Source organism: Capnocytophaga ochracea DSM 7271, assembly GCF_000023285.1.
In the GTDB taxonomy this organism is placed as follows: domain Bacteria; phylum Bacteroidota; class Bacteroidia; order Flavobacteriales; family Flavobacteriaceae; genus Capnocytophaga; species Capnocytophaga ochracea.
Genome location: NC_013162.1, coordinates 1010857 through 1126199, shown reverse-complemented (window position 1 = coordinate 1126199; position 115343 = coordinate 1010857). Strand labels below are relative to the sequence as shown.

General features: G+C 40.4%; 115 protein-coding genes and 2 pseudogenes (1 of these 117 running past the window's edge). 45 read left to right on the top strand and 72 right to left on the bottom strand.

What is annotated here, in order from left to right; all coding sequences use genetic code 11:
• A protein-coding gene (locus tag COCH_RS04840) for an O-antigen ligase family protein (RefSeq protein ID WP_015782186.1) crosses the window boundary here: on the bottom strand, positions 1–861 show its 5' portion. 519 nt of this gene lie to the left of the window's left edge; the window shows 861 of its 1380 coding nt (coding positions 1–861); its start codon is at positions 859–861; its stop codon lies beyond the left edge, outside the window.
• Positions 862–1122: 261 nt separating this feature from the next.
• On the opposite strand from COCH_RS04840, the gene COCH_RS04835 reads away from it, so the two are divergent.
• Together COCH_RS04835 and hemL are read left to right on the top strand one after the other, a co-directional pair.
• Positions 1123–2049 carry a PfkB family carbohydrate kinase gene (locus tag COCH_RS04835; protein ID WP_015782185.1) on the top strand — a complete coding sequence of 309 codons (927 nt, stop codon included), beginning with the start codon at positions 1123–1125 and terminating at the stop codon, positions 2047–2049.
• A 61-nt stretch (positions 2050–2110) separates the two neighbouring features.
• Positions 2111–3397 (top strand): glutamate-1-semialdehyde 2,1-aminomutase, encoded by a 1287-nt coding sequence (gene hemL / locus COCH_RS04830; RefSeq protein WP_015782184.1) that lies wholly within the window; start codon positions 2111–2113, stop codon positions 3395–3397.
• Between the two features lie 448 nt (positions 3398–3845).
• On the opposite strand, the pseudogene COCH_RS12420 reads toward hemL, so the two are convergent.
• The 4 genes and pseudogenes from COCH_RS12420 to COCH_RS04815 form a co-directional block, all read right to left on the bottom strand.
• A pseudogene (locus COCH_RS12420) lies at positions 3846–3932 on the bottom strand (glycosyltransferase); the annotation flags it as partial.
• Positions 3933–4045: 113 nt separating this feature from the next.
• Positions 4046–6217, bottom strand: coding sequence for a glutamine synthetase III family protein (locus COCH_RS04825; protein WP_015782183.1), 2172 nt, complete (start codon positions 6215–6217; stop codon positions 4046–4048).
• A 25-nt stretch (positions 6218–6242) separates the two neighbouring features.
• Complete coding sequence (dinD, locus tag COCH_RS04820; RefSeq protein ID WP_015782182.1) at positions 6243–7106, bottom strand: DNA damage-inducible protein D; 864 nt, start codon at positions 7104–7106, stop codon at positions 6243–6245.
• A gap of 49 nt (positions 7107–7155) precedes the next feature.
• Positions 7156–7578 (bottom strand): hypothetical protein, encoded by a 423-nt coding sequence (locus COCH_RS04815; protein ID WP_041546701.1) that lies wholly within the window; start codon positions 7576–7578, stop codon positions 7156–7158.
• A 287-nt stretch (positions 7579–7865) separates the two neighbouring features.
• Here COCH_RS04815 and COCH_RS04810 point away from each other — a divergent pair, with 287 nt between their 5' ends.
• Positions 7866–9101 carry a hypothetical protein gene (locus tag COCH_RS04810; protein ID WP_015782180.1) on the top strand — a complete coding sequence of 412 codons (1236 nt, stop codon included), beginning with the start codon at positions 7866–7868 and terminating at the stop codon, positions 9099–9101.
• Positions 9102–9607: 506 nt separating this feature from the next.
• Here COCH_RS04810 and COCH_RS04805 read toward each other — a convergent pair.
• The 6 genes from COCH_RS04805 to COCH_RS04780 form a co-directional block, all read right to left on the bottom strand.
• Positions 9608–10282 (bottom strand): hypothetical protein, encoded by a 675-nt coding sequence (locus COCH_RS04805; protein WP_015782179.1) that lies wholly within the window; start codon positions 10280–10282, stop codon positions 9608–9610.
• A 19-nt stretch (positions 10283–10301) separates the two neighbouring features.
• Positions 10302–10997, bottom strand: a complete 696-nt coding sequence (locus tag COCH_RS04800) for a hypothetical protein (protein ID WP_015782178.1) — start codon at positions 10995–10997, stop codon at positions 10302–10304.
• Positions 10998–11012: 15 nt separating this feature from the next.
• On the bottom strand, positions 11013–11525 hold the full coding sequence (locus COCH_RS04795; protein WP_015782177.1) for an STM3941 family protein: 513 nt from the start codon (positions 11523–11525) through the stop codon (positions 11013–11015).
• 20 nt (positions 11526–11545) lie between these two features.
• On the bottom strand, positions 11546–12205 hold the full coding sequence (locus COCH_RS04790) for a hypothetical protein (RefSeq protein WP_174250640.1): 660 nt from the start codon (positions 12203–12205) through the stop codon (positions 11546–11548).
• 116 nt (positions 12206–12321) lie between these two features.
• Complete coding sequence (locus COCH_RS04785) at positions 12322–15762, bottom strand: leucine--tRNA ligase (RefSeq protein WP_015782175.1); 3441 nt, start codon at positions 15760–15762, stop codon at positions 12322–12324.
• A gap of 182 nt (positions 15763–15944) precedes the next feature.
• Positions 15945–16595: a hypothetical protein gene (locus COCH_RS04780; RefSeq protein ID WP_015782174.1), complete on the bottom strand. Its 651-nt coding sequence runs from the start codon at positions 16593–16595 to the stop codon at positions 15945–15947.
• A gap of 325 nt (positions 16596–16920) precedes the next feature.
• Here COCH_RS04780 and COCH_RS12410 point away from each other — a divergent pair, with 325 nt between their 5' ends.
• Positions 16921–17007, top strand: a complete 87-nt coding sequence (locus tag COCH_RS12410; RefSeq protein ID WP_143713260.1) for a glycosyltransferase — start codon at positions 16921–16923, stop codon at positions 17005–17007.
• Positions 17008–17623: 616 nt separating this feature from the next.
• Here the strand turns inward: COCH_RS12410 and brnQ are convergent.
• On the bottom strand, positions 17624–18910 hold the full coding sequence (gene brnQ / locus COCH_RS04775) for a branched-chain amino acid transport system II carrier protein (RefSeq protein ID WP_015782173.1): 1287 nt from the start codon (positions 18908–18910) through the stop codon (positions 17624–17626).
• Between the two features lie 368 nt (positions 18911–19278).
• Here brnQ and COCH_RS04770 point away from each other — a divergent pair, with 368 nt between their 5' ends.
• The 6 genes from COCH_RS04770 to ilvA all read left to right on the top strand — a co-directional run bounded on the left by COCH_RS04770 (position 19279) and on the right by ilvA (position 25635).
• Positions 19279–20100 (top strand): mechanosensitive ion channel family protein, encoded by an 822-nt coding sequence (locus COCH_RS04770; protein ID WP_002674535.1) that lies wholly within the window; start codon positions 19279–19281, stop codon positions 20098–20100.
• Positions 20101–20271: 171 nt separating this feature from the next.
• Positions 20272–21108 (top strand): leucine-rich repeat domain-containing protein, encoded by an 837-nt coding sequence (locus tag COCH_RS04765; RefSeq protein WP_015782172.1) that lies wholly within the window; start codon positions 20272–20274, stop codon positions 21106–21108.
• Between the two features lie 817 nt (positions 21109–21925).
• Positions 21926–22738 (top strand): leucine-rich repeat domain-containing protein, encoded by an 813-nt coding sequence (locus COCH_RS04755; RefSeq protein ID WP_015782171.1) that lies wholly within the window; start codon positions 21926–21928, stop codon positions 22736–22738.
• An 8-nt stretch (positions 22739–22746) separates the two neighbouring features.
• Positions 22747–23574 (top strand): leucine-rich repeat domain-containing protein, encoded by an 828-nt coding sequence (locus COCH_RS04750; protein WP_015782170.1) that lies wholly within the window; start codon positions 22747–22749, stop codon positions 23572–23574.
• Positions 23575–23684: 110 nt separating this feature from the next.
• Positions 23685–24338 (top strand): porin family protein, encoded by a 654-nt coding sequence (locus tag COCH_RS04745; protein ID WP_015782169.1) that lies wholly within the window; start codon positions 23685–23687, stop codon positions 24336–24338.
• Between the two features lie 109 nt (positions 24339–24447).
• The gene (gene ilvA, locus COCH_RS04740) at positions 24448–25635 is read left to right on the top strand and encodes a threonine ammonia-lyase (protein WP_015782168.1); all 1188 of its coding nucleotides are present in this window, start codon (positions 24448–24450) and stop codon (positions 25633–25635) included.
• A gap of 126 nt (positions 25636–25761) precedes the next feature.
• Here the strand turns inward: ilvA and COCH_RS04735 are convergent, their stop codons facing one another.
• The 3 genes from COCH_RS04735 to COCH_RS04725 form a co-directional block, all read right to left on the bottom strand.
• Positions 25762–27348, bottom strand: coding sequence for a DUF5018 domain-containing protein (locus COCH_RS04735; RefSeq protein ID WP_015782167.1), 1587 nt, complete (start codon positions 27346–27348; stop codon positions 25762–25764).
• A gap of 95 nt (positions 27349–27443) precedes the next feature.
• The gene (locus COCH_RS04730; RefSeq protein ID WP_015782166.1) at positions 27444–29702 is read right to left on the bottom strand and encodes a hypothetical protein; all 2259 of its coding nucleotides are present in this window, start codon (positions 29700–29702) and stop codon (positions 27444–27446) included.
• 58 nt (positions 29703–29760) lie between these two features.
• Positions 29761–31137, bottom strand: coding sequence for a vWA domain-containing protein (locus COCH_RS04725; protein WP_015782165.1), 1377 nt, complete (start codon positions 31135–31137; stop codon positions 29761–29763).
• 232 nt (positions 31138–31369) lie between these two features.
• Here COCH_RS04725 and COCH_RS04720 point away from each other — a divergent pair, with 232 nt between their 5' ends.
• The 20 genes from COCH_RS04720 (at position 31370) to COCH_RS04630 (ending at position 55379) form a co-directional block, all read left to right on the top strand.
• On the top strand, positions 31370–32185 hold the full coding sequence (locus tag COCH_RS04720; protein WP_015782164.1) for a leucine-rich repeat domain-containing protein: 816 nt from the start codon (positions 31370–31372) through the stop codon (positions 32183–32185).
• Positions 32186–32500: 315 nt separating this feature from the next.
• A complete protein-coding gene (locus COCH_RS04715; RefSeq protein ID WP_015782163.1) occupies positions 32501–33202 on the top strand; it encodes a porin family protein in 702 nt (233 codons plus the stop codon).
• Between the two features lie 310 nt (positions 33203–33512).
• A complete protein-coding gene (locus COCH_RS12585) occupies positions 33513–33635 on the top strand; it encodes a hypothetical protein (RefSeq protein ID WP_262481560.1) in 123 nt (40 codons plus the stop codon).
• A 756-nt stretch (positions 33636–34391) separates the two neighbouring features.
• Positions 34392–34811 carry a SufE family protein gene (locus COCH_RS04710; protein ID WP_015782162.1) on the top strand — a complete coding sequence of 140 codons (420 nt, stop codon included), beginning with the start codon at positions 34392–34394 and terminating at the stop codon, positions 34809–34811.
• Positions 34812–34923: 112 nt separating this feature from the next.
• Positions 34924–35247 (top strand): iron-sulfur cluster assembly protein, encoded by a 324-nt coding sequence (locus tag COCH_RS04705; protein WP_002674499.1) that lies wholly within the window; start codon positions 34924–34926, stop codon positions 35245–35247.
• A 20-nt stretch (positions 35248–35267) separates the two neighbouring features.
• Positions 35268–36167, top strand: a complete 900-nt coding sequence (locus tag COCH_RS04700) for a DUF3078 domain-containing protein (protein WP_015782161.1) — start codon at positions 35268–35270, stop codon at positions 36165–36167.
• Between the two features lie 205 nt (positions 36168–36372).
• Positions 36373–36933, top strand: a complete 561-nt coding sequence (locus COCH_RS04695; protein WP_041546694.1) for a Crp/Fnr family transcriptional regulator — start codon at positions 36373–36375, stop codon at positions 36931–36933.
• 75 nt (positions 36934–37008) lie between these two features.
• On the top strand, positions 37009–37683 hold the full coding sequence (locus COCH_RS04690) for an L-2-amino-thiazoline-4-carboxylic acid hydrolase (RefSeq protein WP_015782159.1): 675 nt from the start codon (positions 37009–37011) through the stop codon (positions 37681–37683).
• The gene (locus COCH_RS04685; RefSeq protein ID WP_015782158.1) at positions 37680–38207 is read left to right on the top strand and encodes a Crp/Fnr family transcriptional regulator; all 528 of its coding nucleotides are present in this window, start codon (positions 37680–37682) and stop codon (positions 38205–38207) included. Before COCH_RS04690 ends, COCH_RS04685 begins: the two co-directional genes overlap by 4 nt.
• A 491-nt stretch (positions 38208–38698) precedes the next feature.
• Positions 38699–41737 carry a SusC/RagA family TonB-linked outer membrane protein gene (locus tag COCH_RS04680; RefSeq protein ID WP_015782157.1) on the top strand — a complete coding sequence of 1013 codons (3039 nt, stop codon included), beginning with the start codon at positions 38699–38701 and terminating at the stop codon, positions 41735–41737.
• A gap of 136 nt (positions 41738–41873) precedes the next feature.
• Positions 41874–43358, top strand: coding sequence for a RagB/SusD family nutrient uptake outer membrane protein (locus COCH_RS04675; protein WP_015782156.1), 1485 nt, complete (start codon positions 41874–41876; stop codon positions 43356–43358).
• A gap of 135 nt (positions 43359–43493) precedes the next feature.
• Positions 43494–44933 carry a SusF/SusE family outer membrane protein gene (locus tag COCH_RS04670; RefSeq protein WP_015782155.1) on the top strand — a complete coding sequence of 480 codons (1440 nt, stop codon included), beginning with the start codon at positions 43494–43496 and terminating at the stop codon, positions 44931–44933.
• A gap of 148 nt (positions 44934–45081) precedes the next feature.
• On the top strand, positions 45082–46821 hold the full coding sequence (locus COCH_RS04665) for an endo-dextranase (protein WP_015782154.1): 1740 nt from the start codon (positions 45082–45084) through the stop codon (positions 46819–46821).
• A 141-nt stretch (positions 46822–46962) separates the two neighbouring features.
• Positions 46963–49149, top strand: coding sequence for a glycoside hydrolase family 97 protein (locus COCH_RS04660; protein WP_015782153.1), 2187 nt, complete (start codon positions 46963–46965; stop codon positions 49147–49149).
• A 281-nt stretch (positions 49150–49430) separates the two neighbouring features.
• Positions 49431–51047: a DUF6377 domain-containing protein gene (locus COCH_RS04655; RefSeq protein WP_015782152.1), complete on the top strand. Its 1617-nt coding sequence runs from the start codon at positions 49431–49433 to the stop codon at positions 51045–51047.
• A gap of 71 nt (positions 51048–51118) precedes the next feature.
• Complete coding sequence (locus COCH_RS04650; protein WP_009418182.1) at positions 51119–51358, top strand: hypothetical protein; 240 nt, start codon at positions 51119–51121, stop codon at positions 51356–51358.
• Positions 51348–51725: a hypothetical protein gene (locus tag COCH_RS04645; RefSeq protein ID WP_009418167.1), complete on the top strand. Its 378-nt coding sequence runs from the start codon at positions 51348–51350 to the stop codon at positions 51723–51725. Before COCH_RS04650 ends, COCH_RS04645 begins: the two co-directional genes overlap by 11 nt.
• A gap of 130 nt (positions 51726–51855) precedes the next feature.
• Positions 51856–52881 carry a UDP-glucose 4-epimerase GalE gene (gene galE, locus COCH_RS04640; RefSeq protein ID WP_009418161.1) on the top strand — a complete coding sequence of 342 codons (1026 nt, stop codon included), beginning with the start codon at positions 51856–51858 and terminating at the stop codon, positions 52879–52881.
• A gap of 686 nt (positions 52882–53567) precedes the next feature.
• Positions 53568–54314 (top strand): MgtC/SapB family protein, encoded by a 747-nt coding sequence (locus COCH_RS04635; protein ID WP_002674488.1) that lies wholly within the window; start codon positions 53568–53570, stop codon positions 54312–54314.
• Positions 54315–54326: 12 nt separating this feature from the next.
• Positions 54327–55379 (top strand): NAD(P)/FAD-dependent oxidoreductase, encoded by a 1053-nt coding sequence (locus COCH_RS04630; protein ID WP_015782150.1) that lies wholly within the window; start codon positions 54327–54329, stop codon positions 55377–55379.
• Positions 55380–55439: 60 nt separating this feature from the next.
• On the opposite strand, the gene purD is transcribed toward COCH_RS04630, so the two are convergent.
• The 6 genes from purD to COCH_RS04595 all read right to left on the bottom strand — a co-directional run bounded on the left by purD (position 55440) and on the right by COCH_RS04595 (position 61693).
• Complete coding sequence (gene purD, locus COCH_RS04625) at positions 55440–56711, bottom strand: phosphoribosylamine--glycine ligase (RefSeq protein WP_015782149.1); 1272 nt, start codon at positions 56709–56711, stop codon at positions 55440–55442.
• A gap of 100 nt (positions 56712–56811) precedes the next feature.
• A complete protein-coding gene (nadE, locus tag COCH_RS04620) occupies positions 56812–57582 on the bottom strand; it encodes an NAD(+) synthase (RefSeq protein ID WP_015782148.1) in 771 nt (256 codons plus the stop codon).
• Between the two features lie 75 nt (positions 57583–57657).
• A complete protein-coding gene (gene radC, locus COCH_RS04615) occupies positions 57658–58335 on the bottom strand; it encodes a RadC family protein (RefSeq protein WP_015782147.1) in 678 nt (225 codons plus the stop codon).
• A gap of 98 nt (positions 58336–58433) precedes the next feature.
• Complete coding sequence (locus COCH_RS04610) at positions 58434–59411, bottom strand: bile acid:sodium symporter family protein (protein WP_015782146.1); 978 nt, start codon at positions 59409–59411, stop codon at positions 58434–58436.
• A 227-nt stretch (positions 59412–59638) separates the two neighbouring features.
• A complete protein-coding gene (locus COCH_RS04600; RefSeq protein WP_015782144.1) occupies positions 59639–60841 on the bottom strand; it encodes a dicarboxylate/amino acid:cation symporter in 1203 nt (400 codons plus the stop codon).
• A 114-nt stretch (positions 60842–60955) separates the two neighbouring features.
• Positions 60956–61693 carry a Fic family protein gene (locus tag COCH_RS04595; RefSeq protein ID WP_015782143.1) on the bottom strand — a complete coding sequence of 246 codons (738 nt, stop codon included), beginning with the start codon at positions 61691–61693 and terminating at the stop codon, positions 60956–60958.
• 315 nt (positions 61694–62008) lie between these two features.
• Here COCH_RS04595 and atpD point away from each other — a divergent pair, with 315 nt between their 5' ends.
• From atpD to COCH_RS04560, 7 genes are all read left to right on the top strand, one after another.
• A complete protein-coding gene (atpD, locus tag COCH_RS04590) occupies positions 62009–63523 on the top strand; it encodes a F0F1 ATP synthase subunit beta (protein WP_002674457.1) in 1515 nt (504 codons plus the stop codon).
• 179 nt (positions 63524–63702) lie between these two features.
• Entirely contained in the window at positions 63703–63939 is a 237-nt protein-coding gene (gene atpC / locus COCH_RS04585; protein WP_015782142.1) for an ATP synthase F1 subunit epsilon, read from the top strand.
• Between the two features lie 158 nt (positions 63940–64097).
• A complete protein-coding gene (dnaG, locus tag COCH_RS04580; protein WP_015782141.1) occupies positions 64098–66068 on the top strand; it encodes a DNA primase in 1971 nt (656 codons plus the stop codon).
• Positions 66069–66143: 75 nt separating this feature from the next.
• Positions 66144–68084 carry a DUF5018 domain-containing protein gene (locus tag COCH_RS12395; protein ID WP_015782140.1) on the top strand — a complete coding sequence of 647 codons (1941 nt, stop codon included), beginning with the start codon at positions 66144–66146 and terminating at the stop codon, positions 68082–68084.
• A 36-nt stretch (positions 68085–68120) separates the two neighbouring features.
• Positions 68121–68891, top strand: a complete 771-nt coding sequence (locus tag COCH_RS04570) for a threonine/serine exporter family protein (RefSeq protein WP_002674442.1) — start codon at positions 68121–68123, stop codon at positions 68889–68891.
• Positions 68878–69459 (top strand): threonine/serine exporter family protein, encoded by a 582-nt coding sequence (locus tag COCH_RS04565; protein WP_015782139.1) that lies wholly within the window; start codon positions 68878–68880, stop codon positions 69457–69459. Before COCH_RS04570 ends, COCH_RS04565 begins: the two co-directional genes overlap by 14 nt.
• Positions 69460–69483: 24 nt before the next feature.
• On the top strand, positions 69484–70209 hold the full coding sequence (locus tag COCH_RS04560) for a YggS family pyridoxal phosphate-dependent enzyme (protein ID WP_015782138.1): 726 nt from the start codon (positions 69484–69486) through the stop codon (positions 70207–70209).
• A 65-nt stretch (positions 70210–70274) separates the two neighbouring features.
• Here the strand turns inward: COCH_RS04560 and COCH_RS04555 are convergent, their stop codons facing one another.
• From COCH_RS04555 to COCH_RS04380, 34 genes are all read right to left on the bottom strand, one after another.
• A complete protein-coding gene (locus COCH_RS04555) occupies positions 70275–70505 on the bottom strand; it encodes a hypothetical protein (RefSeq protein ID WP_223375702.1) in 231 nt (76 codons plus the stop codon).
• Between the two features lie 2 nt (positions 70506–70507).
• Positions 70508–70762, bottom strand: coding sequence for a hypothetical protein (locus COCH_RS04550; RefSeq protein ID WP_015782136.1), 255 nt, complete (start codon positions 70760–70762; stop codon positions 70508–70510).
• Positions 70759–73827 (bottom strand): hypothetical protein, encoded by a 3069-nt coding sequence (locus COCH_RS04545; RefSeq protein WP_015782135.1) that lies wholly within the window; start codon positions 73825–73827, stop codon positions 70759–70761. The genes COCH_RS04550 and COCH_RS04545 overlap by 4 nt, the downstream gene beginning before the upstream one ends.
• Positions 73828–73830: 3 nt before the next feature.
• Positions 73831–75738 (bottom strand): hypothetical protein, encoded by a 1908-nt coding sequence (locus COCH_RS04540; RefSeq protein WP_015782134.1) that lies wholly within the window; start codon positions 75736–75738, stop codon positions 73831–73833.
• Complete coding sequence (locus tag COCH_RS04535) at positions 75735–76658, bottom strand: hypothetical protein (protein ID WP_015782133.1); 924 nt, start codon at positions 76656–76658, stop codon at positions 75735–75737. Before COCH_RS04535 ends, COCH_RS04540 begins: the two co-directional genes overlap by 4 nt.
• On the bottom strand, positions 76655–77137 hold the full coding sequence (locus COCH_RS04530) for a hypothetical protein (protein ID WP_015782132.1): 483 nt from the start codon (positions 77135–77137) through the stop codon (positions 76655–76657). The genes COCH_RS04535 and COCH_RS04530 overlap by 4 nt, the downstream gene beginning before the upstream one ends.
• Complete coding sequence (locus COCH_RS04525) at positions 77137–77556, bottom strand: hypothetical protein (protein WP_015782131.1); 420 nt, start codon at positions 77554–77556, stop codon at positions 77137–77139. Before COCH_RS04525 ends, COCH_RS04530 begins: the two co-directional genes overlap by 1 nt.
• Positions 77522–77719 carry a hypothetical protein gene (locus COCH_RS04520; protein ID WP_015782130.1) on the bottom strand — a complete coding sequence of 66 codons (198 nt, stop codon included), beginning with the start codon at positions 77717–77719 and terminating at the stop codon, positions 77522–77524. The genes COCH_RS04525 and COCH_RS04520 overlap by 35 nt, the downstream gene beginning before the upstream one ends.
• A gap of 3 nt (positions 77720–77722) precedes the next feature.
• The gene (locus tag COCH_RS04515) at positions 77723–78283 is read right to left on the bottom strand and encodes a hypothetical protein (protein ID WP_015782129.1); all 561 of its coding nucleotides are present in this window, start codon (positions 78281–78283) and stop codon (positions 77723–77725) included.
• A complete protein-coding gene (locus tag COCH_RS04510) occupies positions 78280–79632 on the bottom strand; it encodes a phage terminase large subunit (RefSeq protein ID WP_015782128.1) in 1353 nt (450 codons plus the stop codon). Before COCH_RS04510 ends, COCH_RS04515 begins: the two co-directional genes overlap by 4 nt.
• A 2-nt stretch (positions 79633–79634) precedes the next feature.
• Positions 79635–80081, bottom strand: a complete 447-nt coding sequence (locus tag COCH_RS04505; RefSeq protein WP_015782127.1) for a hypothetical protein — start codon at positions 80079–80081, stop codon at positions 79635–79637.
• 13 nt (positions 80082–80094) lie between these two features.
• Positions 80095–80688: a hypothetical protein gene (locus COCH_RS04500; RefSeq protein ID WP_015782126.1), complete on the bottom strand. Its 594-nt coding sequence runs from the start codon at positions 80686–80688 to the stop codon at positions 80095–80097.
• A gap of 35 nt (positions 80689–80723) precedes the next feature.
• Entirely contained in the window at positions 80724–81080 is a 357-nt protein-coding gene (locus COCH_RS04495) for a VRR-NUC domain-containing protein (protein ID WP_041546688.1), read from the bottom strand.
• A gap of 210 nt (positions 81081–81290) precedes the next feature.
• Positions 81291–81491 (bottom strand): hypothetical protein, encoded by a 201-nt coding sequence (locus tag COCH_RS04490; RefSeq protein ID WP_015782124.1) that lies wholly within the window; start codon positions 81489–81491, stop codon positions 81291–81293.
• A gap of 2 nt (positions 81492–81493) precedes the next feature.
• Positions 81494–81808 carry a hypothetical protein gene (locus COCH_RS04485; RefSeq protein WP_143713219.1) on the bottom strand — a complete coding sequence of 105 codons (315 nt, stop codon included), beginning with the start codon at positions 81806–81808 and terminating at the stop codon, positions 81494–81496.
• 138 nt (positions 81809–81946) lie between these two features.
• Complete coding sequence (locus tag COCH_RS04480) at positions 81947–82309, bottom strand: hypothetical protein (RefSeq protein WP_015782122.1); 363 nt, start codon at positions 82307–82309, stop codon at positions 81947–81949.
• Between the two features lie 39 nt (positions 82310–82348).
• Positions 82349–82843 carry a hypothetical protein gene (locus tag COCH_RS04475; protein ID WP_015782121.1) on the bottom strand — a complete coding sequence of 165 codons (495 nt, stop codon included), beginning with the start codon at positions 82841–82843 and terminating at the stop codon, positions 82349–82351.
• Between the two features lie 424 nt (positions 82844–83267).
• Positions 83268–83741: a hypothetical protein gene (locus tag COCH_RS04465; RefSeq protein WP_015782119.1), complete on the bottom strand. Its 474-nt coding sequence runs from the start codon at positions 83739–83741 to the stop codon at positions 83268–83270.
• The gene (locus COCH_RS04460; protein ID WP_015782118.1) at positions 83734–84246 is read right to left on the bottom strand and encodes a MazG-like family protein; all 513 of its coding nucleotides are present in this window, start codon (positions 84244–84246) and stop codon (positions 83734–83736) included. Before COCH_RS04460 ends, COCH_RS04465 begins: the two co-directional genes overlap by 8 nt.
• 3 nt (positions 84247–84249) lie before the next feature.
• Positions 84250–84648: a YopX family protein gene (locus COCH_RS04455; RefSeq protein ID WP_015782117.1), complete on the bottom strand. Its 399-nt coding sequence runs from the start codon at positions 84646–84648 to the stop codon at positions 84250–84252.
• Positions 84645–84962 carry a hypothetical protein gene (locus COCH_RS04445; protein ID WP_015782116.1) on the bottom strand — a complete coding sequence of 106 codons (318 nt, stop codon included), beginning with the start codon at positions 84960–84962 and terminating at the stop codon, positions 84645–84647. The genes COCH_RS04455 and COCH_RS04445 overlap by 4 nt, the downstream gene beginning before the upstream one ends.
• A complete protein-coding gene (locus COCH_RS04440) occupies positions 84959–86128 on the bottom strand; it encodes a DNA cytosine methyltransferase (protein WP_015782115.1) in 1170 nt (389 codons plus the stop codon). The genes COCH_RS04445 and COCH_RS04440 overlap by 4 nt, the downstream gene beginning before the upstream one ends.
• Positions 86125–86961: a hypothetical protein gene (locus COCH_RS04435; RefSeq protein ID WP_223375733.1), complete on the bottom strand. Its 837-nt coding sequence runs from the start codon at positions 86959–86961 to the stop codon at positions 86125–86127. The genes COCH_RS04440 and COCH_RS04435 overlap by 4 nt, the downstream gene beginning before the upstream one ends.
• The gene (locus tag COCH_RS04430; RefSeq protein WP_015782113.1) at positions 86885–87781 is read right to left on the bottom strand and encodes a DUF6291 domain-containing protein; all 897 of its coding nucleotides are present in this window, start codon (positions 87779–87781) and stop codon (positions 86885–86887) included. The genes COCH_RS04435 and COCH_RS04430 overlap by 77 nt, the downstream gene beginning before the upstream one ends.
• Before the next feature lie 72 nt (positions 87782–87853).
• Positions 87854–90115, bottom strand: a complete 2262-nt coding sequence (locus tag COCH_RS04425; RefSeq protein WP_015782112.1) for a DNA methyltransferase — start codon at positions 90113–90115, stop codon at positions 87854–87856.
• A gap of 140 nt (positions 90116–90255) precedes the next feature.
• The gene (locus tag COCH_RS04420; protein WP_015782111.1) at positions 90256–91029 is read right to left on the bottom strand and encodes a phage antirepressor Ant; all 774 of its coding nucleotides are present in this window, start codon (positions 91027–91029) and stop codon (positions 90256–90258) included.
• A gap of 21 nt (positions 91030–91050) precedes the next feature.
• A complete protein-coding gene (locus COCH_RS04415) occupies positions 91051–91434 on the bottom strand; it encodes a hypothetical protein (RefSeq protein WP_015782110.1) in 384 nt (127 codons plus the stop codon).
• A 226-nt stretch (positions 91435–91660) separates the two neighbouring features.
• The gene (locus COCH_RS04410; protein WP_015782109.1) at positions 91661–92116 is read right to left on the bottom strand and encodes a DUF3127 domain-containing protein; all 456 of its coding nucleotides are present in this window, start codon (positions 92114–92116) and stop codon (positions 91661–91663) included.
• A 209-nt stretch (positions 92117–92325) separates the two neighbouring features.
• Complete coding sequence (locus COCH_RS04405) at positions 92326–93063, bottom strand: hypothetical protein (RefSeq protein ID WP_015782108.1); 738 nt, start codon at positions 93061–93063, stop codon at positions 92326–92328.
• On the bottom strand, positions 93050–93994 hold the full coding sequence (locus tag COCH_RS04400; protein WP_015782107.1) for an ATP-binding protein: 945 nt from the start codon (positions 93992–93994) through the stop codon (positions 93050–93052). Before COCH_RS04400 ends, COCH_RS04405 begins: the two co-directional genes overlap by 14 nt.
• Positions 93995–94104: 110 nt before the next feature.
• Positions 94105–94404, bottom strand: a complete 300-nt coding sequence (locus tag COCH_RS04395) for a hypothetical protein (RefSeq protein ID WP_015782106.1) — start codon at positions 94402–94404, stop codon at positions 94105–94107.
• A 12-nt stretch (positions 94405–94416) separates the two neighbouring features.
• Positions 94417–94923, bottom strand: coding sequence for a hypothetical protein (locus tag COCH_RS04390; RefSeq protein ID WP_015782105.1), 507 nt, complete (start codon positions 94921–94923; stop codon positions 94417–94419).
• A 56-nt stretch (positions 94924–94979) separates the two neighbouring features.
• A complete protein-coding gene (locus COCH_RS04385; protein ID WP_015782104.1) occupies positions 94980–95327 on the bottom strand; it encodes a MerR family transcriptional regulator in 348 nt (115 codons plus the stop codon).
• A gap of 3 nt (positions 95328–95330) precedes the next feature.
• Positions 95331–95513, bottom strand: coding sequence for a hypothetical protein (locus tag COCH_RS04380; protein ID WP_223375701.1), 183 nt, complete (start codon positions 95511–95513; stop codon positions 95331–95333).
• Between the two features lie 214 nt (positions 95514–95727).
• Between COCH_RS04380 and COCH_RS04375 the strand changes: the two genes are divergently transcribed.
• The gene (locus COCH_RS04375) at positions 95728–96120 is read left to right on the top strand and encodes a hypothetical protein (protein ID WP_015782102.1); all 393 of its coding nucleotides are present in this window, start codon (positions 95728–95730) and stop codon (positions 96118–96120) included.
• Here COCH_RS04375 and COCH_RS04370 read toward each other — a convergent pair.
• A complete protein-coding gene (locus COCH_RS04370; protein WP_015782101.1) occupies positions 96104–96418 on the bottom strand; it encodes a hypothetical protein in 315 nt (104 codons plus the stop codon). The genes COCH_RS04375 and COCH_RS04370 overlap by 17 nt on opposite strands.
• Before the next feature lie 30 nt (positions 96419–96448).
• Between COCH_RS04370 and COCH_RS04365 the strand changes: the two genes are divergently transcribed.
• Genes COCH_RS04365 through COCH_RS04355 form a run of 3 tightly spaced genes read left to right on the top strand, consistent with a single transcriptional unit; the run spans position 96449 to position 98045 of the window.
• Positions 96449–97183, top strand: a complete 735-nt coding sequence (locus COCH_RS04365; protein WP_015782100.1) for an XRE family transcriptional regulator — start codon at positions 96449–96451, stop codon at positions 97181–97183.
• 15 nt (positions 97184–97198) lie between these two features.
• A complete protein-coding gene (locus COCH_RS11930) occupies positions 97199–97756 on the top strand; it encodes a hypothetical protein (RefSeq protein WP_015782099.1) in 558 nt (185 codons plus the stop codon).
• A 31-nt stretch (positions 97757–97787) separates the two neighbouring features.
• Entirely contained in the window at positions 97788–98045 is a 258-nt protein-coding gene (locus COCH_RS04355; RefSeq protein WP_015782098.1) for a hypothetical protein, read from the top strand.
• A 69-nt stretch (positions 98046–98114) separates the two neighbouring features.
• Here the strand turns inward: COCH_RS04355 and COCH_RS04350 are convergent, their stop codons facing one another.
• From COCH_RS04350 to COCH_RS04300, 12 genes are all read right to left on the bottom strand, one after another.
• Positions 98115–98642 (bottom strand): hypothetical protein, encoded by a 528-nt coding sequence (locus tag COCH_RS04350; protein WP_015782097.1) that lies wholly within the window; start codon positions 98640–98642, stop codon positions 98115–98117.
• 2 nt (positions 98643–98644) lie between these two features.
• Positions 98645–98800 (bottom strand): Acb2/Tad1 domain-containing protein, encoded by a 156-nt coding sequence (locus tag COCH_RS12165; protein WP_015782096.1) that lies wholly within the window; start codon positions 98798–98800, stop codon positions 98645–98647.
• A complete protein-coding gene (locus COCH_RS04345) occupies positions 98784–99296 on the bottom strand; it encodes a glycoside hydrolase family 73 protein (protein ID WP_041546679.1) in 513 nt (170 codons plus the stop codon). The genes COCH_RS12165 and COCH_RS04345 overlap by 17 nt, the downstream gene beginning before the upstream one ends.
• Entirely contained in the window at positions 99293–99907 is a 615-nt protein-coding gene (locus COCH_RS04340; protein WP_015782095.1) for a hypothetical protein, read from the bottom strand. Before COCH_RS04340 ends, COCH_RS04345 begins: the two co-directional genes overlap by 4 nt.
• Positions 99900–100175: a hypothetical protein gene (locus tag COCH_RS04335; RefSeq protein ID WP_015782094.1), complete on the bottom strand. Its 276-nt coding sequence runs from the start codon at positions 100173–100175 to the stop codon at positions 99900–99902. Before COCH_RS04335 ends, COCH_RS04340 begins: the two co-directional genes overlap by 8 nt.
• A 12-nt stretch (positions 100176–100187) precedes the next feature.
• Positions 100188–101144, bottom strand: a complete 957-nt coding sequence (locus COCH_RS04330) for a hypothetical protein (protein WP_015782093.1) — start codon at positions 101142–101144, stop codon at positions 100188–100190.
• The gene (locus tag COCH_RS04325) at positions 101141–101665 is read right to left on the bottom strand and encodes a DUF6712 family protein (RefSeq protein ID WP_015782092.1); all 525 of its coding nucleotides are present in this window, start codon (positions 101663–101665) and stop codon (positions 101141–101143) included. Before COCH_RS04325 ends, COCH_RS04330 begins: the two co-directional genes overlap by 4 nt.
• Positions 101662–102831, bottom strand: a complete 1170-nt coding sequence (locus COCH_RS04320; RefSeq protein ID WP_015782091.1) for a hypothetical protein — start codon at positions 102829–102831, stop codon at positions 101662–101664. Before COCH_RS04320 ends, COCH_RS04325 begins: the two co-directional genes overlap by 4 nt.
• Before the next feature lie 23 nt (positions 102832–102854).
• Positions 102855–103313, bottom strand: a complete 459-nt coding sequence (locus COCH_RS04315; protein ID WP_015782090.1) for a hypothetical protein — start codon at positions 103311–103313, stop codon at positions 102855–102857.
• 20 nt (positions 103314–103333) lie between these two features.
• Complete coding sequence (locus tag COCH_RS04310) at positions 103334–103903, bottom strand: hypothetical protein (protein ID WP_015782089.1); 570 nt, start codon at positions 103901–103903, stop codon at positions 103334–103336.
• Positions 103904–103976: 73 nt separating this feature from the next.
• Positions 103977–105053 carry a hypothetical protein gene (locus tag COCH_RS04305; protein WP_015782088.1) on the bottom strand — a complete coding sequence of 359 codons (1077 nt, stop codon included), beginning with the start codon at positions 105051–105053 and terminating at the stop codon, positions 103977–103979.
• Between the two features lie 25 nt (positions 105054–105078).
• Positions 105079–106134: a hypothetical protein gene (locus tag COCH_RS04300; protein ID WP_015782087.1), complete on the bottom strand. Its 1056-nt coding sequence runs from the start codon at positions 106132–106134 to the stop codon at positions 105079–105081.
• 704 nt (positions 106135–106838) lie between these two features.
• On the opposite strand from COCH_RS04300, the gene COCH_RS04290 reads away from it, so the two are divergent.
• The gene (locus COCH_RS04290) at positions 106839–107051 is read left to right on the top strand and encodes a hypothetical protein (protein ID WP_015782085.1); all 213 of its coding nucleotides are present in this window, start codon (positions 106839–106841) and stop codon (positions 107049–107051) included.
• Between the two features lie 119 nt (positions 107052–107170).
• Positions 107171–107443, top strand: a complete 273-nt coding sequence (locus tag COCH_RS04285; protein ID WP_015782084.1) for a helix-turn-helix domain-containing protein — start codon at positions 107171–107173, stop codon at positions 107441–107443.
• A gap of 13 nt (positions 107444–107456) precedes the next feature.
• On the opposite strand, the gene COCH_RS04280 is transcribed toward COCH_RS04285, so the two are convergent.
• Positions 107457–108746, bottom strand: a complete 1290-nt coding sequence (locus tag COCH_RS04280; RefSeq protein ID WP_015782083.1) for a tyrosine-type recombinase/integrase — start codon at positions 108744–108746, stop codon at positions 107457–107459.
• Between the two features lie 603 nt (positions 108747–109349).
• Between COCH_RS04280 and COCH_RS04275 the strand changes: the two genes are divergently transcribed.
• Positions 109350–110642 (top strand): MFS transporter, encoded by a 1293-nt coding sequence (locus COCH_RS04275; protein ID WP_015782082.1) that lies wholly within the window; start codon positions 109350–109352, stop codon positions 110640–110642.
• A gap of 355 nt (positions 110643–110997) precedes the next feature.
• Here COCH_RS04275 and COCH_RS12660 read toward each other — a convergent pair.
• Together COCH_RS12660 and COCH_RS12655 are read right to left on the bottom strand one after the other, a co-directional pair.
• Positions 110998–111143: pseudogene (locus tag COCH_RS12660) on the bottom strand (phosphinothricin acetyltransferase).
• A gap of 91 nt (positions 111144–111234) precedes the next feature.
• Positions 111235–111381: a phosphinothricin acetyltransferase gene (locus COCH_RS12655; RefSeq protein WP_081432967.1), complete on the bottom strand. Its 147-nt coding sequence runs from the start codon at positions 111379–111381 to the stop codon at positions 111235–111237.
• A 493-nt stretch (positions 111382–111874) separates the two neighbouring features.
• On the opposite strand from COCH_RS12655, the gene COCH_RS04270 reads away from it, so the two are divergent.
• Complete coding sequence (locus tag COCH_RS04270) at positions 111875–113092, top strand: beta-ketoacyl-[acyl-carrier-protein] synthase family protein (RefSeq protein ID WP_015782080.1); 1218 nt, start codon at positions 111875–111877, stop codon at positions 113090–113092.
• On the opposite strand, the gene COCH_RS04265 is transcribed toward COCH_RS04270, so the two are convergent.
• Positions 113082–115202: a GH92 family glycosyl hydrolase gene (locus COCH_RS04265; RefSeq protein WP_015782079.1), complete on the bottom strand. Its 2121-nt coding sequence runs from the start codon at positions 115200–115202 to the stop codon at positions 113082–113084. The two genes, COCH_RS04270 and COCH_RS04265, sit on opposite strands and share 11 nt — an antisense overlap.
• Positions 115203–115343 lie beyond the last annotated feature (141 nt).

The following is a 115343-nucleotide window of genomic DNA, read 5'->3' as shown; positions in this document are numbered from 1 at the left end:
TAAAGGGAAACCTATTATAGCTACTCTCGCTTGTAGCATAAAAACAAAACAAAACAAGAGAACTCCATACAAAATAACTTCTGGTAATGATATAAGTTCTTTATTCTTCCTCCACACCAAAACTCCTAATCCCCATATTACAAGCATTATCCAAGCTATAAAACTAGGATGCTTAAAAATAGACCATCCTAATAAGAGCTCATAATAATTCATATAACCTTTATTAAAAGCCAAAAAACTAAAAAAATAAAGATTTATAGCTTTTTGTATAAAAATATAAGCACTTATATTCAAAGTAAGTAATAGTAAAAACAACTTAAAACATAGAGTAATAAAACTCATACTCTCTTGTTCTTTTATCCGAAAACCAATGCAAGTAATAAGAACAAGTAATAAAAAATAGAGTTTATCTGTATTAACATCTTGCCAAGCAAAGGCTTTGTCTTCTGCCCATAGTATTCCTAAAAACCGCAATATTATCAGCAAAAAGAAAACAATCATCACTCTATCAGGCATTATCCATTTTCGGTAAACTAAAGAATAAAAACCACATAAAAAAAGTAAGAGTAGATCCATACGAAATGTGATTTTATGCTTATATGTCCACAAAAAAACGGTTGCGGCTCCTACACATATTATAAGTGAACGTAAACATTCTTCTTTTCTAAAAAGAATCAAGTGATTTTGTAACAACCATAAAGCAGAAAAAAAACCACAGAAATAGAAACCTCCTTTAAAAAAGCCATTACTAAACCCCTCCCTTATCCATAAATCTGGGAAAATATATGAAAGAAAAAAGGCTAAGACAATAACTAGTAAGGAAAGTAAGAATATCCAATTTTTTAGCAACTTGTTTATCATTTCTCAACAAACAAATAAGTCTTCTTGCAATTAAAAGAATTTGTAAAAATACTAACTAATAATGCAAAAGTATAACATCTTGATGAGATAACCAAAAATAGTTTCTCTTCCTCCCTCCTTCTTTTGTTTAAATAATTCCCCACTTACACTCTCTACCAACTTTTTTCGTCTTTCCCTTCTCTCTATCCACTTTTTTCACTACCTTTGCCCCCGAAATCTATTACTCACAGATCCAGTGTTTACTGGTTTTACCTATTTTAAATGAATAAACTACTCATTCTCGGAAGTATTGCTTTCGACCAAATAGAAACTCCTTTCGGAAAAAGCAACGCTATTATGGGGGGCTCAGCTAACTATATAGCCCTTGCTGCCGCTCAGTTCGAAGTCCCCTCAGCTGTCGTCTCTATCGTAGGCGACGACTATCCACAAGACTACTTAAACCTCCTCAGCCAGCGCCATATCGACGTGTCGGGCATTGAGATAGTGCACGGAGGAAAAACGCTCTTTTGGAGTGGCAAGTATCGTAACGATATGAACCAACGCGATACCCTCGACACCCAACTGAACGTGCTTACCAATTTTAAGCCCGTAGTACCCGAAGCCTTCCGCAATGCCGAAGTGCTCTTACTCGGCAACCTCCACCCTACTCTGCAAATGGACGTACTCGACCAAATGCTATCGCGCCCCAAATTAGTGGTGATGGACACAATGAACTACTGGATGAACCACACTTGGGACTTGCTAATGGAGGTAGTCGCTCGCGTAGATATGATTACAATCAACGATGAAGAAGCACGCCAACTTACCAAAGAGTATTCGCTCGTGAAAGCCGCCCAGCGCATTATGGCAATGGGGGTGAAGTTTGTGGTGATTAAAAAAGGCGAACACGGGGCGCTATTATTCCACGACGACAAAGTGTTCTTTGCGCCAGCACTCCCCTTAGCCGAAGTATTCGACCCCACAGGTGCCGGTGATGCTTTTGCTGGCGGACTCGTAGGCTATCTCACCAAAACCCGCGACTATTCGTTCAGCAATCTAAAAAACGCTATTGTTCACGGCTCGAACATTGCCTCGTTTTGCATCGAGAAATTTGGGGCTGAGCGCCTGCTTACCCTCACCCAAGACGAGCGCCACGCCCGTTTACAACAATTCCGTGACCTTACTCAATTTGACATTCAACTTAAGTAAGAGATAAAAGGTAAAACTGTTGCTTGTTGCCTCTTATCTCTTACCTCTTACCTAAAAAGATATGCTTTACAAAAGAAGTAGCGAACTATTCGCAGCTGCACAACAAGTACTCCCTGGCGGAGTCAATTCACCCGTACGCGCTTTCAATGCCGTAGGGGGACACCCTATTTTCATCAAAGAAGCCCAAGGCGCTTACCTCACCGATGAGGACAACCGCAAGTACATCGATTATATCGCCTCTTGGGGACCTCTCATTTTAGGACACGCCTACCCTCCGGTAATTGAGGCAGTAACCGAGCGCGCCAAGAAAGGTACTTCTTTCGGTATTCCTACTGAAGTCGAAGTCCAAATCGCCGAATTAGCGGTCTCAATGGTGCCTCATATCGATAAGATTCGCTTTGTGAACAGCGGAACTGAGGCTTGTATGAGCGCCGTACGCTTGGCTCGTGGCTATACCGGTCGTGAGAAGATTATCAAGTTTGCCGGTTGTTACCACGGACATTCCGATGCTTTCCTCATCGAGGCTGGTAGTGGTGGCGCAACTTTTGGTAGTCCCAATAGTCCTGGCGTGACTCAAGGCACGGCTAAAGATACGCTTTTAGCAAACTACAACGATTTAGCCTCCGTAAAAACCCTCTTTGAAGCCAATCCACAGCAAATCGCTTGCGTAATTATCGAACCCGTAGCCGGAAATATGGGCTGTGTGCCTCCTGCCGAAGGTTTCTTGGAAGGATTGAGACAACTCTGTACCGAAAACGGAGCACTTTTGATATTCGATGAAGTGATGACCGGCTTCCGTTTGGCAAAAGGCGGAGCACAAGAGGTCTTTGGTATCAAAGCCGATATCGTTACCTTCGGAAAAGTGATTGGTGGCGGACTCCCGGTAGGGGCTTTTGCTGCTAATAAAGAAATTATGAGCTATTTAGCTCCCGAAGGTCCCGTGTATCAAGCGGGGACTCTTAGCGGAAATCCTTTGGCGATGAGTGCTGGATTGGCGATGCTCACAGCTCTGAATGAACAACCTGAGGTGTTCGACAGTTTAGCGAAAAAGACATCTTACTTGCACGAAGGCTTCGACAACGTACTGAAACGCGCAGGGTTCCCTTACCAAATCAATAGCTTTGGTTCGATGTTTACCCTCTTCTTTGCCGAAGAACCCGTAACCGATTTCGCCAGCTCAGCTAAGAGCAATACAGCACGCTTCCGCAAGTATTTTCACGGAATGCTACGCGAAGGTATCTACTTACCTCCAAGTGCTTTTGAAAGTTATTTCCTCAACGACGCCCTTACTTACGAAGATTTAGATAAGACCATCGGAGCTCTCAACAGAGTAATTATGGAGTTGTAACACTCATAGTTAGCGTCATACTACACTTTGTCAAAGTTTCTAACCGCACGTACTGCTACGATACTTTTTGACAAAGTGTTTTTTTATTATAGCTTATCAAAATTGGTTTGCGAATTTTCTTCCTACACTTTACCAAAGTTTCTACTTGCTCGTCGTACCACGACCCTACATTACCTTCACTTTTTCTGTGACCACATTCCTCTTTTGAAGATAGCCAGCAATAGCTGAGTATGTGCCTCGTGAAAGCGGAGTATGTATAAAGGAAAATATTTTCACCACATTACCTTCGTCATTCGTCATTTGTCCCTCGTCATTTCTTCCCTTTTCTTTCGCCTCGAAACCCCGTTTTTACCATTTTTAACCTTGTTGTATTATGCTATTATTCAACCATTTATATACCCTTTCTATACCAATCTTCCAAGATTCGTATAAGCTTCCTATAAGCTCTCTATAAGCTAACCCCACCCCTCTTACAGCCTTTTTTCACCAAAAATCCCACCTCTCCTCTTCCGAACTTTTCCGTTTCCTTCCGAACTCCTCAATCCTCTAAATTTGCTAATTCAACAGCCTATGTGGCTCACACTGCCTGTGCGGCTCGCACCTTATTTTCTCATTTCAAATTTTCTAATTCTCTCATCTTCTAATTTGCTAATTAAAAAACAATTCGCGGTATTTTGTCAGTGTCCAAAGTTCGTCGTCTACCATAAGTTCGAGTTTGTCGCAATGGTAGCGTATTATCTCAAAGAAAGGTTTGACCTCATTGCAATAAGCATCGGCTTTAGCTTCAAAATCGGGTAAGTGATTAGCGTGCTTTCGCGCCTCTACCATTGCCTCTACCTGACTGTGGATCACCTTGATATGCTCGGAAATATGGCGTATGAGTTCCATTTGCTCGGCAGCGACTTCTTGGTAGCTATCGCCAAATATTTCTTTTAAGCCTTTCACGTTCTCAATAAGGGTGTTTTGGTAACGCACGGCTGTTGGCACCACGTGATTACGGGCAATATCGCCTAATACACGCGATTCTATCTGCACGGTTTTCACGTATTCTTCTAAGCCAATTTCATAACGCGCTAAAAGCTCTACTTTGCTGAGTACTCCTGTACTTTCAAACAAAGCCACAGCCTTCTCACTGATGTTTTCTTTCAGTGCCTCAGGTGTCGTTTTATGATTACTCAAACCACGGCGAGCAGCCTCTTCCTCCCATTCTTTGCTATAACCGTCGCCTTCAAAGCGTATTTTCTTACTTTCCTTAATGTAGCGGCGCAACACTTTAAAAATAGCATCTTCTTTCTTCTTGCCTCCTTCGATGAGCGCATCAACTGCCTTCTTAAACTCGGTGAGTTGTTGAGCTACTATGGTGCTCAGTACCATTGTAGGCTTGCCACAATTGGCTTTAGAGCCCACGGCACGGAACTCGAACTTGTTGCCCGTAAAGGCAAAAGGTGAGGTGCGATTGCGGTCGGTAGTATCGAGAAAGAGGTCGGGTATTTTGCCTACTACATTCAGTTTGAGTTCGGTTTTTTCTTCGGGAGATAGGTTATCGGACGACACTTCTAAGGCATCTAAGACTTGGGTAAGCTGTTCGCCTATAAACACCGATACTATGGCAGGCGGTGCTTCATTAGCGCCTAATCGGTAATCATTAGTTGCTGATGCCACCGAGGCTCTTAACAAAGGCTCGTATTCACATACTGCCTTGATAGTACAGATGAAGAAAGTGAGGAATTGCAGGTTCTTGATAGGCGTTTTGCTAGGCGCCAAGAGGTTTACGCCTGTATCAGTTACAAGCGACCAGTTGTTATGCTTGCCCGAACCATTGACCCCTGCAAAGGGTTTTTCGTGGAATAGGATCACAAAGTCGTGGCGTTCGGCTACTTTGCGCATCACGTCCATCAGCAGAGAGTTTTGATCGACAGCAAGGTTGGCTTCTTCAAAAATAGGCGCCAACTCAAACTGGTTAGGCGCGACCTCGTTATGACGCGTTTTGACGGGGATTCCGAGCAATAGACACTCTTGCTCCAAATCGCGCATAAAAGCCAACACACGGCTTGGAATTGCCCCTAAATAGTGGTCGTCCAACTGTTGCCCCTTAGCCGCTTGATGCCCTAAGAGGGTGCGACCGGTAATCATCAAATCGGGGCGGGTATTGGCAAGGGCTTTATCGATGAGGAAGTACTCTTGTTCACAGCCTAAGGTAGTGGTGACTTTGCTCACATTTTTGTCGAAATAGCGGGCAACCTCGGTAGCTGCTTGGTCGATAACGCTAAGAGCTTTGAGCAAAGGCGTTTTATTGTCCAACGCCTCGCCGGTATAGGCAATGAATATTGTAGGGATACAAAGCACGGTGCCATATACAAAAGGCGGTGAAGAAGGATCCCAAGCGGTGTAGCCCCGCGCCTCAAAAGTATTGCGGATACCACCATTGGGGAAACTGGAAGCGTCGGACTCTTGTTGTACGAGCTGTCCGCCCCCGAAGCGTTCGATAGCGCGGTCGCGAGTAACAGGCTCAAAGAAAGCGTCGTGCTTTTCGGCTGTGCCCCCTGTAAGAGGTTGGAACCAGTGGGTGTAGTGGGTAGCGCCTTTGGAGATTGCCCAATCGCGCATAGCGGTAGCCACTTGGTCGGCTACACGGCGGTCTATTTTAGTGCCATTGTGAATGGCGTTCATTACAGCGGCAAAGGCATCGCGGGTCATCAGTTGGCGCATAGCCTCTTCGTTGAATACATTTTGGGCAAACAGTTCGGAGCGTTTGCCATTTTCGGGTACCGCCACCGGTTTGCGGTTTTGTGCGGTAGTAAGAGCGGTGAATCTTAGCATAGGTAAGAGGTAAGTTATTATTATTTTAGTTTTTAGGCAATTTTTGAGAGTGTTCAGCTATCATTTTCTCATCACGCGCTACTTTGCGCTCTAATTTCTTAATATCTTCGGCAGGAGATAATTCTTCTGGTTTGATACCACGTTGCCCTAACATTTGTCGTACAGTTTGGTTATTTTGTACGTGCTCGTGTGTGATGGCAGATTCGCCGTGCAAATCATTACTTTCTACATTGTAATTGGTCATTTCGGTAGCGAGGTTCTTAGCTGCAATCGTAAGCGTTGGTAAGAAATCTGCCAAAGGTCTGTTGGCTTTTATTCCTAACCGTAGCTTCATATCCTCAGTAGTATGTCCGCCAAAAAGAGCGGTATCGCCTTTGGAGCGGATACGCGCAAAGCCTTTATCATCAACGCCTCGCTCATAAATATTCTGTGAGAGTTGCTTTTCGGCACTTCTGAGTTTGTCGCGTGTTTCTAAACGAGAAAGCAAGTTGAGGCGTTCTTCTATGAGCTCAGCCTTACGTGTCTGTACAGCAAAATAACTCTGAGCAAAAGCCACTTCTTCTTTTTTAGGGTCACCATTCTGAGCAATGAGATAGCAGGCATAACGGGTAAGCATAAAATCCATAATTTCACGCTTAGAGCCACTGCCTAATTCGACCATTTTCGTGACCTCACGAAAATGGTCATCTACATTGATTTGTTGTGACATACACGAAGCAACTGCTCGGTGTATCGCTACCGAAAAGTTCTCCCATCGGGCATAGCCCAATATGGTTTGCAACTCACGGGCAAACCACACTTCTATTTTCTCTTTGGCATCTTCACTTTCTATATAATGAGTAATGCCGTCAAACAGATTTTTGTACTGTAAAACACTGTTCTTATCCATAATGTTTTAGCGTTTTTAAGTTTCAAGGGGCAAACCTGTCCGATAACTACTACAACGCAATTGTAATCGTTGATTTTTCTTTCGCTTTAAGGGTAACCGTTTTCACTGTTTTCAAACTGTTCTTAGTAATTTCAGTGCCCGAAAGATTTTTCTTCCCTGCATTGCCCTCAGTATAATACACCACAAACTGATACACTTCCTGCTCATCAATCACATCTACACTCAGTACAAACGAGGCTATCCCCTCATCATCTGTCACCGACTGCTTCGCGTGAAAAGTAGGGTGCGAGTCGCTTTTGTGTTCCCACGCCCATTCATCGTAAGCATATACGTGCCAATTCTTTAAGGGCGTACCGTTGTTGTCTTTTACGTAGACGGTAACATCTACCTTTCCTTCTAATCTCTTAATATCCTCTTTACTACAAGAGAGTGCTCCAAAGACAATAAGAAGCATTAAAATCGTTCTTTTCATTGTTCTATTATTTAGTTTTAAATTTTCACTCGTGAGTTCTTAGTTCTCAAATCGTTTTTCTTCTGCCTTCCGTGCTACGGATGCCTGTGTGGCTCAAACTGCATATATGGTTCACATTTCCTCATTTGCTTATTTACAAATTTGATAATTTTTCACCTATGCGACTCATACTGTTTGTCGTGCTACGACTTCTCTTGCGACAAAAGTAATCATTTTCCTTCATATCGTCACCTTTTTTACAATTTATTTTGTATTTTTGCGCTGTCAAGACCATAAACATCACCCAAATGAAAAGATTTCTTTACATCGGTTTAAGCGCTTTATGCCTTTTCACAGGTTGCCAAAAAGACAATAACAGCGAAGATAACGGCACTCTTATCTCCAACAACACCCCCTTCCCAATGATGGCGTGGATAGGGCTCTCCCCTCAATCCTCTACTGAAGCCTATCAAGAGATGAAACAAGCGGGCTTAAATTACAATATGTACCCCTATTATTCCACCCTTTCCCAAGTGAAAGAGGCTTTGAATAAGATGCAAAACCTACAAATGAAGAGTATTGTAAGTTGCTCAGAACTCTCTACCGATACCGAAGCAACCATTAAAGCCCTAAAAGACCACCCTGCTGTGGCAGGCTGGTTTATGGCAGACGAACCCTCAATGAAAGATTTAGATAAGATAGCTGCGAAGATGAAACGCTTTCAGCAAATCGATAAAAAAGGCATCTGCTATGTGAATTTCCTCTCAATAGACACTTCCGAAAAGCAATTAGGCGCCTCCTTTAATGCTTATCTTGAAAAAGCTACCCGCACCCTCCCTCTGCAAATGCTCTCTTCTACCTTCTACCCTATCGTACTCAACAAAGGAGCAAAAGAGAGAACCGTAAACGGATTGTGGTATAAAAACTTAGAAGTCTTCTCGGCAAAAGCCAAAGAATTACGCATTCCTCTATGGACGCTCGTGCTATCATCGTCCCACCCTCTCGGTGAAGGTGGATATCCAGAACCTACCCTTGCCGACCTCCGCTTGCAACTGTACACCAACTTAGCCTATGGTTCGCAACTGATGCAGTTCTTCACCTACACCACCCCTCCTGATAACCTAACTTACAAAGCGCCTATTGCGCCCGATGGCTCTAAAAATGCTACCTATTACCGATTAGCGCAAGCCAATGCCGAAGTACAGAAACTTTCCGGCGTGTTCGTAGGAGCAAAGATGCTCAACGTATGGCATACCGGCAAAAGCATTCCCGCAGGCACAAAAAGATTGGTTTTGCCCAAAAACTTTGAAGTCCTCAAAACAGGCGATATAGGGGCAACTGTTTCGCTCTTGCAGAACGGGTCACGCTACTATTTGATGATTGTAAACCACAGTCCTCTCAAAACGTTGCCCTTAGAGATAAAAGCCACTGCCGAAGTACAAGAAGTAAGCAAAGAAGCCCGCTTGCTCCCGGTCGATTGGACAACCTCTAAAACATACACCTTAGAAGCAGGAGATATGCGCCTTTTCTCGTGGACAAAATAAAAGACTTTTCATCTTATAAACTTCCCCACCTTACCTCCACCTTTCCGTCGCCACATTCCCCTTTTTCCGTCGCTCTCTACTCGTCACTACACCCCCTCTCCTTGGGAGAAGTCTCCGAATAGGAGAGTATGTGATCGGGATGAGGATTCCTTTTCTTTCGCCTCGAAACCCTCTTTTTAACATTTTTACCCCTGTTGTATTATATTATGAGACAACTACTTATACACCCTTTCTATACCAATCGTCCAAGATTCGTATAAGCTTCCTATAAGCTCTCTATAAGCTAACCCCACCCATCTTACACCCCTTTTTCATCAAAAATCCTCCCTCCCTTCTTCCGTTCTTTTCCGTTTCCTTTCGAATCCCTCAACATCTCCTCTGACCTGTCCGACTCGTCCATTTCCCTTGGTGGCATTATTGGCATTTCTGGTATTATTGCATTTACTCCATTTTCTCATTCTCTCATTTGCTAATTTTCTAATTTCCAAGTTTTCTAATTAAAAAGTTCATATTTTTTTGTTATATTTTTTAATGATTTGCAAGAGGTAAGGCAATGCTCCAGTCGACATTGTAATCCTTGTGACTTTAGGTGATTTGATTTTTACATATAAACCATTTTGGCTATAACCCCAACCCATATCCGTGATTTTAGTAGGGTCAATTTCACGAATCGCATAGAAAATAAAGAAGTAAAGTTGCTTATTGCACAACACAAACGGCGGATTATAGCGATTGAGAATGAACAGACTATCCTTTACTTTTAACAGCAAGTCGAAATCACTATCGCTCATTTGTTCTACTAGCATACACAAAGCTTTTTCTTTGCGTTTTAGCACAAAGGTGAAAAGCCAATACAGCAAAAAGGTAATGAGTAAAGAAAGGAGGGTCTCCCCTATTATTTCATCGGCAAACAACAAGTGTAGCACCTCTACACCTTCTTGTATCATCAGCACAAGATAGACAAACAAAGGCGCTGTAAACACCACAATAATAAAACCGGTAACCCACAAGCGGAACTTACGCACTTTTTTCAAATAAGCCTCCCGCTTTTGCGACAACTGGTGTTGAGGGCGATAAAGTGCTAAGTGCTCTTCGAATTCGTTTTTGCGCACCATCGTAAAGTACATAAAAACCAAGAGAAGCACCAACGAAACAAAACAGAGTAAATAAATTATGTCCATAATTTTAAGTAAGAGTTATTTATTTGGGTTTTGTATATTGTTCAACGATTGGCAAGAAATAAGAAAATGTTGTGGGGGATAGGGTAAACATTGTTCTCTTAGGAGATTTGAGGCGTATAAAAATACTATTCTTATTATTTTCCCAATTAATTTCGGTTATTTGAGTAGGGTCAATTTTTCTAATTGCATAGAAGAGAAAAATATACAACTTCTTGTTACACAATACAAACGGAGGACTATACTTACTGATAGAAGGCAAACTATCTTTTACTTTGAGTAGTGTTTCAAAATCGGTATCACTCATTTGTTCTACCAGCATATGTTGGGCTTTTTCATTGCGTTTCAGCACATAGGTAGCAAGGTAATACGCCAGAACAATAGGTATAAGGGCAAGAAGGATAAACAATATGAGTTTCTTAATTTTATTAAAGATTACCATATATACACTGCCTATTTCCTCAAAATCCTCTTTGAACATTACAAAAATCAAAATCAATAAAAGAAAAGAAAATAGCACCAGCAAAGCAATAGAAGCATATTTGCGGTATTTGTGTGCCCCCTGCATATAGGTTTTACGCTTTTGTGAAAGCTGGTGAGTAGGACGGAAAAGCACTAATCGTTCTTCAAAGGCGTTTTTCCGTATTATCGTAAGGTACAGAAAGATACCTATAAAAATCACTAAGGGTGCCAAACAGATAATGTAAATTATGTCCATTTTTTTAGATAAGAATTAAGAATTGCCGTATTTAGCAAAATACTCATTGATAAGCCCTTCTAATTCCTCAAAAGTGATTTCGAGTTCGCTATTGTCGATTTGAATTCCTTCAAACCTATTCCTTATCTCTTTACTTTTGATTCTGCTCAAGTAGTTTTCAGGGTGTTTGAGTTTGATATGGATGTGTATTCCATAGAATTTCATTCTGCCTATAGCAGCTATTTCGTTCCAAGGAATTTCACCTACCCATTTACCTACAAGATTCACATTGCTTTTGAGGTACTCAGGAGTGAGTATTACACCTCCTTTGCTTCTCTTTAACGATAATAGACCTTTTATTCCCATAAAAAAGAGAATAATGGTTACTATCAATAAAACTAAAAAGAATGCTAAATAGTATAGGTTTAGGGTATCAGCTGATAAAATAAGAGCGATAACACCTGCTACACCAAGGATTATAAGAGCATAGATGCCTGTGAGTTTCAGCATTTTCTTTTTGCTGAACGGGATAATGATAGTATCTTTCATTTTTCTATTTAGTTCATAGGTTATTTTAAAGTTTTTATTTGAGCATTAGGATTGTATTTCTCGATAATCTCCCCAAAAATAGGATATACATTCCTATACATCACAATTGAAGTAGATTTTATTGATTTAATACGTACAATTACTCTCCCTCCCCTAGCATAAACAAAACCTACTTCTTTTATTGTTGTAGGATCAATCTCCTCAACGGTAAGAGATACAAATAAGTACAGCTTATCTTTGCAAAGCATAAAAGGAGGAAAGTATTTGAAGAGAAATAATTCTTTTTGTACACTAAGCAATAGCTCAAAATCGCTATCACTCATTTGTTCTAAGAGAGCTTGTTGGTTTTTAATATTTCTTTTTAAAATACGATATATTAAATAAATAACCAAACACTCTATTGCTATTAGAAAAATTAGAAGGAGAAAAAAGATAGGAATACCAGCGTCAAGTAATAGAAAAGCGCATACAACTATTAACGGAAAGCTAACAAACAAGCCTATAACTATGCTCGCTTTTTTGATATATCGCTCTGCCCCTCTGATATATTCCTGTCGTTCGGGGGAAAGAAGTCGGGGAGTATGATAGGCTAAATGTTTTTCGAAATTACTTTTGTACTGCACAATAAAATATACCGAAACAACTACAAGCACGAATATGAGAATAATTATAGTATTCATTGTATACATACTTTTAATTTTTGATTCACTGTGAGGTTGTGTTTTTAAACCCTCAATAATACAACTACGACAAAAAAAAGAGGCTTCACCACTGTGGGTAAAGCCTCTTTGTATTATTACATTACAATATTGATAATCCTATTAGGCACTACAATTACCTTTTTAGGGATGTTACCTTGTAGCTGTTCTGCGGTTTGAGGGTCGGAGAGGATGGCTTGCTCTATTTCGGCAGGGGTCATAGTGGTTGCAAAAGCGCGTTTGAAGCGTACTTTGCCATTGAACGATACAGGGTATTCCTTGCTGTCTTCTTGCAAATACTTATCCTCGTGTACGGGATAAGGTGCATAAGTTATGCTTTCGGTATTTCCGAGCCTTTTCCAGAGCTCTTCGGAGATATGCGGAGCGAAAGGCGCTACCAACACCGCAAGAGGCGCTAAAATGTCTCTATGGTGGCATTTTAACGTTGATAACTCATTCACGCATATCATAAACTGACTCACCGAGGTATTGAAAGAGAAATTCTCGATATCTTCATTTACCTTTTTAATCGTTTTATGCAGAGCTTTAAGCATTTCGGGCGTAGGGGCTTCATCGGTTACTTGCCAGCCGTTGTCATTGAAATACAAACGCCATAGCTTGCGCAAGAAGTTATACACCCCCGAAATACCTGCTGTGTTCCAAGGTTTGGCTTGTTCCAAAGGACCTAAGAACATTTCATACAAGCGCAAAGTATCAGCTCCGTATTGCTCACAAATATCATCAGGGTTTACCACGTTGTATTTAGATTTCGACATCTTTTCTACTTCACGCCCTGTAATATACTTACCATCTTCTTCTAAAATAAACTCAGCATTGGCAAACTCTTTACGCCACGCTTTGAATTTCTCAATATCTAATTCGTCAGAAGTATCTTTTAAGAGAGAAACATCTACGTGAATAGGTTGCACCGATTGTCCTTTTATTTGATTTTTAGATACAAAAGTATTGGTACCTTCTAAACGATATGCAAAAGCACTCATACCCAATATCATTCCCTGATTTATCAGTTTTTTGAAAGGTTCTTCAGTGGGGGCAAAACCGCGGTCTTTAAGGAATTTGTTCCAGAAACGAGAGTACAAGAGGTGTCCTGTGGCGTGTTCGCTACCCCCTACGTATAGGTCTACGTTTTGCCAATAGTCTACTACGGCTTTGGTAGGGAAGGTTCCACGTGCGTCTTTTTCCATCATATATTCCAACCAATACCAAGAAGAGCCCGCCCAACCTGGCATAGTATTCAATTCTAACGGGAATACGGTTTGATTATCAATAAGGTCATTGTTCACTACCTTGTGGTTTGCCGTATCCCACGCCCAAGTGGTTGCATTGCCTAATGGTGGGTTGCCCTCTTCGGTAGGGAGGTATTTCTCTACTTCGGGTAGGAGAATAGGGAGGTGCTCCTCGCCTATCATCTGTGGCAAGCCGTTTTTATAGTACACAGGGAAAGGCTCTCCCCAATAACGCTGACGTGAGAAGACAGCATCGCGCAGGCGGTAATTCACCTTGGCTTTGCCTGCTCCTCTGGCTTCTAAGGCTGCTAACACTTTGTCAACCGCTTCGTCAAAGTTATTGCAACCATTGAGGAAATCCGAATTTTGGTAAGTCATTCCCTCTTTGTCGGTAAAGGCGTTTTCTGAAATATCTTTATCGAAAATGTTAATCATTTCTGGCATTCCTTTAGTGCCCTTGAAGTGTTTGGCAAAGGCATAATCGCGGTCGTCACCAGCAGGCACTGCCATAACAGCCCCCGTACCATAGCTAGCCAATACATAATCGCCTATCCAGATAGGGATTTGCTTGCCGGTAAGAGGGTGCAGGGCATACGCCCCTGTGAAAGCTCCTGATACGGTTTTGGTGTCTGCCATACGGTCGCGCTCTGAACGTTTGGCAGTAGCAGCGATATAGGCTTCTACCTCAGCGCGTTGTTCCTCAGTAGTAATTTGCAATACTAAGGGGTGCTCGGGAGCAAGGGTAAGGTAAGTAACACCGAAGAGGGTATCGGGGCGAGTGGTGAAGACTGTGATAAGCCCCCGTTCCCCCGAAGGGGGACAAGCCTCAATAGTGATGGTAGAACCTGATGCAATAGCGATGGTAGAACCTTTGATAGGCTCCCGAACCCCCGAAGGGGGACAAGCCTCAGTAGTGATGCTAGAAGCTGATGCAGTAACTTTACTCAATTCCTTTTGATTAGGAAGAAAAGAAAGTTTTTCAGTGATTTGGTGAATAACTTTATCAAGGTTGTTTAATACTTCTTCATTGGTAAATCTAATTACTTCAAAACCTAATTGTTTGAGTTCTTCTGCTCTTCCTTCATCTAAACCTTGTTGAGTGTCATCAGTATGATAGCCTCCATCTACTTCAATTACTAAACGTTTAGAAAGACATACAAAATCTGCAATGAAATTGCCTATAATATGTTGTCTTCTAAACTTATCTCCTATATGTTTTGATTTTAAAGCTTCCCAAAGAACTGTTTCGGATTCAGTCATATTTTCTCTCATTTCTTTAGCTTTCTGTTCTAAGAAATGAAAATTATCTCCAGAAGTCATATAACCAAATTTTCCATCTGAAATCACTTCTGAAACCATATCTATTGTCTCATCCGCTGCATTTGCGGATTTTCCCCCTTCGGGGGATAGGGGGCTAAGCATAAAGTCGATAGAGGCTCCTACTGATTTTCCTATCCAGTTGCGTTGGCTTTCTTTGATGCTCTCACTCCAATCAATGGTGTCTAAGCCTTGCAAAAGGCGTTCAGCATAGGCGGTGATGCGCATACTCCATTGGGTCATCTTCTTGCGAATCACAGGGTGACCACCACGTTCGGATACGCCATTGACAATTTCATCGTTGGCGAGTACAGTTCCTAAGGCAGGACACCAGTTTACTTCGGTTTCTGCCAAGTAGGTAAGTCGGTATTTTAGTAAATGACGTTGTTTGCTTTCAGCTGTCATTGCGTGCCATTGGGCAGCAGTGAAGGTTGGGGTATCGTCGTCACAGGCAGCATTTACCTTGCTATTGCCTTCTGTTTCAAAGAGAGCGATAAGCGTTTCGATAGGCTCTGCTTTGTTGGTTGCGTTGTTATACCACGAATTAAACAACTGTATGAATATCCACTGGGTATGACGATAGTAATCGGGGTCGGAGGTCTTTACTTCGCGACTCCAATCAAAAGAAAAGCCCATTTTATCTAATTGTTCGCGGTAACGGGCAATATTCTGTGCCGTAGTGAGGGCAGGATGTTGCCCTGTTTGGATAGCATACTGCTCGGCTGGCAGACCGAAGCTATCATAACCCTGAGGGTGCAACACATTAAAGCCTTTGTGACGCTTGTAGCGCGCTACAATATCGCTGGCGATATACCCCAGCGGATGCCCTACGTGTAAGCCCGCTCCTGAGGGGTAAGGGAACATATCGAGCACATAGTACTTAGGTTTGGTACTGTTATTCTGGGCTTTGAAAGTTTGGTGTTTAGCCCAATATTCTTGCCAAAAGGCTTCTATTTCTTTGTGATTGTAAACCATTCTTCGTTAATTTGTCGATTAGCAACTTTGCCAATTATGGTGCAAAGGTATGAAGTAATTAGCAAATGAGCAAATTTAGGGATTGGCAAATGCTGAGAAGTAGGAAAATAGAAATCTTTGCCAAGATTATAAAACCTTGGCAAAGATGAAGAAAGTTTATGTTTTTCGATTAACTTATGTTTCTAAAAACGCGGGCGTTTTTCAGGGATAATGTGTGCTGTGTCGTACCCTGCAAAGTGTTTTAGGTAGTTTTGCAACGTAGTGCCATTGCCATCGGCAAAGGCATAGCGTCCTTTTTTCTTCAAATATTTTTTTACTGATTGCGCTCCAACTAAGTGAGCTGCTGCTAATATGCCTGACTCGGTAACTTCTATACCGTTAATTTTAGTGCCTACATATTGCTTGATTTCTTTGCGCAAATACCATTTGTTGCGCTGAAGACTAAGGGTAAAAAGTCGTTCTTGTTGTTCGGGAGAATTGAGGAATTGCTGAGCGTCTTTTACTCCGTAGAACTGCAAAGCTGATTTTCCGAATTGATATTTCCCCATATAGCCAAACCTATTCACTATAAAATAATCGCCTCGTGACTCGCGGTAGGCTAAGGCTTCTTTAAAGCCTATAAAACTTTTTCCTACTTGTGGTGGATTTAAGGAAAACAGATTGGGGTCGCTTGTTATTTCTTTTGGCATAGCGGTAACCAAACGAGGTATATCTACTACAAAGCTGGGTGGTACTACGGTAGTTCTCTCTTCATCACTTTTTACAGTAAAACCCAACATAAAAAATACGGCCATCATCACGGCACAATAATACCTCTTTTTTATATTTTTCATAAAAATTGTTTTCTTTAAGACTTACATCTGTTCTTCATAAGAAGTACACCTGCTTAAAATTATTTCGGGGGCAAAATTACAAAAAAAATGCCAAATGCAACTTTTTTAACTTATATTTTTATCAATAGTGTTATAAATGATTTTGATAACTACCCTCTAAACATCAGTAATTACAAGGGTCGTAGCACGACGAGCGGGTGCGAGCCGCACGGGCGAGGAAAATGAGAAAATGAGAAAATGGAGTAAATGCCAATAATACCAGAAATGCCAATAATGCCACCAAGGGAAATGGACGAGTCGGACAGGTCAGAGGAGAGGTTGAGTCGTGCGGAAGGAAACGGAAAAGAACGGAAGAGAGCAGAGAGAAGTTTTGGTGAAAAAAGGGTGTAAGATGGGTGGGGTTAGCTTATAGAGAGCTTATAGGAAGCTTATACGAATCTTGGACGATTGGTATAGAAAGGGTATATAAGTAGTTGATTCATAATATAATACAACAAGACTAAAAATGTTAAAAAAAGGGTTTCGAGGCGAAAGAAAGAGAATCCTCACCCCGTTCACATACTCTCCTATTCGGAGACTTCTCCCAAGGAGAGAGGGTGTAGTGACGAGTAGAGAGCGACGGAAAAAGGGGAATCTGGCGACGGAAAGGAGGAGGGATAATTAGGAAATTAGCAATTTAGAAAATTAGTAAATGGGGTGGTGTGGGGTCTTAGGTCATAGGCAGTAGGGGATAACATCCCCCTTTACACATACCCAGCTATCGCTGGCTACCTTCAAAGGAGGAATGTAGTGACGGGAAAGCGAGAAAAACCTCCCCCCTAGCCCCCTCCAAAGGGGGAATGTAGCGACGGAAAGGGGAAGAGAATTTAGAGCATTAGCAAATTTGAAAATGAGAAAATGGGGAGGTGTGAGCCAAAACTAGCGGGTGGTCTTTGCTGGGTATGTGAAAGACTGATTTCACTGATTACTATATAAGTACAACTGTATATCAGTATTATATATCGGACGGACATTATTTATAAAAAATACTATACTCTCTTCACTATTATTGCCGTTATGATAAATGATAGAAAAGCAGGAATAAACCACTCTATTCGGTAGTCAGCCAAGGGTAATAACGCTTTGAAGTTATTAATCCACGCTATATGTAGCAAATCACCTATGATGAAAAGTCCTGATAATATAGCCGTGAGCGTTACCCCCACTATATAAGGAGCATTGCTCTGCACCCGTTTGCCAAAGAAAAGCACAAATAAGGTAAGTGCGATGGTGATAGGATATGAGAAATCTAACAGATAGCCAGCGTAATGAATAATTTCATCTACACTTCTGATAGAAAGCGCAAACGATACTAAGGTACAAATCCACACTCCCCATTTATAAGGGATACGCCCTTTGCTGATGTTCTCGAAAATCTCACCCATAGCCGATACAATAGCAATAGCCGAAGTAAGGCAAGCAAAAGCTACCGCTACCGATATTACAATACCACCATTATCGCCTAATACGTTATAAGCTATATGCTTGAGAATATCTATATAGCTAATCCCTTCGGAAGAAGAAAGATTAGAGGTAGCTCCCAGATATAGCAATCCTCCGTAGATAAACACCAAACAGCCAGCGGCTATGACCCCAGAGAGTATTGTTACTTGTTTTTTATCAGCTTCACTGCGGTAGCCCTCTTGGACGATTGACGAGATAATGAGCCCCGAAAAAATAACCCCCGCAAGCACATCTAAGGTTAAGTAGCCTTTTGAAAAGCCAAACGCAAACGCCTCTCCAAAGCTATAACCGTTGTCTACCAATTCCTTAGGCGCATTGATGGTGCCCACGACTATCAGGATAGTAAGTGAAAGGATAAGAAAAGGCGTGAGTATTTTACCGATGATGTCTACTATTTTGGCTTTCGAGATAGAGAGCAAAAGCGTGATGCCAAAGTACAGCACCCCAAAAGTAATTTTGCCTATTTGAGGGAAGAAAGGCTGTACTGCCACCTCGTAGGTTGTAGACCCCGTACGCGGTACACAGATAAGAGGACCTAAGGTAACAATGATTAAAAACACAAGCGCATTTACGAATAACGGAGGGAAGCGCTTGCCTAAATCGGTGAAAGTAAGTCCTACAGAGGCTACCATTACCACCGCTAAGAACGACAGTAGTATGTCCGACACAAAAAAACCTGCAAAAGCCACGCCACTTAAAGCTCCTATTTTTAAGCCTATATAAGGGGGAATAACCAAATTGCCCGCCCCAAAAAACATCGCAAATAGAGCAAAACCTGCTGTTAGAATTGTAATGAATTTCTTTTTGTCCATAATAAATTAGGTTTATATAGGTTAGAATGCTACAAAGGTATAATTTTCTTTTTATAAAACAAATCTTTTCTTTAATTTCTTTTTAAAGTTTTTATTAGTAGCTTCGTAAATTATTCTTACTTTTGTCGCCAGAATCTTAATATTTAAATTAAAATGACAGGATTTTCAGTTATTGATTTCGAGAGCCCAATCAGAAATTGGAAGAAAGGTGTTTTTAGCTACACCTCTACAATGGCAAATGAAGGGGTACGAGAAATAAATTTTGGGAGGTTGGGAATTAGTTTGTAATTTTGCGCATCAATCGAGAGAGGACAGAGAGACGAGAGAGGCTGGTGAGATTTAGAAACTAAAAAATAAAACAAACAAAAATGAATGATTTTTCGACTGCGGATTTTGAAGGACTCATTAAAGAGTGGATTACTGGACTTATTAAATTTGCGCCTACACTATTGTGGGCAATTGCGCTTTATTTTATAGGGCGATACATTATTCGGTTTATTGCAAAACTCCTTAAAGGCTTGATGGTACGCCGTGGAGTAGACGTGGCTTTGCAGGGATTCCTCTTGCAAGTTGTACGGTGGATACTCTATATTGCTCTGTTCCTTACTATCGTGCAAGTAATAGGTTTGCCTGCGACTCAGTTTATCGCGATTATTACCAGTGGTTTTGTAGCAGTGGGGTTAGCCTTACAGGGGTCGCTATCCAACTTTGCAAGCGGGATAATGATTCTTATCTTTAAACCTTTCCGCGTAGGCGATACCATTGAAGGTAATGGCGAAAAGGGGACAGTAAAAAACATTGGACTCTTTGCTACAACTCTTAACAAAGCCAACAACGAGCAGGCGATTATCCCCAATACCCAACTTTTTAGCAATAGCATTATCAATTACAGTAGGGAAGAGAAGCGCAGGGTGTACGTATTAGTAGGCATAGGTTACAGTTCGGATATTCAAAAAGCTCGCGAAGTGCTCCTGCAAATTGCTAAAGAAGAGCCCAAAGCCTTGCCTGACCCTGAGCCTGTGGTATATGTAGAGGAATTGGCTGATAGTTCGGTGAACCTTTCACTGCGCTATTGGTGCTTGACTTCCGAGCACGCAGGGTGTATATTCCGTACTTTAGAGACTATCAAAAACCGCTTCGACGAAGCTGGTATAGAGATACCATTCCCACAAGTGCAAGTGCATCAGTAGGGGACTTAGAGGGTCTAGGAGAGACTCTAATAATCAAAAAACAGAAACCAATAAACATACAGATACCGGCTATAAAGATAGTCGGTATTTTTTTTTGTGAATATTTCGTTGTTAATTGTTCTTTATTTAGTACCTTTGTGGCGTCTTTAACATCATAAAAATGATTTTACAATGAGAAAAATCTTCTTTTTTGCCTTCGTGGCTATTGCTTTGGTGAGTTGTCGTAAGAACGATGACAACGGTAACGAGGTAAACGTATCGCCTAATGACTACACTCTCAGTGCCGATGGTCTTACCTTAATAAAATGGACTAATAGTAGTACTATTTCTATTGATATGCAAGGGGATAGCAATTTGCGGAAAGTAAACACTATTGCCGAAAATGCTTTTAAAGACCTTAAAAGTTTAAGAGCGATTACTTTTTCGGACAATTTAAAAGAAATAGGTTCTGATGCCTTTTCAGGAACGAACCTCAGTGATGGTGTAAACTTCAACTCTTATTCAGACGTTGTTTTTGGCGAGAGGGTTTTTTATCGTTCGAATATTAGAAAAGTGGTGCTCCCCAATACCAAAGCATTATCTAACCGGATTTTTGCTGAATGTAGAAACTTGAAAGAAGTTACTTTTAAAAGAACGGGTATTATAGGCGATGGGGCTTTTTCGTCTTGTGGAACTCTTGAATTAGTAGATTTAACAGATGCGGGAGTTACTCATATAGGGAAAGAGGCTTTTGCTAACTGTAAACTTTTAAAAAAGGCAGTCCTTTCGGTAACTATGAACTTAAAGACGATAGGAGATAAATCGTTTGCGAACTGTACTTCGTTAGAGAATGTTACTATTCTTGCGCTTTACCCGCCGTATTTAGAGGGAGAGCCTTTTTCTGGAATAGCTAAAACTAAGTTTCCTACTTTTTATATCCCCAGAAAACCTAAGGATTTATTGGATATATACAAAGGGGATAACAATTGGAAAAATTTAGTTGATAAGATTCAGTTGATACCAAAATAATTAGGTGCGAGTCGCACAGGCAGTCGTAGCACGACGGGCGGTGTGAGCCACACAGGCGGGGGAGAAATGAGAAAATGAGAGAATTAGAGAATGAGGAAATTAACAGATTAGTGGAGTAAATGTTAATAATACCTACCGACAATCAACTTTGCCAAAGTTTGAGATGAAAAAGAGATATGCTGGGACTGTTAGGAGCTTTCAAAAGATATCGGAAAAGAACGGAAGTGAGCTGAGAGAAGTTTTGGTGAAAAAAGAGTGTAAGGAGGGTGGGGTTAGCTTATAGAGAGCTTATAGGAAGCTTATACGAATCTTGGACGATTGGTATAGAAAGGGTATATAAATGATTGATTCATAGTATAATACAACAGGGCTAAAAATGGTAAAAACAGGGTTTCGAGGCGAAAGAAAGAGAATCCTCACCCCGTCCCTCTCCCAAGGAGAGGGGGAATGTGGGGACGGAAAGGAGAAGGGATAATTAGAGAATTAGCAAATTAGAAAATTAGCAAGGGAGAGCACGAGCTAAAAGCTCGCGCCAGCGGAGGGAATAGGTGATAGGCCTTAGGTCATAGGCACTAGGGGGGAGTATGACGGAAAGGAGAAGGGGTAATTAGAGAATTAGCAAATTAGAAAATTAGCAAGGGAGAGCACGAGCTAAAAGCTCGCGACAAAAAAGAGGGAAGATGGAGACGGAAAAAGTGAAGGTAATGTGAGGTTATAGTGCGACGAGCTGATGAGAAATTAGTGGATTAGTAAAATTGAAAATGAGAAAATTAGTAGCTTACAAAAATTGATAAATACGATAAAAAATAATTATACAATGAGAAAAGTTTTATTATTAGCTTTGGCGATGGTTGCTTTGGTGAGCTGTCGGAAGAGTGATGATGACAGCAATGGTAACTCCACTGCTGATTACGAGCTCAGCGCTGATGGGCGTACGCTTATCAAATGGAAAAACGCGAATACTACGGTGCTTGATATGCAAGCTGACGAGAAGCTCAGAAATGTGAACACTATCGGGAAAGAGGCTTTTAAAGAACATCAGAACTTACAGTCGATTACATTTCCGAATAACTTGAAGGAGATAGAAGAGAGTGCTTTTGAGGATGCAAACCTCAGCGGTGAGGTTATCTTTAACACGAAAGCTACCGTTGATTTTGGCGAAAAGTGCTTCTACCACACTCATCTGAAAAAGATAACATTTCCCAATATGAGTGTGTTAGGTATCAATGCTTTTTCAGTTTGTAGAGATTTAAAAGAGGTTACTTTTAACAAAGTAAAGAAATTAGGTGATCTTGCGCTGAGAGATTGCAATGCTGCCTCGCTTACCTTTGAGGGAACGGGGCTTACTGAAATAGGGCACGGCGCTCTTGAGGGGATGTGGAAGCTAAGAGAGGTTACTTTACCCGAGACGCTTACTAGAATAGAATCAGATGCTTTTTGGCAATGCATAGTGCTGAAAAAGCTTACTATTAAAGCGGTAAATCCACCTGCCTTGCATATTAATAGTATTTTTGGCACAAACGATAAAAGTGTGATACCTACTATTTATGTGCCTAAGGGTTCGGTAGAACAATACAAAAAAACGGCAGGCTGGAAAGATTTCGCGGAGAAAATACAAGCAATTAATTAAATTAAAGAATGAGAAAATTAGGAAATTTGAGAATGAGAAAGGTTTTATTATTAGCTCTTATAGGGATTGCTTTGGTGGGCTGTCGGAAGAGTGATGATGACAACAACGGTAACTCCACTGCTGATTATGAGCTCAGCGCTGATGGGCGTACACTCATAAAATGGAAAAATGCAAATACTACGGTGCTTGATATGCAAGCTGACGAGAAGCTCAGAAATGTGAACACTATCGGGAAAGAGGCTTTTAAAGAACATCAGAACTTACAGTCGATTACATTCCCGAATAACCTGAAAGAGATAGAAGAGGGTGCTTTTGAAGAAGCTAGCCTTAGTGGTACCGTTACCTTCAATACCAATGCTACAGTAGTTTTTGGCGATAAAGCTTTCTTCAAAACAAAAATTAGAAAACTCTCCCTTCCTAATGTAAAAAGACTGCCCTATAGCGTATTGTCAATGTCTTATAATCTCGAAGAATTACACTTCAATAAATTAGAAATATTAGGATTTGGCGCTATTGGGTGGAATTATCTAAAAGAAATTAACTTAGAAAATACAGGACTCACTGATATAGAAACTGTGGGAATTTCGGGGTGTACGGAGATGAAGAGTGTTGTCTTGCCTGCAACACTGAAGACTATAGGGTATGATGCTTTTTGGTATTGCCAACAGCTTAAAACAGTAACGATTAATGCGGTAAACCCTCCTGCCTTAGTGAATAACCCGTTTAGGGCTACTCGTATAGAAAAGATATACGTACCTAAAGGCTCGGTAGAGCAATACAAAAGAGCTACTTTCTGGAGTGCTTTTTCTGATAAGATATATCCGAAAGCACAATAAATAATAATTGAGGGCGGTATATCATATCCAAAGATTAAGATTATATTGATGTATTTGACTTAGATATTTATTAGGTATTTTTAAATTCTGTAATTTTTATCCAAAACTATATGAAACGCTTTTTGACTGTTATTGCTTTTTTAAGTATCACTTCGATAGGTTTTTCGCAAGTGGCTATAGGAGTACGCTTTTCCTATCCTTTTACTATGATACAAAGTATGCGTCCTGTTACCCCAAATGTACCATCTTCATCTGTAAGCTTTGGTAAATTTAGAAATTACTTAAATGCGGGAGGTTTTATTAGGATTCCTGTACAAGAAAGATTAACATTCCAAATTGAAGGGATGTTCAGTATTGCCGAAGTAGATTTTGACGGTAAATATCAAGGTAGTTCTTTTCATTCGGGCTACCGTTTTGTGCATTTTGATATGCCTTTTTTGTTACAATATGAAGGCAAGCGACCTATTAGAGGTTTTGTACAAACAGGTTTTTCACCTAAATTTTATTTGATGCGCGAGGTTAGTTTGGATAGCTCTTATGATATTTCGTTTGCTGATACCCGTCGTTTTAAGAAGAGCTTGCTGATGTGGCATATAGGGGCAGGCATTCTCTTTGAGCGTAAGCATTGGATTTTCACTCTTGATCATCGGTTTTCTATGAGCGTGTTTAACGTGTCGGAGCATAACAACAAGGAGTTTTTAGACCTCAGCAAAGCGAAGTTTTACTTTTTTAGTACTTCCTCAGGTATAGCGTATAAGTTTTAAATTTGTACATCACTTCCCACTGGTTATTTTTTCATTTGTAATTGTGAATTGAAAATTATTTCATATATTTGTTCCCTAATAATACATTTGACTAATTGATAAATTAATTATGAACTTTACCACAGCACGTGAGCACCTCAAGAGTGTGCTCCTCCCTACACACCTTATTTATAGTCCGCTCTTCTCAGAAGAATCTGACAACAAAATCTACATCAAGCCTGAAAACCTTCAAAAGACAGGAGCTTTTAAGATTCGTGGCGCTTATAACAAAATCCTTAAACTCACCGAGGAAGAGAAAAAAAAAGGAGTTATTGCTTCTTCAGCAGGAAACCACGCACAAGGCGTTGCCTACGCAGCACGTGAATTGGGTATCAAAGCCGTGATTGTAATGCCTAAAACTACACCTCTTATCAAAGTGCAATCTACTAAAAAGTACGGTGCAGAAGTAGTGCTCTACGGCGATGTATACGACGATGCTTACCAAAAAGCGAAAGAGCTGGAAGAGAAAGAAGGCTACGTGTTTGTACACCCTTTCAACGACCCTGATGTGTTGGAAGGACAAGGTACTATCGCCTTAGAGATATTGGAAGAACTGCCTAACACCGATGTGATAGTTGTACCTATAGGCGGTGGTGGACTTATCTCGGGGATTGCTTGCGCTGCTAAACAGCTCAAACCCGATATTAAGATTGTAGGTGTAGAACCCTCAGGAGCTGCTTCGGCAACCGAAGCGCTCAAGAAAAATAAGCTTGTTAGCCTACCTGAAGCCAATACCATTGCTGATGGAACAGCTGTAAAACGGATAGGAGAGCTAAATTTTGAGTATATCAAGAAGTATGTAGACGAGGTGGTAACCGTAGATGACTATGAACTTACGGAAGTTTTCTTGCTATTGGCAGAAAAGCACAAGCTTATCGCTGAGAACTCAGGCGTATTACCTTTGGCAGCACTCAAAAAACTCACCGACCGCGGTAAGAACGTTGTGCCTGTAGTAAGTGGGGGCAATATAGATGTGCTAATGATATCTTCGATGATAGGCAAGGGATTGGTGAGCAGAGACCGCATCTTCAACTTCTCGGTAAGCATTCCTGACCGCCCTGGTGAACTCGCTAAGATTACTCAAATTATTGCAGAAGTGGGAGCTAATGTAGTTAAACTCGCCCACAACCAGTTTAAGAACCTCTCACGTTTCCGCGATAAAGAAGTGCTTATTACGGTAGAGACCAACGGTACCGACCATATCCAGCAGTTGGTAAGAGCTTTTAAAGATAAAGGGTACGAAATTACTGCTAAGTAGTTGTTAGTAGAACAAACGCTTTTAGATTACTAAAAAAGACTTTGCCAAAGGGTCAGCACGACAGGCTATTAACCCCTTGGCAAAGTCTTTTTATTTTCTGTTAAGCTATATACGGACTTATTGACTTCAGACTTTTCTCAAAGAGAATTCTGCTTTATATTCTTTGCCGTTTTCTTCTATGAGTACATAGCCTTTGGGCAGGTCTTTTAATAAATAGTCGTATTCACTATCAGATAGTCTATGTGTACTTACTGCTGCTGGATATCTAGTCATATTTTCTATTTTCAGATTAGGAAATACAATAGCTTTTATAGAAGCATTACCTATTTCTTCATTAAAGAAAATATTAATTTGTTTAGCGAAAAAAGAGGCGTCTTTGTCTATAAGCTCAGCAGTGCCTTTAACTTTCAAACGTGGAGGAGTTTCAGGAACAACTTTTTGAACGGTAATTTCTTGACCAAAAACCTCTGATTTCAGGTGTATTTGAGAAGATAATACTACCTTATAAGTACCTGACTCTACATTATTATCTATTTTAAAAGTTGCGGTGGTACCTCGGTGATTATACGTACTTAAAGTTACTTTTGTTTCTCCGTTTTTAATTAAAAGTAACTCGCAATATCTGTAATTAGTATTAAAACCTACGCTCATATAGGTAAAGTTTTCTCCTGTTATGGTTAATTCATCACCTGTTTTTAGGGTAGTTGCAGAGAGAGATTTGATTACTGGGGCATAAGTAGGTACTATGTTTATCGCTTGTCCGTCGCTGTTTACAAAAGGAAGTACTTGCTCTTTAGCACCCCCTTTTACTACAAACTTAAAGTCATTACCTCCGCTGAAAGCTCCAGCTGGTGTATTGAACATCTTAAATTCGAGGTTGTAACCAGACATTTCTGCAACTGTAAGCTGGTAATCTTGTCCGTTTTTGCGTAGGTAATAGGTGTATTTTTTTAAGGCTTCAGCATTAGCGTATACTAGCACTTTAAAGACTTGCAAGTTGGTAGTCGCTAATGTTTGTACAGGACCTTCAAAAAGATTAATATCTAAAACATCTAAAACAATCTCACTACTATCTAAGGTAAAAACACCACTTTCGACTTCTTCTTTGTCGAAGGTTGCTTTAAAGCGATATTGACCGTTTTTATAAGTTGCGGGCAAGACCACATATACACGTCTTTCTTTTTTGTCTATCTTTTGTACTTTGAGGTCGTAAGAGAGCGCGCTTCTGTATTTAAGGAGCTTTACTTTTATTTGCTCTTTTTTGACGGGTAATGTATTTACCTCGAAGAAAATCACCTCGCCTCCTGCTTTGTTTACCGTATATTCATTAGGAACGTGCCCAATTTCTATTGGGACTTGCGGTTGTTCGGTCTTTTCGGTGGTAACCAGTACTTTGTAGGTTTTAGTACTTTTGTTTTCGGCGGTTACAGTGTAGGTTACTTCCTTAGAGAAGTTTTGAGCTACCCCTGTATTAGGGCTTACGGTTGCGCCCTTAGAAACCGTGATGGTAGGAGTAAGGGTGGTGACATCGGTGTCTTCAGGTAATTGGGCGGTGATAGTGGTATTGCTGATAGTACCACTATAAGTGTTACCCTCTACGGTAAAGACAAACGAAAGAATGTCTTTTTCAGCGCTCAGTGGGAGCGTTTCATCATTGTCTTTCTTGCACGCAAAAGCGATGAGCAAGATGCATAAAACGTACAATTTTTTCATTGTAGATAATTTTTTTTGAATTGCTTGCTATTAGAAAGTGCAAAGATACGGCGTAATTAGCAAATGAGCAAATAAGGGAATGAGAAAATGAGGCACTACATCTCTCCTCGTTTCATCTTTTCGAGATTAGCTTTTACCTCTTGGCGTTGAGACTCAAATTCATCATTAGTTTTTGAAAGGAGTTTTACGGCTTTCTCTTCGAGCTTAATAGCTTCTTGTTTTTCACCGCGTGTGTACAAGAGGTGAGCGAGGGTATCTAAGTAATAAGGATTCTCAGGTTCTAACTGTACTGCCGAGCTTGCCCACTGATAGGGTTCTGCTAATTTAGCGGGGTCGTTTTTATGTTCTTCGTACACTTTCCAAGCGATATTATTAGCGCGGTTAGCAAAGCGCATTTTGTAATACTTCCAGCTATTTTCTTCATCGCTTTCGGAAAAAGCCTTATCGAGTGCTGCAATGAGGTTACTATCTCTCTTCAATAGGTTTTTATAGTATTCGCTGAAATAAGCACTGGCTTCTTCTACGTTGTTTTCATAGAGAAAATCGATGTAATCATCAGCGGTAAGTACATTCTTTTTGACACCTTCGATATAAACGGCTTTTACAGGTTCAAAAAGAGTTTTGTCGTTGAATACAAGACGGTCGAGAAGAGTACTGAAGTGTCCATAGTTTGCTTCTATTACGCCTTTCTCTAAGCGTTGTTGATAGTCGGTATAGTCATCGTTTTTAGGAATGAGTTTTTCGTTATGTACTTTAATTTCCTCGCTGAACTTCACCAAATAAGCGATTGCATCTACATCAGCAAGAGAAGCAGGCTTTTCGGCATTGAAAATTCGGTAATAATAATCGCTATCATTGCTATTAAGAGCGAGCAAGAAAGCATATGCGGAATCGAGTTTGCTATCGTTTTTATGAGCGTTTACGATGCGCTGCCATTGGGTAGTTACTTGCTCAGGGGTAAGTTGCATTTGGTAGATGCCTTTGGGGTTTTTAAAATCGGAGAAGTAATCTTCTTGCTCTTGTGCTATATAGTCGAAGGCTTCTTCCTCATTAGCATCGCCTGTTTTTTGCACGGGACGATTTTTAGCTAACAAATACACACGCTGGCTGTCCTTTTTGAGAAAAGTGGTAAAAATAGCTTGTAGGTCTTTTACAGAGAGTTTAGGATTTCCCAAAGCTTTGTCGAGCGCACGAGCCATAGCTATCGTACCGAACTGCTGTCCGTAGGAATCACTTGTTACTATTTCGTCATTGGCAACCTCTTCGATAGTAGAGGGCTGATTGTAGAGCAGATCACCGGCTACGTCAAGCACAGCCATTTGGTTACCTGTAGGTACGCCTTTGGCTTTGAGGGTTTTCATATCTTTGGTAGTAGCCAAATAGAGTTCATACGGATAGCCATTGCTACCGCCTTCTTCTTTATATTTGGCAAAAAGGGTAGCGAATTGTTGTTGAGCCTCTTTGTTATCGGGTTGTTGGAAAACTATTACCAAACGGCTATATTTATCGGCTGAAGCAAGGGCAGTTTTCAAGTTCTTGGGTAATGAAATATCTGCTTGGCTTTTCTGCTTAGCTCTTTTTTCAGGATTATATTCGGGGATATCCTGTTCTTCCTCAAAAGCGATGAGATATTTCCAATTCTTTACATTTTCCTTATTGCTACGGGCTACTTTTGCTGGATTAGGAGTGCTTGCCTTGTTACTGAACAGAATTGCGTTATCGGAATCGCCTTCGGTAAGAGAAATCGTTCCTTTATCGGGGTTGTAAGTGCCTTTTAAATTAAGCATATTATTGGTTCCTAAAAATTCTACTTCCACGGCATTGGTTGTCTTTCCGATAGGATATTTCTCAATAATTACTTCTTTGGATTTATTGTTGAAAGCTACTGAATGGGCATTCACTAGATAAAGGTTTTCAGTACGTGGCACTTCAAAACTTTCTAATACATAGTAACCAACTCCATTGCTGTCTTTTGTTTTTTCTACATTTTCCAATGAAGTGATTTTGTTATGTACACACACATATTCCACTTCACCTTTGTTGTTTTCATAGCCTACATATAAGAAATGTGGGTCGCCAAAGAGCCCTGTTCCTATTTTAAAGGTAATTTGCAACTGAGAGCTATTGCTCTGTTTCTTCTCAACCAAAAAAGACGACGCATCGGAAGAGAACTCTATTTTTTTATCCTTTAAGGTATAGTTGCCCGAAGCGCCTACCAATTCGTAAGTGTTGTTATTACCAATCCTAAGCTCCAAAGCATTGCCAAGAGAGCTGGCTTTGTAAGAGCCAGCAGGAATAGGGTTTTGGGCTATAAGTGATAGCGGAAATAGTGCTAATAGGGGAAGTGCCTTCATTTGAGTAAAAAGTTAAAAGTTAAAAAGCTGAGACTTGTGTAGCAAAAAGTGAGCCAGATCATTCAGTATACTTTTTGATAAGGCGAATCATTAAGTCGCTGAGTTTTTCGACTTGATACTCCCCTACACTGGGTTCCAAATGGGCGTTACCTATACCGCTGTCGTCGGTGATAAAGACATAGGTACCATTGGTATATATTGCCATAAAACGCATTAAGAACTCGGTGGGCTTATCGATACCACTGGCTACGATAGGAATGAGTTTGATACCTTTCTCGGCAGCGGTTTTAACTGATGCTTGTACGCTTTTGAGTACCTTATCTTCGTGATGTGGAGGAGCATCGAGTACTAAAAAGGCAATACGTGTGCGTGCCTCGCCGTCCCATTGGAGTTTGTTGAGCTGGTTGAGGGCTGTGTGTACTGCTTCGGGGAAGTCGCCTCCACCATCAGCTTTTTGGCTATTAATAAACTGAATGGTTTTATTGATATCCTTAGTAAAATCGGAATGTTTGACTACATACTCATCGCCTTCGTCGCGATAAAAGACCGTAGCGGTGCTTATTTTGAGGTTTTTATTTCCTTCTTCTACCTTACTGATTACGTTCTTCAAGTCCATTTTTAGGAACTCTAACTCATCGCTCATTGAGCCCGTAGCATCTACCATAAAGGCAATTTGTACTTCGTTTGATGCTTTTTTAACTTCATTTTTAAGCGCAATACGGTTGAGAGTGTTTTCGCTAATTGCTTTTTCTGTGCTCACCCATTGGTCGTTTACTTTTAGGCGCAAATGCTCGGTGTTAAGCTCTTTTTCTTTTTGGAAGGCACTCACCCATAGTTCAGCTTTACCCGTGTTATCGGTTTTAGCTGTCCATAGCAGGGTATTGTTGCGATAGAGCGCTACGGTAGCATTCACAGCAGGCTTGCCATTAGCGGTTACAAGTACCGCTATACGGTGATTGGTGTACATTTGCCAATGTTCGGGGAAAGAAGCAAATTCATTTTTATTGAGTGTTTTTTGATAGAAATCCCAACTATTGAGGTCGTTCCACTCGCCGGCAGTTACCAAGCCGGACTGAGGTTGGGGGTCGCTTTCGGGACGATGTTTGCGGTGCTTAGGTTCAGTGCGTTTTGCTGGTTTGCTGGTTGCTACATCTTTTGCTACCGACATTTTAGCTGACATTGTACTTTCGTCATTTCTGCTAACATCGACTGTTGTTTTAGAATGTTTTCTCTTAGCACTCTTTTCGCCGTAGCCTACTACGGCTATCTCGGCTAATTCGCCACTACTTTCTTCTCGGTAATCGGTGGCAGAGCTTTCATATGGGTATTCGGTGGTACTGCTTCCACGATCAACGGGTTTATAAGCGTTTCGGTTGCCACAAGCTCCTATGAGTAGGGCGAGGCATAACAATAAAAAATAAGATATGTTTTTCATTTTGAAATATAGTTTTTGTGTTTCTAAGAGAAAGTATACGAAAATAATGCCAAATTAGTGCAATGATGCCGGAAATGTGGATAAAAAAGATTATTAGGGGGAATGTAGTGGCAAAAAGACGAATGAAAAATAGTGTTATATCGAATAGCCGTTAAAATTACCTTTTCGTTGTTCAAGTATAAAAACATTTTTGTACTTTTGTGATATTATTGAATTTTAAAATGTTTATGCAATGAAGAAAGTTTTATTATTGGCTTTGGCGGTGGTTGTTTTGGTGGGCTGCCGGAAAAGTGATGATGACAGCAACGGTAACTCTACCGCTGATTACGAGCTCAGTGCTGATGGGCGCACGCTTATAAAATGGAAGAATGCGAATACTACGGTGCTTGATATGCAAGCTGACGAGAAACTCAGAAATGTGAATACTATCGGGAAAGGGGCTTTTAAAGACCACCAGAACTTACAGTCGATTACATTCCCGAATAACCTGAAAGAGATAGAAGAGAGTGCTTTTGAAGAAGCAAACCTCAGCGGAGAGGTTGTCTTTAACACGAAGGCTATCGTTGATTTTGGCGAAAGGGTTTTTTATCACACACATCTGAAAAAAATAGCGCTACCCAATATGAGCGTGTTAAGTAACAACGCTTTTTCAGCTTGTGGTGATTTGGAAGAGGTTACTTTTAGCAAAGTAGAGAAATTAGGTGATTATGCTTTCTTGTGTGACATCAATATTACTACGCTTAACTTGGAGGGGACAGGGCTTACTGAAATAGGATATGGCGTTTTTGAGGTAATGTGGAAGCTAAAAGAGGTTACTTTACCCGAGACGCTTGCTAGAATACAGTCGAATGTTTTTTGGGATTGCAAAGTGCTGAAAAAGATTACTATTAAAGCGGTAAATCCGCCTGCCTTACATATTAATAGTATTTTTGGTACGAAAGATAAAAGTGTGATACCTACCATTTATGTGCCTAAGGGTTCGGTAGAACAATACAAAAAAGCGACAGGCTGGAAAGATTTTGCAGAGAAGATTCAGGCAATGAATTAAATTAAAGAATTAGAAAATTTGAAAATTAGAAAATGGGGTAAATGCCAATAATACCAGAAATGCCAATAATACCAGAAATGCCAATAATACCAAACAATCAACTTTGCCAAAGGTGCGAGCCGCACAGGCAAAAACTTTGGCAAAGTGCATAAGGGTTTAATTTTAGGCAGAAGCTTTGGTAACGGTTGTGGCAAAGAGCTTGAAAATCAGGGGTTGTATTATATTTAACAAAAACTTTAACATTATTTTAACATATGGGGGGGGGGGGGGGTAAATTCGTACTTTTGCTCTAAATTAATTTATAAAAAAAAAAAAATGTACAGAATTATTACCACTATTGCAGTGGCGTTTGCTACTATTACAGCGGTTAACGCCCAAGAGTTTAAAGTAGGAGCTAAAGCAGGATTGCTTCTTTCTGACCTTTCTATTGCTAATACTTCTATTCAATGGAGTGACGGAGGTACCTCATACTTAACAACTGGAGATATAAACACCACTCTCAAGGCGGGCTTTCACTTCGGAGGCTTTATAGAATACGGTTTTAACGACCGCTTGTTTGTAGAGGGAGGAATAGATTATGCTTTTCAAGGAGCTAAAGTGAAGTCGGGGGAAACTATGACGGTTAACCTTTCTACATATGATGTTAGCAACGAAAAGGAAAACCCAAATGGGACTTCTATCAGAACGCAACAGCTTAACATTCCTCTTTGGGTGAAGTATGATATTGCTGGTTTCCGTCCTAAAGTAGGGGTGAACTTAGGTTTCTTGACAAAGGCAGAGCTCAAAGGAAAAAATGAAGATGGCAATTCAGAAACTTTATCGTTAAATCCTAATAAAACATTCGACTTTGGACTCGGCGTGGGAGCTGAATACAATTTGCCTTTTGGTTTGTTCTTTGACGCTACTTTCAACTTAGGACTTACTGATGTTTCTACTAAAGAAAAAACAACTGAACAATTTCCTGCATTGGAAATGAGAAACCGTGTAATACAAATAGGAGTAGGGTATAAGTTTTAAAAGAATATTATTACTTAAAAGAAAAGACTGCTGTAAAAAGCAGTCTTTTTTTGTTAAAGTACCTATCAAGAGTTGAACAATTTGATTATAAATATAATTCTTTACTCGGTTATAGATTTCCGACTCACTTATGAGCCCCCGAACCCCCGAAGGGGGACAAGCCACAAATAGGGTAACTTGTTTGAAAAGAAACATTCTCTTCTCATATATTCCGCTTTTGCGGGGCACATACCCAGCTGTCGCTGGCTACCTTCAAAGGGAGAATCTAGTGACGGAAAAGCGACAAACGGGAAAAATAGCAAATTAGGAAATGAGAGAATTAGAAAATGGGGTAAATGCCAATAATACCAAACAATCAACTTTGCCAAAGGTGCGAGCCGCACAGGCAGTCGTAGCACGACGGGCAGAGAAAATTAGCAGATTAGAGAATTAGCAAATGGGGGAGAGTTGAGTCGTGCGGAAGGAAACGGAAAAGAACGGAAGAGAGCTGAGAGAAGTTTTGGTGAAAAAAGGGTGTAAGAGGGGTGGGGTTAGCTTATAGAGAGCTTATAGGAAGCTTATACGAATCTTGGACGATTGGTATAGAAAGGGTGTGTAAAAAATTGATTAATAGTATAATACAACAAGGCTAAAAATGTTAAAAACGGGGTTTCGAGGCGAAAGAAAAGGAATAGGCAATAGGCCTTAGGCCATAGGCACTAGGCGGGAGTGTGACGGGAAGGAGAATTAGCAAATTGGAAAATTGGGAAATTAGCAAATTTATGGGAGGAGTTTAATGGGAGTGTGGTGACGGGAAAAAATGATGAAACATCCCCCTATTCACATACTCCGCTATCGCGGACTTCCATTAAAAGGGGGAATATGACGACGGAAAAAAGGGAATGTGGTGGCGGGAAAGAGAAGAGATAATTAGGAAATTAGGAAATTTGAAAATGAGAAAATGGGGTGGTGTGGGGTCTTAGGGAATAGGCACTAGGGGGGAGTATGACGGAAAATCAAAAGGAACCTCCCCCTATCACATACTCCGTTCTCACGGACTTCCTCAGAGAGGGGGAATGTGGCGACGGAAAAGGGGGAATGTAGCGACGTGACAAGAGTCTGTATGGAGCGTTAAAAGAGCGTTAAAATATTTGCTATTAGTTGTCAGTTATTATTTGTTTTATATCTTTGCGCCCTAAAAGTAACATAAATGACTATTCAACAGATTCAGAATGAGCTTATTGAAGATTTTTCGCTGTTTGATGATTGGACGCAACGTTACGAATATCTGATAGAATTAGGCAAGTCGTTACCACTTATCGACGAAAAGTACAAGACGGAAGAGTACCTCATTAAAGGCTGTCAGAGTCAGGTGTGGTTACACGCCGAAGAGCAAGACGGTAAGCTTATCTTTACCGCCGATAGCGATGCGATTATCACCAAAGGGATTGTTGCTTTATTAGTGAAAGTGTTCTCTGACCAAACGGCTGAGGATATCCTAAAAGCGGATATGAGTTTTATTGACAAAATAGGACTGAAAGACCATCTATCTCCTACTCGTGCGAATGGGTTGGTGAGTATGATAGGACAAATGAGGGGATATGCTGCTAAGGTGTTAGGGAATAGATAAGAAGGAATACACCTGGCGGTGTAGAAATTAAACAAGTCTATTCAAATCAAACAGATATATCTTTATTAGATTTCTGAGGCGTTAGACTTATCTCTTTAAAAAGAAAAATTAAATGACTGAAGAAAGAAAGATAGAGCAATTGGGCGAGAAAATCGTTGAGGTGCTCAAAACGATATACGACCCTGAAATACCCGTAGATATTTACGAATTGGGGCTTGTTTATGACGTGTTTGTGAACGAAGACTTCGATGTAAAAATATTAATGACTCTCACTTCGCCTAACTGCCCCGTGGCAGAGTCTCTCCCAATGGAGGTGAAGGAAAAGGTACAAAGTATTGACGAAGTGCACGAAACGATTGTAGAACTCACTTTTGACCCGCCGTGGAATCAGGATATGATGAGTGAGGTGGCGAAACTTGAATTAGGATTTTTGTAAAAATTATAAATAAATCACTTATGAAAAGACTTTTATTTTCAACTTTACTATTGTCTTCAGTAGCTGTATTTGCTCAGGAAGACCAAACGAATGACGGTGTAGCACAAGACCCTACGGCAGCTCCAACAGAGGAAGCTCCTGCTCCTCGATGGACAAAGGGAGGTAACGCTTCACTGATGTTCTCGCAAGCCGCCTTCAACCACGATTGGACAGGAGGGGGAACTAACAACGTAGCAGCAAGCCTTGCGGTGAGCTATGCTTTTAACTACAAGAAAGACAAATGGGCGTGGGATAACAACGTATTTGTTGATTACGGGATTACTAAACTTGAAGGTGATGACTATTCAAGAAAAACTACTGACCGTTTTGAGGTGAACTCAGTACTCGGTTACCAATTGAACAACCCTCAGTGGTACTATTCATTCTTCTTGAACTTCAAAACACAAATGACCGATGGTTACAAATATGAGAGCACAGGTCGTACGCTCATAAACCAAATGCTTTCACCTGGATACTTACAATTTGGTCCTGGTATGTTGTGGAAGAAGAGCGATAACCTAAAAGTGAACTTGGCTCCTGCAACTTCTAAAATCACGACTGCTAAAAGCCGTTGGACAGAAACAGGTCCTTTCTACGGTGTTGAACAAGGAAAGAACATTCGTTATGAACTCGGTTTCTACTTGAACGGTTATGCTAAGTTTACTGTAATGGACAATGTGTCTTTCGAGAATATCCTCAGCTTGTACAGCAACTATCTCGACAAACCACAAAACGTAGACTTGGATTATACTGCAAACATTGTGATGACTATCAACAAGTACTTATCAGCTAACTTTACTTTCCAAGCTATCTACGACGACGCTGCTAAAGCCTTCCAAATTCGTGAAGTATTGGGCTTAGGAGTAAACTACAAGTTTTAGTGTGAGATGCGAGTCGCACACACAATTGTAGCACGTTAGCAATTAGTAAAAAATAGAGAAGGGACTACCTTAATGGTAGTCCTTTTTTGTTTTATTGTTGGGTGGTTGTGGATTGTTCAGAGGAAGCATTTGTAAGAGCTAAGATTGGTATTTAGAAAAATAGTAGTACCTTTGCCTTATACACTATTGCTGAATTAGAGAAGATTTGGAAAAACTTATTGCATACATACAAAAAACCGTTCCTGAGCTAAAAATACAGGAACAGATGCTTAGAGAGGCTTTCCAAAAAGAGAGCGTTGCTAAAGATGCCTTGTTGTTGGACTTCGGACAAGTGTGTGAGCATTATTACTTTGTAAACAAAGGAGCTCTTAGGATATTCTTTTACGATGAAGGAGAGGAATACACGAGCTGGATAGCTTTTGAAGATTACTTTTTTACAGAGCAAAATAGTTATATAAATTGCTTACCTTCTCGTTATGCTATTACAGCTATTGAAGAGACTGAGGTACTGAAAATACACAAACAACAAATGCTTTCACTTTTACAAGATAGCTATGAGTGGCAACAGTTCTTCATACAAAATGAGCAACAAACAATATTACGACTGATGGAAACTATTGAGCTTTTCCAAAGACAATCGGCTAAAGAGCGATATGAAGCTTTGTTCAGCTTTCCTGCCTTTATACAAAAAGTGAAACAAAAAGACCTTGCCACAATGCTCGGAATGACTAAATATTCTATCAGCAGACTAAAATCTTACAAGTAAAGAGAAGAAGTTGCCAAATAGCAACTTTTTTGTGTATTACTGTGCGTAATTTTGCATTTATAAAACAAATGTAAAATGAACCAAGAAGAACAATACAGTTTCAGTCCGCTGGATAGCTATCAGTGGATAAAGAAAGAGGCTTTTGCTTATATAAAAGCCCAACAATGGATAGATGAAGCGTTGTTTGAAGACTTTTTAAACGCTTTTGAAGATTATTTTAAGCACTCATTACAAAAAGCATCTCATCTTATCAAGAATGAGTTGGACGAAGGGAATGTGCAGTTTGCGGTTTTGGTAGTAGCTTTGTATGAAGCTTTTGTGAAGATAGGCAAGGACGGAAAAGAGGCTTTCAAATATGTGTGTCTTGCTATCAATGAGCCGATAGCTCCTTTTATGGAGCAAAACACAGAGGCTTTCTTAACAGCTTCGGAGCACCCTTTTAAGGCGATAGTGGAGATATCGAAAGCACGAGAAGCGTATTATTTTGGCAAGAGTTTTGGCTTTGAGCGTCTTATAGATGATGATTATGGTTATGTATTGCAAATTAAAAAGTGTTTGTTTCACGAAGTACTAAAAGCCCTTGAGCATACTTTTTTGCAAAGAATTATATGCCAAGTAGACTGCGGTTGGATAAAAGGCATTAAAACAGAGCTACACAACTTACATTTTGCACGACCCACTACTTTTGCTACGGGCAATACCTGCCAAATGTGGTTTATAAAAGAAGAAAAAACAGAAGATATACAATGACCCTAAACCTCGATTTCCTCAGTCAGTATTTTACTGAAGTACATTTTGATAAAGATGCCCTCATCACCCGTGCAGGCGACGTGGAGCACTCGCTCTATTACCTCAGCGAGGGTATCGTGCGCTTTTTCTACTACAACCCCACAACCGACAAGGAAACGACGGTGGATATTCTTTTTGCTGAGCAGTTTTTTATGTCGTATGCCTCGTTTGTAAAGCGTGAACCTTCTCTCTTCTCTATTCAAGCGCTCAAAGAGGTTACTGCCTATAAAATAGGGCGTGAACACCTGGAACACCTCATAGAACAGCAAGAATACTTACAAATAAAAGCTGATATTTTGGAGCATCTGCTGATTGAGAAAATGCAACGAGAGGCGCAATTCTTATTGCAATCACCGGAGGAGATTTACTGCAATCTATTGGAAAAAGACCCTAAACTTATCCAAAATATTCCGCTGAAATATATTGCTTCTTATATTGGCATCACTCCCCAAGCGCTGAGCAGAATTAGGAAAAGAATATTTTAATGGTTGATTATCGTTATTTTATTTTAGTAAAGTATAGCATTACTAAGCTATTTTGGCTTTGTGTGCTGTAGGAGAACTTGGTGTTATTATCTGAAAAGACAAACGACAAGTCTACTTAGTTTTGAGGATTGGTTACGTTATAATATTTGCCACCCTTTTTTGCCTAGTAAAATGAATAAAGTTGTGGCAAGGAGCGCTGAAAAAATAAGTTTTTTCATAGAATTGTTATTTTAATGTGCCACACACACATAACAAATTATCCTTTGTCAAATGTTCTTTGTTAATTACTTTTACATTCTTTCTATATTTTTCGTTACCACTTTCTTTTTATTTTGTTGTTTATCAAACAGCTACATTTTTACTTATCTATATTTTCACTATCCAATGTTTTTAGTATATCTTTAACGTTTTATCTTTGCGGCAGAATTAGGTATCAGGTCTCAGGTGTCAGGCACAAACTCTTACCTCTTACCTCTTAACTTTTAACTAAGATGAAAGGAAAACAAAGAACTTTATTAAACAGTATTGGCAAGCTCGCCTTGCTACTACTTTTTAGCTTGCTTTCTACCGCCCTTTCTGCCCAAAACAAAAAGATTAGCGGAAAGGTAATCGATGAAAAACACCAGCCCGTACTGGGGGCATCGGTGGTGGTGAAAGGCACTACTAAGGGTACTACTACCGATTTCGATGGGAATTTCACGATAGATGTACCTGCTAAAGCCACGCTATCGGTCTCATTTATAGGGTATCACACCCAAAATGTAGCGGTAGGCAACCAAAACCAACTCACTATCGTGCTCAAAGAAGAACAAGAGCAGTTAGACGAAGTGGTGGTGGTAGGCTATGGTACCGTCCGCAAGAAAGACCTTACGGGGGCTGTCTCTTCGGTGTCTAACAAAGCCCTCAAGGAGAAACCTATTGCCAACGCAGGGGAAGCGCTTCAAGGGCGTGCTGCTGGGGTGCAAGTAACCTCGGCGGGAAAACCTGGCGACAACGTGTCATTTCGCATTCGCGGTATTAGCACGATTAACAATAGCGAACCGCTACTGGTTATCGATGGTGTACCTACCGACCTCGGTATCAACGCGCTCAACGTAGATGATATAGAAAATATCGATGTGCTAAAAGATGCTTCGGCAACAGCGATTTACGGTTCTCGCGGTGCCAATGGGGTGGTGCTCATCACTACCAAAAAAGGAAAAAATGGCGACGGCAAACTGTCGTTTAGCACCAATGTAGCTCTTCAACAAGCTACCAACTTACCCGTGATGCTCAATGCCCGTGAGTTTGCTTCTTTTCACAACGAAATGATTGCCAACTACAACCGCACCCCTGGGGTGAGTCCGCTTACACAACGTCCTGATTTCGCCAATCCTGAAGACTGGGGGGAAGGCACCAACTGGCTCAAAGCGCTTTTCCGTCCTGCTTTTATGCGTAATTATTCGCTTTCTTATTCAGGCGGTAACGACAAAAGCAATTATTACGTATCAGCTGGGGTGTTCGACCAAGATGGGATTATCCTCAACACTTCTTACCGCCGTTATACAGTGCAGTTCAATGGTGAATCGCGCGTAAAACCGTGGATTAAGTTTGGCAACAACCTCACTCTCAGCCACGACGAAAAGAAATCGGGCGACTACAACATCCGTATGGCAATGGCTTCTTTGCCTACACAGCCTATTTACAATGAAGACGGTAGCTACTCAGGTCCTGATTCGCCTGCCCATCAGTACAGCGATATCCGCAACGTGGTCGGTACCGCTCTTATCAACGGACAAAACACTACCAAAGGCTATAACATTTTGGGGAATATTTTTGCCGAGATTACCCCTGTGAAACATTTAGTATTCAAAACTACTGGAGGTCTTGATTTTAAATATTGGGACAATCGTAGTTTCTCCCCTAAATACAACTGGAAACCTATACCCAATCCGCTCTCTAACCTCTACCAAGATGCTAACAAGAGTACTACCCTCCTCTGGGATAACACACTCACCTACACCAATACCTTTGCTCAAAAGCACTTCCTCAATGTGATGGTGGGTACGAGTGCGCAAAACAACGTGTATAGCAAAATCAATGCGAGTGTGAGCAATTTCTTGAGCGACCAGCAAAACCAACTCAGCAAGGGATTAGAAAACCCTACGGTAGGCGGCACAATGAACGATTGGGCTATCCTCTCTTTCATCGGGCGACTCAACTATACGTATGCTGATAAGTACTTGCTCACTGCTACAGTGCGTCGCGATGGTTCTTCGCGTTTCTCCAAAGAAAATCGTTGGGGTACTTTCCCTTCTTTCTCTTTGGCGTGGCGTCCATCAAATGAGTCTTTCTTCCCTAAAAACGACTATGTAAACGATGTGAAATTGCGCGTGGGTTACGGTATGACGGGTAACCAAGGCGGTATCGACAACTATGCTTATTTCACCAAATTGCGCACAGGGCAATATGTGTTCAACAACAACCTCGTTTCTACCCTTTATCCTCACGTGATGCCTAACCCTAATGTGAAATGGGAAACCGTAGAGCAATTCAACGGGGGTATTGACCTCGCGCTACTCAAAAACCGCTTGAACCTCACTTTCGATGCTTATATCAAAAACACCAGCGATATGTTAGTGCCAATGGCAGTATCGGTAAGTTCTGGTTATTCGGATATCAATGTGCCGAGTATCAATGCTGGTAAAGTGGAAAACAAAGGAGTAGAGCTTACTGTATCATCAGTGAATGTGAATAAAAAGGACTTCCAATGGAATACTGATGTAAATGTATCGTTCAACCGTAATAAAATCGTGAAAATGAACGACGGTGTGCCTTTGTTTACTGGTTTTGAGGCGTTCCTCACCAAATTGCAAATCCTCTCCGAGGGTCACCCTGTGAACTCCTTCTATGGCTATGTAATGAACGGACTTTTCCAAAACCAAACAGAGGTAGACAACTATGCTACTCAAGTGGAAAATGGTACTGCCCCTGGTGATGTGAAGTTCCGAGACCTCAACAACGATGGGGTTATCAATGCTGAAGACCGTACCTATATCGGTAATCCGTTCCCTGAATGGACGTTCTCTATGAACAACAATTTCAACTACAAGAATATTGATTTACAAATATTTTTACAAGGTGTAGCAGGCAATGATATCTACAATGCCAATCGTATATGGCAAGAGGGTATGTCGGTGCCACAAAACCAAATTGCTAAGGTAAAAGATCGCTGGACAGGCGAAGGTACTAGCAACAGCATTCCGCGTGCTATCTATGGCGACCCTAACCAAAATGCCCGTCACTCAACCCGCTTTGTAGAAGATGGTTCGTATTTGCGCATCAAAAATGTAACCTTGGGGTATACACTTCCTAAAGAGGTTACTCAAAAATTCCACACCGATATGTTGCGCATATATCTGTCTTGCCAAAACCTCTATACTTTCACCAAATACAGCGGTATGGATCCCGAAGTAGGTACTGGTGGCGTTGATAGCGGTACTTATCCTGTAACTCGCACAGTTAGCTTTGGATTAAACGTGCAGTTTTAGGTTTTAGGTGTCAGGTATCAGGTGTCAGGTAATAAAATATAACACAATTATAAACCAAAAAAATTACCCCTATACAGCCTTTGTGGCTTTCCCCCTCTCCTTGGGAGAGGGGGAACGGGGGAGAGGAATCAATACTATGAAAAAGATATTATACATCACCCTATTAGCATTTCCGCTCTTCACGGCTTGCTCTAAATTCTTAGACAAGACCCCTTACGAAGATTCAAGTGCTGAAAACATAAGCGATGCGGCATCGGCAATTGCCCTTACCAATTCGGCTTATAAACCTTTGCAACGCTCTAACCTCTACAATATGCGCCTCTGGACGCTCGACATCGTAGCAGGTAACAGCATCGTAGGCGCTGGAGGTGGTAACGACGGACTCGAGACTATCACTCTTTCCAACTTCAACGCAACTGCCGATAACCCTTTGGCGCTCGAAATATGGCGCGGTTGTAACCCTGGTATTCTCTATTGCAATACGGCTCTAAAAGCTTTGCCTTCTGCCAATATTCCTGAGGATATCAAAAACCGCTGTATCGGTGAAGCCAAATTCCTCCGCGCGCACTACTATTTCCTTTTGGTGCAACTCTTTGGCGATGTACCTCTTCAGCTCGACCCTAAAGAGAGTTTGACTAACAAAACGCCTTTCCGCCAAAGCAAAATGAAGATATACAACGAGGTGATTATCCTCGACCTCAGAGAGGCTTTCAACCTATTGCCTACACGCGAGCAATATAGCAATGCCGATAAAGGTCGCGCCACCAAAGGTGCTGCTGCGGGTATGCTCGCCAAAGTATACCTCACTTTGGGCAGATATAGCGAAGCTCTTGAAATGTGCAACGCTGTCGAAAACCTCGGTTATACCCTCAATCCTGATTATTCCGATTGCTTTGGCGCTGCCGAACGCAACAAAAACACTGCCGAGTCTATCTTTGAAATTCAGTATTACGGACTTACCAAAGATGATTTTTGGGGCGAAGAAAACCAAGCCTCTTGGCTCAGTACCTTTATGGGTCCTCGCAACAGTGGTTGGGTAGGCGGTGCTTATGGGTGGAATCAGCCTACACAAGAGTTTGTAGACCAATATGAGGCTGGCGACCTCCGCAAGGATAAGACGATTCTCTATGAGGGTTGTCCTAATTTTGAGGGGAATGCGTACCGCGCTTCAATGTCTAACACGGGCTACAATGTGCGCAAGTTTTTAGTGCCTCTAAGTCAGTCGCCCGATTTCAATACCAACCCTGCCAACTTTGTAGCACTCCGCTTTGCCGATGTACTCTTAATGAAAGCTGAAGCTCTCAACGAATTGGGTCGCACTACGGAAGCTGAAGTGCCTTTGTACAAAGTGCGCACTCGTGCGGGTCTTACTCGTCGTGCCGATATAGAGAACCTCACCCAAGCGCAAATGCGTGAGAAAATACGCCACGAACGCCGTATAGAACTCGCTTTTGAAGGGCATCGTTGGTTTGATATGATTCGCTGGGACAACGGTCAGTATGCACTCAATTTCTTACACTCTATAGGCAAAACCAACGCCCGCGAGAAACACCTGCTCTTGCCTGTCCCTCAAAAAGACATCGATGCCAACCCCAACCTTACCCAAAACCCTGGTTGGTAGTGCGAGCCGCACAGGCAATTAAAACAAATTACTTAATTAACAAATAAAAACAATTTTACCCTTGTCGCTTTTGCAGCTTCCCTCCCCCTCGCCTTCGGAGAGGGAGAGAACGGAGGGGGTGAGGAACAAACTAATATGAAACCATACCATTTATACATCGCCTTCCTCTTACTGCTCCTTACGGGATGCAAAAAAGAGGACTATATGGAGCTCTTCAAAGAGGGAAAACCCTTTGAATTGAAAGCTCCTAAAGAAAATGTAGCCTTAGACGCTGCCAACCCCGAACAAGAAGCGATCAAGTTCACTTGGACGGCAGCTTCTAATTACGGCACTAATGCCGCTATCACCTATACTTTCCAAATGGATGTGCAAGGCAATAACTTTGCGAGAGGTATCAGCGAGAATGTAGGTCGTGAAGCCTATGAGAGAGTGTATAAAAACGAGGAACTCAACAACCTCTTGCTCAATACTTTCAAGGTTGCGGCAGACACCGAAGTTACGATGGAAGTACGTATCATTGCCCAAGTAGCCTCTGGCGAGGGAATGAAACAACATACCAACGTGAAGACGGTAGTGTTCAAAACGCATACCCCTATCAGCAATACGTTGTATATCATTGGTAGCGCAGCCCCTCACGGTTGGAGTGCCGATCAAGCCGAAGAGATGAAACCTGTTGAGGGTACTCCTAAAGCCTTTGCGTGGTCAGGACGATTGGCTGCTGGCGAACTCAAGTTCATCACTACCAAAGGTCAGTTTATACCATCGTATGGCAAAGGCAGCAATAATAGTGAGTTGCACTTCCGCAAAACCGATGCCGACAATAGTGATGAGAAATTTACAATTGCCGAAAGTGGTGTCTATACCGTAAAAGTAAACCTCATCAATCTCACCATAAGCATCACCAAAGGTGAAGCGCCTGAATATACCGAGTTGTGGTTCGTAGGTGAACCTACCGGGTGGAGCTTCAAGAAAATGACCGTAGACCCTACCGACCCATTTGTGTTCCACTACAATGCCGATTTAGGCAACGGAGGTGAGTTCAAAATAGGTACTAAAGAAGGCGATTGGTTAGCAGTATTTTTCCGTCCGAAAGAAAATAATACGGCTGAAGGTAGCGACCTCCCTGTGAAGAAATGGTCAGGCGACCCCGATTACAAATGGAAAATTGCAGCGGGTACTTACAAGATTTCCCTCAACACCCGTACGATGAAGATTGACATTGTGCCTTTCACTCCTTATGCAGGAATGTATATGATTGGTAGTGCCACCGATGCGGGTTGGGATATCAACAATCCTATCGCAATGACTGTTGATAACAGCAATCCTAATGTCTTTACGTGGGAAGGCGACTTGAAAGCGGGCGAACTCAAATTCTCTTGCGACAAGAAAAGCGATTGGGGTGGCGACTGGTTCTTAGCTGCTAAAGCTGATAAAGCACCCGCCGGTGTAGAAGAACCGATGATTTTCAGCGCCCACGGCTCTAACCCTGATAACAAGTGGAAAATCAGCGAGGCAGGCACCTACAAAATCACCCTCAACCAACTCACCCAAAGGGTGATTATTAAAAAACAGTAATTCTTTATACGTGTTAAACAACCCTCTTTCCTCCCTTTCGGAAGATTGTCAGCAATTCGGGAGTAGAATTTAATCCCTTTTGCGGATTCCCTCCCCCTCCCTTTCGGGGAGGGGGAGAACGGAGGGGGAGAGGATAAAATCAATTAAAATGAAAGTTTTATATACTCTATTCTTCGCCACTACGCTCAGCCTCTTCTCTTGCGAGAAGAACGATACGCCTAGCAACAACCCTATTACATTCGGCGAAACTTATTTGAAAATAGATATCAGCACCGATAAGGCGGTCTATACCCCTGGTAGCACGGTGCGTTTCACCTTGGCGAGTATGCCCTCTGGTTCCTACAAAGTGCGTTACTCTCACTTAGGCGAAATCATTAAAGAAGAACCTCTTACCAGCGCCTCTTGGCAATGGGTAACCCCTGCCGATGACTATCGAGGTTATTTGGTGGAAATATACCAAGAAGCAGGCGGTAAACAAAATACTTACGGCAGTATCGCTGTGGATGTATCTTCCGATTGGACAAAATTTCCTCGTTATGGCTTCTTGTCCTCTTACGGTAAAAACGAGCCTATCGAGAAGAATATTGACTTTATGAACCGGTGTCATATCAACGGCATTCAGTTCTACGACTGGATGTACGACCATCACAAACCGCTGGCTGGCACCCCTCAAAACCCTGCTAATGAGTGGCCAGACCTCTTCAAACGTCCCACTTTTCTTTCTACTGTAGGTGGCTATATCAGCGCTGCTCATAGCAAGGGTATGAAAGCAATGTTCTACAATTTAGCTTTTGGGGCGCTCAAAAATGCCGAAGCTGATGGCGTTGCCAAAGAGTGGTTCCTCTACAAAGACAATCAGCATAAAGAGAAAGACGCTCATATCTTAGGCGACTTTGCCCGCAGTAGTATCTACCTCACCAACCCTGGTAATGCGCACTGGCAAAACTACTTAGCAGGGCGCAACAGCGATGTCTATGCCGTTTTTGATTTCGATGGCTATCACATCGACCAACTCGGGGGACGTGGCACGGTGTACAATTACAATGGCAATAGCATAGACCTCTTGCCTCAATACGCTTCATTTATCAATGCAATGAAAACAGCACACCCTAACAAACGCCTTGTGATGAACGCGGTAGGGCAATACGGTCAAACTGAAATAGCAGGCACTAATAAAGTGGATTTTCTATATACTGAAGTATGGGACGAAAAAACCTACGACCAGTTAGCTCGCATTATCCTCGATAACTACAATCGTAGCAACAACCAACTTAAAACCGTTTTGGCTGCCTATATGGATTATGAAAAATCTAAGAATGCAGGTTTTGTAAACGAACCTGGCGTATTGCTCGCCAATGCTGTGATTTTTGCCTTCGGAGGGGCTCATTTAGAGATAGGCGAACACTACCTCGCCAATGAATATTTCCCTAACAAAAACCTCCAAATGAAAGCCGACCTCAAAAAAGCGCTCATTACCTACTACGATTTCTTGGTGGCTTACCAAAACCTATTGCGTGACGGCGGTAGTTATACCTCAGCGCAGGTAACTGCCGAAAATGCAACCATAGCGGCTTGGCCTGCAGCCAAAGACCAAATTGCTTGTGTGAGCAAAAAGGTAAATAGCAAAGAAGTGGTGCATCTTATCAATTTCAACGGGGTAACCTCTATGGACTGGCGTGATACTAACGGTACTCAAAAGAAACCTACCACAGTAACCGACCTTAAAACTACTGTTACTGTAACCGCACAACCCAAAAAAGTGTGGTTCGCCAGCCCCGACCTCTTTGGCGGTGCTCCTCGTGCCGTAGAATTTACCTATAACAACAACCAAATTACCTTCACCCTCCCCTCCCTCAGCTATTGGGATATGGTGGTGATAGAGTATTAATCCCCTCCCCAATCTCTCCCCCAAGGGGAGGGGCTTGTAGGACAGCACTTTAACTAACAAAATGAATTTTAATAAAAACACCCTTTCTGCATCTTGCCTCCCTCTCTTTCGGAGAGGGGGAACGGGGGTGAGGATTTTAATATGAGATTTCTTACTTTCATAACAATAACTATCCTCTCCTGTGCTACTGCTGTAGCGCAGGAGTTATTTTCGCCTAACAAAGCGCTGAAACTCTCTTTTTCGCTCAGCGCGGAAGGTACTCCTGTCTATTCGCTTTTTTACAAGGGAAAAGAAGTAGTTAAACCGAGTAGATTAGGTATTGAACTATTTAGCTCCAATGAAGTGAAATTTGGCGCTGAAATCACCAAAAAAGAGGGGGTAAACACCTCTCTCTACCATAATTTTGAAGTGGTAAATACCCAAAATACAACCGTTGATGAAACTTGGCAACCCGTATGGGGCGAAAGCCAAAACATTCGCAACCACTACAACGAGCTATTGGTGAGCCTCAAACAGAAGGACACGCACCGAGAAATGAACCTGCGTTTTAGATTGTTTGACGACGGATTGGGCTTCCGCTATGAGTTCCCCGAACAAAAACAAATGCCTTACTTTGTGATAAAAGAAGAACGCACCGAGTTTGCAATGACGGGTGATCACCAAGCGTGGTGGATACCAGGGGATTATGATACCCAAGAGTACGACTACCAGCAATCGCGCCTCTCCGAAATACGCGCTATCAACCAAAAAAGGCGTCAGGCGAATTTAGCACAAACAGGATTTTCGGATACAGGTGTACAAACTGCTTTAATGCTCAAAACTGACGATGGGCTCTACATCAACCTGCACGAAGCTGCTTTAGTAAACTACGGGGCGATGCACCTCAACCTCAACGATAAGACCTTCGTGTTCCAATCGTGGATTACCCCCGATGCCAACGGCGCCAAAGGTTATATGCAAACCCCTGCCCAAACGCCTTGGCGTACGGTAATTGTAAGCGATGATGCCCGCGACATTTTGGCTTCGGATATCACCCTCAACCTCAACGAACCTTGTGCTTTGGCTGATACTTCGTGGATTCACCCGATGAAGTACGTAGGGGTATGGTGGGAAATGATTACCGGTATGAAAGAATGGTCGTATACTTACGATGTACCCAGTGTGCATATCGGTAAAACCGATTACACTACCCTCAAACCCCACGGCAAGCACGGGGCTACTACCGAAAATGTGAAGAAATATATTGACTTTGCTGCCGAAAACGGTTTTGATGGCGTACTGGTAGAAGGTTGGAACATCGGGTGGGAAGATTGGTTTGGACACTCTAAAGATTTGGTATTCGACTTCCAAACACCTTACCCCGATTTTGATATTGAAGCTATTCACCAATACGCCAAAAGCAAGGGAATTAAGATGATTATGCACCACGAAACCTCCTCGTCTATCCGCAACTACGAGCGTTTTATGGACAAAGCCTATCAGCTGATGAACCAATACGAATACCCTGCCGTAAAAAGCGGTTATGTGGGCAATATCATTCCGCGAGGCGAAAACCATTACAGTCAGTGGGTGAATAATCACTACCTTTATGCTATTAAAAAAGCCGCCGACTACCGCATTATGGTGAATGCGCACGAGGCAGTGCGCCCTACGGGTTTGTGTCGCACCTATCCTAACCTCATAGGCAACGAGTCGGCACGCGGAGGTGAGTACCAAGCCTTTGGCGGCAGCAAGCCTAATCACGTGTGTGTGTTGCCCTTCACCCGACTCATTGGCGGACCAATGGACTATACCCCTGGGGTGTTTGAAATGGACATCAGCAAGAACAACCCCAACAATCATTCACACTGCAATGCTACTTTAGCGAACCAATTGGCATTGTACGTAACGATGAGCAGTCCGCTGCAAATGGCATCCGACCTTCCTGAGAACTACCGCCGTTTTCCCGATGCTTTTCAGTTTATCAAAGAGGTTGCTCTCGATTGGAGCGAAAGTCACTATTTAGAAGCCGAACCAGGGGCTTATATCACTGTGGCACGCAAAGCCAAAGGCACTCGCAATTGGTTTATAGGCAATACTGCCAGCAAGGATTTTACCTCCAAGATTCATTTCAGTTTCTTAGAACCCAAAACTACTTATGTAGCCACTATCTACGCTGATGCCAAAGATGCCAACTACAAAACCAATCCACAAGCCTATACCATTCAGAAAATATTGGTAACCAACAAGAGCAAACTCACCCTGCACTCAGTAGCAGGCGGGGGTTATGCCATTAGCTTGTTCCCCCTCACTGATAAGGCACAAGCCAAAGGATTAAAAAAACGATAGCAATTACAGTAATAATAGTGAAATAGAAATCTGTCCGAAAAGTTTTGTTTTGTGAAGGCGATTTACAAATCGCCCCTACAATGTAACTAAAAGCAATTGATTATCATAATCAACTTTGCCAAAGGTGTAAGCCACATAGGCAAAAACTTTGGCAAAGTGTAACGACGCAAATGCCATTTTGAAACTTTTCGGACAATCTCTTTATTTTTTGTAACCACCAAAACAAATTTGCTAATTTGCTAATTTTTCTTACTTTTGCCTCTGAAAATTAATGTTTGAAAATGAAGTACAAAAGCCTTATCATAACCCTCCTACTACTCCCCTACTGCGCTTTGGCGCAAATGGCGCAAAATCAAACGCTCATTCACAACCTCACTGCACTTATCAAACAGAAAGATAACTACACGCAGCAAAAAAAACGCAAAATAAAGGAAGCTATCGACTTGTTACGAGTGCCCAATGCCTCTGCTGAACAACGCTATGCTATCAACCAACGCCTCTTCGACGAGTTTAAAACTTATATATCCGACTCGGCGGTGTACTACGTGAAAGAGAATATCCGCATCGCTGAAGAACTCCAAAAAACCGACCTCCAAAACGATTCCCGCCTTTCACTCGCCTCTCTGTACATCATTTCAGGCAACTACTTAGATGCTGCCGACCTGCTCAGAGCTATTGATAAAGAGCAACTGCAAAAACCTCAGCTCATTCAGTACTACAACTGCTACCTCAATCTCTACAACAACTACGCTTTCAACAACCCCGATGCCAAAACCTATATCGCTAAAAGCAATGCTTACCGCGACCTCCTCCTCAACTTAGTAGATAAGAATTCCACTCACTATATCCTCCTCTATGCCGGTGTGCTTACCGATGCTGGCAGGTATGACGAAGCCGAAAAACTCCTCCTCGACCGCTTTGCCCTAATGCACACCGATGAACACGAAAAAGCCGTATTAGGCTATGTGCTTGGCACGCTCTACAAAAAGAAAAAGAATGTGCCTAAACAAATAGAATACTTTGCTATTTCGGCGAGTTGCGACATCAAAGATGCCATTAAAGAAAACGCCTCGATGCTCGAACTTGCCTCAGCGCTCTTTCAATTAGGCGAAGTAGAGAACGCTTACACTTGTATCAAATCGGCGATGGAAGACGCTACTTTTTGCAATGCTCAACTGCGTTCCGATGAGGTGATGAAGATTTTCCCCATTATCGAAAAAGCCTATCAGGAACGCATTCACAGTCAGAATACCAAATTGCGCAACGCCTTGCTGTTAGTAGGGTTGTTTGCCGTTTTCCTCATTATTGCCGTAGTATTGGTTACCCGCCAAATGAAGCGCATCGCCAAAATACGCAAGGAACTCTACCACAAAAACCGAGATTTAGAGCAACTCAACGAACATTTGCGCGAGGTAGTAACCCAACTCAACGAAAGCAACGAAGTAAAAGAAGCCTATATAGGCGAGTTTTTCAACTTATGCTCGGTGTACATCAGCAAATTAGAAAAATATCAAAAAATGCTCGTCAAAAAGGCAAAAGACCGCAATTGGGACGAACTCAACAAAGTACTCCGCTCTACCGAGATGATAGAGCAAGAGCTGAAAGAGTTCTACAAGCTGTTCGACGATATTTTCTTACATCTATTCCCACACTTTATCACCGAGTTCAACGCTCTATTAGCCGAAGACGAGCGTTTTGCCCCCAAACCTCACGAAATGACCCCCGAGTTGCGCATCTTTGCCCTTATCCGCTTAGGCATCACCGATAGCTCTAAAATAGCCACTTTCTTGCACTATTCCACCAATACGATTTACAACTATCGCACCCGCGTGCGCAATAAAGCTATCGTACCGAGAGAAACTTTTGAAGAAAAAGTAATGAAAATAGGCAAGAAATAACACAAAAAGTAAGCTACTTTATTGCTAATCATTTCTTTTTTTGTACCTTTGTGGCGATAAAATAAAAACAAATGACTTACACAATCACCATAGACAATAGTCCGCAAGCTTTATCATTTATAGAATTCGTTAAGAATCTTGATTTTGTGTCGATTACTAAAACTAAAGAAAATAGTACAAAATCAAATGTTGTACTTAATGAACAAAAAGAACTCAAAAAACGTTTTTTTAAAGCGTTAAAAGAGGCTGACGACATACGTGCTGGCAAAAAAGAAGCTATTGATTTAGACGAATTGCTCAATGAACTATAAATTTAAAGCAACTCCCAATTTTGCTAAAGAATTAAAAACTTTAGCTAAAAAGTACAAGAGCCTCAAACAAGACATTGAGGAACTAAAAAAAGAATATGAAGAAAATCCACTTTTAGGCAATAGTTTAGGAGGTGGATATAGGAAGATACGTCTTAAAATATCTTCTAAAAAACAAGGCAAAAGAGGAGGAGCAAGAGTGATTACTCACGAAGTAATTCTCAATATAGCAACAGATGAAGAAACCACGTCTGTCCTTTTAATTTCTATTTATGACAAATCAGATTTTTCAACTATTGATATTACCCCTTTTAAAGATTTTGTAAAAGAATATCGAGAACAAGAAGAGGAAAACCTTAAAAATAAATGATGAAAATATACATCTTAGATGAAATAGAAGATAAGTACATCGGTAAGATAGGTACCAAAGAACGTGATAAGGTTGAGAAAAAAGTGCAATAAGTAATAAAGAAATACAACCAAAAGAAATTAATAAACAAATGAAAAAAATAGTAGTAACAGGCGGGTTGGGCTTTATTGGCTCTCATACCGTTGTAGAATTACAAAACGCAGGCTTTGATGTGGTTATCATTGATAACCTTTCCAATGCCCAAGAAAATGTAAAAGACCACATTGCTAAAATTACAGGTAAAATGCCCGTATTCGAGAAATTCGACTTGCGTGATAAAGCCGATGTACAAGATTTCTTCAAGCGTCATCGCGATGTGCAAGGGGTGATTCACTTTGCTGCCTCTAAAGCGGTAGGTGAGAGCGTGGAGAAACCACTTTTGTATTACGAAAATAACCTTACCAGCCTTGTATACCTCTTGCAAGAACTGAGCAAGTTGCCCAAAGCACACTTCATTTTCAGTTCGTCTTGCACCGTATACGGTCAGGCAGATGAGTTGCCTATCACTGAGAATGCTCCTGTGAAGAAAGCCGAATCACCTTATGGTAATACCAAACAAATCAGTGAGGAGATTATCAGCGATACTTGCAAGGTTACTCCTTCGCTCAATGCAATTGCTTTGCGCTACTTTAACCCTATTGGGGCACACCCTTCGGCTGAAATAGGCGAACTGCCCTTAGGCGTACCTCAGAACTTAGTGCCTTATATCACCCAAACGGCAATAGGTTTGCGCGAGAAACTCTCGGTTTTCGGTGGCGACTACCCTACCCCCGATGGCACTTGCATTCGCGATTATATTCACGTAGTAGATTTGGCGAAAGCTCACGTGATTGCGCTTCAACGCCTATTAGAAAGCAAGAATACTGAAAACTATGAGGTCTTCAATATAGGAACAGGTAAAGGTAGTACTATTTTGGAAGTTATTCAAAGCTTTGAACGGGTATCGGGCAAGAAATTGAACTACCAAATTGTAGGTAGACGAGCTGGTGATATCACCGCTGCTTATGCTAACACTGATAAGGCTAATAACGTACTCGGTTGGAAAGCCCAAAGCTCTTTGGACGATGCGATGCGCTCGGCTTGGCAATGGGAACAGAAAGTACGAGGTCGGTCGTAGCACGACAGGCGGGGAAATTAGCAAATTAGCAGATTAGAAAATTAGAAAATGGGTAGTAATAAAAATGGTTTTGACAGGTTTAGCTTGTTGGACAAATCGGACAGGTTAGGGGTTTCGGAAGGAAACGGAGATTTTCAAAAGGAGGCTGGGAGAGAATTTGATGAAAAAAGGGTGTAAGATGGGTGGGGTTAGCTTATAGAGAGCTTATAGGAAGCTTATACGAATCTTGGACGATTGTTATAGAAAGGGTATATAAGTAGTTGATTCATACTGTGATACGACAAGGCTAAAAATGGTAAAAAGAGGGTTTCGAGGCGAAAGAAAGAGAAAAGGCACTAGGCCTCAGGCCATAGGCACTAGGAGGGAGTGTGACGAAAAATCAAAAGAAACCTCCCCCTTGCCCCCTCAGAGAGGGGGAATGTAGCGACGAAAAGGGGAAAGAAAAATTAGAGAATTAGCAAATTTGAAAATTAGTAAATGGGGAGGTGTGAGGCCTTATACCATAGGTACTAGGAGATAACGTCTTACTATTCACTTACTTGGCTATCGTGAACAACCTTTTAAAGAGGGAATGTGGTGAAGGGTAGATGATAAAAAAGTTAATAACAATTTTTGGATTAAGAAAGGGAAGGGACTGACTGAGGAAACTCAGATAGTCCCTTTACCGCTCATTATATGATTAGATTATGAACGAGCTTTTAAACGATTTTTCTAATACACACTTCGTAGGAGAACTCTCCCTTGGGGTGGTGTGCTTCCGCTTGCTTTTAGCAATAGTCTTTGGCGGATTGGTAGGCTTTGAACGAGAACGCAAGCACAAGCCCGCTGGTTTTCGCACATATATACTCGTGTGCTTTGGCTCTGCGGTAGTTTCGATGATTCAAGACCAATTACGCGTTAGTCTTATTGACTTTAACGCACATTTTCCTGAACTGGCTGCTCTTTTCAAAAGCGATTTAGGGCGTTTGGGTGCGCAGGTGATTAGCGGGATAGGCTTTTTAGGAGCTGGTAGCATTATTAAAGAACGCGGAGAAAGTATTGCGGGAATGACTACCGCAGCGGGTATCTGGGCTACGGGTTGCGTAGGCTTGGGTATTGGCTGGGGTTTTTACAATATCGCTGTGGTGGCTATCGCTTTTATGCTTATCATTATGATATTCCTCAAAAGAGTGGAATCACAGCTCATCAAGAGAAATTTTGTAGGAGTTTTTCAGGTTACTTATGAGGAAGAAGAACTAAATGTAGCTGAAACTATAGAAATCTGCTCGGCTATTTTCCGACGCAAGTCAATGAGTATAACAAAAGTAGAAAAGGACGTCGAAAATCACACACTTACCTTTACGATTGCTACCGCTGATGTTTTGAGTATAGGCAGTGTGGTGAGTTTGCTTTCGGCTAAAGAAGGGATTGCGGCAGTTTCGCAAATACAGTAAGAGCGCATTGGTATGTACGATTTTATTATTATAGGCGGAGGCTTAGCAGGTGTTACTTTTGCTAACTTTTTGGAAAAACACGGCAAGAGCTTTTGTTTGATAGCCGACCGCTCACAAGTAGCTAGTTTGATTGCGGGAGGGGTGTATAATCCCGTAGTTTTAAAGCGATTTACTCCTATATGGCGAGCCGAAGAAGTAATGAGTATGATTGAGCCGTTTTATGCGGAAATAGAGGCTAAAACGGGTGTTTCTTTTCATATATCAATGCCTGTGCTCCGAAAGTTTGCTTCGGTAGAAGAACAAAACAACTGGTTCACTGCTGCTGACCAGCCCTTGCTTTCGGGTTACCTCAGCACTGCATTAGTGCCCGAAACCAATCCCGCAGTGCCAGCTCCTTTTCTTCTTGGAGAAGTAATGCGTACGGGGAGAGTGGAAGTGAAGAAGTACTTATCGGAATGCCTTAGACGTTGGCAGGAAGAAGGAGTTTATCACGGTAAGACTTTCGATTATGAAGCACTTGAGATTTGCGATACACACGTGGTATATCGGGGAGTGGAAGCCCGCAATATAGTGTTTTGTGAGGGATGTGGCATTAGTAAAAATCCTTATTTCAGTTCTTTGCCAATGCGCCCTTGTAAAGGTGAGACCCTTACCTTTTACGCTCCCGATTTACAGTTGCACACTATCCTAAAAAGTGATGGTAGTATCATTCCGTTAGGGGGAGATACTTATATTATGGGAGCAACTTATGACCCCGAAGACCTTACAGATACGATTACAGAGGGAGCTCGCACAGAACTACTAGATAAACTGCGCAAGATGGTGCGTTGTTCTTTTGAAATTATCTCACACCAAGCGGCTTTACGCCCCACGGTAGCTGATAGGAGACCTTTAATAGGGAACCACCCGTTGTATCCTCATCTTTGGGTGCTGAACGGTTTAGGGACAAGGGGAGTGCTCAATGCTCCCTTCTGTGCTAAGACACTTTATGAAGCGGTGTACGAAGAGAAAGAGATTCCTAAAGAGATGAACATAGCGCGTTTCGCTAAACGACTTAGAAGATAAAAAATAGGGAAGAGTTGTGTTCTGCAACTCTTCCCTATTTCTTCTTAATACTTAACTCATTTAAAGGTCTTTTCCAATGTCTTTCCGCCAGTAAGCACCTTCAAACTGTATCTTACTGATATTGTCGTAGGAGCGTTGTAAGGCTTCTTTGAAATCATCACCAAGCGAAGTAATGGCGAGTACGCGACCGCCAGCGGTGAGGAGTTTGCCGTCCTTCAAAGCAGTGCCTGCGTGATATACAGTGCTACCAACAGCTTTTTCAGTGCCTGTAATCTCTTTTCCTTTCTGGTAATCCTCAGGATATCCACCCGATACCATTACCACCGTAGTAGCGCTCTGCGGGGTTACTTTCAGCTCTTGTGAAGCCAAAGTGGCGTTGTAAAGAGATTGGAAAAGCGGAATGAGGTCGCTTTCTATACGGGGGAGAACAGCTTCGGTTTCGGGGTCTCCCATACGCACATTGTATTCTATCACGTAAGGCTCGCCGTCTACTTTTATGAGTCCGATAAACACAAAACCTTTATATACGATACCTTCCTTGTGCAATCCTACAATAGTAGGTTTTACGATGCGCTCTTCAATCTTCTGCATAAAGGCTTCATCGGCGAAAGGCACCGGCGAAACAGCCCCCATACCGCCAGTGTTGAGCCCTGTATCACCTTCGCCTATGCGCTTATAGTCTTTGGCGGTAGGCAATATCTTATAGTCTACCCCATCGGTGAGGACAAAGCAACTGAGCTCAATGCCGTTAAGGAATTCTTCAATCACCACCTTAGTACTTGCTTTCCCAAATTTCTCGTTGATGAGCATACGGCGCAATTCGGCTTGGGCTTCTGTTAAGTTATCTAAGATAACAACTCCTTTACCAGCAGCCAAACCATCGGCTTTCAGTACATAAGGGGCTTTCATCGTGCTGAGGAAAGCACAACCTTCTTCCACTGTATCCTTAGTAAAGCTCGCATATTTAGCTGTGGGAATATGGTGACGTACCATAAACTCTTTGGCGAACTCTTTACTTCCTTCAAGAGTAGCGCCTTGCTGTGAGGGACCTATCACTTGCACGCGGGCAAGGGCAGGGTCGGCAGTAAAGAAATCGTACACTCCTTGCACTAAGGGGTCTTCCGGGCCTACCACTACGATTGCAATCTGTCTTTCGAGTACAAAGGCTTTCAGTGCTGGGAAGTCGGTAGGGCTGATAGCTACATTGGTAGCTACGGTGTGAGTACCCCCATTACCAGGGGCGATATACAAGGTGTCGCATAGCGGACTTTGGTGTAATTTTACGGCAAAAGCGTGTTCGCGACCGCCAGAGCCTAAGATAAGTATATTCATTTTGTTAATTTGGTGCGAGCCGCACAGGCATTTAATCTATCAATTTGTCAATGTGTCGATTTGTCAATTAAATAGCACCGCTACTCATTTGCTAATTTTCTCATTTGCTAATTTTACAATACGGTATGGGTTGCATTTTGTGTTGGTTAGCACGGTTGAGGCGGGTGTATATCTCGAATACTTCACGCTCTCTACCTCTAAATTCCTCAGCTTTTTTGCCTTGCTCTGTTTGGAGCATTGCCCATTCCAGCTCATCGTAAGTAGCTTTCAGTTGGTCTTCATCGCTACGGTCGTCGCCAAAGAGTCCGTCGGAAGGTTTTGCTTTGAGAATACTTTGGGGAATTTGCAAGTATTTGCCAAGTTTGTACACTTCGCTTTTCATCAGGTCGGCTATGGGGCTGATGTCTACCCCACCGTCGCCGTATTTAGTAAAGAACCCTACTCCAAAATCTTCAATCTTATTGCCCGTGCCTACTACTATATAGCCTTCGAGTCCTGCAAAATAGTAAAGGGTTGTCATTCGCAGGCGTGCACGAGTGTTGGCAAGTGCCATTTCGTAAGTAGATTTATCGGTAGGGGGTATTTGTGTCACAAATTGGTCGAATACAGGAGTGAGGTCTACCCTCAGATTGTTCACATTAGGATAATGTGCTTTGAGAAACTCTATATGCTCTTGGGCGCGGCTCACGTGGCTTTCAGCTTGGTGAATAGGCATTTCGAGGCAGAGAGTAGGTAAGCCTGTACGCGCACAAAGGGTAGAGACGACTGCCGAGTCTACCCCGCCCGATACGCCTATGACTAACCCTTTTACACGAGCGTTCTCGGCGTAGGTCTTCATCCAATTAATTATTTGAGAAGCTATATTTTCCATTATATTGAAGTGTTTAACTCTTATGGCGACAAAAATACTACATTATTACCAAATCAGCAAATTTATCATTCACCATTAGAAAAGCCTTTCGTCCAAAAAACTCAAATACTCTTTCTCGGTAACGATTACGTGGTCTAAGAGTTTGATGTCTAACATTTCTCCTGCTGTTTTTACTCTCTGGGTGAGTTCGATATCTTCCTTGCTGGGAGTGGTGCTACCCGAAGGGTGGTTGTGTACTAATATCAACGCAATAGCTCCTTGCTCCAACGCTGTTTTGAAGAGCAGTCGCACATCTACGGTAGTATGGGTAATCCCTCCTGAAAAAAGTCGTGCTTTGTGTATCACACGATTGGTGCTATTGAGGTAAAGTACCCAAAATTCCTCGTGGGGCAACTCGCCTATGAGAGGTTGCATTAGGACAAAAACGTTATGAGCTACCTCTATTTTGGGCTGTGGTTCGGGGGTTTCGGCAGCGCGTCGCCTGCCCATTTCGGTAGCAGCGAGAATGGTAATGGCTTTTGCCTGTCCAATACCTTTGAAGGCTTGTAATTGTTGCAAACTCTGTTTGCCCAAAGTCGTCAAGCTATTATTCACCGAAGCCAAAATGCGCCTACTCAGCTCCACAGCACTCTCATCTGCCGACCCCGAGCCTAATAGTATCGCCAAAAGCTCGGCATTACTAAGGGCTGTTTTACCCTGCGAAATCATCTTCTCACGCGGTTTATCGGTATCCGCCCAGTTTTTAATGGTCATAATTTTAGTTATTAGCCGTTATAGTTTGCAACGTGTTTCCTTTTACTCACATACCCAGCTGCACCAACTCCCTCGCTTTACCTGAAACCTGTTACTTGTTACCTATTACCTATCCTATTCGCCAGCCAGCTCACATAAAACAGCTGAAAGCTGTGATAAAGCATTATCGGCAAGAGGAACATCACTTTGTTATCGTCGGGAATACCCAATACCATCATAAAGAGACTCCCGTGTACTAACGATTTCTTCGAGCCACAAAAAGTAGTAGTAATCGTATCTTCGCGGTTAAAGTGCAAACGGTGCGATGCCCATTGCAAGAGATAGTATACAATGAAAAACATTCCCACCACTGCTACCGCGATAATCGCAAAAGTAATCGGTGGGACACTGCCAAATATACGGTTTACAAAAGCCGTCGAAAAGCTCTCGTAGACAATCAGCAGGATAATAAGTCTATCAAACTTGCCTATCAGTTTGCCATAACGCTCTATAAACTTCTTGCACAGCGGATTAAGCAAGAGCCCTAATACTATCGGCAACAGCACTTTTAATAATAATTGCTGTATAATTGCTACTTGGTCTACTGCCCCTCCACTACTGCTTTCCATAAAAGGGTGCATTAGCATAGGGGTAGCAAAGATTCCTATGAGCCCCGAGATAGAAGCGTTAAAAATCGCTGAGGGCACGTTCCCTTTTGCGATAGACACCATCACTACCGATGACGATACGGTAGACGGCAAGCAAGCCAAAAAGTATATCGAAAGCCACAACACATAGAATTCTGTGCCCTGTGCTATCTTGTAAAAAGGCATTACCAAGAGCGGAAACAGCACAAAGGTAGCTATTTGTACCAGCAAGTGTAGCTTCCAGTTCTTAACGTCGTTCAGCACTTCTCGCAAGTTCAGTTTGAGTCCGTAGAGCAGGAAGATAATCACAATCCCCCAATCGATAAAGGTTCCTAAATTAAAGTAAACGTTATAGCTTTCACGATAAGGAATAAGGTAGCCCATAAGTACCATTAGTACCAAGAGCCACAAAAAAGCGTTTTTAACAAAAAATTTGTGTGAGTTTGTCATTTACTTTCGTTTTAACTATTGTTTTAGTTCCCGTAAAAAACTGATATCTAAATATTTATATACCATTTCTATACTCATCGTTCAAGATTCGTATAAGCTTCCTATAAGCTTTCTATAAGCTAAGACCACTCTTCCTATACCCTTCCAAGTCTTCTGAACCGTTTCGTTTCTTTTCGTCTCCATCTTCCAATCTGTTAATTTTCTCATTATCTAATTCTCTAATTCTCTCATTTGCTAATTTTCTCATTTCTCCTTGCCTGTGCGGCTCGCACTTCATTTTTCCCGCATTTATCAACTATCAAAGCTACTGCACCGTCACCCGTTACATTACAAGCCGTGCCAAAGCTATCCATCGCTATATAAAGTGCAATCATTAGTCCCTGTTGCGCCTCATTAAAACCAAGAATACTGTTCAGCACTCCCAAAGCAGCCATAATAGCCCCTCCCGGTACCCCAGGGGCAGCAATCATCACCACCCCCAGCATCATTATAAAACCAGCAAACAGCGAAAAGTCATAAGGCATTCCTTGAAGCATCATCAGGGCAAGCGCACAAGCCGTAATCTTCATCGTACTGCCCGAAAGGTGAATCGTAGCACAAAGCGGAATCACAAATCCCGCTATCCGTTGCGAAATGCCTAATTTCAGTGCCTGCCTCAACGTTACAGGAATGGTAGCAGCCGACGATTGTGTGCCCAAAGCCGTCGCATAAGCCGGTAGCATCGTAGCCAGTGCCTTAAACGGATTCTTCCCTGCAATACTTCCCGCAATCAGGTATTGGATAATGAGCAAAGCAATATGCATCACAAAAAGAACCAAAATCAGTTTAAAGAACACCTTCATTATTGCCATTACCTGTCCGTTGAAGGTAATTTCAGCAAAAATACACATAATATAAATAGGCAATATCGGTATAATAGCCCTAACGATAAGCCATTTCACAATGTCGCCAAACTCTTTAATCACCTCTGTAAGTTTCGATTCTTCTCTAAACGACAACCCAATCCCGATGATAAAAGAAAACAGCAAAGCACTCATCACATCAGCCAAAGGAGGCATCTCAATGGTAAAATAAGGAGGCAAACTCTTTCCTTTATCTACAATGGTACCCAATTGTTCACCCTGCAATAGCGAAGGAAAAAGAGATTCGCCCACCAAGTAAGTAGAAAAACCCGAGAAAAGCGTAAAAGCATACGCAATTCCTATGGTAATAAGCAGTAATCTACCTGCATTTTTACCCAAATCACTAATCGAAGGCATAATGAGCCCCATCAAAATCAGCGGTATTGCAAACTTTAAAAAGTTGCTAAACAACACCTGAAAAGTAATAAGAATGCGGTACAACCATTCAGGCGCATAATAGCCCAACGCTATCCCAAACAGGATACCACAAACCACCTTAAACAAAAGATTATTAAAAATATTTTTCATTTTCTAGATATTGAAATTATGCTTAAAATAAATCTACTACAACTATCAGCCTCGTACGACTCACTCTGCCCGTGCGGCTCGCACTGCTTGTCGTGCTACGACTCGTGCTACAACCTACGACTTCTGCAGATACTCCCATTTCTTTTGTAGAAAATAATCGGCATATTCACTGTAATCACTCGTTTCATAAAAAGAAAGCAAAGCCTTACGGTACGTATTGATATCCTCTAAGCGAGTCGTGTGAATCGGTACGATATCGTCATTCATCAGCACAATACTCTCAACCAAGCGCGAAGTGCGCTTATTGCCGTCAATAAAAGGTTGCAAGCGCGCAATATTGCAATGCAAAAACACCGCTTTCTCTAAAGGATTTTCTATTTCAGCCTGTTCCTCCATTATCTGGTCTAAGGCTTTTTCAATAAGGTGCTCCCCAGTAGGAGGTGTATAATCCGTTCCAGTAATCCGCACAGCGCGTTTGCGGATAATACCCCTCTCGCGGTTATCTATCAAATCAGCAATCAAGCGAGAGTGTAGCTCAAAAAGCAATCGTTTGTTAATCTCTTCGGTATTCCCTTTTTTGATATACTCTACTTCCGAAATAAAAGTGTTGTAAAGGTTTTTGAGCATTTTAGCCTCTTCATAGCGTCTGGGTGAAGTAATACCATCTTTTAAGAGCGTTTCCGTCTCTACAAAAGTATAAGTATTACCTTCTATCTTCCCAGAGTAAAACGACCATATCACCGCCAAGTCTTGTATTTCCGAAGAATATAAGTCACTTAGGGGTGAAAAATGATTATGCTCCAAAATACGAGCTGCCAACGCTTGCTGTTTTGTTGTAAAGATGTGTTTCATTAAACTTTTAGGTTTTACGTGGCAAATATACAATATTTTCACCTTCCTTTGCTAAAACAAGTTCTGAAATTCAATAAGAAAAAGAAAATTTAAACCTTATATCTGTTGATAATCAATATTATAAAAACCTACAATAAAATATTTTTCTAAAAAAGAATTACAAAGATTTGTCCCTTTTTAAAAAAGTCCCTACATTTGCACAATATTTAGGTTTCTGCTCATAGGTCTCATATTTCAGACCTCAGCTTCTAAAACCATAACACCTACAACCTATGGCTTAACGCCTATGGTCTAAACAACTAAAAATAAAAAAGAATGTTACAAAAAGGAAAAGTAGCACAAGTAATTGGACCTGTGGTCGATGTAGAGTTCGCCTCTGATAATGAACTCCCACGCATTTATGATTCCTTAGAAATCACAAGACCCGACGGTACCAAACTCATATTAGAAGTACAATCGCATATAGGCGAAGACGTGGTGCGCGCCATCTCTATGGACTCCACCGAAGGACTTAGCCGCGACACCGAAGTGATTGCCACAGGCAGTCCTATCAAAATGCCCGTAGGACACGATATCTACGGTCGCCTCTTCAACGTAATTGGTGACGGGGTCGACGGACTCGGCAACCTGCCCAAAGACGGCGACAACGGCTTGCCTATTCACCGCGAAGCTCCCAAGTTCGAAGAACTCTCCACCACTACCGAAGTACTCTTCACCGGTATCAAAGTCATCGACCTTATCGAACCTTATGCCAAAGGAGGTAAAATCGGTCTGTTTGGCGGTGCGGGTGTAGGTAAAACGGTGCTCATTCAAGAATTGATTAATAACATCGCCAAAGGGCACGGCGGTCTATCAGTATTCGCTGGGGTAGGCGAACGTACCCGTGAAGGAAACGACCTGCTACGCGAGATGCTCGAATCGGGCATTATCAAATATGGCGAAGGCTTTATGGAATCGATGGAAAAAGGCGGTTGGGATTTGAGTAAAGTAGACCGCAAGGCACTTAAAGAATCCAAAGCAACCTTCGTTTTCGGGCAAATGAACGAACCTCCTGGAGCACGTGCGCGTGTAGCCCTCTCAGGACTCACTATTGCCGAGTACTTCCGCGATGGTGCTGGCGAAGGTCACGGTAAAGACGTGCTTTTCTTCGTCGATAATATCTTCCGTTTCACTCAAGCAGGTTCTGAGGTATCCGCCCTTTTAGGTCGTATGCCATCAGCGGTGGGTTACCAACCTACGTTGGCTACCGAAATGGGTGCGATGCAAGAGCGCATCACCTCTACCAAGCACGGTTCTATCACCTCAGTACAAGCGGTATATGTACCTGCCGACGACCTTACTGACCCCGCTCCGGCAACTACCTTTGCCCACCTCGATGCTACAACCGTATTATCGCGTAAAATCGCCGAGCTCGGTATCTACCCTGCGGTAGACCCTCTCGATTCTACTTCGCGTATCCTTACCCCCGAAATTTTGGGTAAAGAGCACTACGAGTGCGCACAACGCGTGAAAGAGCTCTTACAACGTTACAAACAATTGCAAGACATTATCGCTATCCTCGGTATGGAAGAGCTTTCAGAAGACGATAAAGTAGCCGTTGCTCGTGCACGTCGCGTACAGCGTTTCTTGTCACAGCCTTTCCACGTAGCCGAGCAGTTTACCGGATTACCAGGAGCTTATGTAGATATCAAAGATACTATCAAAGGCTTTAATATGATTCTCGACGGCGAACTCGACCATCTTCCAGAAGCTGCCTTCAACCTTAAAGGCACCATCGAAGAAGTAATCGAAGCAGGTGAAAAAATGCTTGCCGAAGCACAAGCCTCTTAATAATTAATTATCACAGACCTCAAGTACGTCGATTTTACGTCGTTACATTCCCCCTTTGAAGGGGGCTGGGGGATGTTAATTATAACATCACAACACTTTGCCAAAGTTTTAATGCCTATCGTACTACTATCTTTGGCAAAGTTGAAAAATTAATAAAAAAGCCCGTATGGCTCGCACTTATGTTAGTAGAAATCTTTACTCCTGAAGCCCTTTTGTTTAAAGGTGAAGTAACCTCGGTGAAGGTGCCTGGGGCTAAAGGAACATTTGTAATATTAAATCACCACGCCCCTATCATCTCATTGCTTACGGAAGGCGAGGTAAAGCTCTTCGAGGGCAAAAAAGAACTGCAACATTTCACTATTACAGGAGGTACCTTGGAGTGCAACCAAAACAAAGTAGTGATTTTAGCAGACTAAAAGAAAGGTTTTTTTTTATTTCATCGTAATTAAAAAATTAAATGTAAATAACCGACTCTTGTAAAAGCAGTCGGTTATTTGTTTTTGTAGAATCCAAAATAATTGTGTAACTTTGCCTTTTAGATTTACTATAAATCTTATCTCTTAGCTAAAAAACAGTGATTTCAAAAAACACTATCGACAAAGTATACGACCAAATGCGGGTGGAGGAAGTCATTGGCGACTTCGTCCAACTGAAACGTGCAGGGTCTAATTACAAAGGACTGAGTCCGTTCTCTAACGAGCGGACACCTAGCTTTATGGTCTCACCCGTAAAGCAAATATGGAAAGACTTCAGTAGTGGCAAAGGCGGGAATGCTATTGCTTTCCTGATGGAGCACGAGCACTTCACCTACCCCGAAGCCATTCGCTATTTGGCTAAAAAATACCATATCGATATTGAAGAAACTCAGCAGTCTTCCGAAGAAAAAGCACAAGCCGATGAGCGCGAGAGTCTCTATATCGTCTCAGAATACGCCCAACAGTATTTTCAAGATTCCCTTTTCAATACCGAAGCTGGTAAGGCTATCGGTATGACCTATTTCAAAGAGCGTGGTTTTACCGAGGAAACAATCCAAAAATTCCGCTTAGGCTTCTCCCCCGACGAGTGGACTGCCTTCACCGATACCGCCCTTGCCAAAGGCTATCAGTTGGAGTTCTTAGAAAAAACGGGGCTCACTATCGTCAATGGCGACCGTAAGTTCGACCGCTTCAAAGGGCGCGTAATGTTCCCCATTCACTCTATGAGCGGACGCGTATTGGGCTTCGGAGGGCGCATCCTCACCAACGATAAGAAACAAGCCAAATACCTCAACTCTCCCGAAAGCGAGATTTACCACAAGAGCAAAGTGCTCTATGGCATTTTCTTTGCCAAACAAGCCATCGCCAAAGCCGATAACTGCTATCTGGTGGAAGGCTATACCGATGTGATTCAAATGCATCAAAAAGGCATTGAAAATGTGGTAGCCTCCAGCGGAACAGCCCTTACACAAGACCAAATCCGCCTCATTCACCGCCTTACCCCCAACATCACGGTGCTGTACGACGGCGATGCCGCTGGCTTACGTGCTTCCATTCGTGGGGTAGACCTCATCTTGGAACAGGGTATGAATGTAAAGGTCTGTACCTTCCCCGAGGGAGACGACCCCGATAGCTTTGCTCGCAAAACTGCCTACGAAGACCTCGTACTATACCTCGAAAACAACGCCACCGATTTCATTCGCTTCAAAGCCTCCCTTCTAATGCAAGAGGCACAAAACGACCCTATCAAAAAAGCCGAAACCATACGCGATATGGTAGAGAGTATCTCTAAAATCCCCGACCTTATCAAGCGGGAAGTATATGTGCGCGAGTGCGCTACCATTATGGATATCTCGGAGCAAGTGCTCTTTTCTACTTTGGCGCAAATTCTCAAAAAGGACTTTTATGAAGGACAAAAAGTAGAGCGCAAGCAATCTACTATGCAAGTGGTGCAAACGCCAGAAGAGGCTCAAAAACGCACGGTAAACCGTTTGGAGGTGTTAGAACACGATTTAATAAAGATTCTTCTTTCTAAAGGGAATGAAGACTGTGTTTTCACCGATACTATTCTGGTAGAAGAAGAAAACGGCGACCTCAAAGAAAAACAAGTACAGCAAACTCTCAAAGTTTACGAAAAAGTATTCCTTGAACTTCAAGAAGACGAAATAGAGTTCGCTAACCCCGATTTTAAGCAGATATATGACCAACTAATGACAAAATTCTTGGAAAATGACTCATATGATGTAAATCGGTTTGCAAACGAACTTCCTGTGGAACTCAGTGCTAAGGTATCCGATTTGAAAATGGAAGACGAGTTTAGACATTTAGACAATTGGTTAAAACGAGATATTGTAGCAAAGGAGAAAGACAGAGACCTCAACAGAATTATCTCGGATATCATTCTAAATATTCGTTTGCTATTAATAATGCACCTCATCAACAATTTAGCAGAGAAAGTACGTACTGAAATAACAGATGAAGAACGCAAAAGCATTATGGAAGAGGTGATAGGCTATAACCAACTAAAAACAATATTAGGCAAGCGCTTGAATGTGATAGTAAATTATTAAATCTTCTCCTTTTTGTCATTCTTCATTATTTTTGTACCTTTGCACTTTCTAACGAATACTCTAATATTACCTACGATGAAGAAATTATATACAACTTTAGTTTGCTTGCTACTGATTTTGGGTTGTAAGGACGATAAAGACGAAACACTCCCTTTGAGCGCTGAAAAAAACATACTTTCGTTTGTCTTTACGCTTAACGATACCCCTTATAGTGCCACTATCAGTGGGACGACTATCAGCGCACAGTTACCTGCCGATACCTCGCTAACTACCCTCACGCCTACTATTAGCATTTCAAAAGGCGCGACTATAAGCCCTAACACAGGGATAGCTCAAGACTTTTCTAAAGAAGTAAGTTACACCGTAACTGCCGAAAACAAGAGTACCAAAACGTATAAGGTGATGGTAACCAAGAAGGAAAAAGACGATGGAAAAGATGACGATAACGACGGCAAAGACGATGATAACAATGGCAAAGATGATGACAATAATGGTAATGACAATGGTACAAAAAGCTCAGAAGCCGAAATATTAGCTATTACCTTTACCAATATTGATTATCCTGAAGATGTGACTGTACTTGACAAAGGAGAAACTTATATAAAATTAGAAGTCCCTGAGGGTACTAATATAAAAGCGCTAACTTCAAGCATTACCATTTCAGAAAGAGCTACGATAGAACCTAAATCAGGAGCTACTTTAGATTACTCTCAAGGAGTTCGCTATACTATAACAGCCGAAGACAAAACAGAAAAAATATTTTATGTGATTGTAGAAGAAGGATACAATTCTTTTGAGAAAAGTTTCGAACTTCTTACTAAAAACACTGAATACCTAAAAGGTGGCGATGTTATCTCTATCGAAGTTGGAAGGCTGAAACCAAGACATAAAAATATAAAAGCTTATATTAGTTATAATAACAAATCAAAAGTAGAGGCTAAAATTAAAAATATAGATTATAATAAAAAGCTAATAGATGTTGTTTTACCCAACACATACACAAATGGAGCCTATGAGATTAAAATAAAGGTTAGTGATGGCAAAAAGGAAAACGAAGGATCTGTTTATTTTTTTCTAAATCAAGGAACACCTTTTTTTAAAGGAGTTTTATCTGAATCAGGGATACCTCGTCAAAGGGTATTACTTCCAAATGAAGAGTTTACAGCAGGTGTTTATATTAATCCGAAAGATAAAGAAAACTATAGTTTTTATTTGCACAAGAATGGTCAAGATTATTCTCTTATAGTAAAAAAAATAGATACTTACTATAATACGATTAGATTTGAAACTCCTAAAAAACCTACAACACCTTTGGAGAGTGGTTCTGATTTTCAATTTGTTATAAAATATCAAGGGAAAGAGTATGTATATCCTTTTAGGATTTATGTTCAAATAGCCGATATTCCAACTAAACTAGAATTAGATAATTACTCTCTCAAAAAAGGAGAAGAATTTACTGTGTATGCAGAATGTGTGGGTATTCGATACCAAGATAAACATACACCTCTTCCTAAACTCAAATTAATAAAAGAAGATGGTAGTTTCAAATATATTGAAGCTCTACGATTCCCTGAAAAAGGAATTCTATCCTTTTATGCGCCCTTTAAAATCCCAAAAGACTTTGAATCTGGTAAATACAAATGGACAGTTACTAATTTCGTAGGAGAATCAGCAGTAGCTGATAAAATGATTACTATCGAAGGCGCTACAACCCCAGTTGCTCCTTCACACCTAAAAGTTACTAAAGCTGAAATCGTAGATAAGAGTGCGAGGTTCTTTCCTAAGCAAGTGTATATCACTTTCAATGAAGCTATAGGTAATGCTAAATTAAAGGCTATTGTGTTTCCTAATCTGAAAATAGAAAATATGATTACCTATAAAAGTGCCGTAACCTCTTCTCGCTTATCAGATAATGACTATAACTATTTAATGAACAACCTCCCCAAAGGTTATGTACTCATTGAAGAAAACGGCAAGGAATACCAAGCTGAGTTTTCTTTAGTAAAAGGAAACTAACAACTAACCTCCTAAGAACTAACGTCTAAAATATATATGAAGCCCATTGAACGAGCGGCACGCCTTTTTGCCGATATCAACGAACTGCTAATTTCCAGTGGTGCCAATACCCGTAGGGTAGAACGCAATGTAGAACGCATCTCTAATGCACTGAACTACCATTGCGAGAACTTCTATTCGCATTCGGCTATCGTGCTAACAATACAGGACAAAAGCACAGGCGAAAAAGAAACTATCGTGCGCTCTATCCCGCATCACGGAGTGAATTTCAGTGCGATTTCCGATATTAGTATTCTATCGTGGGAGGCTATCGAAAAGAAACTCCCTATTGAGGAAATCGAAGAGCAGGTAGCTACCATCAAGGCACGCCCACATTACAATATGTATGTAATGTGGTTCTTCGTATCAATAGCAGGAGGCTCATTAGCCTACGTATTTGGCAAAGAAAACGCAAGTTATGCCGAGTTCGCTATGTCGTTTCTCGCTACTTTATTAGGGTTAGCAGGCAGACGTATTTTGCAGTTGCGCAAGTTCAACGTGTATATCTGTTGGGGTTGGGCTGCTTTCGTATCGGTGGCTGTGATGAGCATCTTCCGCTTGCTTGGCGTACAAGACTATCACAATGCCTTGGCAGCTTGTGTATTGTGGTTAGTGCCTGGGGTACCTCTTATCAATGGCTTTATCGATATGCTCTCAGGCTGTATTGTAGCAGGAATTGCTAAACTCACTCACGCTGCTATTTTAGTGTTTATGATTTCATTAGGTTTTTATTTAGCTTTACTATTATTCGGTTATGAACTTCCTTGATATATTTTTAGGTTTAGCAGAACGCATCTTTTGGTCGATGTGGATTTCTATCGGCTTTGCTTTATTGTTTAACACACCACGTCGTGCTTTATGGATAACAGGTGTATTAGGCGGTATAGGGTGGGGTATTAAGTTCCTTCTATTAGCAACCTTAATGCCCGAACAAATCGTGATTACTTCTTTTCTGGGAGCTTGTGTGGTAGGGCTCTTAGCGGTGTATTTCGCCCACCGTGTACACACACCTCCTATTGTGTTTACCATCCCCGCCGTAATTAATATGATTCCTGGTAAATACGGCTATGAGTTTATGATGAAAATCATACAAATAGTAACCGTTGAAACCCCACAAGACGAAACATTAGATTTACTCTACCAAACCTTTAAACTCGGTTTACAAACAGGCTTTATTACTATGTGCTTAGCCTTTGGGGTGATTGCTCCTATGCTGTTATTTAACACCTATTCGGTAAAAGGTAAAGACCTAAACGACCTCATCAAACGTCGCCTCTTGCGCAAGAAAGCTGAAGGCAATTTACCAAAGGAAGAAGTGGAGAATGAACCGATATAGTTAATTAATAATTGATAATTAAAAATGGAAAATATATTACAAAACATCGCCTTAGTACAACAACGTATTGCCAACACTTGTGAGCGCGTAGGTCGCAAGCCGGAGGAAGTAAAGCTCCTCTTGGCTACTAAAACGGTAACTCCTGAGCGCATCAAAGTAGCATTAAATGCAGGATATACGCTCATCGCCGAAAACAAAGTGCAAGAACTCAAGGAGAAGTATGAAGCGCTGAAAGACACTCCACATACCAATCATTTTATCGGTCATTTACAAACGAATAAGATAAAAGATATTTTGCGTTACGAGGTGAGTTGTGTAGAATCGGTAGACCGCCTCGATTTAGCCCAAAAACTCCACAACCGTTTGGAGAGTGAAGGTAAAGAACTCGATATCTTTATTCAGGTGAATACCTCTAACGAAGAAAGCAAGTTTGGTGCCGACCCCTCTGAGGTACTAAATCTTGTAAAGCAAGTGGCTACACTGCCTACCCTACATATCAAAGGACTGATGACTATCGGTCTGTTTAGTGCCGAAACCGAAAAGGTGCGCGCCTGCTTTAAACTCCTTAAACATCTCCAACAAGAGATTATTGCTCTCAACCTCCCTAATGTAGACCCCCGAGAACTCTCAATGGGAATGAGTGGCGACCTCGAAACCGCTATTGAAGAAGGTGCCACTATCGTGCGCGTTGGTACCGCTATCTTCGGTAAGCGCATCTACCCCGATAGCTACTATTGGAATGAAAAGTGAATTTTATCAAATAAATATCTAAAATTCAAATAATTATAGAATTAGTGTTAAGTACAGTGGTAAGTTTAACTACAAATTTTTTTACCCATCTGTTTTATGATAGCACGAACGAGGCTCTCGCTAATCTTAAATTGTTCAGATATGAAAGTGTAACGCTCCATCTTTGGGGCGTTGCTTTTTTGATATTCTTCGTAAATTTCCAAATCTCGAAATATCTCACACGCTACCCTGCCTCCGTGTTTGTAAACCAAACGCAGGTCGTTCTCCATTGGTTTTAACTTCTCGTATATATTCATTGTCATTCCCATTTATTAAGTTCACACCCCTTTTCGTCTTGTCGCAAAAGAGTAGAGAGCGGACAATTACACACCTTACACTTCATACCCTTAACTTCTTTCAGCGTATAATCTCTCATTAGCCTTTGGTATGTACCCATCTTAGCCATAGGACACTCTGCGCATATCTTTGCCCGCTCTTTTGCCTTTGCCTCCACTTCTGGGTCAGTAAATATGTAATTTTCCCAACCCTTTAATATTGCTTTTAACTTTATCATATACTTGCCGATTGTCGCGCACGTTCATTGTCGCTAATTCTCAAAATGCTATCGGTGAGCCCTGAGGTAGTGCCCATTGTTGCACCTTCATACGCTCCTTGCATTGAGCCTTCAAGGCTACCTGCACGAGCCCCCTCGAATGCTCCTTGTTGTGAGCCTTGAAAAGCCCCATGCATAGCACCCTCATACGCTCCCGTTTGCGTTCCTTGCATAGCGCCTTCTCTTACTGCCTTAGTGATTTCTGTATAATCAATCTTCATCTCGGGAAGTTGTTTAATCACACCGCCCGCTTGCATATACACAGGATTGTAATTACCATTACTTACACTTCTATTAATGGTCTCCAATAAAGGAAAGTACATAGCCGTTGCTCGCTTGTTCACAAGGTATTCGCCTCCCTCAGCCTCGAAGCCTCCACGTCCTGCAACGGTGAAAGGAATACCACCCTCATTGTGGCTCTTTCCTTTGAGAATACCTCCCTTCTCGTACTTCACGTTGGTTTCCATTATCTTCTTAACGTTTAGCATACCCGATACTACCGCAGCGCCAGCCGCTACCGCACCCAATGCCGGTCCTACAACTGGTATTCCCGCCATAGCAGAGTACGCTTTTTGCGCAGCGATATATGTATTAATGGTAGTTTCAGCAATCGCAGCCGCTTTTCCTAATGCTGTTTGCTCACCTACCAACCCCTTGATTTGTGAAAATACTGATTGAAAAGCTATAAGTTTAGCCTCTTCTACACTCTTATCAATCGCTATTTTCTTCTTGGCATAATCCTTACGAATACCCTCCAATGTTCGCTGGTATTGTTCGTCACTCAATTGTCCTGCTTCGTGCAACTCATCTGCTTTCTGAATAGCAAGAGTATTTTCATTCTCAAGTTGTGCGTATCTTATCTCATATTCACCCGCTCCTTCACTTTCCAATCTCGCAATACGCTCCTGAAAGTCTAACTCAGCATTTAGCGCCCTTTGTTCTTTCTCTTGCTCGTATGCTTGCTTCTTTAACTCCCTGCTTTGCTCATCATACCCTTGTCTTAGTTCTTGCAATTGTTGCTGATAAGCGTCCTCAGCGTTGTAATCCCAATCGTGTGCCTCCTGTTTGAGTTTTTTCTCTTTTTCTAACGCCTCGACTTTCTTCTGGTAAATTGCTTCTTGGCGGTCCTGCTCTTGCAGGATAAGTTCAGCAGTTAATCGTGTTTCGCTGTCAATCTTAGTTTTGTTTTGCAACTCGTATTGCTCTGCTTCCTTCTTTACCGCTTCAATAGAGAGGTCTGTACGTGTCTTTAAATACGCTTCCTCAATCTCTCGCTTCTGCTTTTCATACTCATTTTGCTTTATTAAGCCCTTAGATTTTTCTTTCTCCAATACCGCCAAGCGGTCCTGCATTCCCTTTTCCTCAATCTCTAAACGTTCCTGCAATGATTTAGCAACCGCCGAATTAGTCTTAACGTACTCTTCTACTGCTTCACGTTGTTGCTTTAATTCTTCTTGCATTCTTGCACGTGCTTTATCTGCTTGCTCTTTTGCCTCATCATTTCTCGCTCTGTTTACGCTGTTTATTACTTTATTCTGAGCGGTTTCTGCGTTTATCCTCTCTTTATTGTTGGCAATAAGTTCTGCTTTTTTTCTTGCCAACTCCGCCCTCTCTGCGTCGCTCGTATCGTTGCTTTTTTGTTGTAGTTCTATGCGTTCTATTTCCAACTTGTTACGCTCTATTGCTAATGCGTTTATCTGCTTCAAAGTCTCAACGGACGCCTTCGCCGCTTTCTCTCTCTCTTCTACACTCTTAGAAGTGTCCCTCGCTATTTGGTTTTGTTCTGCAAATAATTCTTTTAACGCCTCTGTCTTCTCTATATGCTCCGCCTCCGACTTTGCTAATTTTTGATTTATTTCCTCAATTCGCTGTCCACGTTTAAGTGCCTCGTCCATTGTGTCGCCAATACCTCCAACAATGCCCTTCATTTCCTTGCCTAATTCAGCATACTTAGCACGAGCCTCTCCTACTGCCTTACCCATCTCTTTACCCTTGTTCACTAAGTCCTGTGCGGGCTTCTTCACCTCTTCCCAAGCACCCTTAAAGTTTCCTGTGAGAATCTTCCCAAGTCCCTTAACTACGCCCACGACTTGCTTTATTGGTGTGATAAGGAATGTGCCTATAAACTCACCAACTTTCTTAATAGGCTCCCACGCCGCTTTAAAGGCTTCCACTAATACCTTACCCACTTGTTGCACTACTCCGAATAGCGTTTGAAAGAGCACCTTTAACGGTGTAAGTACCTTGTTCACCTTATTCGCTCCTTCTTGTGTGCTGGTGAAGTATGATATTAAAGAGCCTAATGCTACAATGAGCGCACCTATACCTGTGCTGATAATTGCACCACGTAGTATCTTCATACCAGTAGATACATTCCCCGTAGCCGTTGCAGTAGCATTGAGTACACCTGGCGCCATCTTGCCAGTCTGCACGAAGTTGGCAAACGGAGTCGCCAATGCAACAACATTCACCTTCAAAGAATTAAATGTATTAACAACGCTATTCATTGAAGTACCAAATGCTTGGTTATCCCCAACTGCATCTAATATCGCCTGCCGGTAATTACCCACGTCTACTTGATTATTACCGATACTCTTTTGTAATTCCTTATACTTCTTATCCTGCTCCTGAATAACCGCCAACAACTTACCGCCTACCTCAGCGTTGTTGCGCTCCTCCTCAGACAGTTGTTGATATATGTGTTTATTCTGAGAAAGTGCAGCACTCAATTCCTTAATTGAGCCTTTCATTGTGTTGTTAGAAGCCATCTGCTTAGCCTCTGTCGTAATGTGGTTCTTCACCAAAGTATCATACACACGCAACTCATCACTTTGCCCCCTCTGCTCTGCTGTTAGCAAGGTGAGCCTCTTCGTGTACTCTTCTATTGATATATTCCCCTTGGAGAAGTCGTCCTTTAAGGCTTTCATCTCGTTGCTGATATTAATCAACTTTTCGCGCACCTCAGCGCTCTTCGCAATGAGCGAATCCACATCAATATCTATCTGCGCTATATTTACCCTTTCCATATTCTAACTAATCTTTATCATTTCCACTTCTGTCACCGCTCCTGCCTTGTATTTTATTTTGTTTGGCAAAAAGTAGCCCCCAAGTTGCTCAACGTATATACGTGAGAAAAAAGAAAATTCGTATACATCTATTTCGTTTAAAGCAAATTCGGCAGTAACAATATAAGGGTGCTCCATTAACCGACGAAAATCTTTATAGTAGGTTTTTATGAGATTATCCCAATTAAAGTATGTAGCGCTTGCAAAAATGAAAGTATCGGTATTTTGTTTCTCCGCTTTTGCTTTGAGTTTAAATTCTACTCCTGAATAAGTAGTGAAAGAAGAGAAAATATGCCAGCGTGCTGTTTTTTCTTTATACTCAGTTTTGATGTTACCATTACTTTCTTTTTTTAATTCTTTTACAAAGAATTCCATATTCTCTATTCCCGCATTATCTCCTTTTAAAAATGTATAATCGTTCAACGGACTATAGAATTTACTTTGGAAATCTTTTCGCTCATCAAGCGATTCATCGTTAAAAAAAATTGCCGAATCTCGCTTTTCTTGTCTGTAAGCGTTCTCATCATCATATTTCTTATAAACGAAATTATTCTTTTTCCCGTATTTATTGTTGTGGTATTGTTCCTCTTTAACTTGTACTAATTTATTGCTCCAATCTAATTTTGGCGCATTTACTCTTTCATTTAAAGTATAAAAATAATAATCACCAGTTTTCCTATCTCTAATTGGAGTAAGAGAGAATATTCTAAAAACTTCCTTAAACAGGTCTGTTAATGCAAAATCGGTTAATAAAACATCTATATTATCATTACGTTTCACCTTTTCTATTCTAAATGTTATACCGTCATTGTATAACATACTATAAGCAGTATTATGATTTGATTCCGCTAAAGCATAATAAAATACTATATTTTCGCTTTTTTCTAAACTTAAAACTTTTTCTCTTTTAAATTCAGTTATTCCACTCTCTGGCACAAGTACATTCTCTACCTCATTATGTTTTGATGTAATTAACCCCACTTCAAGTTCTAAAATACCCGCATTGGGGTGCAAGTTATTAATTACTGTAGTAATCTTATATTCACCAGTCTCATTAATTTTGTATGGTTGCGCTCCCTTGTATGAGTATCTTAGTTTTATCTTGCCATTTTCATTGATAAAACCCATTGTAACTCCATTAGAATACCTCAATCCAAGATTAATACCTCCTCCCTCGTGAGTAGCCTCAAACGCTTCCCCCTCTGTACTATCATTATACTTTATATTAGAAGACGCTATATACGTGTCTAACCATATTTGACTTTTAAAAAAATCTCCTACAAAATTAAACCCGCTCATCTGCTGTATAAGCCTAAACACTCTATCTAATCTTATAGATAAAGGTGTATTTTCAAACTCATACTCAATTAAATATTCGCCACTACTATTTAAAGTAATAGCATCATCTCCATAATTGGCAATTAGATAAATCAATTCAGGAGTTGTTGTGCTATTATGTTGTGCAATGATATTTGTTATTGTACGATTAGCTGTATCGTCTAATAGTCCCTTAACTCCCTTTATATCTCTATTTTGCAAAAAAGTGTAGAGTTCTTTGCTGTTGTCTTTAAATTCAAAAATAAAATAGTTTCCTCGCTTTCCAATAAGTAAACCGTTTGCGCTTTGTACAATAGGAATACCATTAACATAGTAATCGACCTTGTGGGTCTTGTATGCTTCGACCTTGTCACTAAGGGGTTCGTTTGCAAATCCGAAAATAATATTATTGGTAGGGGTAGTAGGTAGGTATATAGTTTCTGAATACGACACTTCACGAGTGTCGAAATTAAACATATCATTTACCTGCAAAGTGTATGTAAACGGCTTTTGTTCTACATCTGCCTTTCTTCCATTAATAAATAACTCTATCATAATTGCGTAATTGTTTTAGGTTCTTGAAATTCTATTGTTACACTCAAAGGGTGTGTGTATTGGCTATTGTGTTTGAATTTTTGTGAACCCTCTACTATATTCACCCGTTCCCAATATTGAGGTTGAATGTCATCTACTTCTTTGCTTTTCCAAATATATATCTCGGGCGATACAAATAGCGATTTTATTTCCTCAAACTCATAATCAAGTACGGGTACTTCACTTGTAAGTGTCCACGTTTTCTTTGAGGTAGTTCCAAAAGGATAAAATGAATTGTATTTTAATCCTACATACGTGCGCCCTATTAAAGCGCTGCCTAATGATTTTGTTTTAACATCTTCGGTGTAATCTTGTGAGAATAGCCAATAACTCCAACCTCCGTATGTATTTCTCCAACGCAAGAATATACCGCATTCTTCTACTATTCTTGCTACCTCTTTTGTTTCAGATGTTCTTTCTTTGTTTTGCATTCTGAAAGGAACATTGCCTTGTATCTTTTCAATATACAAGTCTTTTTGAGGATAATCTTTGAAATAGGTTGTTTTCTTACATTCGCCTAATCTTGAATTTTCGGTTATCGAAATAGTAGATGGTATAATGAATAACGAACCATTAGCAATATTACCTTTTGATGAGTCTATTTTTAGACTAACAATTTTAAAATTATCGCTCAAAAAAGAATCTTTTTTTAAGTCAAACATTGATTTAAAAAGACTTGGCAAGAACAAATCAACTCCCTTATTTTCTCTGTATGATATATTGATAACAAAATCTTTTCTATCGCTTGAAGATACTGTTACTCTCAAATTTGTGTTATTTTCCAAACTCCATTCGCCTGTACCTGCTGAGATACTCTCTAATACAATAGCATCTTCGCTAAATGCTCCGTATGCAAAATTATTTTCTATTGTAAAACTCATTTTCCCATCTCATTTAAAAAGTTAATAATCTCACTTGTGAAAGTAGCCAAGTACTTATACCCTACCTTCTCCATTATCTGTTGTACCCTCTCGGGCGTTATCACAGCGTCAATAAAAGGCGGTTGTTCACCTCCTTTAAATCTCTTTGTGCCCTCTCGTGCTATCTTCTTGGCAATCGCCCACGCCAGCGAGGTAGTGCTCATCTTGTCCTTTATTGGTTCTAAACCTCTTGCCAATATCCAACGCTCAATGGCTTGTATAGGTGGCATTCTCCCCTCCTTGCGTCCGTGTTGCATATAATAGGTGTAATCCACTCCCGTAATCACACCACGCAACCCGCCGGTAGTAGCCGTAGCCTTTACTTCGAGCGTGTGCTCCCATAATCCACTTGCCCGCATACCAAGTTCTTCATACTTAGCGATTAGGTCAAGTTTTAAGGCTTCCAATTCCTCTTGTAATATCTTAACAGCCTCTTCCATTATTCACTACTAATTTGGAAGGTCACCAGCACGCCATCGAAGTTGTTATCATACAAGTTAATAACCTCAACCATTCGCCAGCCCTCAATTGTGTAATCACCACAAAAGGCTTTGGCAATTTTCATCACCTCTCTTTTGCAAGGTTTAATGTACTGCTCATACTTACCTTCTACTTGTTCGTTTTCGCTCTGTGAATTATACACCCTATCAAATTCCGAGTGTTTCAAAAGCATAAATCGCCCGTTATAGGTGTGCTTCGTTGGTTCGGCGTAATCATCAAACGTTACACTCTCTTCTAATGGGTCAAGAAAGAAGTAATAATCCTTACCAGCTTCTGTTTCCAAGTTGTGAAAATCCGAACGCCCATAATCAAAGTGCCAGCCGTTACTCGTTGCTATTTGTTGCAAAATCTCTTTCATTTTCAATAAAGGTTTTTATTATTTCTAAAACATTGGTATATGCTGAAAATTCACCATCAGAAAAGTTTTGTAAATGTTCAAACTCTTTTGCAACTTCTGGCGTAAAAGTAGCGTCCTCTCTTATTTTAGTGATAATTTTCTCTAATAACATTAATTCTTTCATATCTTACTTATTTATTATTAACTTCTGAAATCTATTCTGTATATTCGCTTGTGTTGCCCTATACCACAAGATATAATGCACTTCCAAGTAATTGAGTTCCTCAATGTCGTTGTATCTAAGAATATCACCACCGGCAAGGCTATCAATCATCGGCAAATCTCCGAACTGTTCTAATTCTTTAACTCCTGCTTGTTGTAGTTTAATGTCGTGTTCGGTAGGTTCGGTATTCCAATGCTCTTGTTCCATTCTCATTACCCTTTCTGCCTCCAAGGTGAGAAATCGCAAACAGCCATAAAAGCGAAATACATTCATTCGCAAAGGCTCCTCTTTGTATACCATTCGCACCACGTCTAATTTATCAATACTATCTAAGCTCATCGTTTGCCTCTTGATACTATTCACCTCGCCAAATGTCAATTCGGTAATGCTCTCTTTCACTCCGCGCGTGCGCTTCTTAAACCAACGCCTACGTGTATAGTTTGGTATTGGCTTTAATATTTTCAAAGCAGGCAAAAGTTCTTTCTGCTTTTCTTCGGACAATTGTAGAAATTCGTAAAGTGTCATCTTCTGAATATTGGTTTAAAAATTCGCTTAGGTTTCAAGTCAAAGTACTCACGCATTAGTAACATATCTCGGTAGTCAGGGCTTCTCCCTATGGCTTGCTTCACCGTATCTTTGTTAATTACTGATAACCTTTGCCCATCTTTATTGTCACTTTTGATTTGTTCGATTTCCTCAATTATCATCTCCTTGGTGCGCTCTGATACCTCAGCACTAATGTATATACCATTACTATTAATGCGCTCTGCTAACTTGTACAAGCATTGCGTCTGTAAATTCTTATAATTGGTAGGTTGCCCATTCTCTTCGAACGGTGTGCTATTATTCTTAAAGCCTACAATACCCGTGTTGTCTACCACTCCACCTCCTACACCGTCCTCATCGGCAATACAATTACCCTTGGGTATATTATACTTCATTCGTAGCGTGTTGATGAGTGCTTGTATCTCGGTAGTTGCCGAAGTTGCCAGTGTATATACTTCTATCAACTCCCAGCCTTGCCATACACCTATAACGCATAAGTCAGAGCCAAAGCGGGCAATATCGGCTGTTAGGTACGTCGTGCTTTCCTTGGGTAATTGGTCGTTATTGAATATCGCTAATATCTTATCGTAATCACACAATGAATTCGGGTCATCGTCGTATTCCCATAGCCCATTGAGTAGTCGTTGTTTCTCTGCGCCTCTTAGGGTATTCTCCAAGTTCTGAATGTATTCCTTGGGTAACATCTTATTATCATATGGCAGAGCCTGAATGAATGCCCTTCTCTTGTTGAGTGTACCCTCCTTGTAGGGGGTGTAAAATTCCTTATATAGAAAATTCTTGGAAGGGTTGGCGGTTATCAGTAATTTGCCCTTCAAATTATATTCTCTATTTTTCCATCTCCCTATTGATATTTTCAAGTTAGAATAACTATCATAATCGAACTCTCCGCCCTCTTCTATCCACCCACGGGTAAATTGCATTGACCCTAACCGTTGGTATTGTGGGTCGCTTGGTAAATACTTACAATCTAATAGCAATACTCGTGAGCTGTTATACAATTCAAAGTAATTATCCTGCCCGTTGTACTTCCACGCTTCTTGTGGTATGCCCCAGCCGTTGAGTACCTCGTGAATACTCGGTATAGTAAACCGCCTCAAATCATTCAATTGCTTGCGGGCAATGAAATACTGTGTACCTGCATACATTAGAGCGTCGGCTAATATCAATGAGCAACCTATGAATGATTTGCCACCGCCTTTTGCGCCACCATATAGCACCTCGTCAATATCATCATTAGCCCACGCTCTGCCGCATTCCTTTTGCTTGTCATTTCCGTTGCTGTTAAATTCAAGTACCACATTCTTCATTGCTACTTAATAATTATCCCTGTTACTTGGAAATTGTTAAAGTCTTTACCATCTTTTCCTGTGATTTCCTGTTTTTCACACCAATTATGCTTGTTAATTAGCACGAATTTGGTCATTGCGGCATTCAATCGGTCTGCTGTGCCGAATTTTTGCAATTTAAGTTCCTGAATTTTGTTTGCTTTTTCTAATAACTTGAAAAACGAAGGGAATTTACTCCTTAAATATGTTACTATTTCTGGATACAAGTCTTTTTCAATTATCAAAAATTCTTCATAGAATATATTCCCCTTATCATTACCTTCACTATCCTTCTCTTTTAGCCATTCAATAAGTTCACTACCTAATTGTAGTGCTCTTTCTTCTGTCCACTTTTCAGGAGGCTGGTATTCTGATGAGAATAATTTGCCATTAAGTCTTTTTATTTTATTGTTTTTGTTCTCTGTTTTCATATTGTATTTTTGTTTAAATGTTATTAATCCACTCCGTGTGGAATTCATAAAGGCTTTTGTTTTGAGTGAATGAATATTGTTCAATTCGTGAGTTATTGGATAGGTTGCCACTACCTTCAATTACATAGTATTTTTCATCTTGCGTTCTTACGCAAATTATCTTAGTGTGGTTGTTCTCTATTTTGATTTTGAAAGTGTTGCTCTCATATTGTTTCATTAGGTTATATGCATCAGGGCACAGTTTAGGAAATCCGTCATTAACTAATAGTGTTATATTAGTGATGAGTTTATTGTCTTTCAAATTCTTTAATTCCTGAATAACTTTTTTGCCAATGCGATAAAATGCGATGGTTAGGTCTGTTATTTTGTTCTTATGAAGTAATAATAAAATAAAATCAAACGAGTTAATATTCTTTCGTGTGACAATTCTGTAATCTTCATTATCGTTAGGAATGCCTGCTATTTGATTAATTTTATTTATTGCTTGAAAAAAAACAGTTTGATTTGACAAAACAATACTACCTGCTTTAAAGTTTGAGTTTTCAGTAACAAACTTATCAGCAAGTATTGATTTTGATTTTCTATTTTGTCGTATCGGTTTAAGCATATATAATTTAACAGTGTTTTTTGTATATAATTTTCTTAAATTATTGTATTTTGCTGTTTCTGTATTTGATTTTCAATAACTTGTTGAAACTCCTCAAACGAGTAGCATACAGCGTAAGTATGCCCTAATGCTATTGCTTTCTTCTGAAACTCTTTTTGGTTGTCAGTTTGGCGATTTCCTTTTACTTTCATCTCAATATACAGGCTCTTCCCTTGTGGAAGTAACACAACTAAGTCTGCTACCCCCGCTAATACCCCCTCTGTTTTGAGACGCTGCGCTTCACGCACATTGCGACTACCACCATTAGGGACGGCGTATATAACGAGGTTCGGATATTGGTGTCTGAACCAACGCACGCAAGCGGTTTGTAAGGTGCTTTCTTGAAGTTTCATAATCATTCAAATTTCGTAGTGCAAAGGTATAAAACATATTAAACAATTCCTAATATTTTTTGATATAATTATTTGGTAATCAGATACTTATTTGTATTTAAAGCTAAACAAAAATACTTGCAAAAATTCAAACGTTTGAATATCAAAACGCTCAAAAACAAAAAAGACGAGCAAATGCCCGTCTTGTTGGTGAAAAATATTTTGTTATATTTATAACATTTCTATTTTTTTGAGTTTTTCGAGGTAGAAATCACGAAGATTTGTAAATTCTTCTTCACTGAATTTTGCCCCTCTTAGGTTCATTCTCTTGTGTGTGGTAGTCGACTTGCTTTTGCCTATCGCACGTGCTACCTTGCTATCGGATATCTCCAATTGCTGAATGATGTATATTACTTTGTCGTGTGGTGTCATAATTATTCTTGTGTTATCATATTAGTATTATACCATTCCCACGCTTCATCTAAGAATTGTGTTTCAGAAATAGCAGGGGCTAATTCCCCTCCTGTTATCTTTACGTTATTCTGAATTATTATGAGTTTAAACTTCTCATATTCATTGAATACATATAACTTCTGAGGCTTATCCTTTAATTCTCTGTTAAGAACTATCTGCTGTGTACGCTCTCTAATTACCAATATCAGAGATAAGTAGAGGGGTGAGTAGATAAAGTGAAATTTATTAGGCAAATGCTCAGGCTCTGGCTGTAATGCCAATAAAAACTTTGGCATTTTAAATTCAAAAAGTTTGTTTTTGTCCATATTATTTTGTATTTTTGCACCCTCATTTCTAAGGGTGTTTAAATCGTTAGAATTGTTTTAATTTTACAAGTAAGCCCCTAACACTACATTAGGGGCTTTTTCTTTGTATTAACGATGAGAAATATCAATCATATAAAACTGCTCTTCACCGCCTTGACGGTCTGCTATGCCTACAATCTCTACTGTATAGGTCTCATCATATCGAGCATACCCCTCAAACTCTTCACCTTTAACGACGAACGTTTCGATTCGTTCGGGTGTATCTAACGCTCTTAACTCTAACCACTCATCACGGTCATCAATAGAGTCGTTGTACAGCTGTTCTGCTTCTTCGATACTATCTACATAATTGTAGTATCTGTAATTACGCTTGATGAAGTCTATTATTGCCTCATCGCTAATTGTTTCAGTGGTGAAGTTGTTGTCGTTCACCCATTCTTGTAAGCCTAATGTTTTGTCTGTTGTTGTCATTTTTTTTCTAATGTTTAATTGTTAATATTAATGTTAATTTTACAAGTTTACAAATTCGGTCGCACTCTCTAAGGTGAACTTCTTAGAGTAGTACTCTTTAGAATACTTTTTGTTTTTCTTTACAAAAGCGTAATAATCTTTCAAAAGTTTTTTGCTTGATTTCACAAAATCTAATACTTCTTGGCTTGCTTCTTTGTTAGCGTTCAATTTTGCTTTACTTGCTTCTGCTTTGGCTTCTGCTCTTCTTTCTCTTACTTCTAATTCTGCTTGTAACTTAGCAACGTATTCAGCATTCTTCTGTAATTCGTAAGCTATTACCCACATTTGTTTTTCAGTGAAAAAATCTTTAAGATTGCTTGTTAAGATTTTGAATGCCAAAGAATCATTAGATACATAATCAATTAACTTTCTTCTGCTGTAAGCTGCTGCTTGACGACTACTTTCTTCTACGAAATCACCTATTGAGCTGATAGTTGATACGTTTGGGTTGATGTAAGAAGCTTCGTTGTAGATGTCTTTAATTGTAACTTTCATTTTCTTTGAGTTTTTAATGTTAATAATTGTTCTTGTTTTAATTTTACACGACAAAGATACGGCAACTTTTTTGATTGTACAACTTTTTTGCGTACTTTTTTACATTTATTTTGTTATATCTGTAACAAAAGCGTATAACTGTTATATAATCAGCATTTTACGTATAATATTTTTTTGCAAAAAAAAGACAAAGAACTAAAAAATGTCTTTGCCTCTCGTTTTTGTTGTTAATCTGTATCTATTATTATGCCTATTACTAACGTAATTAATGGTAGCCAAATTAAAATTAGTCCACCTCTTGGAGTGCTCCCCCATTCTCTGAAATCAAATTCTGCTGAAATAAAAGCGAACATCAGATACAGTAGCACGAATATTATTATCGGCGCTATTATACACAATAATACTTTGTTATTCCTGTTCTTCATTAATCAAATCGTTTAATGTTATTGCCAAATTCCTTATGTACTTCAATTAGCTTCATCACCAGCCCTTCTCGTGCTTTCTCGTACTTCTTCGCAAAATAGCTAAACGTGTGCCCCTCCTTAATATCCAAGTGGTAGAATGCGCATTGCGTACCAATGTTAATATCCTTGAAGGTAATCTTGTAGCCTTTCGCTCTGAACCAAGCGAGGGTGTCGTCCCAAGTGGGGGCAGATACGTATAAATCTCTCTTATTGTTGTTCAATTCATCAATTAGGTATGAATAAATATAAGTCGTATTCTTATAATCTACTCCTCCTATATTTATTTCATCATCTATTGTATTTAAACATAAGGAGAAATCATTATTATTATTCTTCTTATAAAAGAAAGAACAAGGGCAATCAAATCCTATTTCTTTAAGTTCTTTGGCTATCTCTGATGTGACGAGCCAAGTAGGGTAGTTGTTATTATTCATCTTTGATAAATTTACCGTTAATAATTTTGCCTTTTCTGTTTTTGATTTCGTTGTAAGCGAGGTTCAGACAGGCTTCTAAGGTTGTGCCTTCTAATTCAGTTACAAGGCGCAATTCGTTAAGCACGTCTGATATGTTATAAAAAGTGTAGGTTATTCCGTTTTTGCAAAAACTTACAATCTCATCAGTTATCATTTTAGCAACGTAAGAATTAGCATTAACTGCTGATATAGTTTTAGTTGTGACGCATTTTGTTTGTTTCAATGATATTTCATAAAGATTAACAAAATCTTCACCTATTAAATTACAATAGTTAATAAGGGTAACCATTACATCGCCTATGGCATCGCGTATGCCTATGCGGTCATTGTCATAACACGCTTTGATAAGTTCGCCGACTTCCTCGTGGGTTTTCAGGAGTTCATCAAAGGGGGTTAGCTCTTCGTAGATTTTTCTTTCTTTTGCCCACTCTTGGATAAGTGGAATGAGTTCTTGGATTGTTTTCATTGTTTAATCTTCTTCTTTATAATTTAACAATTCGGGGTTTTCATATTGGTTTCCAATAACTTCTGCACGTTGCAAACACGAACGCCAAGCGTGTTCAGAAAGGTTGAAATACCCATTAATGTTGCCTACATCTTTGGCATCGACACGACAGAATGCCATACATTCCTCTCGGTACACAATAAGGCTGTAATCTCCATAATCGTGGGCAAGAATGTCGCCCTCATAGATTTCAGTGCCGTTTTTGTCATACAGTCCTGTAAACTGTCCAATAGATGCTTTATCTACTTCATAGTCAATAAGGCTTGTTGTTTTCCTTATTTTATTTTCTTCACTTAAAAAGCCATAAACCCATTTATCTTGAACTAAGCAGTCCGTAAATCCTCTAAATTTTATTGTTCTCATTTGTTGATATTTTTAGTTATTAATTCTTCTCTCATTCCCATACAGTAGGAGCGGTAATTGATGTTGGACTCGTGTGTTAGCAGATAGTCGTACCATTGCAGTATTTTATCTTTGGGTTTATCGTGCTTCATATCGAAGTATATATCCTCGATGTTAAAGACGTAATCCGATAGGCATATAATTCCTATACCTACATCGTAATTGTCGAATTCAAATTGTAGGTCTTGCTTGTCGCAAAACTCCTTGATGAGATTACGTGCAGCGTACTCGAATAATTCTACTGCTTCTCGTTCTTGTGATAATTGTTTTTTCATTGTTTTGTAAATTTTAATCGTTTTGCTATCAATTCTACTATGTCCACTGTTACGGCATTACCAATAAGCTTGTAGCGTTGTGTTTTGGCTATTGGTTTTATTATGCCGTTGTAGTCGCCGTATTGTGTCCAATTGTCAGGAAATCCTTGCAGGCGTTCGCATTCTATTTCGGTAAGTCTTCTAATGCCTCCCAGTAGGTTATTTTCTTGAAAGGAGTTGCTCGATATTGTAGGGCAGACTTTAAGGTCTGCACCTTTGTTTTTTCCTCGTGAACGTTGCTTTATAATAAAGTCAGAATTGTGTCTTGTTAGAGCGGGACTTATTCCTTTTTCGTCAAAAACTCTATTTTGCTGATAGGGTTGCCTGCCGTTGGATTCCTTAGATGGATTAAGTTGTATTACGGGCATACCACTGCCATCTTCCCTTGCTCTTGCGGGGATAGTAGGGGCAATATTGCTTTTTACTTCTCTAAATCCCTTACCGTCGTTGTGAGTGCGGTAAGTACCTACTTGTATGTAAGTATCATTGCTCCCCATTTTGTGATAACGTGATGTTATTGTTCGTGCAGGTGAAGTTTTTATACTTGGAAATTCCCCATTTTCTTTCCTTGTCTCCCGTTTAAACAGTCTATCATCTTCTGTGATAGGAAATACTCCGCACTCACTTCGTCCTGCAAGATGTCCGATAAGATATATCCGCTCTCGATTTTGGGGTAATACCCAGCGTGTATTAAGCAATTGCCATTCAAGTCTATAACCCCCAATGTGGGTAAAGGCTTGGAGAATTGCCCAAAAGTCTGCGCCAGCATTGGAGCTGAAAGCTCCTTTAACGTTCTCCCAGATAAAAATACTTGGTCTGACGTTAGCAATGAGGGCAATTGCGTATTGGATAAGGCTACTTTTTGCGCCTGCGAGTCCGGCACGTTTCCCAGCAAGGCTGAAATCTTGGCAAGGCGAACCGAAAGTGATAATGTCAATTCCTGTAAAGTCTCCTCCGTGAAGAGTGGTAATATCTCCGATGTATTTTGCATTTGGAAAATTGTTTTTATAGTTTGCGATTGCGTGTTTATCTATTTCGCTGAAATAATGCTCGGTAAAATGGTAGCCTGCTCGCTGAAATCCGAGCGAAAAGCCACCAATACCGCTGAATAGGTCTATGAGTTTCATTGTTTTTTAGGTGTTAATAATTCTGAAAGCTCCTTGCCCTGCGTAATGAGGTAGTCGTAGAAGAATTTCAAAGTATCTTCCTTCTTAAAGCTCCTCAGTTTACCCTCAGGGTCGCTTATTCCCTTCTGATATTGTTCTAACAGTGCCTTAATAGCACTAAATTCCTTCTTATCCTTAGCCTTCGTCTGCTCTTGTCGAAGTCGCTTCTCAGTTTCCGCTCGCATTAATTGCTTGTCCTTCTCTGTAAGTGTAGCGAAGTAAGGTTGTAATATACCTCGCTGATAGAGTGCGTCGTATATAGGCACGGATATTATTGGCAACTTCTTTGTTTCCTTATATTCCTCAAAATGATTGATAAGCCAACTTAGCGATGAGGCTTCTGTTTCTTCCTCTGTCATCGTATTTTGTTTTTCGGGTAATTGTGAAATGTTAATATTATGCGCTCGCTGGGTGTCTTGCAACCACTGACGATATCTTCCCAAAACCTTGCAGACGTATGACACGTCAAAAAACTGATAGTGGTCGGTTACGTCACCAAATTCCCCGCTTCTGTCCATCTGAAAGGCTTTGTATATCTCCTGAAAAGAAAGTCCTGAAAAACGGCTAAAAACAGCGTTCCAAATTTCCTGCTTTTGTAAAGGGTCGATTTCTCCCTTAAGCCCTACAAGAGTAGCAATGCGAGTGAATACCATTCCGAATGTTGGGGCAATTACTTCGCGGTCAAGGTCTCTAAGTCGTGGGTATTCGTGCCCTTTCTTAGCTATTGCCAAAGGTGTGAGCTCCCCAGCCTTGCATATTATTTCTAATGTTATCGGCTGTTTGGCGACCGGCATAAAACCGTTGTTTATCGCTTGTAGATTGTTGCTGTTGTTCATTTGTAATGATTTTTCCATTTTCATCTAAGATTATTTGATTATTATTGGTCTGTTGAGGTATTTGGTCTGCTTGTAGCCAACTCGCCTCAAAGCCTCTCCATTGCTTCTGTACTACCCTTTCAAGGATAGCGTTCTTGTCTTGCCCTGTTTTTTTCACTTGCTCAATGAATGTTTTAAAGGCAATTTCGCTGTTTATGGCTTTTTTTGCCTTCCGTATTTTTAACCACTCATCTACAAGTTCGGAGGCAAAACCTTCCGCAAGCATTGCTTTTTTGAAATTGAAAGGAGGGGGGGCGGGCGCAACTTGGGGGGAGGTTTCTTTTTCAGCGTTTAAAGCCTCTTCTTTTTTTTCTTTCTCTCCAAAATTGACACACACGCTTTTTTGTTTCTTTTTTTCTAAAAAAGAAATATCATTAACATTATCATTTACATTTACATTAACATTAAGGGGGCTTTTGCTTTTTTTGCTTTTTTCAAAAACCAATTGGTTTTTTTGCTTTTCTTTGCTTTCTTCTAAGTCTTTGTTTTTCAGCGGCCTACCTCCTTTTACTCCTGCCTCTTTTCTCTTTTCTTTAATTGATATATACTTTTGTGTATCCCTATCAATTGTTTGCTTTACAAATCCGAATGCTACTTTTGCAAGTGGTTTTAGTTCAATCAAGTTACCGTATATGGCATATTCCGCAATAGCCTGATAAACTTCCAACTGAACCTCACTTGGCAAATCCCGAATAACATTCAACCAATCCTTGTAAAACACAAATGTATCTCGTTCCATAGTGTAGGTATTTTATTCTTAAAAACACCCCCTCACCCTCGACAAGCAAGGAGGTGAAAAATGAATGAGTTATTAGAATAACGTTAATTGTCGTTGCTTCTCGGTTACCATATTAATATTCTTAACGGCGGTTTCAAAATACTTATCTTTGAGTTCTATGCCTATACCGTAGCGTTCTAATGTAACTGCCTCGTATATCTCACTTCCTATTCCTAAGAATGGTGTAAATACAGTTTCTCCCTTATTGCTCCACATCTGCACACAACGCTTGATAACTGATAATTGCAACGGTGCAATGTGCTTTTCATCGCCTAAATCAGTAGCCTCTTTCTTTCCGTTGAGTACATCAGTACGCTTAATATCAAACCACGTATTTACTTTGTAATCTTCCATTACTTCGTGTAGATGGTCAATATCTCCCTTCTCTACATTCCAAGTAGGCGATGCCCAATGTTGCCAAACATCTAATGGAAAATTCTCTTTATTCTTGTTGTTAATTGGTGTCCAATCTTCCTCATTTCCTTCCCACTTGCGAAATATAGTGCAATATTCAGGTAGCCCTACCCCCGTGTAACTACTATCCTTACGCAGTTGCTTGTATAGAAGTCGTTGCGTTTTGGTACGTTGCATTTCCAAAACTGGGTCGGTCCAGATATTCACCTTAGAGTGATATTTAAATCCTACCGCCTCAACGGCTCTATGGTGGTCTCCCGTGAAGTCGTATAGTCCGGTATAACCGCTTGAATTCTTATATACCGCCAAATCTTTGGTGTGGCAAACCATTAGCCTGCCAGGCTTCAATATTCTATACAAATCGTGTAAAAGGAATGTGTATTGCTTAAAGAAATCTTCGTGGCTTTCATTATTCCCCATATCGTGAATGTAGTTAGAGTAGGTGAATAACGAACTAAACGGGGGGCTGAATATGATTAAATCTACTGAGTTATCAGGAATGCGTTTAATCTCAATGCAACTGTCGCCTTTCATCAGCCAATAATTAGGCGTTTTCACTTCTTTAAACTCATACGAATTGAGTAGTCCGAAAGCGTTACCGTTTATGAATTTATTCATCTGGTCCTGCATTTCCTTAAATTGTTGTTCTTTGCGTTCTCTTGTTTGTTTTACATTTTCCATTGTGTCAGTGGTTATGAAATAGATGTTTACTTCTTTTGTTTGTCCAAAGCGATAAGACCTCCTTACGGCTTGGTATGTGCCCTCGAATGAGAAGTCAAGGCTTGCGAATATTTGATTATGGCAATTCTGAAAATTCATACCGAACTGGGCTATTTTCTTCTTGGTTACCAATACCCTAAATTCACCATTAGCAAATCCGAGTAGTTTCTTTTCTTTGACCTCTGTTTTTTCGCTACCATTCACCGCTACCGCATCGGGTATGAGTTCAAGTACTTTCTTTTCCTCTTCATTTTGATTTACCCAAACAATAAATGCCTCATCGGAATTATTCACAATCTCGGCTACCGCTTCAATGCGTTGGTCAAGTGTGTTGCGTAATTCCTTTTGGAACTCGGTAGCACTTACCGAGTAAGGGTTGAAAAGCATACCATTATCACGCTTCTGTGTCTGTATTTCCTTTTCGATGTAGTTTAGTTTTGGCAACTCATAGCCCTCAGCGCTAAATCCTATATCTGAGGGTTTTGTAAGCATAGTTGCCCACGAACTAATCCACCCATAGAAGTCATTAGTGGCGTGTCCTTTAAGGCGGTAGTTGTTCATTCCCTCATCACGCACGAACCACTTAGCCCGCATATCCTGAGCATCTAATACATTAAGAAACTCGGAGTGGTTGCCTATCTCATTCAAGTCATTAGGGCTTGGAGTTGCCGTACAACACAATTTGTAAGGAGTGTTTTTGAAAGCCTTAATTAAGGCATTCTTATACTTTCCGGTGAAGTTCTTTAATATTGAACTCTCATCAAGCACTACCCCTACGAATTGAGCAGTATTGATATTATCCAACTGCTCGTAATTGCTGATGTACACGCCTTGTAATGGTTCGTTGTCGTGATACTTTTCTACCTTAATACCGAACTTTTGCCCCTCTGATATGGTTTGATAGGCTACCGCCAGAGGGCAAAGTATTAGCACTGGCTTCTGTGTGTGCTTACTTACTTGGTGTGCCCATTCCAATTGCATTAAGGTCTTTCCAAGTCCGCAATCGGCGAATATGGCATACCGCCCCATTCTTAGTGCTTTGCTCACGATGTAACGCTGAAAGTTGAATAGGTTAGGGTTTAATTCTTCATCAGGAAGTTCAAAACCCGCTTCGGCTACTTTTCGTTCCTTTGATTTTAAAAACTCTTGATACTCATTCATTTTTTGATTTGAAATTAGAGATTTAAAAAAAGATTTATGCGCACTCAATCTCCTTTCAAATCGGTTTTTATAGCCCCCGCTCACGGCTCGAACGTGAGTGCTTGCCTATCGGGGTGCACAATGGAAAAATTACAATTCTTTTATATTGTTTTAAGGAACTTATTAACAAAATAAACTTGCCCTTTGCCTGTTACTTTTGGAGTAATAGTAGTGTGCATTACCCCGCCGCTTCCTGAGCGTGTGCCTTTCTTTAATTCAAAAAGTCCTTGCTCAATGTATTGTTGGTTAGGAATGTTATAGTACTCGCCTCGTGTGCCTAAGTAGTGATTTTCTCGTAACCACTTGAAAAGCCTCTTTTCTCCTATCTCATAGCCTTTTTGAGTGATGAGTTTAGCAAGTTCACCAATAAGGCAGGAAGATTGAGAGCCTATTACTGTGTCTGCAAATAATACCTTAGGCGCTTGCGCTTGCAGTTGCTTTTGTTGGGCTTCTATCCTCTCGGCTTGTTCAGCTGCTAATCGCAATGCTTCTGAAAATGATTGAGGAATTTGTTGGTGTGCTTGTTCTTTTGCTCTTAGTTGCTTTTCACACTCAATAAAATATTGGCGTGCCATTTTGCCCCTTTCAGAGCGTTGTAGCATTGAAATCTCTTTTGCACAATCAAGAGTGAGGGCGTAGTCTTCTAACTCTCTTTGCGCACCATTATTCACAAGCGTAAAACTTTTAACACTTGTAAAATCGTGGTTTTCAACAAACCCATACTGCAACATTCTTTCAAACCAATTACTAAATCTTTCAGTAATTTCTAAGAATTTGTGTAATTCTCTTGCTGATACTGCTTTATTGCCATTTTTTTCGGTGATTTTAATCAACTCTTGCATAGGCTGATAGTTTGTGTTTGTTATTTCATACATAGTTAAATATTTTTTACTTTCTTAATACCCTGTTTTTGTTATCCTTAAATTCTCTTTCTCATAACTCAAAAGACTTCTAAGGGCTTCTATCTGATGAGTACAAGAGCGGTTGATACGCTCCACCCAATCTACAAGAAATTGTTCATCTTGAGCTATACCTTTAACTAAGGCATTTTGAGCTGTTGCCGATAGATATTGCTCCTTTGCTATGGCAATGATAGTTTTTGTAATTTCCAGCGTTGTACGTTGGTTGTAGAGGTACTTTGCCTTTGCAAGCATTTCTCCACTACGTGCTAAATAAACAGATAGCGTTTTAATGCGCTCTACCATTTCCTCAGGGCTATCAGAACATTCAATTTCTAAATAACTCTGAATATCTTTTGCTTCTTTTTTTAGTGCTTCCATTATTCGTTGTCATTTTCATTATCTTTCAATATTAACAATAGGAATATTGCTATTACCATTGCGTGCGTTGCTCTAATGTAGTCTTTACCAATGATTAGGGAAAAGTCTAAAAACAAGCATACTATTATCGTTATTAATTGTATATTTTTCATTGTTATTATCTTTGAAAGCAAGGCAGGACTCGAACCTGCTACTATCCCTTTTGATACTTGCTTTTTGTTTTTCCTTAAAAAGGCATTCCGTCATCTTCTTGTGCGGGTGCTTGCCCCATATTGTTAAAAATTTGCGCCTGCTGGTATTGCGGTTGCCCTTGTTGTGGAGGGTGCGCTGGGGGTGTATATCCCTGTGGTGCTTGTGCGTAACCTTGGGGAGATTGTTGGTATTGAGATTGCGCTACATTCGTGGTTTGAATGAGTTCAATTTTCCACCCTAATACTGTATTGAAGTATTTCACCTCACCTTGCGGGCTTGTCCATTCCCGCCCTTGCAGGTTAAAGTGTACTTTTACCCTCTGCCCTACTTGTAAGGTGTCCAACAATGCGCAATTGCCTTGTGTAAATTGAATGATAATATCTTGTGGATATTGCCCATCGGTGGTGATAACCAAATCACGCTTTTGAAAGCCATTTTGTCCTACTGTTTCAGTAGCAAATATTACTTTAATTTGTCCTTGTATTTCCATAGTGTTTTTAAATTAAATTACTGTTTTTATAAGCCAAAAACCTGTGCCGTTCTCTATTTTAGAAAAACCTTTAAATTTTATTTTATTTAAGGGGTTCTCTCCCACATCTATAAGAGGTAGCAGTCTACTTACTATTTCTTGAAAAGCTTAGGTGCGAAAACCTCACGACTGCTGGTTTTACTCATTCGTGTTTATAAAAACTTCTACTTTTATGCAGTTTTTTCATTAAAAATCTTCTTGTCAGTAATTAGTTCTCGGTTGCTCTCCAAAAACTCAATAAACCGCTCGCATACCTCATTTAATCGTGGCATATCTAACTTAGGCATATAAGCGTAAGTCTCTTTATACACACTCTTAAAATCGGTGACTAAATATTCAAAATTACTTATCTCAACACCTTGCTGGTTCAAGCAGTAAGGATATACAATGTGTTGCCAATTGTTGCGGTACTTGAAAGCATTGTATTTGCCTGTTGTCTTTAAATCTACCACCTTGAATGGTAGCAAGTAGTCTAAATATCCATACAAAAAGACTTCACCATATTGAGTGCTAATAGTACCCTCAACTCGATATTGAGTAAGTGCGTTTTCCTCTTTCAAAGGCGTTGCAATGCTCTTAGCAAGTTCCTTTGAAAACACGAATATCCTGCCATTGATTGTCGCTGTTATAACCTCGCCCTCGCTGTGAATATCTATCTTAGTACTCTTGCGCCCCTCAACTATGCAGTCTATAATCTCATTGAACGCTGTACCCTTGTCAGCAGCTTCACTCTCAAAAGGCACTCTATTAATGCGGTTAATGAGTTCTTGAAATGCTTGACGCTCGTACTCTTCCTCTGTCAGCGTTGGGGCTTCAGATGAGCCCCAAAATTGCTGATAGATTACTGATGAATTAAGATAGTTGGTAAAACTATCCAACAACGTAGGATATATATTATACTGCTTCATACTGCTTGCTTTCTTTGTTGAATTTTGCATTCAAAGTCGCCGCTTTCTCATTGAGTTTGCGCCCCGCTACTATCTTAGAGTTGCCGATATGTTGCCACTCCTGTATTCGTTGAGCAGTTTCGTTGAGGCTGTCTATATCTGTGATAACCGCTATATTGTCGTCAATCTCTTTAATGAGCTTTTGGTATGCCTCATTAGCCTTGCGGTGTTGTTCTAATCTCGCATTATACGCCTCAATTACGTGCGTTGTGAAGAAGTCGTTAGGTGCGGTAGGGTTGCCCTGCTCATCAATAATGGTAGGTATCTTAAAGAGCGGAGGCAAATTGCACGAGTTCTTGCCGTCATTGCGTGAAGTGGGGTCAAATGTGATAGTACGCTCACGACCTTGCGCTTCTACATACCCTACAAGGTCTAACTCTGTCACAAGGTTGTCATAGTTTGTGCCTCCGAATTGAGGAATGTAGCGAGTGTCGTCGCCTTCTGTTTTTGTTTCCCTATGAGCGACGAATACCACGTGCTTGTTCATTATGCTAATACGTTTTACAAGTGCTGAAAACATCATCTTACGTTCTCCAAAGCCTTGTAGTGTTAGCATACCATTTGCTTTTCCCATTTTGGGGTTATTCTTAATGATATACTCGCCCATAAAGTCTAACATCTTTCCTCCTGTATCAATAACAAAGGTTTCATAAGGAGTTAGATTTTCATTCGCAAGCACGTCCAAGAAGTCCTGATAAGAGCGTATCTGTACAGTGTCCACATCTTGCAAGTGTGCGAAGTTCACACGGTGTACGCCGTTGTCGAAGTCAAAAAGTAGCGGCTTTGGTGATGATAGCGCAAGGGTAGTCTTCCCTGTACCAGCCTGCCCATATATAAGGGCTTTAATTTTAGTCTGAATTGTAAGCTCATTTGCTTTTTTTATTAAACTCATTCTTCTGTATATTTAATTGTTAATTATTGTTCTTAAAGAAAGTGCCGTGCGTTGTCGTGATGAATTATGTACAGATTTAAGGAAACACGGCACTTTTCTACGTGTATGAATTAATTGGAGATTTTTCTAATCAGTTTGTTTATCTCATTACGCTTGGAGCGAAACTCGTGCATAAATTCACTATTGCTAATCTCTTGCACTTCATACTTGCTATTTTCATTTTGTTGATAGATATTAGCAGATATGTAACTTCTCATATTAATAGAAGTATAACCTACCTCTATGGCTGACAATAGTGTAAGATTTTCAGTAATGACTATCTTTTCGTAAATTCTTATGCACCAACTAATATTCTCATACTTCACTCGGTAGCATTTACCTACTTCTAATATTGTTACTTGTTTTTTCATTGCTGTAAGATTTTAAACTGTTAAGAAACCATAACCGTTGTAATCGGCAAGCTCAGGCATTCGCTCTTCTTCTGCTATCTCCTCTCTATATCGCCTTTCTGCTAACATCTCTTGCACTTGCCCTTCAACATCTAATAAGCCTTCAATTTCTGCCCATTGTTCATCTGTAAACTCAATAGGTAACCATTCACCATTTACTCTTCTGCTACTCTCGCTATAAGTACCTCTTGCGTCAGCGTACAGGATAAAATCGTAATAGTTGTCTTTGTAGCACAACCCCCATTGCTCATTGTTGCCGTTGGGGTCTGATTGCAATTGCTCAATAATCTTATTGAAGGTTATATCACTCACCCTCGCAGTATCTGGGTGTAGTTCTTGTCCGAGCGCCTCATTAAACGCCTCTCTTTCAAATGGCACGCACTCATCATAGCGCTTGCCATTCATTGTTACATAGCCGTCAATTAGAAGAATTTGGCTATTTTGTTTGGTCATCTCATTCATTTGTTGTAATTTTGCCATCGTTTAAAGATTATTATTATTAATAATTTTATAAGGCGACGCTGTGAAGTGTCGCTTTATTTGTTTCTCTTCATCTTTCTTAGTATTTTGTTGGGGTCTTTCTCCTTCAAGTCTTCCAACTGTTTTACGCTTATAAGCGACTGCCCTCCTGCAAGGTTCTCGTTCTTCAATACCCCACTTGTTAGCCACGTACGCACAATATAATCCGATACCCCTAAGTACTCAGCCACCTCAGGAACACGTAGCAATCTCTTAGCACGCTTGCTGTCCTCATAACGTTCAATCGCCATTGCCATTAAGTCCACCGTGTTAGGCACTACACCTTGCATTGCCCACAACTCCTCACGCTCACTTGCGAATAGTGCGTTAATATCATCGTTTAATCTTTCTACTCTACTTAACATATCTTATTCTTCATTTTCAGTAAATGCTTCTTCTTCTGTCATTTTGAGTACCTCTATCACCTTATCTCTTATTGCTTCTGAACGATGATATAGAGGTGTTTTATCCGCTGAACGCCACTTTACCAACGTCCAATAACTCACATTTAACTTATCTTCCAATGCTCTTGCGATTGTTTTATCAAGCATTTTTTTTCTCGCTTCTTTTGTTAGTTTCATTTTATTTTGTACTTTTGCCAAGTAAAAATCGCTAAACGCTTTTACTTTTATTTTCACAGGGCAAAGATACAACACATTTGTTAAGTATGCAAATTTTTAAGCAGCTTTTTACTATAAAAATGTAAAGTATTTTATAAGTAATTGATTTTCAGTGTAATTTTTTTTGAAGAGATTTTGAAAAAATATGACAACAGAACTAAATATATTCAAGGGAAAAGATATTGATGAGGTTCTAAAAGCGTTAAAGAAAGCTGATGAAGAGATTTTTGCAAGTGATTTGCAAGAAAAGTATTTGCCTAATTGGCAACGTCTTAAAGTAGAAGCTATTTTTGAATACCTGTGTACCAATAAACGGTACAATTATCGTTTTGAAGTAGCAAAATATAGTGTAGATTATGGATACTGTTTACAATATAATTCTGATGAATGGGACGATGATTTAAATAAAGGAGGGTTTGAGGCGTTTTGGCAAGAACGTGAAACTGTGTTACAAAAAATAAAGGGGACGCTGTCCGATTACAACCTCCCCGTGGATACCACTATAAAGATATTCAGCACTATTAGTTCCCTTTTTTAGCCAACATCTCCTTGTGTTGCTTTATGAGTACGCTTAGAGCTTGTTTCTTTTCTTTTGCTAAGATAACGCCACGCCTGCGTTGTATATAATCCAAAGCCTCTCTATAAACGTTGTATTCATCTTTATTTCGGCTCAAAATGTAGTGTAAAAACACCTCTAATTTCTCAACATATTGCTCTAACTCATCATCAGAAGCGTATATTTGGCGCTGGTCTATAATAACTTTTGAATTGGTTTTATGGCACAATAAGAGCCATACAATCACAAGCAACAACAGGATAATAATAATATCACTCATAACGTTTAATCTTTAAATTTTTGCAAAGATATGAAGGATAATTCAGATACACAACAAAAGTTAAGTGAAATTCCTGAAATTAATCAACGCTTCATTGAAGTAATGAAGTATAAAGGATATTCAGGATACAAACTTGCACAAGAAATTGACGGTCTTTCAGAAGCAAAAATAACACATATACGTTCGGGGAGAAATAAAGTGAGCTCTGAAATATTAAAACTTATAACTAATAAGTTCCCCGATATTAATCCCATTTGGTTGCTCACAGGAAAAGAAACTATGATAAAGGGTGAAAACACCCCTGAAAAAACAATAACATCATCAGTGCCAATAATCGCCAATGAAGTAATCAATTACAGTGAAAAAGGCGTGCCTTATTACAATGTCGATTTTACCAACGGTTTTATGGGTGTGGTAGAGTTTGAAAACATCAAACCCGATTATTACATTAACTACCCTCCTGCTAATAATTGCGATTTTTGGATTAACGCCACCGGTCGCTCAATGGAAAATATGATAAATCACGGTGATATAGTAGCCGTCAAAGAAGTAGATTTATCTTGGTTTCCTCTCGGCGAAATATACGCTATCGTAACATCTAATGGCTATCGCCTCATCAAGCGCATTACTGAGTCTCGAAACAAGAAATGTTTTCGTCTTGTGTCTGAAAATCCCGATAAAGACAACTATCCCGACCAAGATATACCAAAACAATATATCACTCGTCTGTTCAAGGTGATAATTGCAAGTAAAATAATTAGTTAGTTAAATTTAAATATTATGAGTTTCTTAAACAATCTCTTTAAGGGCTTTGTCCGCTCATCTGTCAATCAGGTAGGGCGTGACGGTGGTCGTGTGATTAGCAATAAACTATATGGTGACGCTCATTCCTCACCTGTAAGAGTGGCACAGTCGCCATCTGTTATACAAACAATCACACAACCGTGCGAACCCCAAAATACTGATAACACCTCTTATAGTTTTCTATCAATGGCTTTTGCTGACAATCTCATATTGAGAATTGTTGCCTACTTGCTTCTTTGTACGTTGCCTTTTTTAGGTTCTCTTTACACCTTGTTAAGGGGTGTCGAGTACACAAAAAAACAACAAATGGAGGTATATGGCACAGAAACTATAGGTGTAGGAAAAGCTGACCGTCGATTTAATTCGGGTGTGAGGGTAACACACTATAAAAAGAGAACCGTAATAACAGGCTATGTCCCTGCCGATTATGTACACTTGAAATACTATAAAACCAAAGGAACTATATATAAAGTTATTGGTTGGACATACCTTATTACACAAATTATCATAGCAATAATGATGATAGTAGATTAATTAGAATATTAATATATCAAAATAGACACTAATGAAAAAAATATCTCTATTAGCAATTGCTACTATATCAGTAGCATTCTTCACTTGTACCAAAGATAATAATGATGGCGCTTATAAAGAGTGGAAAAAGAAAAGTCAATCTGAGCAAGAGTGGATTTGCGGAAAATATAATGGATATACACTCTATACAGGACCGCGCGGAGGCTGTTATTATAAAAAACTTAACAGCGATTTTAAAGAAGAAATAGTATATGTAGATAGGAAACATTGCAGTAAATGCCTTGATTAGAATATGTAGAATAATAACAAAAAAGAGCCTAGCAATTACACGAGGCTCTTTTTTAACAACTAAAAATAATTATTTATGAAAACACTTCCACATTCTCCAACCTATTACACCCGCCAGTAGTGCCAACAATAGCCATACCCACCAGCTAACAATTCCTTTCACATCTTTTGTTTTATGAGAAAAAGCCGTCGTACTTTCTGTACTTCGTAATTCATTATTAGTTGTGCTTATAGTGCTTGTAAGGGTAGTATTCGCCACTGTTTGGCTATTGGATAGGCTACTTTTAGTAGTAATCTTCACCTTTCCACCTCTTACCCTTATAGTTTCATTGTCGCCGTCACGAATGCGAGTATATGTAAGCTCCTTGCTGTTACCCACGCTATCCTTATCGCTCTCTACTGTTACCTCGTACTCTTGCGAGGTGTGTGTATCGAGTTGCAAGGTTTGTTCGTGTTGCTGAAAAAGTGCTGTACTATCCTTGTACTTTATAATACGCTCTTTTTGGACTTGCTTTTGCTCGGTATTGGTTACCTCTTTGCGCGTTCTGCACCCTATCAAGGTGATGAACGCCAATAATAACATTACTATTCTACTCATAACTACTTTTCTTGTTTTCTGATTTCTTTTTCGAGCCACATTGTGCCCTCTTCTAATTTTGTAATTACAAGTGATAACTCTCTTGTACGTGGCAACTGTTCTACTTTTGCAAGTAAGCTGTCCAATTCCTTTTTTAATTCTTTAAATTCTGCTGTCATTTTCTTCCATTTTTTTGATTAACTTCTTTAAACTATCTGCGTAATTAGGAGCAGTAGCATACCCTGCCTTTGCCACCTCCTCAGCGAACTTGTACGGGTCACTTCTTACTAACAACGCCTTAGCATATCGTTTGTTTTTGAAAAAGAATTGTGCGTGGTCGGTAAAGCACTCTTCGGGCGTGTCGTACTTCCTAAACCAATCTTTAACTGTGTACTTGTACTTACCACTCGGTAACATCTTCACCGATACAACCAACGGAAACAAGTGCTTTAAATTAGGGCCGCTTAATATCTCCGTTGTAGTTAGTAATTGCTTCTTGTTAGCGGGTGTGTCCTTTCCCGCTTTCACCCCAAAAAACATATTGCCTGGCACATTCTTTCCCCAACTGCTCTCTAACGCAGCTTGCGCCAAAATAAAGAGATGAGAAATACCTGTTTTGCGCTCTGTTTCAAGAGCAAAGGGTTTGTACTGCTTTATAAATTCCTTCGGTGTCATTGTTGTTCTTCTGTTTTGTCGTTATTGTTTAATTCTTCAGGAATAATACCACTGTTTACCTTTTCGTAAAACTCCCTTAGTTTTCCACTCTTTTCGTAATTGTATAAGGTTCTCATAAAGAACTCTGGGGGAAACTTACCTTTTGAAAGCACAAAAACATTCTTTACAATATCCTTAACAGGGTACAATAAAGATATCATCTGTATAGTAATTTCAAACGCATTACCCCACCCTGACCTGCTTAATGGTATATTTAAAAGCGATAAAGATATAAAGGCTATTGCAATAAGCAACATCTTAGTAATTGTCCCTTTAAAGAGGTCTACAAAATCAAAATCTCCCTTCTTAAAGTGATACCAAGCACCAGCTAACATATCAAGGAGTAACAAAACCCCTATGCTCGCATAAAATATAGCATTTTGTTCTCTATCAGTCGAAAAATAAGCGTACAACAACAGCAATGGAATGCTCTTAAAGAAGGCAACAAAAAAATAGTACACCCTATCTCTTAGATGTATCTTATCATCAAAGTAGAAGAGCAATACCAACGGTGTAGCCCATATCGCTATCTTTATCTTGGCTTTGAGTAGCCACTTTATAAATTTATCCATTAGCCTCCTTGTTTATGCGTTTCACAATAGGGTAAGGCGTAATGCTTGCTACTATGTCCCACCAATCAATAAAGGTATGCTTTACTTGCTTGTCGAATAGCTCTTTGGAAAGCCCTATACACAGCACCCCAAAAAAAGCAAATGCTAATGCCTCCCACCACTTCATAAACAAGACAAACACTAAGAAGGATACCACTAATATAATGTTTCCAAAAAATGAGTGTAGTAGTTTGTCTTGACCTGTTAAGTTTTGTTTAAATATATTCATAGTTCTTTTTATTTAATCTTCATCAGCAGGACCCCAATCGGTAGGGTTGTTGCCTAACTCTATCTTAGGATTAGATAATTTAACTTCATCAGCTGTACATTGAATGTGAAGTCCTAATTCAGAGATATATTTTGTCTCCTTCCCTTTGTTAATTATCTTATTGATATTAACAACTCTTTCAGAAGAGGAAGTGCCTATAATACTATCGGTATCAACCCATTTAATTGCATTAATATATTGTACACTTTCGTCTGTATAAACTATATTAAATTCTATAATTACCCTTCCTTTTGTTTTTAGATTTTTAAACATTAAATCGAAAGAAAGTGTGATGTATTCTTCGTTTTTAACATCTTTTTTAAAGTCGGGCGAAATTCTGATATTCTTCCATCCGCTTATAATGCTTGTATTAGAATTTAATGCATAATTGCGTCCTATGAACGCCTTCCTCTCAAACTTCTTGCTCATAGTAAGATAATCACCCTCTCCCCACAACGCTACCATTCGCAACTCCTTTACATCACTCGGTGTGGCAAAAGTTAGTCCTATTACATTCCCCGCATAGTCTCTTTGCACAGAATTTACTACCAAACCAGCCTCGTAACCTAATACTTCAAAAGTATTGCTGGTTGTCTCCACAATAAGAACATAAGTGCCTTTTGTTAGTGCGTTCATTGTGGCAATATTACCACTATCCGCCTTGTCTATCTTTATCGATAACTCGTGCGTGAATCCTCCGCCAAACTTTTGCGAGCCACTTACTTTAAAAGCATTGTTTAATTCAAACAAATACCCTCGCTTGCTGGGTAACAGTTGCAAGTGAGTAATTACTGTCTTGTCAGCGTTCAGTGTAGTATACCTCCTGTCAATGTCCTTGTAAGGTATTACCAGTACTCTGTGTTTTAGTCCCTTTTTTGGCTTATAATCACAATCAAGAATTATATCCTTTATGTTGTCTATACATCTCATATCAATTGCATTCTCATTCTTGGTTTATTAATTCGGTTGTTATCCCCACAGCCACTATTACATCTATATTCTGGGAATAGTGTGGCATTTCTTTCAAGGTACGAAACACAATCTTGCCATAGCAAGTCCGCTTGTTGCTTGTACATTGTGCGCACATCTCTCCGCTCCGCTTGGCTCACTGTATCACCATCTTGATTTTCTTTCACTTTCAATCCCATAGCGGTATCAATATAGTGCCCAGTGAAGACATATCGAGCGTATGTGAAGTATGCTAATACGGCTTTGAGACCTGCAAATTCGTACTTTTTGCCCTCAAAGGTATAAGTGCCACCATTAAGCAATAAAGAGTAATCCCTCACGGGCGTTTCGCTCATCAAATCTTGGTAAAATGCCTCACATACAAGTTCTTTTAGGTCAAACATCTGCGCCTCTCTAATAAAGCGGTTGAATTCTTCCTCCTTTCGGAATAGTGAAACGCTTAAATACTTGCTACATTCTTGCTTATTAACTAATAACTTCATACTAATTTGCTAATTTCAAAAAGTCCGTTTACCGATATATTCCTTGCGAATCCGTCGAAAAGCTCCTCGAACATCTCTTGTACATCTTGGCGTTCTTCTTGCATTTGCTCCTGCATAAAAAGGCGTGCCTCTTTCAAACTTTCCCCCGATGTATTGCCTAATTTCCCTTCCACGTAATCAATAAGCACAGGAGGCACATTACCATACGATTTGCGAATGTTATTAGCAGTCTTCTCGTCAGCGTACTTAAAGGTATCGTCCTTGATATTACTCTCGATAGCCTTTATCAGTACATTATCCTCCAACTTATCGCCCTGCATTTCCGTTTCAAAGTGAAAAACGCTCTGCTCTGCTTCAACGCCTATGCTCTTTCTTAGTTCATTCCTGAAATCCTCTCGTTTTTCCTCACTTTCCATTGTTGGAGTAACAATGGCATACGTTCCAAAGAATCCTTTCTTAAATCCGTTGCGGGTAAATATACTTGATAGACTTTCACTTTCACAATCACGCATTACTACATCAGCCCACGCCAACGGGTAGGTATCATTTCTGTCAAGGTTTAAGAAGAGCACTTGCCCCTTATACTTATCCCAGCCTCCTGCCTTGGTTACCTGCGCTTCTATCACCTTGGGGCGAGGGTCGTATCGGTCAATTGCAACCAAATTCTTGTCTCTATCCTTATAGTCCGTCAATTTATCCCAATCATTATATACAAGCACCTTACCTCGATAGTCCTCGCTGTCTTTTGCTCCTAATCGGCAATTCTTGTATGGCAAGACTTGTACGCTTGTTTTCTCATAAAATCCGTTGTAATTCACGTGTACAAATACGCCCTTATGTATTGCAATGCTTCTTGCTACTTTCTTCAACAAGTCATTAGGGGTCTCTCGTTTATCATTGACGAACAACTCATCTTTTCTAAATCGAACCCCTTGCGACCTTGCTTGCTCTCTCTTTTCAATTTCCAATGCAAAGCCTCGTCCATAGATAAAATCAGCAATTACGCCCGAACAAGCACGAGCGGTTGGTGAACCTGCCACCAACTGCTCAATAATTGTCGGGTAGTCGTTATTATGACCGTTAGCCAAATACGGGAAGCCCTTATACTTCTCGCTATTTGTCTTTCTCTGCTCTTTCGCTAATTCTACTGCCGTTACCTTTGCCATTGTTAATTATCAATTGCTAATTGTTACTTAATAAGCTCTTCCCAATTCTCAGGATACACTTCGAAGTTCGCAATCCTATTCTTATTAATTTTGAGATATCGTACCGCAATTTCATCTGTGATGGTGTCGTTGTTAAACAACTCACTACTACCGAAGTCCATTGCCAGCGACCCAATGCCTTCACGCAGTTTGAATGCGCATTTGTCATTCGCTAACTTACCTACTTGTTCATTAGCTAATTCTTCTTGTGTGTTTTGACCTTTTTTTGCCATAATAATATTATTTTTAATTCTTAACTTTTCTTTGCCCTCATCAACGAGCTTATTCCAATACCCCTTCAACTTATTGCCACAAGTCGTACAGGGGTCGTTGTCGTCAAACAGGTAAGCATAAAAGGCGATGAACGTATCTTTGTCCTCGCTCACCGCCTTTTCATACCCCCCAATGAGCAACTTATTCAATTTCTCATCTGTAATAACCATTTCACCAATTTATTTTGTCACTATGCAGCAAGTTTCTTGTCAAACTTCTTCTTAGTGGTTGCGTAGTCGGTTTCAAGCCATTTCAAAGCCACATTAGGCTCTTTCTGATTTGCAGGTGTCGAAATTGTGAGTTTGAAAGCACCTCCATTAGTGCGTCCTTCACCTTCTGTTACTTCTAACCCTACATAGAAGCCTAATACGTCAAAACTGCTCTCTCCTTTGGCTTTGTGTTCAATTACTGCAACTAATTGTGCACCGTTTACAAATTGGTCAATCTGCTCGTACTCCTCAGCACTCTTGCCATACACAGTAATACCTATTGAGTGCTTATATCCGTTGAAATCATCATCTGAAATCTCTGGTTTAATGCTCTCCGATATGTGTGTTTCTTTGAAATTGTCAAAGAAGTAACCTGTTTTGCTCGCTTTGAGCACAAGCGAACTCATTTTGTTTTTTGAAGCGTCTACTGTGGTTGCAGCGAAGTCTATATCTGCTCTATTGATGAGCAAGATGCGCTTCTCAATACCTTTTACCTTGTCGGTACAGTCAAAGGTCAAATCTTTACTTAACGCATTAATACATTCTGCCATAATTTCTCTTTTAATGTTTAATTGTTAATGATAAATGGCTAAGCATACATTAACCATTTATCATTAATCATTACTAAATCGCCATTGCTCCGGTATTGCCAATCACACGTTGGAAGTCTGCACGATAAGAAGCCTTCAAGTAAACTTCTTCAAACTTACCGCCTAAGTACTCAACTCCTATATCTTTCAGCGCTCCCATACTATCAATAGCAATTTGGCACTCATTCTTATCAAGTAACAAGGCTCGGTGTGGATTGTGCCACTTAGTGCCGTCGTCAAAGTTAGAGCGTATCATATCATCTAACCATTCAGAGGTAACCACAGGTACACCTTCGAACTCTGACACCATATAACCGCCCTCAACCATTTTAAACGATTGCTCATTGCGGAACTCTTTACGCATAAAACGTGTTAAGTTGGTTGCTAAGCTCTGTGTAATTACAAACACAGGTGAAGCTCCTGACTTAAATCCTGCAATATCTTTCAATTGACAGAGAACTTTGTATGCTCTATCATCTGCAAGAGCACGCTGTCCAGCATAATTTGCCTGTGCATTCTCATCAATAGTAATCTTTCTCTCGGGCGCAGTTGCTACCATTGCTTCAAACTGAGAAAACAATCCGTTAAGCACATTAAAGTTAGCCTTGTCCAAGCCCGCTTTAAGCACTTGTGTACCACTTCCACTTCCTACTGTCGAATGGTTCTTGTCTGCAAAGAACACGAATCTGTTAAAGTCGTTCAAAATACCACCCTCGATTAGTGAAACCAAAAACGCCACATAATCTGAATCGTCAATGTTAAAACGGTCTGCTCCTGTTTTAGCCACCCAAGCGTCGAATGTCTTTTCCAATGTTGAATAACAATCGGAAACAATCACCTTTAATGGCACAGGGTCAAACCAGCCAGTGCGCACTTGTGTATCAAGTGGCTTAGAAGGCTTACCGCAACCCTCGTCTAAGTGAGTTACATTCGATACTGGCGCATAGTATCCAAACTCAGTACCTTTCACAATACCCTCACGAATGGTAAAGATTTGTTGCAAAGGAAGCAATCCAAATTGTCCTTCTTCTAACAAGTCTTTTATTCTCTTGATGTATTCCTTGTTTCTTTCCGCTTCTTTAAGAAACTCTTTAAAAGCCGTATTTGCCATATTTTATTCTCTTTTATAGTTAAAATTACTTAGTACGCCCTAAAAGCTTACGCATTTTGTCCATATCCAAGCCGTCTCCACCCACAGAGGATTCATTGCTTGTTGCTCCTTTGTCGTCTGCTGAGAATCTACTTTGCGTCGATTTTATCTTAGCAAATTCGCTTGCCAAAGCGTCAATTTTTTCAGCCACCAAACTAAAACATTCCTCCAATTGTTTGGCGAATTCCTCTTGGTTGCCTTCGTCAGGATTAGGCTCGCTCGCTTTCTCCTTAATTTCCTTAATAGCCCCGCCTTCCACTACCAGCGTGCTCTCGTCTTTCAAAACATACTCACCATCGGCAAGCGGTTTTTCGGCGTCTTCTCCCCCGTCAGTCTTTTGCTTCACTTTGTCGCCCACTTGTGGCTTTTCAGCCTCAGTAACTACGGTAATAATGTCACCGTTAGCAAGTGTCAAATCCAAGTCAAAAGCCTTGTTAATTGAGAAATCAAACGCTTTCTTCACTCTTTCTAAAATATTCATATAATCAACTTTTTTTGTTTTACTTTTGTTTGAAAAAAATAGTCCATTCGTCGCAGCGGGCACGTCTACCAAGTCAGAAGCCACCCACCAATCAAGAGATAGTCCGGCAAATCGTTTTGTTTCTCCACCTTCGGTTACCTCCTCTACAACCTCATCAGCGAATACGTATACAGAATTGCCAAACATATCCGGACACTCCGAAGCCATTGAAATAACATAATCAGCAATCGAAATACCCCTGCCCATTACTTGTGTCTTCTTAGCCACATCTGCGATAAACAAATCACCATACAGATTGCCGTTTTCAATTCTGAAATTCTTAAACCAACCTATTAGTGACCCAAAATTAGAAGTGCCAAAAGTAGGGTGCTCAAAGCGAGATTTTATTTTACCTTCCTTCTCTCCGTATGCTTTTAACTCGTTTAGAAATCTTTCTGAGAAGTAATAACCATTCTTGTTAAGCCCTTTATTAGCCAATGCTACCCCATAGATAACGCCTTTTTCAGCGTCAATCTGTGAGGCTGTCAATTGTTCATTATGTGTGCTAAAACGAATTTCCATATGGCAAAATTACGCACAACATACCCCACGACGTTGCTAATGTGTGTTAGCAATGAGTTATAAAACATTTCATTACCTTTGCCCCATCATTACAGTTGTAGTTTTATTTGTTGTTAATTTAATTATTCACAAAAAAGCACACTTTTTATAGTGTGCTTTCTTCTATTGAAAATTCATTTGTTTTTTTGTATATTTAGGTTATTATTAAACAAAAAACACGCCTCAATAAGCGTGTTTTTTTTATTACCCAACTTTTACCCAACTTTTACCCAAAAATACCCTACTTATATACTATCTTCTGAAAAGTATACTCCTTATTGTACTTAAATTTAAAGTATTTAGACTTCTGAAACTCCCTATGAAAATAATCATAACCCCTCAACTCCCTAATATCATCAGGAAGTAACGTTACAAACTCTGTTAAATTACTCTCGCATATCAATACCTTATCATTCTTAATCAAAAAGAATAACATCTTAATATTTGCATTCATATTTATATATATATTTAGATTTTGCAAAATTATATAATTATTTTTACACTACAAAATTAAAATACAAATCGCTAAAAAACAATATGCTACAAAAATATTTGCAAAAATACATAAAAATATTTGTAAAAATATTTGCAGGTTCAAAAATACTTACGTATATTTGCACCGTCAAACAATAAGAACAAGTAATAACATTAAACACATTAATAGTATGAAAGCATTAAACAAACAACAAGAGATACAAGTATATTACGAATGGTGTTATAACAATTATGAAGTACGCACCAAGTTAGAACTCAAAGGGCGTGGTATAAAAAAATCAGAATATACAGAAGGTGTTTATTTTGTAACACCCAAAGCACTTGAAAAACTTGAAGAAAAATACACTTGCGCTCGTTACGATGTTCATTCGTTAAAAAACTAACCCCCACGCCCTGAGCAAGGCGCAAAAAGGCTCAAAATATTAAAAAAAGTAGTTTTTAGGCGTAGCCTAATTTTCGCCTAACATACATTTGCATTCGTAATCAATTAAACATTATAACAATGGATATTCAATTTATTCAAATCACACCCGTAGAGTTAAAAGAACTCATTCAAGAAACAATTAAATGTGCATTTAGAGAGTTTGCAAAAGACTTTCAGCCAAAAGAACCAACGGAGTACCTAACACGCAAAGAGGTGGTAAAAATGCTCAATATTAATATGAGTACTTTGCACCATTGGACGAAGCAAGGGAAGTTAAAAGCGTACAGTATAGGTGCGCGTATATACTACAAACGGCACGAGGTAGATGAAGCGTTGGAAACGTTTAAGTAACTAAAAAAAGCACCTAATTAGGTGCTTTTTCTTTATCCTTATAATACGCTTCCCAGTGTGCTAATAACTTTTCAGCGTGCTCTTTGGGCGTTACTTTGATATACTTTAAAAAACTCGCCTCCGTTGTGTGTCCTGTTATCTTCATTATCGAAAGTGTTGGAAAATTCATCAGATATAAATTAGTTGCAAACGAACGCCTACAAGTATGCGAACTTATTAATTGCCATTTCTCGAATACTCCTCGCTCCTTTCTTCTCGTTTTTGGATTCATCAATGAGCCTTCCACTATATCATTAAATCCTACTAATCTGCACACTTCTTTAATATTGCTATTAAATACTACACTGTTCAAAGGTGTAGGCATTCCTCGCTTTCTTATCATTTCCTTAATATGGTGATGAAGTGGTATTACAACCTTTGCCCCCGAAGTATTATGTGTTTTCTGAGGTTCAACCTCAATAAACTTACTATCAGGGTCAATTGCTGGCAGTGCCATAACATCCGACACACGTAACCCCGTCCAAAGTCCTAAAATCATCAAATCTCGTGTATTCTCTAACCTCTTATCCTTAGAAAAGTCAAACGCCACCAACCTTTCAATTTCTTTCTCTGATAGTGCTACTGATACACTTTCCTCCTTTGTTTTAGTGAAGTTGTCTAAATCGTTAGCGATTGTATACCCCTTTTCTTTTGCCTTTCTTAACAATACCTTGATACCCGAAACCAATTCGCCTATTGTATTAGCCGAGTACTTCTTTTCGTTCATACAAAACGCTACAAACTCATCATTCAGTTGAGCGTTATACTCATCAATTTTAATTCGTTTGTTAGAGTAATTTTCAAAATTAATCAAAGCATTACGTGATTGGTTGTAAATGTAAACACGAGCCTTACTGTATTCCTTGCCAGTATTCTTATTAATCGTTCCCTTAATAGAAGAAACAAAATCACTTGCAAAATCTGTGAAGTACTCAAATCCATTAGTTACCCTCTCAGGTTTGAATTTAGCGTCAAAAGCGTTCTTTAATTTTTCTCTTGTTATCTTCTCACCATTCAATTTGTAATTATCAATGAGGGTAACAAGGAAGTCGTTATACTGCATAATATGCGCGGCTATCTTTCGCAACCTTACCCCGTCAGCACCCTTGCGACTCTTTGGCATACGAGCGTTAAAGTCCCAATCGTTAGGGTGAACATATTCACCCGTCGAATACTTGAACAATTTTTTTTCATCAACAATGTAATACTGAATGATAATTATTGTATCTTTGTCGCCATTAGGCTCTTTGAGATAGAAAAACATAATCCGATAATTTTCGGCAAAGATACAAAAAGGGTAAGTATCGTGGTAAGTTTATTTTAAATATTTTTCATTTTTAAAATTAAAAACGTTTCAAAGTTCCTTGTGTAAGTTGCTTTTTATTTATTTTTTCGTTTTAAAGAAATCAAAATAGATTAATATAACTGTTTGAATGAAAAATAGTCGTTAGCTGTTAATGTTTATTCTTTAAGCCTTTAGCTATCGGTATCGAACACATTCGAATAGTCTGACTCGTCCGTATCAAAACTTTAGCAAAGTTTCAACTGTCCTTCGTGCTACGACCCTCCCTCCATTTTCTAATTTTTCTTCCTCTTTTTCTTATTCCACTGGCGCGAGCTTTTAACTCGTGTCCCTATTATTAATTTCTTAATTTTCTGATTTTTAACTTCTAACACCTAACATCTAATATATTTCATAAATAAACCTTAAAAAAGTTTTCGTTTTTGTTGTGTTTTATATTTTCTTTATTTACTTTTGCCCCACTATTTACTAAATACAGTAGTTAATAGGAGAAATAAGTAATTTCTAACAACTAATTCCCTTCTCCTATTCCCTATTTTCTAAAATAATAAATAACTAAAAATAATGGAACACCAAAATCAACAAAACAAAAGTTACGCATTACCCATTGCGATGATGTTCGCCTTATTCTTTATGATATCATTCGTAACGGGCTTACAAAACCCTTTCGGGGTAATTGTAAAAAACCAATTTATGGCAAGCAACCTCGAATCACAATTGGGGAACCTAGCCAACTTTATCGCTTATGCCTTTATGGGGATTCCCGCAGGACTAATGCTACAACGCATCGGTTATAAGAAAACTGCTTTAACAGCTATTGCCGTAGGCTTCGTTGGCGTTTGTATTACTTTCCTTTCAGGTAATATGGGTAGCTTTGGAGTATACCTCACTGGGGCATTTATCTCAGGCTTCTCTATGTGTATGCTGAACGTGGTAGTAAACCCAATGCTCAACACCCTCGGTGGTGGTGGCAAACGCGGTAACCAACTCTTGCAATTCGGAGGCGCTATCAACTCTATCGGGGCAACTATCGTGCCCGTATTAGTAGGGTACCTCATTGGTACTATCAGTGCCGGTACTTCTATTGCCGATGCCAACCCTGCCCTCTTCTTAGCAATGGGTATCTTCGCTTTGGCATTTATTGTACTTGCCCTAATTCAAATACCCGAACCTCACGCAGCGGTAAAACAAAAAGATGTAACCGATAAACACAGTCCACTATCTTTCCGCCACTTTATATTAGGAGCGATAGCTATCTTCCTTTACGTAGGGATTGAAGTAGGAATTCCCAACATTGCAAACCTTTTTATGACCAGTAGTCCAGAAATGAACGGCTTAGCAATAGATACCACTATTGCAGGTTCAGTAGTAGGTACCTATTGGTTCCTGATGTTCATCGGTCGTCTTACCGGAGGTTCATTAGGAGCGAAGTTTTCAAGCAAAGGAATGCTTACTTTTGTATCTTCCTTAGGAATTCTTTTTGTTATCTTAGCTATATTAATACCCGAAACACAAATGGTAAATATGCCTGTGTTCAAATCTGATATTTCTTTTGGGTTAGCCGAAGTGCCAATAAGCATAATGTTCCTCATTCTTTGTGGCTTGTGTACCTCAGTAATGTGGGGAGGTATTTTTAACCTCGCTACCGAAGGTTTGGGTAAATATACAGCCGCTGCCTCAGGTATCTTTATGGCGATGGTATGCGGGGGTGGTATTTTGCCAGCTATCCAAGGTTGGGCTGCCGATGCTTTTGGTTATATCCAAAGTTACTGGGTAATCGTATTAGCATTGCTATTCCTCTTGTATTATGCCCTCGTAGGTAGTAAAAATGTAAATACCGATATCAACGTAGATTAATAATCAAATTTCCCTAAGTTAGAAGAAAGACTGCTCCCACTTTTAGTGGGGCAGTCTTTCCTATTTTCTCTCCTAAAATTTCTTCAAGCTTCTCTCATACAGCAAATTTTCCCTTCATTCTATCTTCACTCAAAGCCCGTCATTCGCAATTTGCCATTGATTGAATATTATTAGCATTTTTAATATTGTAGCGTTAAATACGTTTTGTCTTTCCTTGTCACAATACTTTGCCAAAGTTTTAAATTGCCTATGTAGCTCACACCTTTGGCAAAGTTATACTGCGTCTCGTATTACGACCTCTCATTACCTTCGTCATTTGTCATTCGCCCCTCGTCATTTCTTTCCTTTTCCGTCATCACATTCCTCCTTCGAAGGTAGCCAGTGATAGCTGAGTATCTGCCTCGCGATAGCGGAGTATGTGTAAAGGGGAGGTTTGTCTCCTTTTCCAGCTTGTCCCCCTTCGGGGGTTCGGGGGCTTACCGAATAAATGACTCGCCACATTCCCCTTTTGAAGATAGCCAGCAAGAGATTTTCATCACATTTCCTTCGTCATTCGCCTCTCGTCATTCGTCATTTCTTTCCTTCTCCGTCATCACATTCCCCCTTCGAAGGTAGCCAGCGACAGCTGGGTATGTGCACCACGATAGCGGAGTATGTGAGAAGGGGGAGGTTTGTCTCCTTTTCCAGCTTGTCCCCCTTCGGGGGTTCGGGGGCTTACCGAATAAATGACTCGCCACAAATTCCCCCTTTGAAGGTAGCCAGCGACAGCTGGGTATGTGTAAAGGGGGATGTTTCATTATTTTTTCCATCATACTCCCCCTATTGCCTATGGCCTAAGGCCTATCACCTCTTCCTCTTTCTTTCGTCTCGAAACCCTCTTTTTACCATTTTTAGCCTTGTTGTATTATATTATTAATCAATCATTTATATACCCTTTCTATACCAATCGTCCAAGATTCGTATAAGCTTCCTATAAGCTCTCTATAAGCTAACCCCACCCTCCTTACACCCTTTTTTCACCAAAAAGCCTCCCTTTCTTCTTTCGTGCCTTTCCGTTATCTTTCGAAAGCTCTTATGCGTCACGTTTTGCGGTACACACTTTGCCAAAGTTTGAAATTTTGGCAAAGTTAATTATCAGTATTTCTGGCATTATTTGGCATTATCAGTATTATTTCTTACCTTTGCCCCTACATTTTCTAATTTGCTAATCTGCTAATTTTCTAATTGAATTTATGAGAGTAGTTATCACCGGAATGGGTATTTATTCCTGTATAGGCACTTCACTGGGCGAAGTGCGCGATTCGTTATACCAAGGTAAATCGGGTATTGTTTTTTTGCTCGAGCGCAAAGAATACGGCTATCGGTCGGCGCTGACGGGCTTTGTAGAAAACCCCGACCTAAAAGGACTCTTAGGTCGTCGCGAGCGTATTTCTATGGGGCAAGAAAGCGAATTTGCCTATATGGCAACGCTCGAAGCGCTTAAAAATGCCGGTATCGATAGCGATTTCTTACAACAAAACGAAGTGGGAATCCTCTACGGCAACGACAGTGTAGCCGAGTCGGTAATTCTTACAAACGATAAGATAAGAGAGAAGAAAGATACTACTCTCGTAGGCTCTGGGGCGGTGTTCCGTACGATGAACTCTACCGTAACGATGAACCTCTCAACTCTCTTCCAATTGCGAGGGGTAAATATGAGTATCAGCGCAGCTTGTGCCAGTGGGTCGCATTCGGTAGGCTTAGGCTACTTGCTTATCCAAAGCGGTATGCAAGACTGCGTAATATGTGGCGGAGCTCAGGAAATCAACAAGTATAGTATGGGCAGTTTCGATGGTCTTGGGGTCTTCTCAATGCGTGAGGACGAACCCACTTTGGCTTCTCGTCCCTTCGATACCGGTAGAGACGGCTTAGTACCCAGTGGAGGGGCAGCTACTTTGGTGTTGGAGAGTTACGAGTCGGCGATGAGGCGTGGGGCAACCCCAATTGCTGAGGTGGTAGGCTACGGCTTTTCGTCTAATGGCGGACATATCTCTACACCCAATGTAGAAGGTCCTGCCCGTGCTATGGCACGCGCCCTCAAAAATGCAGGAATACAAGCCAGTGAAATCGACTATATCAATGCGCACGCCACTTCTACCCCCATAGGCGATACCAACGAAGCAAAGGCAATTTATGAGATTTTTGGCAGTAATATTCCTGTGAGTTCTACCAAATCAATGACCGGACACGAGTGCTGGATGGCAGGAGCCAGTGAAGTGATATACTCAGTGCTGATGATGCAAAACAGTTTTATAGCTCCTAATATCAATTTTGAAACCCCCGATGAAGCTTCTGCCAAGCTAAATATTATTCCCGAAACTGTAGAACGCCCTATTAAAGCCTTTTTGAGCAACTCTTTTGGCTTCGGAGGTACTAACTCAGCGTTGGTAGTAAAAGCGTTTATTTCTTAAACTCTAAACGTCCTCCTGCAATAATTTCTTCATAAGTAATATATCCTCTATTCAGCGGTTTGTCGTTGAGTAGTGTTTTTGCTTTACTGTCTTTTCTTTTTTCAATCGTAAAAGTCTTGCCGTTTTCTAAATGCAACGTAGCTTTATCGAATAGCGGTTCACTTAGATAATACCTGCTGTTGGCAGGGTTAAGAGGATACAAACCTAAGGCGGAAAGCACATACCAACTGCTCATCTGTCCGCAGTCCTCATTACCACAATGTCCGTCGGGTTTATTTTTGTATTGAGTGTTCAATATTTTGGTAACGCGCTGGGTAGTTTTTTCGGGGTGAGCTGTAAAGTGATAGAGGTAAGCCACGTGATGACTCGGTTCGTTGCCGTGCACATACTGTCCTATCATACCAGTACTGAAAATAGGCAGTTTCTCATCGGGGGTAACTGCCAAAGTGAACATCGAGTCGAGTTTTTGTTCAAAAGCCTTAATGCCTCCCATTGCATCACATAATCCTTCGATATTTTGTGGCACAAACCAACGATAATGCCAAGCGTTGCTTTCGCAGAAGTATTTACTATAATCTTTGGGGTTAAAAGGCTTGATAAATTGCCCTTTGCTATCCTTAGGGCGAAAGAAAGTAGTTTTTTCGTCGAAAAGATTACGCCAGTTTTCAGCGCGTTTGGCAAAGTAAGCCTCATCTTCTTTTTTATTCAAAGCTTTGGCAAATTGCGCAATACACCAATCGTCGTAAGCGTACTCTAAGGTTTTGGACACCGACCAGTTTTCATCGGATTTATCTAAATCGTAAGGCACATAGCCGTATTGCTTATATAAGTCGATTTCGCGTTCGTTTACCATTGCACTTTGCTTGCAAGCCTCGTAAGCCAAAGGAATATCCATTGGGATTTTCTTAAAATACGCATCTACGATAATAGGCACAGCGTGATAGCCAATCATCATATTGGTTTCACCTCCTTGCATACTCCACACCGGTAGCGCACCATTTTCGCGGTAGTGTGCCAAAAAACTACTGATAAAATCGGCGGAAGCTGCGCGGTGCAACAAGGTATAGAGAGGGTGAGCTACGCGGAAAGTATCCCAAAGAGAAAAAGTATCATAACGCTTTTCGGGTGCATCGACATCGCTGAAAAGATTAGGTGCCAACATCGATTGGTAGAGCATTGTATAGAAAATCGTTTTTTGCTCCTCATTACCGCCTTCTACCGTAATCTTCTGCAACTGCTTCTCCCATAAATTGCGAGCTGTCTCGCGATAGTCGTCGAAAGTAAAGTGAGGCGCTTCAACTTCCATATTTTTATACGCTTCTGCAATGCTATGCATAGAGAGAGCTGTTTTCACTACAATGGCTTCATTATCGGCGGTAGCATAGCGGAGTACAATTTTAGAACGGTTGCTCTTGCCGTTTTCTTTTTCTTCTGTAAACTCCTTATCAGCAAAGGGTTTGGAGAGTTTGATGACGAAATAGACCTTTTGGTTACGTGCCCAACCAGTAGAAAATCGATAGCCTTCCAAAGTTGTATTATCCACCACTTTTAGATAGGTTTCGGTAGGTTTATCCCAGTTGATGCTATAACCTAAATCTATTGTAATTTTAGACTGTTCGTCTTTAGGAAAAGTATAGCGTTGCACGCCTACACGAGGAGTGGCGGTAAGTTCAGCTTTGATACCATAACTCAGCAAATCAACGCTGTAATAACCGGCGGTGGCGGTTTCGTGTTTGTGAGAGAAATAAGAGAAGGGCAAACGGTTGTTTGCCTCAATACGCTCGTTAAACCTGCTATTGGTAGGCATTATGAGCACATCGTAGAGGTCGCCCGCACCTGTGCCTGAGAGGTGGGTGTGTGAAAAGCCAGTAATGATGCTATCGGGATAGAAGTAACCCGAAATTCTGTCCCAGCCAGGGATACCTATATCGGGGCTTAGTTGCACCATTCCGAAGGGAGTCATCGCTCCTGGGTAGGTGTTACCCGTACCATCGGTACCAATAAACGGATTTACGTAATTGGTGAGTTGCTTTTTAGGCAACTCTTTTTGTTCTGATGCGTTGTGGCAAGCCGTAAGGGCAAATGCTAAAAGGTAAAAGTATGGTTTCATATAGGATTGAGAGTTATGAGTTGCAAAGATAGGAAATAATACTGATAATGCCAAAAAATGCCAATAATGCCAGAAAATACTAGAAATACTGATAATTAACTTTGCCAAAGGTGCGAGCCAAAGCCAGCGAGAGCTCACAGC

What these genes read in the sequence shown, in the direction of transcription:
- COCH_RS04665 (WP_015782154.1), top strand. Translation starts at nt 45,082, where the DNA reads ATGAAAGTTTTATATACTCTATTCTTCGCCACTACGCTCAGCCTCTTC.
- COCH_RS04520 (WP_015782130.1), bottom strand. Translation starts at nt 77,719, where the DNA reads ATGAAAGAATTAATGTTATTAGAGAAAATTATCACTAAAATAAGAGAG.
- COCH_RS04265 (WP_015782079.1), bottom strand. Translation starts at nt 115,202, where the DNA reads ATGAAACCATACTTTTACCTTTTAGCATTTGCCCTTACGGCTTGCCAC.
- COCH_RS04440 (WP_015782115.1), bottom strand. Translation starts at nt 86,128, where the DNA reads ATGAAACTCATAGACCTATTCAGCGGTATTGGTGGCTTTTCGCTCGGA.
- COCH_RS04455 (WP_015782117.1), bottom strand. Translation starts at nt 84,648, where the DNA reads ATGAGAACAATAAAATTTAGAGGATTTACGGACTGCTTAGTTCAAGAT.
- hemL (WP_015782184.1), top strand. Translation starts at nt 2,111, where the DNA reads ATGCTTTACAAAAGAAGTAGCGAACTATTCGCAGCTGCACAACAAGTA.
- COCH_RS04835 (WP_015782185.1), top strand. Translation starts at nt 1,123, where the DNA reads ATGAATAAACTACTCATTCTCGGAAGTATTGCTTTCGACCAAATAGAA.
- COCH_RS04305 (WP_015782088.1), bottom strand. Translation starts at nt 105,053, where the DNA reads ATGGCAAATACGGCTTTTAAAGAGTTTCTTAAAGAAGCGGAAAGAAAC.
- COCH_RS04500 (WP_015782126.1), bottom strand. Translation starts at nt 80,688, where the DNA reads ATGCTTAAACCGATACGACAAAATAGAAAATCAAAATCAATACTTGCT.
- COCH_RS04375 (WP_015782102.1), top strand. Translation starts at nt 95,728, where the DNA reads ATGACAACAGAACTAAATATATTCAAGGGAAAAGATATTGATGAGGTT.
- dinD (WP_015782182.1), bottom strand. Translation starts at nt 7,106, where the DNA reads ATGGATAAGAACAGTGTTTTACAGTACAAAAATCTGTTTGACGGCATT.
- COCH_RS04825 (WP_015782183.1), bottom strand. Translation starts at nt 6,217, where the DNA reads ATGCTAAGATTCACCGCTCTTACTACCGCACAAAACCGCAAACCGGTG.
- COCH_RS04325 (WP_015782092.1), bottom strand. Translation starts at nt 101,665, where the DNA reads ATGAAGTTATTAGTTAATAAGCAAGAATGTAGCAAGTATTTAAGCGTT.
- COCH_RS04405 (WP_015782108.1), bottom strand. Translation starts at nt 93,063, where the DNA reads ATGAAGCAGTATAATATATATCCTACGTTGTTGGATAGTTTTACCAAC.
- COCH_RS04700 (WP_015782161.1), top strand. Translation starts at nt 35,268, where the DNA reads ATGAAAAGACTTTTATTTTCAACTTTACTATTGTCTTCAGTAGCTGTA.
- COCH_RS04425 (WP_015782112.1), bottom strand. Translation starts at nt 90,115, where the DNA reads ATGAATGAGTATCAAGAGTTTTTAAAATCAAAGGAACGAAAAGTAGCC.
- COCH_RS04415 (WP_015782110.1), bottom strand. Translation starts at nt 91,434, where the DNA reads ATGGAAGCACTAAAAAAAGAAGCAAAAGATATTCAGAGTTATTTAGAA.
- COCH_RS04715 (WP_015782163.1), top strand. Translation starts at nt 32,501, where the DNA reads ATGTACAGAATTATTACCACTATTGCAGTGGCGTTTGCTACTATTACA.
- COCH_RS04650 (WP_009418182.1), top strand. Translation starts at nt 51,119, where the DNA reads ATGACTTACACAATCACCATAGACAATAGTCCGCAAGCTTTATCATTT.
- radC (WP_015782147.1), bottom strand. Translation starts at nt 58,335, where the DNA reads ATGACCATTAAAAACTGGGCGGATACCGATAAACCGCGTGAGAAGATG.
- COCH_RS04315 (WP_015782090.1), bottom strand. Translation starts at nt 103,313, where the DNA reads ATGGTTATTACAGATGAGAAATTGAATAAGTTGCTCATTGGGGGGTAT.
- COCH_RS04370 (WP_015782101.1), bottom strand. Translation starts at nt 96,418, where the DNA reads ATGAGTGATATTATTATTATCCTGTTGTTGCTTGTGATTGTATGGCTC.
- COCH_RS04490 (WP_015782124.1), bottom strand. Translation starts at nt 81,491, where the DNA reads ATGACACCACACGACAAAGTAATATACATCATTCAGCAATTGGAGATA.
- COCH_RS12585 (WP_262481560.1), top strand. Translation starts at nt 33,513, where the DNA reads ATGAGAGAATTAGAAAATGGGGTAAATGCCAATAATACCAAACAATCA.
- COCH_RS04675 (WP_015782156.1), top strand. Translation starts at nt 41,874, where the DNA reads ATGAAAAAGATATTATACATCACCCTATTAGCATTTCCGCTCTTCACG.
- brnQ (WP_015782173.1), bottom strand. Translation starts at nt 18,910, where the DNA reads ATGGACAAAAAGAAATTCATTACAATTCTAACAGCAGGTTTTGCTCTA.
- COCH_RS04730 (WP_015782166.1), bottom strand. Translation starts at nt 29,702, where the DNA reads ATGAAGGCACTTCCCCTATTAGCACTATTTCCGCTATCACTTATAGCC.
- COCH_RS04560 (WP_015782138.1), top strand. Translation starts at nt 69,484, where the DNA reads ATGGAAAATATATTACAAAACATCGCCTTAGTACAACAACGTATTGCC.
- COCH_RS04335 (WP_015782094.1), bottom strand. Translation starts at nt 100,175, where the DNA reads ATGAATATATTTAAACAAAACTTAACAGGTCAAGACAAACTACTACAC.
- COCH_RS04495 (WP_041546688.1), bottom strand. Translation starts at nt 81,080, where the DNA reads ATGAAACTTCAAGAAAGCACCTTACAAACCGCTTGCGTGCGTTGGTTC.
- COCH_RS04655 (WP_015782152.1), top strand. Translation starts at nt 49,431, where the DNA reads ATGAAGTACAAAAGCCTTATCATAACCCTCCTACTACTCCCCTACTGC.
- COCH_RS04710 (WP_015782162.1), top strand. Translation starts at nt 34,392, where the DNA reads ATGACTATTCAACAGATTCAGAATGAGCTTATTGAAGATTTTTCGCTG.
- COCH_RS04755 (WP_015782171.1), top strand. Translation starts at nt 21,926, where the DNA reads ATGAGAAAAGTTTTATTATTAGCTTTGGCGATGGTTGCTTTGGTGAGC.
- COCH_RS04745 (WP_015782169.1), top strand. Translation starts at nt 23,685, where the DNA reads ATGAAACGCTTTTTGACTGTTATTGCTTTTTTAAGTATCACTTCGATA.
- COCH_RS04420 (WP_015782111.1), bottom strand. Translation starts at nt 91,029, where the DNA reads ATGTATGAAATAACAAACACAAACTATCAGCCTATGCAAGAGTTGATT.
- COCH_RS04445 (WP_015782116.1), bottom strand. Translation starts at nt 84,962, where the DNA reads ATGAAAAAACAATTATCACAAGAACGAGAAGCAGTAGAATTATTCGAG.
- COCH_RS04550 (WP_015782136.1), bottom strand. Translation starts at nt 70,762, where the DNA reads ATGATAAAGTTAAAAGCAATATTAAAGGGTTGGGAAAATTACATATTT.
- COCH_RS04400 (WP_015782107.1), bottom strand. Translation starts at nt 93,994, where the DNA reads ATGAGTTTAATAAAAAAAGCAAATGAGCTTACAATTCAGACTAAAATT.
- COCH_RS04790 (WP_174250640.1), bottom strand. Translation starts at nt 12,205, where the DNA reads ATGAATACTATAATTATTCTCATATTCGTGCTTGTAGTTGTTTCGGTA.
- COCH_RS04815 (WP_041546701.1), bottom strand. Translation starts at nt 7,578, where the DNA reads ATGAAAAGAACGATTTTAATGCTTCTTATTGTCTTTGGAGCACTCTCT.
- COCH_RS04635 (WP_002674488.1), top strand. Translation starts at nt 53,568, where the DNA reads ATGAACGAGCTTTTAAACGATTTTTCTAATACACACTTCGTAGGAGAA.
- COCH_RS04515 (WP_015782129.1), bottom strand. Translation starts at nt 78,283, where the DNA reads ATGACACTTTACGAATTTCTACAATTGTCCGAAGAAAAGCAGAAAGAA.
- COCH_RS04780 (WP_015782174.1), bottom strand. Translation starts at nt 16,595, where the DNA reads ATGAAAAATATAAAAAAGAGGTATTATTGTGCCGTGATGATGGCCGTA.
- COCH_RS04430 (WP_015782113.1), bottom strand. Translation starts at nt 87,781, where the DNA reads ATGGAACGAGATACATTTGTGTTTTACAAGGATTGGTTGAATGTTATT.
- COCH_RS04685 (WP_015782158.1), top strand. Translation starts at nt 37,680, where the DNA reads ATGACCCTAAACCTCGATTTCCTCAGTCAGTATTTTACTGAAGTACAT.
- COCH_RS04385 (WP_015782104.1), bottom strand. Translation starts at nt 95,327, where the DNA reads ATGTTAAGTAGAGTAGAAAGATTAAACGATGATATTAACGCACTATTC.
- COCH_RS04380 (WP_223375701.1), bottom strand. Translation starts at nt 95,513, where the DNA reads ATGCTTGATAAAACAATCGCAAGAGCATTGGAAGATAAGTTAAATGTG.
- COCH_RS04530 (WP_015782132.1), bottom strand. Translation starts at nt 77,137, where the DNA reads ATGGAAGAGGCTGTTAAGATATTACAAGAGGAATTGGAAGCCTTAAAA.
- COCH_RS04750 (WP_015782170.1), top strand. Translation starts at nt 22,747, where the DNA reads ATGAGAAAATTAGGAAATTTGAGAATGAGAAAGGTTTTATTATTAGCT.
- COCH_RS04570 (WP_002674442.1), top strand. Translation starts at nt 68,121, where the DNA reads ATGAAGCCCATTGAACGAGCGGCACGCCTTTTTGCCGATATCAACGAA.
- COCH_RS04765 (WP_015782172.1), top strand. Translation starts at nt 20,272, where the DNA reads ATGAGAAAAATCTTCTTTTTTGCCTTCGTGGCTATTGCTTTGGTGAGT.
- COCH_RS04565 (WP_015782139.1), top strand. Translation starts at nt 68,878, where the DNA reads ATGAACTTCCTTGATATATTTTTAGGTTTAGCAGAACGCATCTTTTGG.
- COCH_RS04475 (WP_015782121.1), bottom strand. Translation starts at nt 82,843, where the DNA reads ATGAAAGTTACAATTAAAGACATCTACAACGAAGCTTCTTACATCAAC.
- COCH_RS04540 (WP_015782134.1), bottom strand. Translation starts at nt 75,738, where the DNA reads ATGATAGAGTTATTTATTAATGGAAGAAAGGCAGATGTAGAACAAAAG.
- COCH_RS04300 (WP_015782087.1), bottom strand. Translation starts at nt 106,134, where the DNA reads ATGGAAATTCGTTTTAGCACACATAATGAACAATTGACAGCCTCACAG.
- COCH_RS04410 (WP_015782109.1), bottom strand. Translation starts at nt 92,116, where the DNA reads ATGGAAATACAAGGACAAATTAAAGTAATATTTGCTACTGAAACAGTA.
- COCH_RS04310 (WP_015782089.1), bottom strand. Translation starts at nt 103,903, where the DNA reads ATGGCAGAATGTATTAATGCGTTAAGTAAAGATTTGACCTTTGACTGT.
- COCH_RS04545 (WP_015782135.1), bottom strand. Translation starts at nt 73,827, where the DNA reads ATGGAAAGGGTAAATATAGCGCAGATAGATATTGATGTGGATTCGCTC.
- atpD (WP_002674457.1), top strand. Translation starts at nt 62,009, where the DNA reads ATGTTACAAAAAGGAAAAGTAGCACAAGTAATTGGACCTGTGGTCGAT.
- COCH_RS04795 (WP_015782177.1), bottom strand. Translation starts at nt 11,525, where the DNA reads ATGAAAGATACTATCATTATCCCGTTCAGCAAAAAGAAAATGCTGAAA.
- COCH_RS11930 (WP_015782099.1), top strand. Translation starts at nt 97,199, where the DNA reads ATGAGTTTCTTAAACAATCTCTTTAAGGGCTTTGTCCGCTCATCTGTC.
- COCH_RS04645 (WP_009418167.1), top strand. Translation starts at nt 51,348, where the DNA reads ATGAACTATAAATTTAAAGCAACTCCCAATTTTGCTAAAGAATTAAAA.
- COCH_RS04435 (WP_223375733.1), bottom strand. Translation starts at nt 86,961, where the DNA reads ATGCCGGTCGCCAAACAGCCGATAACATTAGAAATAATATGCAAGGCT.
- COCH_RS04660 (WP_015782153.1), top strand. Translation starts at nt 46,963, where the DNA reads ATGAGATTTCTTACTTTCATAACAATAACTATCCTCTCCTGTGCTACT.
- COCH_RS04535 (WP_015782133.1), bottom strand. Translation starts at nt 76,658, where the DNA reads ATGAGTTTTACAATAGAAAATAATTTTGCATACGGAGCATTTAGCGAA.
- COCH_RS04340 (WP_015782095.1), bottom strand. Translation starts at nt 99,907, where the DNA reads ATGGATAAATTTATAAAGTGGCTACTCAAAGCCAAGATAAAGATAGCG.
- COCH_RS04555 (WP_223375702.1), bottom strand. Translation starts at nt 70,505, where the DNA reads ATGAATATATACGAGAAGTTAAAACCAATGGAGAACGACCTGCGTTTG.
- COCH_RS04770 (WP_002674535.1), top strand. Translation starts at nt 19,279, where the DNA reads ATGAATGATTTTTCGACTGCGGATTTTGAAGGACTCATTAAAGAGTGG.
- COCH_RS04395 (WP_015782106.1), bottom strand. Translation starts at nt 94,404, where the DNA reads ATGAAAAAACAAGTAACAATATTAGAAGTAGGTAAATGCTACCGAGTG.
- COCH_RS04600 (WP_015782144.1), bottom strand. Translation starts at nt 60,841, where the DNA reads ATGAAAAATATTTTTAATAATCTTTTGTTTAAGGTGGTTTGTGGTATC.
- COCH_RS04785 (WP_015782175.1), bottom strand. Translation starts at nt 15,762, where the DNA reads ATGGTTTACAATCACAAAGAAATAGAAGCCTTTTGGCAAGAATATTGG.
- purD (WP_015782149.1), bottom strand. Translation starts at nt 56,711, where the DNA reads ATGAATATACTTATCTTAGGCTCTGGCGGTCGCGAACACGCTTTTGCC.
- COCH_RS04725 (WP_015782165.1), bottom strand. Translation starts at nt 31,137, where the DNA reads ATGAAAAACATATCTTATTTTTTATTGTTATGCCTCGCCCTACTCATA.
- COCH_RS04350 (WP_015782097.1), bottom strand. Translation starts at nt 98,642, where the DNA reads ATGAGTAGAATAGTAATGTTATTATTGGCGTTCATCACCTTGATAGGG.
- COCH_RS04680 (WP_015782157.1), top strand. Translation starts at nt 38,699, where the DNA reads ATGAAAGGAAAACAAAGAACTTTATTAAACAGTATTGGCAAGCTCGCC.
- ilvA (WP_015782168.1), top strand. Translation starts at nt 24,448, where the DNA reads ATGAACTTTACCACAGCACGTGAGCACCTCAAGAGTGTGCTCCTCCCT.
- COCH_RS04330 (WP_015782093.1), bottom strand. Translation starts at nt 101,144, where the DNA reads ATGAGATGTATAGACAACATAAAGGATATAATTCTTGATTGTGATTAT.
- COCH_RS04460 (WP_015782118.1), bottom strand. Translation starts at nt 84,246, where the DNA reads ATGAAAACAATCCAAGAACTCATTCCACTTATCCAAGAGTGGGCAAAA.
- COCH_RS04290 (WP_015782085.1), top strand. Translation starts at nt 106,839, where the DNA reads ATGAAAGCATTAAACAAACAACAAGAGATACAAGTATATTACGAATGG.
- COCH_RS04355 (WP_015782098.1), top strand. Translation starts at nt 97,788, where the DNA reads ATGAAAAAAATATCTCTATTAGCAATTGCTACTATATCAGTAGCATTC.
- COCH_RS04510 (WP_015782128.1), bottom strand. Translation starts at nt 79,632, where the DNA reads ATGAAGAATGTGGTACTTGAATTTAACAGCAACGGAAATGACAAGCAA.
- nadE (WP_015782148.1), bottom strand. Translation starts at nt 57,582, where the DNA reads ATGGAAAATATAGCTTCTCAAATAATTAATTGGATGAAGACCTACGCC.
- COCH_RS04280 (WP_015782083.1), bottom strand. Translation starts at nt 108,746, where the DNA reads ATGTTTTTCTATCTCAAAGAGCCTAATGGCGACAAAGATACAATAATT.
- COCH_RS12395 (WP_015782140.1), top strand. Translation starts at nt 66,144, where the DNA reads ATGAAGAAATTATATACAACTTTAGTTTGCTTGCTACTGATTTTGGGT.
- COCH_RS04285 (WP_015782084.1), top strand. Translation starts at nt 107,171, where the DNA reads ATGGATATTCAATTTATTCAAATCACACCCGTAGAGTTAAAAGAACTC.
- COCH_RS04390 (WP_015782105.1), bottom strand. Translation starts at nt 94,923, where the DNA reads ATGGCAAAATTACAACAAATGAATGAGATGACCAAACAAAATAGCCAA.
- COCH_RS04275 (WP_015782082.1), top strand. Translation starts at nt 109,350, where the DNA reads ATGGAACACCAAAATCAACAAAACAAAAGTTACGCATTACCCATTGCG.
- COCH_RS04320 (WP_015782091.1), bottom strand. Translation starts at nt 102,831, where the DNA reads ATGGCAAAGGTAACGGCAGTAGAATTAGCGAAAGAGCAGAGAAAGACA.
- COCH_RS04505 (WP_015782127.1), bottom strand. Translation starts at nt 80,081, where the DNA reads ATGAAAACAGAGAACAAAAACAATAAAATAAAAAGACTTAATGGCAAA.
- COCH_RS04595 (WP_015782143.1), bottom strand. Translation starts at nt 61,693, where the DNA reads ATGAAACACATCTTTACAACAAAACAGCAAGCGTTGGCAGCTCGTATT.
- COCH_RS04690 (WP_015782159.1), top strand. Translation starts at nt 37,009, where the DNA reads ATGAACCAAGAAGAACAATACAGTTTCAGTCCGCTGGATAGCTATCAG.
- COCH_RS04735 (WP_015782167.1), bottom strand. Translation starts at nt 27,348, where the DNA reads ATGAAAAAATTGTACGTTTTATGCATCTTGCTCATCGCTTTTGCGTGC.
- COCH_RS04810 (WP_015782180.1), top strand. Translation starts at nt 7,866, where the DNA reads ATGAAAAGATTTCTTTACATCGGTTTAAGCGCTTTATGCCTTTTCACA.
- COCH_RS04485 (WP_143713219.1), bottom strand. Translation starts at nt 81,808, where the DNA reads ATGCCAAAGTTTTTATTGGCATTACAGCCAGAGCCTGAGCATTTGCCT.
- COCH_RS04270 (WP_015782080.1), top strand. Translation starts at nt 111,875, where the DNA reads ATGAGAGTAGTTATCACCGGAATGGGTATTTATTCCTGTATAGGCACT.
- galE (WP_009418161.1), top strand. Translation starts at nt 51,856, where the DNA reads ATGAAAAAAATAGTAGTAACAGGCGGGTTGGGCTTTATTGGCTCTCAT.
- COCH_RS04525 (WP_015782131.1), bottom strand. Translation starts at nt 77,556, where the DNA reads ATGAAAGAGATTTTGCAACAAATAGCAACGAGTAACGGCTGGCACTTT.
- COCH_RS04465 (WP_015782119.1), bottom strand. Translation starts at nt 83,741, where the DNA reads ATGAATAATAACAACTACCCTACTTGGCTCGTCACATCAGAGATAGCC.
- COCH_RS12165 (WP_015782096.1), bottom strand. Translation starts at nt 98,800, where the DNA reads ATGACAGCAGAATTTAAAGAATTAAAAAAGGAATTGGACAGCTTACTT.
- COCH_RS04705 (WP_002674499.1), top strand. Translation starts at nt 34,924, where the DNA reads ATGACTGAAGAAAGAAAGATAGAGCAATTGGGCGAGAAAATCGTTGAG.
- COCH_RS04800 (WP_015782178.1), bottom strand. Translation starts at nt 10,997, where the DNA reads ATGGACATAATTTACATTATCTGTTTGGCACCCTTAGTGATTTTTATA.
- COCH_RS04805 (WP_015782179.1), bottom strand. Translation starts at nt 10,282, where the DNA reads ATGGACATAATTTATTTACTCTGTTTTGTTTCGTTGGTGCTTCTCTTG.
- COCH_RS04610 (WP_015782146.1), bottom strand. Translation starts at nt 59,411, where the DNA reads ATGACAAACTCACACAAATTTTTTGTTAAAAACGCTTTTTTGTGGCTC.
- COCH_RS04720 (WP_015782164.1), top strand. Translation starts at nt 31,370, where the DNA reads ATGAAGAAAGTTTTATTATTGGCTTTGGCGGTGGTTGTTTTGGTGGGC.
- COCH_RS04345 (WP_041546679.1), bottom strand. Translation starts at nt 99,296, where the DNA reads ATGACACCGAAGGAATTTATAAAGCAGTACAAACCCTTTGCTCTTGAA.
- COCH_RS04365 (WP_015782100.1), top strand. Translation starts at nt 96,449, where the DNA reads ATGAAGGATAATTCAGATACACAACAAAAGTTAAGTGAAATTCCTGAA.
- COCH_RS04670 (WP_015782155.1), top strand. Translation starts at nt 43,494, where the DNA reads ATGAAACCATACCATTTATACATCGCCTTCCTCTTACTGCTCCTTACG.
- COCH_RS04630 (WP_015782150.1), top strand. Translation starts at nt 54,327, where the DNA reads ATGTACGATTTTATTATTATAGGCGGAGGCTTAGCAGGTGTTACTTTT.
- atpC (WP_015782142.1), top strand. Translation starts at nt 63,703, where the DNA reads ATGTTAGTAGAAATCTTTACTCCTGAAGCCCTTTTGTTTAAAGGTGAA.
- COCH_RS04480 (WP_015782122.1), bottom strand. Translation starts at nt 82,309, where the DNA reads ATGACAACAACAGACAAAACATTAGGCTTACAAGAATGGGTGAACGAC.